Source organism: Acinetobacter sp. YH12027 (assembly GCF_013420085.1).
GTDB lineage: Bacteria > Pseudomonadota > Gammaproteobacteria > Pseudomonadales > Moraxellaceae > Acinetobacter > Acinetobacter amyesii.
Map to the genome: position 1 here is coordinate 57,672 of NZ_VOYW01000005.1, position 88,726 is coordinate 146,397.

At 40.3% G+C, this 88,726-nt stretch carries 79 protein-coding genes and 3 pseudogenes (1 of these 82 running past the window's edge); 46 read left to right on the top strand and 36 right to left on the bottom strand.

Going from position 1 to position 88,726, the window contains the following annotated elements; genetic code table 11:
- Together aceI and FTT94_RS01985 are read left to right on the top strand one after the other, a co-directional pair.
- On the top strand, positions 1-390 hold the 3' portion of the coding sequence (gene aceI / locus FTT94_RS01980) for a chlorhexidine efflux PACE transporter AceI (protein WP_168377760.1). The gene continues 36 nt to the left of window position 1, outside the view; the window shows 390 of its 426 coding nt (coding positions 37-426); its start codon lies beyond the left edge, outside the window; the stop codon is at positions 388-390.
- Between the two features lie 204 nt (positions 391-594).
- Positions 595-1,698, top strand: coding sequence for an OmpW family protein (locus tag FTT94_RS01985; protein WP_180007892.1), 1,104 nt, complete (start codon positions 595-597; stop codon positions 1,696-1,698).
- 67 nt (positions 1,699-1,765) lie between these two features.
- On the opposite strand, the gene FTT94_RS01990 is transcribed toward FTT94_RS01985, so the two are convergent.
- On the bottom strand, positions 1,766-3,286 hold the full coding sequence (locus FTT94_RS01990) for an acetyl-CoA C-acetyltransferase (protein ID WP_078193989.1): 1,521 nt from the start codon (positions 3,284-3,286) through the stop codon (positions 1,766-1,768).
- 241 nt (positions 3,287-3,527) lie between these two features.
- Between FTT94_RS01990 and FTT94_RS01995 the strand changes: the two genes are divergently transcribed.
- The 6 genes from FTT94_RS01995 to dnaX all read left to right on the top strand — a co-directional run bounded on the left by FTT94_RS01995 (position 3,528) and on the right by dnaX (position 10,883).
- Positions 3,528-4,919: a 3-oxoacyl-ACP reductase gene (locus FTT94_RS01995; protein ID WP_180055166.1), complete on the top strand. Its 1,392-nt coding sequence runs from the start codon at positions 3,528-3,530 to the stop codon at positions 4,917-4,919.
- 133 nt (positions 4,920-5,052) lie between these two features.
- A complete protein-coding gene (locus FTT94_RS02000; protein WP_180010377.1) occupies positions 5,053-5,907 on the top strand; it encodes a MaoC/PaaZ C-terminal domain-containing protein in 855 nt (284 codons plus the stop codon).
- Positions 5,908-5,982: 75 nt separating this feature from the next.
- Positions 5,983-7,269 (top strand): serine hydrolase, encoded by a 1,287-nt coding sequence (locus FTT94_RS02005; protein ID WP_180170142.1) that lies wholly within the window; start codon positions 5,983-5,985, stop codon positions 7,267-7,269.
- A gap of 84 nt (positions 7,270-7,353) precedes the next feature.
- Positions 7,354-7,800 carry a copper resistance protein NlpE N-terminal domain-containing protein gene (locus tag FTT94_RS02010; RefSeq protein ID WP_180105562.1) on the top strand — a complete coding sequence of 149 codons (447 nt, stop codon included), beginning with the start codon at positions 7,354-7,356 and terminating at the stop codon, positions 7,798-7,800.
- Positions 7,801-7,900: 100 nt separating this feature from the next.
- On the top strand, positions 7,901-8,527 hold the full coding sequence (locus FTT94_RS02015; protein WP_180164223.1) for a hypothetical protein: 627 nt from the start codon (positions 7,901-7,903) through the stop codon (positions 8,525-8,527).
- A 136-nt stretch (positions 8,528-8,663) separates the two neighbouring features.
- Entirely contained in the window at positions 8,664-10,883 is a 2,220-nt protein-coding gene (gene dnaX / locus FTT94_RS02020) for a DNA polymerase III subunit gamma/tau (RefSeq protein ID WP_180105560.1), read from the top strand.
- 22 nt (positions 10,884-10,905) lie between these two features.
- Here the strand turns inward: dnaX and FTT94_RS02025 are convergent, their stop codons facing one another.
- Both FTT94_RS02025 and FTT94_RS02030 read right to left on the bottom strand, forming a co-directional pair.
- Entirely contained in the window at positions 10,906-11,337 is a 432-nt protein-coding gene (locus FTT94_RS02025; RefSeq protein ID WP_180055178.1) for a thioesterase family protein, read from the bottom strand.
- Between the two features lie 36 nt (positions 11,338-11,373).
- Entirely contained in the window at positions 11,374-12,534 is a 1,161-nt protein-coding gene (locus FTT94_RS02030) for an iron-containing alcohol dehydrogenase (protein WP_180055180.1), read from the bottom strand.
- A gap of 118 nt (positions 12,535-12,652) precedes the next feature.
- On the opposite strand from FTT94_RS02030, the gene FTT94_RS02035 reads away from it, so the two are divergent.
- From FTT94_RS02035 to FTT94_RS02050, 4 genes are read left to right on the top strand one after another with little or no spacing between them, the layout of a single operon-like run.
- Complete coding sequence (locus tag FTT94_RS02035; protein WP_111884272.1) at positions 12,653-13,168, top strand: low molecular weight protein-tyrosine-phosphatase; 516 nt, start codon at positions 12,653-12,655, stop codon at positions 13,166-13,168.
- A 9-nt stretch (positions 13,169-13,177) separates the two neighbouring features.
- A complete protein-coding gene (gene murB, locus FTT94_RS02040) occupies positions 13,178-14,212 on the top strand; it encodes a UDP-N-acetylmuramate dehydrogenase (RefSeq protein ID WP_180055182.1) in 1,035 nt (344 codons plus the stop codon).
- 22 nt (positions 14,213-14,234) lie between these two features.
- Positions 14,235-15,374: a YdcF family protein gene (locus FTT94_RS02045; RefSeq protein WP_168377748.1), complete on the top strand. Its 1,140-nt coding sequence runs from the start codon at positions 14,235-14,237 to the stop codon at positions 15,372-15,374.
- Positions 15,374-16,417, top strand: a complete 1,044-nt coding sequence (locus FTT94_RS02050) for an alpha/beta hydrolase (protein WP_168377747.1) — start codon at positions 15,374-15,376, stop codon at positions 16,415-16,417. The genes FTT94_RS02045 and FTT94_RS02050 overlap by 1 nt, the downstream gene beginning before the upstream one ends.
- 450 nt (positions 16,418-16,867) lie before the next feature.
- Here the strand turns inward: FTT94_RS02050 and FTT94_RS02055 are convergent, their stop codons facing one another.
- Positions 16,868-18,538 carry an FMN-binding glutamate synthase family protein gene (locus tag FTT94_RS02055; protein ID WP_180040358.1) on the bottom strand — a complete coding sequence of 557 codons (1,671 nt, stop codon included), beginning with the start codon at positions 18,536-18,538 and terminating at the stop codon, positions 16,868-16,870.
- A gap of 840 nt (positions 18,539-19,378) precedes the next feature.
- On the bottom strand, positions 19,379-20,377 hold the full coding sequence (locus FTT94_RS02060; RefSeq protein ID WP_168377745.1) for a YafY family protein: 999 nt from the start codon (positions 20,375-20,377) through the stop codon (positions 19,379-19,381).
- A gap of 249 nt (positions 20,378-20,626) precedes the next feature.
- On the opposite strand from FTT94_RS02060, the gene FTT94_RS02065 reads away from it, so the two are divergent.
- From FTT94_RS02065 to FTT94_RS02080, 4 genes are read left to right on the top strand one after another with little or no spacing between them, the layout of a single operon-like run.
- Positions 20,627-22,174 (top strand): circularly permuted type 2 ATP-grasp protein, encoded by a 1,548-nt coding sequence (locus tag FTT94_RS02065; protein ID WP_180170143.1) that lies wholly within the window; start codon positions 20,627-20,629, stop codon positions 22,172-22,174.
- 22 nt (positions 22,175-22,196) lie between these two features.
- On the top strand, positions 22,197-22,799 hold the full coding sequence (locus FTT94_RS02070; protein WP_180055886.1) for an alpha-E domain-containing protein: 603 nt from the start codon (positions 22,197-22,199) through the stop codon (positions 22,797-22,799).
- Entirely contained in the window at positions 22,796-23,575 is a 780-nt protein-coding gene (locus FTT94_RS02075) for a transglutaminase family protein (RefSeq protein WP_180170144.1), read from the top strand. The genes FTT94_RS02070 and FTT94_RS02075 overlap by 4 nt, the downstream gene beginning before the upstream one ends.
- A 17-nt stretch (positions 23,576-23,592) precedes the next feature.
- Positions 23,593-24,327 carry a proteasome-type protease gene (locus tag FTT94_RS02080; protein WP_180170145.1) on the top strand — a complete coding sequence of 245 codons (735 nt, stop codon included), beginning with the start codon at positions 23,593-23,595 and terminating at the stop codon, positions 24,325-24,327.
- Between the two features lie 79 nt (positions 24,328-24,406).
- Here FTT94_RS02080 and alr read toward each other — a convergent pair whose 3' ends face one another.
- From alr to ppsA, 12 genes are all read right to left on the bottom strand, one after another.
- Positions 24,407-25,480: an alanine racemase gene (alr, locus tag FTT94_RS02085; protein WP_180170146.1), complete on the bottom strand. Its 1,074-nt coding sequence runs from the start codon at positions 25,478-25,480 to the stop codon at positions 24,407-24,409.
- A gap of 48 nt (positions 25,481-25,528) precedes the next feature.
- Complete coding sequence (gene dnaB, locus FTT94_RS02090) at positions 25,529-26,968, bottom strand: replicative DNA helicase (RefSeq protein ID WP_180035272.1); 1,440 nt, start codon at positions 26,966-26,968, stop codon at positions 25,529-25,531.
- A 238-nt stretch (positions 26,969-27,206) separates the two neighbouring features.
- The gene (rplI, locus tag FTT94_RS02095) at positions 27,207-27,653 is read right to left on the bottom strand and encodes a 50S ribosomal protein L9 (protein ID WP_078188585.1); all 447 of its coding nucleotides are present in this window, start codon (positions 27,651-27,653) and stop codon (positions 27,207-27,209) included.
- Between the two features lie 9 nt (positions 27,654-27,662).
- Entirely contained in the window at positions 27,663-27,890 is a 228-nt protein-coding gene (gene rpsR / locus FTT94_RS02100; RefSeq protein ID WP_004278792.1) for a 30S ribosomal protein S18, read from the bottom strand.
- A gap of 12 nt (positions 27,891-27,902) precedes the next feature.
- On the bottom strand, positions 27,903-28,289 hold the full coding sequence (rpsF, locus tag FTT94_RS02105) for a 30S ribosomal protein S6 (RefSeq protein ID WP_004696436.1): 387 nt from the start codon (positions 28,287-28,289) through the stop codon (positions 27,903-27,905).
- A 519-nt stretch (positions 28,290-28,808) separates the two neighbouring features.
- Positions 28,809-29,687 (bottom strand): heme o synthase, encoded by an 879-nt coding sequence (gene cyoE / locus FTT94_RS02110; RefSeq protein ID WP_180170147.1) that lies wholly within the window; start codon positions 29,685-29,687, stop codon positions 28,809-28,811.
- A gap of 10 nt (positions 29,688-29,697) precedes the next feature.
- On the bottom strand, positions 29,698-30,024 hold the full coding sequence (locus FTT94_RS02115; RefSeq protein WP_078188582.1) for a cytochrome o ubiquinol oxidase subunit IV: 327 nt from the start codon (positions 30,022-30,024) through the stop codon (positions 29,698-29,700).
- Positions 30,024-30,644, bottom strand: a complete 621-nt coding sequence (cyoC, locus tag FTT94_RS02120) for a cytochrome o ubiquinol oxidase subunit III (RefSeq protein ID WP_078188581.1) — start codon at positions 30,642-30,644, stop codon at positions 30,024-30,026. The genes FTT94_RS02115 and cyoC overlap by 1 nt, the downstream gene beginning before the upstream one ends.
- Positions 30,645-30,648: 4 nt before the next feature.
- Positions 30,649-32,637: a cytochrome o ubiquinol oxidase subunit I gene (gene cyoB, locus FTT94_RS02125; RefSeq protein ID WP_078193968.1), complete on the bottom strand. Its 1,989-nt coding sequence runs from the start codon at positions 32,635-32,637 to the stop codon at positions 30,649-30,651.
- A 3-nt stretch (positions 32,638-32,640) separates the two neighbouring features.
- A complete protein-coding gene (gene cyoA, locus FTT94_RS02130) occupies positions 32,641-33,708 on the bottom strand; it encodes a ubiquinol oxidase subunit II (RefSeq protein WP_180170148.1) in 1,068 nt (355 codons plus the stop codon).
- A gap of 302 nt (positions 33,709-34,010) precedes the next feature.
- A complete protein-coding gene (locus FTT94_RS02135; protein ID WP_180088162.1) occupies positions 34,011-34,793 on the bottom strand; it encodes an RDD family protein in 783 nt (260 codons plus the stop codon).
- 82 nt (positions 34,794-34,875) lie between these two features.
- Complete coding sequence (ppsA, locus tag FTT94_RS02140; protein WP_180105549.1) at positions 34,876-37,254, bottom strand: phosphoenolpyruvate synthase; 2,379 nt, start codon at positions 37,252-37,254, stop codon at positions 34,876-34,878.
- A gap of 153 nt (positions 37,255-37,407) precedes the next feature.
- Here ppsA and FTT94_RS02145 point away from each other — a divergent pair, with 153 nt between their 5' ends.
- Positions 37,408-38,244 carry a pyruvate, water dikinase regulatory protein gene (locus tag FTT94_RS02145; RefSeq protein WP_168377735.1) on the top strand — a complete coding sequence of 279 codons (837 nt, stop codon included), beginning with the start codon at positions 37,408-37,410 and terminating at the stop codon, positions 38,242-38,244.
- 1,001 nt (positions 38,245-39,245) lie between these two features.
- Here FTT94_RS02145 and FTT94_RS02150 read toward each other — a convergent pair.
- The 5 genes from FTT94_RS02150 to FTT94_RS02170 form a co-directional block, all read right to left on the bottom strand.
- A complete protein-coding gene (locus tag FTT94_RS02150) occupies positions 39,246-39,818 on the bottom strand; it encodes a flavoprotein (protein WP_180004943.1) in 573 nt (190 codons plus the stop codon).
- A 263-nt stretch (positions 39,819-40,081) separates the two neighbouring features.
- A complete protein-coding gene (yiaA, locus tag FTT94_RS02155; protein WP_078193962.1) occupies positions 40,082-40,558 on the bottom strand; it encodes an inner membrane protein YiaA in 477 nt (158 codons plus the stop codon).
- 233 nt (positions 40,559-40,791) lie between these two features.
- Positions 40,792-41,799, bottom strand: a complete 1,008-nt coding sequence (locus tag FTT94_RS02160; RefSeq protein WP_180170149.1) for an LLM class flavin-dependent oxidoreductase — start codon at positions 41,797-41,799, stop codon at positions 40,792-40,794.
- Between the two features lie 179 nt (positions 41,800-41,978).
- Entirely contained in the window at positions 41,979-42,494 is a 516-nt protein-coding gene (locus tag FTT94_RS02165) for a hypothetical protein (protein WP_180170150.1), read from the bottom strand.
- Between the two features lie 292 nt (positions 42,495-42,786).
- Entirely contained in the window at positions 42,787-43,215 is a 429-nt protein-coding gene (locus FTT94_RS02170) for a glycine zipper domain-containing protein (RefSeq protein WP_078193959.1), read from the bottom strand.
- Positions 43,216-43,583: 368 nt separating this feature from the next.
- On the opposite strand from FTT94_RS02170, the gene prfA reads away from it, so the two are divergent.
- Together prfA and prmC are read left to right on the top strand one after the other, a co-directional pair.
- Positions 43,584-44,672, top strand: coding sequence for a peptide chain release factor 1 (gene prfA, locus FTT94_RS02175; RefSeq protein WP_078188570.1), 1,089 nt, complete (start codon positions 43,584-43,586; stop codon positions 44,670-44,672).
- The gene (gene prmC / locus FTT94_RS02180; protein ID WP_180170151.1) at positions 44,672-45,490 is read left to right on the top strand and encodes a peptide chain release factor N(5)-glutamine methyltransferase; all 819 of its coding nucleotides are present in this window, start codon (positions 44,672-44,674) and stop codon (positions 45,488-45,490) included. Before prfA ends, prmC begins: the two co-directional genes overlap by 1 nt.
- A gap of 69 nt (positions 45,491-45,559) precedes the next feature.
- Here prmC and FTT94_RS02185 read toward each other — a convergent pair whose 3' ends face one another.
- Complete coding sequence (locus FTT94_RS02185) at positions 45,560-45,913, bottom strand: hypothetical protein (protein ID WP_078188566.1); 354 nt, start codon at positions 45,911-45,913, stop codon at positions 45,560-45,562.
- Between the two features lie 200 nt (positions 45,914-46,113).
- Entirely contained in the window at positions 46,114-47,148 is a 1,035-nt protein-coding gene (locus FTT94_RS02190; protein ID WP_180170152.1) for an AraC family transcriptional regulator, read from the bottom strand.
- A gap of 141 nt (positions 47,149-47,289) precedes the next feature.
- On the opposite strand from FTT94_RS02190, the gene FTT94_RS02195 reads away from it, so the two are divergent.
- The 3 genes from FTT94_RS02195 to FTT94_RS02205 all read left to right on the top strand — a co-directional run bounded on the left by FTT94_RS02195 (position 47,290) and on the right by FTT94_RS02205 (position 51,456).
- On the top strand, positions 47,290-48,060 hold the full coding sequence (locus tag FTT94_RS02195) for a 3-hydroxyacyl-CoA dehydrogenase (RefSeq protein WP_078188564.1): 771 nt from the start codon (positions 47,290-47,292) through the stop codon (positions 48,058-48,060).
- A gap of 318 nt (positions 48,061-48,378) precedes the next feature.
- Positions 48,379-49,515 (top strand): acyl-CoA dehydrogenase family protein, encoded by a 1,137-nt coding sequence (locus FTT94_RS02200; RefSeq protein ID WP_180007917.1) that lies wholly within the window; start codon positions 48,379-48,381, stop codon positions 49,513-49,515.
- A gap of 297 nt (positions 49,516-49,812) precedes the next feature.
- Positions 49,813-51,456, top strand: a complete 1,644-nt coding sequence (locus FTT94_RS02205) for an AMP-binding protein (RefSeq protein ID WP_180170153.1) — start codon at positions 49,813-49,815, stop codon at positions 51,454-51,456.
- A gap of 98 nt (positions 51,457-51,554) precedes the next feature.
- Here the strand turns inward: FTT94_RS02205 and FTT94_RS02210 are convergent, their stop codons facing one another.
- Positions 51,555-52,754, bottom strand: coding sequence for a multidrug effflux MFS transporter (locus tag FTT94_RS02210; RefSeq protein ID WP_257220683.1), 1,200 nt, complete (start codon positions 52,752-52,754; stop codon positions 51,555-51,557).
- Between the two features lie 71 nt (positions 52,755-52,825).
- Here FTT94_RS02210 and FTT94_RS02215 point away from each other — a divergent pair, with 71 nt between their 5' ends.
- The 7 genes from FTT94_RS02215 to FTT94_RS02245 all read left to right on the top strand — a co-directional run bounded on the left by FTT94_RS02215 (position 52,826) and on the right by FTT94_RS02245 (position 58,038).
- Positions 52,826-53,428, top strand: coding sequence for a TetR/AcrR family transcriptional regulator (locus FTT94_RS02215; RefSeq protein ID WP_180170154.1), 603 nt, complete (start codon positions 52,826-52,828; stop codon positions 53,426-53,428).
- 104 nt (positions 53,429-53,532) lie between these two features.
- Positions 53,533-54,312 carry a HesA/MoeB/ThiF family protein gene (locus tag FTT94_RS02220; protein WP_180170155.1) on the top strand — a complete coding sequence of 260 codons (780 nt, stop codon included), beginning with the start codon at positions 53,533-53,535 and terminating at the stop codon, positions 54,310-54,312.
- Positions 54,313-54,370: 58 nt separating this feature from the next.
- The gene (locus FTT94_RS02225) at positions 54,371-55,669 is read left to right on the top strand and encodes an AarF/ABC1/UbiB kinase family protein (RefSeq protein WP_180040380.1); all 1,299 of its coding nucleotides are present in this window, start codon (positions 54,371-54,373) and stop codon (positions 55,667-55,669) included.
- A gap of 83 nt (positions 55,670-55,752) precedes the next feature.
- Complete coding sequence (gene folB / locus FTT94_RS02230) at positions 55,753-56,133, top strand: dihydroneopterin aldolase (RefSeq protein ID WP_078188558.1); 381 nt, start codon at positions 55,753-55,755, stop codon at positions 56,131-56,133.
- Positions 56,090-56,539 (top strand): 2-amino-4-hydroxy-6-hydroxymethyldihydropteridine diphosphokinase, encoded by a 450-nt coding sequence (locus FTT94_RS02235; protein ID WP_180170156.1) that lies wholly within the window; start codon positions 56,090-56,092, stop codon positions 56,537-56,539. The genes folB and FTT94_RS02235 overlap by 44 nt, the downstream gene beginning before the upstream one ends.
- Positions 56,540-56,701: 162 nt before the next feature.
- Positions 56,702-57,280 carry a DedA family protein gene (locus FTT94_RS02240; RefSeq protein ID WP_257231065.1) on the top strand — a complete coding sequence of 193 codons (579 nt, stop codon included), beginning with the start codon at positions 56,702-56,704 and terminating at the stop codon, positions 57,278-57,280.
- Between the two features lie 77 nt (positions 57,281-57,357).
- Entirely contained in the window at positions 57,358-58,038 is a 681-nt protein-coding gene (locus tag FTT94_RS02245) for a hypothetical protein (RefSeq protein ID WP_180170157.1), read from the top strand.
- 69 nt (positions 58,039-58,107) lie between these two features.
- Here FTT94_RS02245 and coq7 read toward each other — a convergent pair whose 3' ends face one another.
- Both coq7 and FTT94_RS02255 read right to left on the bottom strand, forming a co-directional pair.
- Positions 58,108-58,743 (bottom strand): 2-polyprenyl-3-methyl-6-methoxy-1,4-benzoquinone monooxygenase, encoded by a 636-nt coding sequence (gene coq7 / locus FTT94_RS02250; RefSeq protein WP_180004953.1) that lies wholly within the window; start codon positions 58,741-58,743, stop codon positions 58,108-58,110.
- Positions 58,744-58,746: 3 nt separating this feature from the next.
- Positions 58,747-60,066 carry an MFS transporter gene (locus FTT94_RS02255; protein WP_180170158.1) on the bottom strand — a complete coding sequence of 440 codons (1,320 nt, stop codon included), beginning with the start codon at positions 60,064-60,066 and terminating at the stop codon, positions 58,747-58,749.
- Between the two features lie 177 nt (positions 60,067-60,243).
- Between FTT94_RS02255 and FTT94_RS02260 the strand changes: the two genes are divergently transcribed.
- The 6 genes and pseudogenes from FTT94_RS02260 (at position 60,244) to rapA (ending at position 72,777) form a co-directional block, all read left to right on the top strand.
- Positions 60,244-62,985: an autotransporter assembly complex family protein gene (locus tag FTT94_RS02260; protein WP_180170159.1), complete on the top strand. Its 2,742-nt coding sequence runs from the start codon at positions 60,244-60,246 to the stop codon at positions 62,983-62,985.
- A 21-nt stretch (positions 62,986-63,006) separates the two neighbouring features.
- The gene (locus FTT94_RS02265) at positions 63,007-67,527 is read left to right on the top strand and encodes a translocation/assembly module TamB domain-containing protein (RefSeq protein ID WP_180170160.1); all 4,521 of its coding nucleotides are present in this window, start codon (positions 63,007-63,009) and stop codon (positions 67,525-67,527) included.
- Between the two features lie 338 nt (positions 67,528-67,865).
- Positions 67,866-68,196, top strand: a pseudogene (locus FTT94_RS16585) (IS3 family transposase); the annotation flags it as partial.
- 120 nt (positions 68,197-68,316) lie between these two features.
- Positions 68,317-69,020: pseudogene (locus FTT94_RS02270) on the top strand (phosphopantetheine-binding protein).
- A gap of 133 nt (positions 69,021-69,153) precedes the next feature.
- Entirely contained in the window at positions 69,154-69,798 is a 645-nt protein-coding gene (locus FTT94_RS02275) for an RluA family pseudouridine synthase (protein WP_180123633.1), read from the top strand.
- Between the two features lie 141 nt (positions 69,799-69,939).
- Positions 69,940-72,777: an RNA polymerase-associated protein RapA gene (gene rapA, locus FTT94_RS02280; RefSeq protein ID WP_180003802.1), complete on the top strand. Its 2,838-nt coding sequence runs from the start codon at positions 69,940-69,942 to the stop codon at positions 72,775-72,777.
- A gap of 112 nt (positions 72,778-72,889) precedes the next feature.
- Here the strand turns inward: rapA and FTT94_RS02285 are convergent, their stop codons facing one another.
- Positions 72,890-73,327, bottom strand: coding sequence for a hypothetical protein (locus tag FTT94_RS02285; RefSeq protein ID WP_180007928.1), 438 nt, complete (start codon positions 73,325-73,327; stop codon positions 72,890-72,892).
- A 512-nt stretch (positions 73,328-73,839) separates the two neighbouring features.
- On the opposite strand from FTT94_RS02285, the gene FTT94_RS02290 reads away from it, so the two are divergent.
- Positions 73,840-74,103, top strand: a complete 264-nt coding sequence (locus FTT94_RS02290; protein ID WP_168377714.1) for a PAAR domain-containing protein — start codon at positions 73,840-73,842, stop codon at positions 74,101-74,103.
- A 106-nt stretch (positions 74,104-74,209) separates the two neighbouring features.
- Positions 74,210-75,007: an alpha/beta fold hydrolase gene (locus FTT94_RS02295; protein WP_180170161.1), complete on the top strand. Its 798-nt coding sequence runs from the start codon at positions 74,210-74,212 to the stop codon at positions 75,005-75,007.
- A 61-nt stretch (positions 75,008-75,068) separates the two neighbouring features.
- Here FTT94_RS02295 and fabR read toward each other — a convergent pair whose 3' ends face one another.
- On the bottom strand, positions 75,069-75,767 hold the full coding sequence (gene fabR / locus FTT94_RS02300) for an HTH-type transcriptional repressor FabR (RefSeq protein ID WP_078188804.1): 699 nt from the start codon (positions 75,765-75,767) through the stop codon (positions 75,069-75,071).
- A gap of 144 nt (positions 75,768-75,911) precedes the next feature.
- On the opposite strand from fabR, the gene FTT94_RS02305 reads away from it, so the two are divergent.
- Entirely contained in the window at positions 75,912-76,979 is a 1,068-nt protein-coding gene (locus FTT94_RS02305) for a ferredoxin reductase (RefSeq protein ID WP_180170162.1), read from the top strand.
- A gap of 12 nt (positions 76,980-76,991) precedes the next feature.
- Positions 76,992-78,086 (top strand): acyl-CoA desaturase, encoded by a 1,095-nt coding sequence (locus FTT94_RS02310; protein WP_180170163.1) that lies wholly within the window; start codon positions 76,992-76,994, stop codon positions 78,084-78,086.
- 81 nt (positions 78,087-78,167) lie between these two features.
- On the opposite strand, the gene FTT94_RS02315 is transcribed toward FTT94_RS02310, so the two are convergent.
- The 3 genes from FTT94_RS02315 to FTT94_RS02325 all read right to left on the bottom strand — a co-directional run bounded on the left by FTT94_RS02315 (position 78,168) and on the right by FTT94_RS02325 (position 80,349).
- Positions 78,168-78,371 (bottom strand): hypothetical protein, encoded by a 204-nt coding sequence (locus FTT94_RS02315; protein WP_078188800.1) that lies wholly within the window; start codon positions 78,369-78,371, stop codon positions 78,168-78,170.
- Positions 78,372-78,547: 176 nt separating this feature from the next.
- Positions 78,548-79,177: an HAD-IB family hydrolase gene (locus FTT94_RS02320; protein ID WP_180040082.1), complete on the bottom strand. Its 630-nt coding sequence runs from the start codon at positions 79,175-79,177 to the stop codon at positions 78,548-78,550.
- Complete coding sequence (locus FTT94_RS02325; RefSeq protein WP_180107390.1) at positions 79,144-80,349, bottom strand: DUF1615 family protein; 1,206 nt, start codon at positions 80,347-80,349, stop codon at positions 79,144-79,146. Before FTT94_RS02325 ends, FTT94_RS02320 begins: the two co-directional genes overlap by 34 nt.
- Before the next feature lie 276 nt (positions 80,350-80,625).
- Between FTT94_RS02325 and FTT94_RS02330 the strand changes: the two genes are divergently transcribed.
- The gene (locus tag FTT94_RS02330) at positions 80,626-80,808 is read left to right on the top strand and encodes a hypothetical protein (protein WP_180170164.1); all 183 of its coding nucleotides are present in this window, start codon (positions 80,626-80,628) and stop codon (positions 80,806-80,808) included.
- A 160-nt stretch (positions 80,809-80,968) separates the two neighbouring features.
- Positions 80,969-81,136, top strand: coding sequence for an acyl-CoA thioesterase (locus FTT94_RS02335; protein WP_373683444.1), 168 nt, complete (start codon positions 80,969-80,971; stop codon positions 81,134-81,136).
- A gap of 93 nt (positions 81,137-81,229) precedes the next feature.
- On the opposite strand, the gene FTT94_RS02340 is transcribed toward FTT94_RS02335, so the two are convergent.
- Positions 81,230-81,400 carry a hypothetical protein gene (locus tag FTT94_RS02340; RefSeq protein ID WP_180170165.1) on the bottom strand — a complete coding sequence of 57 codons (171 nt, stop codon included), beginning with the start codon at positions 81,398-81,400 and terminating at the stop codon, positions 81,230-81,232.
- 314 nt (positions 81,401-81,714) lie between these two features.
- Positions 81,715-82,089 (bottom strand): hypothetical protein, encoded by a 375-nt coding sequence (locus tag FTT94_RS02345; RefSeq protein WP_180134792.1) that lies wholly within the window; start codon positions 82,087-82,089, stop codon positions 81,715-81,717.
- 563 nt (positions 82,090-82,652) lie between these two features.
- On the opposite strand from FTT94_RS02345, the gene FTT94_RS02350 reads away from it, so the two are divergent.
- Positions 82,653-83,000, top strand: coding sequence for a hypothetical protein (locus FTT94_RS02350; RefSeq protein WP_180040079.1), 348 nt, complete (start codon positions 82,653-82,655; stop codon positions 82,998-83,000).
- 16 nt (positions 83,001-83,016) lie between these two features.
- On the opposite strand, the pseudogene FTT94_RS16590 reads toward FTT94_RS02350, so the two are convergent.
- A pseudogene (locus FTT94_RS16590) lies at positions 83,017-83,372 on the bottom strand (site-specific integrase); the annotation flags it as partial.
- A 103-nt stretch (positions 83,373-83,475) separates the two neighbouring features.
- Between FTT94_RS16590 and dusB the strand changes: the two are divergent.
- The gene (gene dusB / locus FTT94_RS02355; protein WP_180022264.1) at positions 83,476-84,522 is read left to right on the top strand and encodes a tRNA dihydrouridine synthase DusB; all 1,047 of its coding nucleotides are present in this window, start codon (positions 83,476-83,478) and stop codon (positions 84,520-84,522) included.
- Between the two features lie 155 nt (positions 84,523-84,677).
- On the opposite strand, the gene FTT94_RS02360 is transcribed toward dusB, so the two are convergent.
- Positions 84,678-85,721, bottom strand: a complete 1,044-nt coding sequence (locus tag FTT94_RS02360; RefSeq protein WP_180109149.1) for a nitronate monooxygenase family protein — start codon at positions 85,719-85,721, stop codon at positions 84,678-84,680.
- A 213-nt stretch (positions 85,722-85,934) separates the two neighbouring features.
- Between FTT94_RS02360 and FTT94_RS02365 the strand changes: the two genes are divergently transcribed.
- The 3 genes from FTT94_RS02365 to FTT94_RS02375 all read left to right on the top strand — a co-directional run bounded on the left by FTT94_RS02365 (position 85,935) and on the right by FTT94_RS02375 (position 88,570).
- On the top strand, positions 85,935-87,194 hold the full coding sequence (locus tag FTT94_RS02365; RefSeq protein ID WP_180170166.1) for a putative DNA modification/repair radical SAM protein: 1,260 nt from the start codon (positions 85,935-85,937) through the stop codon (positions 87,192-87,194).
- A 9-nt stretch (positions 87,195-87,203) separates the two neighbouring features.
- On the top strand, positions 87,204-87,983 hold the full coding sequence (locus FTT94_RS02370) for a TIGR03915 family putative DNA repair protein (RefSeq protein WP_180170167.1): 780 nt from the start codon (positions 87,204-87,206) through the stop codon (positions 87,981-87,983).
- 65 nt (positions 87,984-88,048) lie between these two features.
- Positions 88,049-88,570 (top strand): hypothetical protein, encoded by a 522-nt coding sequence (locus tag FTT94_RS02375; RefSeq protein WP_180022261.1) that lies wholly within the window; start codon positions 88,049-88,051, stop codon positions 88,568-88,570.
- Positions 88,571-88,726 lie beyond the last annotated feature (156 nt).

Below are 88,726 nucleotides of genomic sequence, written 5' to 3' on the forward strand. Positions count from 1 at the left end.
AGCTATGAGATCATCCTATTGGTGATCATTGCTATTGCGTTAAGTTTTATTTTTAAAGTTCCGATGGAGGTGACAGGTACGCTAGGTATTGCGATGGCGGTGACTTCTGTGATTTGGAACATGATTTTTAATCATTATTTTGAAAAATTTGAAGCAAAAAGAAAGTTAAAAAGAACCTTTGGTGTACGTGTTTTACATGCGATTGGATTTGAAGGCGGCTTAATGCTTGCAACCATCCCAATGGTGGCTTATGCCATGCATATGACCTTATGGCAGGCGATTTTGCTCGATTTTAGTATGACCATGTGCATTTTAGTCTACACATTTATTTTCCAATGGTGCTATGACCAGATCGAGGCGCACTTGGGCTACCAACCACAATATCGTTAAATTTCAATAAGAAAATCACATTGGCCTGTACTGATAAATACAGGCCTTTTTTGCATCAAAATAGTGCAATATTTAACAAATAATAATATATAAAAACATAAACTAACTATAAAAAGTTAGAATAATTACATAACTTTTAAATATAAGAACAAAGAATGTTTTTATAAATTAATTAAAAAAATATGCAAAACAAGGAGTTAGCATATGAAATTGATAAAAATTGTCACACCTGTTGTTTTACTTGGGCTTACACAATTTACATTTGCAGATGGTAACTTTAAGCGCTTTTCTGTATCTGCAGGTTGGTTACACGTGATGCCGCAAGGAAAGGCGAATCCTTTTAACATTAATACTTCTGTGGCAAATGGGACACAGGCCAAAGTTGGAAGCATTAGTGAAGAGGGTTTTTTACAAGCAATTGACCCAAATGCAACGATTCAAGACGGTGATAACACAGTAAATTTAAAGGAGACTTTAGGAACATTATTAGAAGATAGTTTTATTAATGGACTCATGACAGATGGCAAAGGCAATATCAAACCAGATATTGCAGGGACATCGACATTATATGGATTGGAAAATTGGTCAGCAGGAGGCACTGGTCTAGAAGCAGAGGATGTTGATACTTTAGGTTTGATGGTCAATTATTATATCAATGACAACGTATCCTTACAGATGATTGGCGGTATTCCTCCCAAAGTGGATATTCAAGGGAAAGGGATGATTACGGCACCTTTATCTGGCAATGCAATGCCGGGAGGTCTTGCTGGTTTGCTGTTTCCGGACGGTTTACCTTTGGATTATGATGTACCAATTACCAATCTGGATGCTTATGGTAAAGCAGCAACAGCGCGTGCTTGGACGCCAGCATTTCAAGCTCAGTATCAATTTGGAAAATCGGGCGTGAATAAATTCAGACCTTATGTAGGTGCAGGGATTATGTATGCGTATTTTAATGATATTGAACTCAATAAAGGTATTGAATCTGACTTAATTGCTGCAGGGCATATGATTCAAAATATTAAGGATAATCTTGCAGGTGCTGCATTAGACGGTAAAGAATCATCAGGTAAAATGGTGGTCGATGTCGATGCGGATGATGCGATTGCTCCAATTGTCACACTCGGTTTTACCTATGACTTCACCCCAAATTGGTTTACAGCAGCTTCAGTGTCTTATGCAAAGTTAAATAATAAGACCAAGATCGATGTGATTAACCAAACGACCGGTGAACAGTTAATTCATGCAACGACAAAGATCGATATTGATCCCATCATTACTTATTTAGGTGTCGGTTATCGTTTCTAAAAATTATGAAATCTCTGAAATAAAAAACCGCTCATAAGAGCGGTTTTTTGCTTTAAAGCATAAAGGATTATTTTTCAATAATCGCTGTTACGCCTTGACCACCCGCAGCACAAATTGATACGAGTACACGGCCTGAACCTTTTTGGTTCAATAGTTTTGCAGCAGTTGCAATAATACGACCACCAGTTGCAGCAAATGGGTGGCCTGCAGCAAGAGATGAACCTTTCACGTTCAATTTAGAACGATCAATTGAACCCAATGGTGCATCTAAGCCTAAACGTTCTTTACAGAACTTCGGATCTTCCCATGCTTTAAGCGTAGACAATACTTGAGAAGCAAATGCTTCATGAATTTCATAGTAATCGAAATCTTGTAGCGTAATACCTGCACGTTCAAGCATACGAGGCACTGCATACGCAGGCGCCATCAATAAGCCTTCTTTTTTCTCTACAAAGTCAACCGCCGCTGTTTCTTGGAAGGTTAAATAAGCAAGCACTTCGTGACCGTTTGCTTTTGCCCATTCTTCAGAGGCAAGAAGGACACATGACGCACCATCAGTTAGTGGAGTCGAGTTACCCGCAGTCATCGTACGCGCATCGCCTTTACCAAACGCTGGTTTTAACTTCGCAAGTTTTTCTACTGATGAGTCTGCACGTAAGTTGTTGTCACGCTCTAAACCAAGGAATGGCGTAATCAGGTCATCGAAGAAACCTTCTTCGTAAGCAGCTGCCATTTTTTGATGTGAAGATGCAGCAAGTTCATCTTGCGCTTCACGTGAAATACCCCATTCAAGTGTCGTAATGGCTTGATGATCACCCATAGAAAGACCTGTACGTGGCTCACCGTTTTTCGGTGCATCCATCAAATCTTTAACATTAATTTTAGTTAATGCTTTTAGGCGGTCTTTACCCGTTTTAGCAATGTTCAATTCAAGTAAAGCTTTACGTAAACCATCACCAAAAGCGATCGGTGCATCAGAGGTTGTGTCTACACCGCCAGCAACACCCACTTCGATTTGACCCAAAGCAATTTTATTAGCAACCAAGAAAGCAGCTTGTAAACCTGTACCACATGCTTGTTGAATATCGTAAGCAGGTGTTTCAGGAGCAAGTTCGGTATTGAGTACACACTCACGGGTCATGTTAAAGTCACGACTGTGTTTTAACACGGCGCCAGCAACAACTTCACCAAGGCGTTGACCTTGAAGGTTGAAACGTTCAACAAGACCATTTAATGCAGCGGTGAACATATCGCTGTTTGATGCAGTGAAGTAAGCGCCGTTAGAACGAGCGAAAGGAATACGATTACCACCGATAATAGCAACGCGGCGAACTGTGTTTTGACTCATGGTATTATCCTGTTGAACAGACGTTTGAGTTGTTGATTTTGAAGCTGTTTTAGGGTTTGAAGCGGGTGTCTTATTACGTGTAGATGCACGACGAGGACGGCTCGTTTTAGCGGCATCACTTGTAGACTTGGTTGCTGTGCCCGTACTTTTAGCGGTACGTGGTGTACTCTTTGATGTATTTGACACAGTTTCCGTGGTCGGAGTTTCGACTGCTGGATTTTCTTGAGTTGTTTTGCTCATAAGGCTTTTCCAAGCATGTGGATGATCTTCTTGTTGGGTACATTAGCATATTCACCAAATGGGTAAATTGACTAAAATGACATTCGCTAAAGCATTCAGGTCAAGCCATCTGCGGTTTAACTCAAGTATGATTCCATGGAAACTGATGGAACTATTGAAATATAAGTATCTGACATCATCTTGAAGTTAAAGGGATATCTTCAGATCCATCAAAAATTAATCTGTATGAGAGATAATAAACATGACTGATCAATACCAAACATTTGCAAAATCTCCTATTGGTAAATTTGTCATCAAAAATTTAGGTTTACCATCACCGACTTTTTTAGAGCGTTTTGAGTCTGCAACACCTGTAGTTAAAGGTGCAGTTTTATTCGGTGCAGCGCCTGCTTCAACATTGTCTGGTGCAATTGCACAAGTCTTGGCAAATATTCATGCCAATAGCTATGCAGGTAATAATGCTGAATTACAACAAGCTGCGGCAAAATCAGGTCTGAACTTAAGCGCATTTAACGAAGGCGATAAAGAGTCTAAGTTTAAAGTTGTGGTATTTGATGCTTCAGGTATTCAAAACTCAGAACAACTGCATGCCTTATATGCATTTTTTAACCCAATCGCGCGTCAAATTCAGGCGTCTGGTCGCGTTGTCGTTGTTGGTACAACACCAGAAACTGCGAAAACTGTGAAACAAGCCATTGCACAACGTGCATTAGAAGGTTTTGTAAAATCAGTCGGTAAAGAGTTTAAGAAAGGGATTGCTGCACAGTTAGTCTATGTGGACGAAGGTGCTGAAGCAAACTTAGAATCTGCATTACGTTTTGTAATTTCACCACGTTCAGCTTATGTATCGGGTCAGGTGATTCGTGTATCTAAAGCAGATGTTGTGGATGTTGATTGGAATAAGCCGCTTGCAGGCAAAACAGCTGTTGTAACAGGTGCAAGCCGTGGTATTGGTGAAGCAATCGCACATGTATTGTCACGTGATGGCGCGCATGTGATTTGTTTAGACGTTCCACAGCAGCAAGCAGATCTTGACCGTGTTGCAGGTGAAATTGGCGGTTCTACGCTCGCGATTGATATTACTGCAAACGATGCCGGTGAAAAAATCAAAGCGGCTGCAGCTGCTCAAGGTGGTTTGGATATCATCGTGCACAATGCAGGGATTACCCGTGACAAAACTTTGGCCAATATGAAACCTGAGCTTTGGGACTTGGTGATTAACATTAACTTGTCTGCGATTGAGCGTGTAAATGATTACCTTCTTGAAAATGATGGCTTCAATGCAAATGGTCGTATTGTGTGCGTATCTTCTATTTCAGGTATCGCAGGTAACTTAGGTCAAACCAATTATGCTGCTTCTAAAGCAGGTGTTGTTGGTGTGGTTAAATTTACTGCTCCATTATTGAAAAATGGCGTAACCATTAATGCTGTTGCTCCAGGCTTCATTGAAACGCAAATGACTGCTGCGATTCCATTTGCAATCCGTGAAGCAGGTCGTCGTATGAACTCGATGAGTCAAGGTGGTTTACCTGTAGACGTTGCTGAAACGATTGCGATGTTTGCTTCAACGGCATCGACAGGCTTGAACGGTAACGTGGTACGTGTGTGTGGTCAAAGCTTGTTAGGGGCTTAATTAATCCCTCCCGACCTCCCTTTGAAAAAGAGAGGAGAAGTCCCCCTTTATCAAAGGGGGATGAGGGGGATTTAAAATATCCTTCTTTAAAAGGAAGGGAACTTTATAAAGATAAAACTTCCAAAGGTTTAGTATGAATACTCGCCATTTTAGTCAACTTCCAAAACCTTATTTAGCCTATCCAAAAGTGATTCAAGGCTTGATTTTTAAAAAGCCTAAAGCTGAAAAAGTGCTGCCGCAAGTTGAATATGTGGTGGATTCATTTAAGGTTGATCAAAAGCATTTAAAAGCCTATAACGAAGTGTGTGGCTTTAAAAACAATGGTTATATCCCAGCGATTTATTTGGCTGTGCTTTCTCAAAGTTTGCAAATGCATATGATGACCACGGAAGCTTTTCCTTTTGCGATCTTAGGTTTGGTACATATTCGTAACCAAGTGAAGCAATATCGCAAAGTCGGTGTGAATGAAACACTGTCATTGTCATGCAAATTTGGTGAATTACAGCCACATGATAAAGGCGTGCAATTTGACTTTATTACCACTGCAAAAGTGGGCGATGAAGTGGTTGTAGAATCATTAACCACGTATTTAGCACGTCAAAAAACAGAGAACAAAGCTGCGGCAAAATCTACCGAAACAAAGCCAGCAGAGTTGCAAGTTCAAGCTGAATGGAATGTTTCTGAAAATACCGGTCGCCGTTATGCGTTGACTTCTGGTGACTTTAACTTAATTCATATTCATGCTGTAACAGCAAAAGCGTTTGGTTTTAAACAAGCCATTGCACATGGTATGTGGAGTAAAGCCAAAGCTTTGTCGAGCTTAACTTTGCCAGATGCCTATGAAGCAGATGTATGGTTTAAATTACCAATGTATTTGCCTTCTCAAGTTGAGTTCCTTACTGCACAAACGGGTAAAGATACAGAGTTTGCCATTCGAAATAGTAAGAACAAAAAACCGCATGTCGCGGGAAATGTGAAGGCACTTTAAGACTTAAGCCTAAATCGATATCGGTTTAGGCTTTTTTGTTTTAATCTCAAGCGATTCATATTCAAAGGAATGATGATGCAGGCGCTCAAAGAATATCTATTTGCACAGAAGAATAATTATCAAGGTACAGTCGACGAGGCGTTTCAAGATTTGGCGGCGCAATTTAGCCGGATGCAGGATGCTCGAAGCCACTTAGGCGGAGCAGCCTTAGTGGTATATTTTAAAGGTCAAAAAGTCGTAGATATTTGGACTGGTAAAAAGTCAGCCGAAGAAGCTTGGCAGGCCAATACACCCTCGGTCTGTTATTCCACGGGTAAAGGTGTACTTGCAACGCTTGCACATATTTTAGTGAGCGAAGGCTTTCTTGATTACGATACTCCCGTTGCAGCATATTGGTCGGAGTTTGCTCAAAATGGCAAGTCGGATATCACATTAAGGCACATGCTGAGTCACCAAAGTGGTTTATACGATATCCGTAATATCATTGAAACGGCATCTGAAATGGCAGATTGGCCACATATGCTTAATGTCATCGAACAAGCTAAGCCACGTTTTGAGCCGACGACTGATGCGGCATATCAACCTTTAACCTTCGGTTGGCAAGTGGGTGGTATACTTGAAAAGGCCACAGGTCGACCGCTTGCTGAATTGATGCAACACTATTTGGTTGAGCCTTTGGCATTGGATCATGCATTTTTTGGCGTACCAGAGCATCAACTTAGTGAGGTTGCTCGCTTGATTCCGAAAAAGAAACAAGTAGAACGTGCTGTAGATACATCTGCACAAGAAAATACCCAAGCGCAGACAACGAAAAAAAAGACTGATACACGAAAACCATCAATCTTTGATCAGCTCCTACAACTTTCGGGACAAAATTTGCAAGACTTTCAAGATGGTATGATTCCAAAAGGAATGCGCAAGTTTTCATTTTTTAGTGATGAGGGTTTACAAGCCATCATTCCTGCAGCAACAGGCGTATTTAGTGCCAATAGTTTAGCGAAAATCTATGCCATGCTAGCCAATCAAGGGCGGTGGCAGGGACAGACCTTAATCACGCCACAAGTTTTTGAATCTTTAAGTAAAATTCAATATAAAAAACGTGATCGTATTATGCCTTTACCGATGAATTGGCGTTTGGGATATCATCGAATTTTAACTTTAGGCAAATCTAGTCAAGGTTTTGGACATATAGGTTTTAATGGTTCTGGGGCGTGGTGTGATCCGCAGCGTGATTTAAGTTTTGCTTATACACATAACTTTGCGACGGGTTCAATCACCGGCGATTATCGCTTATGGGGCTTAACTCAAGAAACCTTACGCTGTGCAGATAAAGTATTAAAAGGTCGTAAAGGCTGGATTTAAGATACTTCGGAATAGAACAGAAATTGGGGAAATGTGAAAAATATGCTATTTTCCCTCGCAGTTTTAGACTGCTGTGATATCCCTATGAAAAAAGTTGTTTTGATTCCCTTAGTAGCAACGTCGGCAATGTTGGGTTGTCAGGATTCAACTCAAACGAAAGCAAAAGAGATAGAAGCGATTACTGCCGAAAAACAGCAAGCTGCATGGGTGGGTGATTTTAAAGGTACCACGCCGTGTATGGGCTGTCTTTCTCGTTGTGAAGATTGTCCCGGTATGGCTGTGGCTCTTGAGTTACATGAAGATCAAACCTATACACTTACTCGTGAAAGTCTAAGCGGTCATAACGACGTTGAAGTGCTAAAAGGTGTAATTCGTTTTAAAGATGAATCAAAGCAGCAGCTAGAACTTATGAATGTGCAAACGCGTAATCTTTTGTATGTAGATTTGGATCAGCAATTGCTTGAAATTCGTGAAGACCAGACGGCGAAACGCTATCAAATGCAGAGTGATTTTTTGCTAGGGAAAATCTAAAGTAAAAATCTTAAAGTTACATTGGTAAATTTAAAGTGTTGCAATTATGATCATTATAAGCTATTGATTGCTAAATTAATGATTTAGTAATGAGTGGTTTGTGGGCTTTAATAATCGTAATTTAGGATCACAATTTTCTGGGTTTTTAATTGCTTCAGTGATTGTTGGTAGTTTATATATTTTTTTCACTGATAAAAATGTTAACCGCTCTGCGGTATTGGCGAATTTAAATCTTTCTGTCGGGAATAATGATCAGCCGAATGCCTTAGAAAGAATAGAGCATGATTACGAAAGGCATGAGTCTGAATTGAAAAAAAATGCTCAGCCTTTTGTTGCTAAAGTAATGCTACGTTATTCTGATGATGGCTCAGTTCTAGGCCCGGTTCAGTTGAGGGCATCAAATAATAAAGATGCGGTGTTCATTGTTAGAAATAAATTGAACAATGGAATTATGGCCATTGTGCAAGTACCAAGAAGAAGCAGCGAAAAATTAATGTTGCCAATTGGGAATTATTCAATTGAATATGCACAGGGTGATAGTTTTTGGCAGGGACTTGGTGAGTTTTGGGGAGCCGGTACAAAGTTTAATAAAAGTGAATTGGACCATTATGTAACAGAGGAATTTACTCAAACTGGTTCTAAGATAAGAGGAATTGGAATACAGATAGATACAGACGAGGGAACTGTCTCAGAACGAATTTCAAAAAAACAATTTGTAAGCGAATAAACTTGTAAATACAAATAAATTTATTTCAAAAGTTCTTAAATTCGAAGATATTGATCGAATTAGTTCCACTGACTAAGAACTTCATTCACTCTTAGACAAAAAAACAGTATGCTTACACCTGTAAAAAGGAGCATACATGTATCAAGTACTTGCACGAAAATACCGTCCACGAAATTTCATTGAACTCGTGGGGCAAAACCATGTGTCACGCGCACTTACCAGTGCCTTAGAACGTGGTCGGTTACATCATGCGTATTTATTTACAGGTACTCGTGGCGTGGGTAAAACCACCATTGCCCGTATTTTGGCAAAATGTCTGAACTGTGAAACAGGTGTAACCTCAACGCCGTGTGAAGTCTGCCCAACGTGTAAAGCAGTAAATGAAGGTCGTTTTATTGATTTAATTGAAATCGATGCGGCATCACGGACCAAAGTTGAAGATACGCGAGAACTACTCGATAACGTTCCTTATGCACCAACGCAAGGTCGCTTCAAAGTTTATCTAATCGATGAAGTGCATATGCTCTCTACGCATTCATTTAATGCGTTATTAAAGACGTTGGAAGAGCCGCCAGAGCATGTGAAGTTCTTATTTGCAACCACAGATCCACAAAAATTACCGATTACTGTCATTTCACGTTGCTTGCAATTTACTTTGCGTCCTTTAGCCGTGGATGAAATCACCATGCATCTGACCGATATTTTACAAAAAGAACAAATTCAAGCGGAGCAAGATGCGATTTGGCAAATTGCTGAATCGGCTCAAGGTTCACTGCGTGATGCATTGTCACTGACTGACCAAGCCATTGCCTATGGTCAGGGTTCAATTCAGCACCAAGATGTTAAAGACATGTTGGGCCTAATTGACCGTACCATTATTTATGATTTGATTTTAGCCATTCATCAAAATCAGCGTGAACGCGTGAGTGCTTTACTCATGCAATTCCGTCAACAAGCGCTGGATGTTTCTCTGGTATTAGATCAGTTGATTTCAACGTTACATGAACTGGCATTATTACAATACTTGCCAGACTTAGCGTTGAAATATAGCGCTGAGATCAATCAAAAAATTATGCAATTGTCGCAGTTGATTTCAGCTCAAGATTTGCAGCTGTATTATCAAGTCGCATGCAAAGGTCGGGCAGACTTGCAGTTGGCAGTCACGCAAGAGCAAGGTTTTGAGATGTGTGTGCTGCGTCTATTAGCATTCCGACCATTACAGCCAAACGAAATGTTGGTCTCTGCCGTACAGCAAGAGTCAGCCGCACAGCCACAGCTTGCTCAAAATCAGGCCGAAACAGTTCAGCCGACTCAAACACAGTCTTTGCAGCAACCCAATACCGTTGTTGAGTCTGCTGCACAGGTTGCCACTGTTGAGCAGCCTGAAGCTGTACCCGCTGTAGACACATCGCCAGCTTTCGATGATTTTGATGATTCACATTATGATGACGATGATGGCTATGTTTCTGCACCTGCAGCCGACGAACCTTCATCTGATGATTTTTTAGATGATCCTGAAGAGGATGTGATTAGCCAAACTTCTACAGCATCTACAGCAAATGGCACTCTAGATACGCAAGAGGTTGCACCGGTTGAGTCTGTATCGACACAGCAAAATGACACGCTTGTTATGGATGCCGTGGCAGAAGATACATTATTTGATTTAGATCCGACGCCGAGTACTGAAACTGAAGAAGTTGATGTGAGCGCTATAAATTTTGAAGATATTGCACCTTTAGAACCAACAGCTTTAGAGCCAACAAGTACACAGCCTGAAACAGCTCAGCCACATTTGATAAATGCCGTTGAACCACAACATGTGGTGAATGAATCAGTTTCGGGTGCTCAAGGCGACAATGGTTTTGATCTAGCATCACCACAAGTTACGCAAAGTTCCGTTTCTTCGGATGCTGTTCAAACGGGTTCATCCTCTACCTTGATGCCACAAGATATTTTGACTTTACAGCCTCAAACCCTTGAAGGTGAGTGGACGGTCGAAAAGTGGGAGTATTGGTTCCGAAATAGTCAACTTTCACCTGCGGTACAAGAGTTGGCGCAGCATGGCATTATGCGAGGTACGATTGACGGTGAATCGACTTTCCATATTCCAAAGCGATACGAAGCTTTAGTGACTCAATTACAGCATGTATTGGAACAAGCCATTCATGCGCAATGGTCAAAATGTCGTTTACATATCAGCTTTGAAGATGTCGAAGAAACCACACCGTATGCTTTACAACATGTCCGCAAAGAAAAAGCGTTTGCACGTGCAAATGAGTTATTACATGCAGAGCCTGTTGTGAAAGATTTGCTCAAAAGCTTTGATGGTGAGTTGCAAAATATCCAGCTCAAATAAGTTCTAAGCTGGATTCTAAAAATTAAAGTAAAAACTGGGTTAAAGCATCTCGCATATCATCGGGTATCGAGGTGCTTTTTCGTGTTTGGCGGTCGACAAACACATGTACGAAATGTCCTTGGGCTGCAGCCTCATTTTGTCCTTGTTTAAAAATAGCCAAGTCATAGCGCAGTGAAGAATTACCAATTTTTTCAATCGCAACCCCAACTTCAATGATTTCTGGATAGGACAGTTCTTGTAAAAAACTGCAGGCTGAATCGACCACTAAACCGATGATCGGGGTATTTTGCAAATCAAAACCGGCATGTTGAATCAAGAGTGCATTTGCAGCGGTATCAAAATAGCTGTAATAGGTGACATTATTGACATGGCCATACATATCGTTGTCTGCCCAACGCGTTTGGATTGGAAATAAAAATCGATAGTTTTGGCGGCGTTTAGTTTCAGGTTTCATCGTTGGTATTTTCTTTATTTCAAAAATGAGTGAACTTTAGGCATATATTGATTGGTAAATCTGGCGAGCATCTTCAAACTGCAGTTCTCGCGGATTATTTTGTAATAGTCGTGTTTGTAATAATGCGTCTTCTGCTAAACGATCGAGCATATTTTCAGGCACATTCAGTTGGCTGAGTTTTAGCACCAAACCGCTCTGATCTAAATGATTTTGCATATGATCAATAAATAAATCACATAAACCATCGGTACAGCCCGTACTGTATGGGTCTAGCCAACTCATAAGTTCTGCATAATGCTGCTTGGCCTGAGGTGCATTAAACTTTAACACTTCAGCGAGAACCAGTGCATTGGTATGACCATGCGAGAGATGAAAGTGTCCACCGAGTGGATAGGCGAGTGCATGCACCGCTGCAACTGGTGCATTAGCAAAGGCCTGACCTGCAAGCATTGAACCGACTAGCATGTGCTGACGCGCTTCGAGGTTATGTCCATCTTGTAAAACCACTGCTAAGTTTTTATTTAATAAACGCAAAGCTTGTTTGGCGAGCATATCCGCATACGGATTTTTTTTAATTTTTGACGTATAGGCTTCAATGGCATGCACCATGGCATCGATACCTGTCGCTGCGGTAATATGTGCGGGAAGATTTAAAGTAAAGTTCGCATCGAGGATACAGACATCGGCATACAGTACAGGGGAGACGATACCAGTTTTGGTGGTTTCACCTGTAGTGACGATAGAGATTGGTGTGACTTCAGAGCCGGTCCCTGCCGTTGTCGGGATCAAAATGAGCGGTAAGCGTGGTCGTTTTGCATTAGCAACACCATATAAATCACTGATCTGTTGTGTTTGCTTAGGATGAGCCAAGATCGCGATAATTTTAGCCACATCCATTGAACTGCCACCGCCAAAACCAATAATCAAATCTACTTTTTCATTCTTGGCAAATTGAACTGCATCCAAAACTATATGTTCTGCAGGGTCAGCTTGAATACTGGAATAAATTACATAGTCTTGATGGATACTTTCTAAAATATCCAAAATGGGTAAATGTAATTGTTGTTGCAACATACCGGGGTCGGTCACAAACATGACACGTTTGGCTTGAAAGTCGCCTAGGACCTCTCTCAGTTGGGAAATAGAGCCTAAGCCTGAAATAATATTGCTGACGGTTTGAAACTGAAATTGACTCATTGGCTTATCCCTAATTTTTTATATCCAAATAAACATTATTCTTGAGTGTTGATATAGGATTCATCCTGTAAATAACTTAACATAAGACGCTTGAAATAAAAGTAGTCTTGAGGTTGTTATGTCATCCAGCACGCCATATAAGGTGTTGTGTGTTTGTTTAGGAAATATTTGCCGTTCACCTACGGCTGAAGTGGTTCTCAGACATTTTTGTGATGAAGCGCAACTCAATATTCACGTCGACTCTGCGGGTACGAGCAATTATCATCCGGGCAAAGCGCCTGATCTTCGTAGCCAACAGCATGCAAAATTACGAGGCTATAACTTATCTGCATTACGCGCACGTCAGTTAACGGTTCATGATTTTATTGAATTTGATTTGATTTTGGCCATGGACTACGAAAATTTAGACAATATTCAAAACCTCATGCAAAAGGCGCAGCAACAATTCGGTCAACTACGTGCACAAGTGTCTTTGATGAGTCAACATGATCACCAATATCCGCAACAAGAAGTACCAGATCCGTACTATGGTGGTGATGCAGGGTTTGAACATGTATTAGATCAATGCGAATCTAGCAGTCAGGCTTGGGTCAATTATTTAAAAACTCAGTTACAAGCACAGCAAAAAAATTAAGGTTTAAGAATGCAAATTCAAACACAGGTTCAGCTTAAGCCATTTAATACATTAAGCCTCGATGCTGTAGCATCTCATTATGTACGTGTTCAATCGGTAGAAGATATCCAAGCAGCGCTCGACTTTGCCAAAGCTGAGCAATTAAATGTATTGGTACTTTCAGGAGGCAGTAATATGCTGTTGCCTGAGCAAATACATGCTTTAGTGATGCACATGGATATTCAAGGGATTGAATATGTACAAGACGATGCCGATACACAGACTTTAAAAGTGGGTGCAGGGCAAGTGTGGCATGACTTTGTGCTATGGACGACGGCACACCAGTTTTATGGCTTACAAAATTTAGCATTGATACCCGGTTTAGTCGGTGCTTCACCTGTGCAAAATATTGGAGCTTATGGTGTTGAGGCGGGTGAATTTATTGAATCTGTGCAGGTCTATGACCGAGTAACAGAACAGCAAAGTAGTATTAGCGCTGCCGATTGTCATTTTTCATATCGCCATAGTATTTTTAAAGATGAGCCAGAGCGTTTTATTATTACGCATGTGACTTTTAAACTTTTAAAACATGCCGATTTAAAATTAAATTATGGTGATTTAAAGCAGGCGGTAGGCGAAGACTTAAGTGCAGAAAACCTACAACAACAAGTCATTCATATCCGTCAAACCAAACTTCCAGATCCGAAAGAATTTCCAAATGTCGGAAGTTTCTTTAAAAATCCTGTGATTAGCCAGCAAGCCTTTGACCAAATTGCGCTGCAATTTCCAAATTTACCCCATTATCCACAACCGAATAATGCGGTAAAACTGGCAGCTGGCTGGTTGATTGATCAAGCGGGTTGGAAAGGGAAATCTGTGGGTTCAGTGGGTATGTTCCATAAGCAAGCTTTGGTGTTGGTCAATTATCAGGACGCCACGCTGCAAGATGTACGTACAACTTACAAAGCTGTACAACATGATGTTTTTGAAAAATTTAATATTGAACTACATCCTGAGCCTGTATTATTTGATACAAATGGCTTGATTCGATCTCACGCAGATTAATAAAAACATAGGTTTTAGATTTATGCATAAAACACATTGGATGGTTCGCTTAGTACAAATTGCCGCAGTGCTATTTGTACTTTTGGGCTGTCTGATGATTTTTATCTATACGCCGTTTTATTCTAAATTGATCGTTAAAAGTTTAAATTATTTCGTTCCTGTAGAAGTCAATCAGCTCGCAGCGCAAAGTCAAAAACTCGGTGCTTTGAGTGATGATGATAATTATGAGCCGGGTTCTGACTTATGGATCGCGCGCCAAGCGTATTTAAAACTCATGGAGCAAGCCATACAGTCTGATGAGCCTCAAGACTTGACCCTTATACAAGCGCGTTATAAGGCTTTACAGCAGCTCATTGAAGAAGAACATGAAAAAGAAATAAGTGATAATCAAAAGGACATACCGAAAGTTCCTTTGCTGAATCCTTCTGCATCCGAGGCGGCATCCTCTGAAGCAATGGCGGAAAATCCTGCTCAAAAAATGAAAGAGCTGCTCGAACTCAATAGTGCGGAAAATAAAGGACTCATGACGCAATATACAGAGTTCTTAAAAACTCATGAAATTGAACAAGCTGCTTCAGAAGCGGAACCGATCGATGATGAAACCTATCTTGATCTAGCCAAAATGAAAGATAAAACCCTGAAGCAGCCAACCGCAGATCCGTATGCGATCGTGGTGTTAGGTGGTGGCTTAACTTTAGATAAAAATGATAAAGATATCGTGGTGAATGACTACACACGACTTCGACTGGAAAAAACACTCGATGTCGAACGCACACATAAGCTACCGATTGTACTGAGTGGTGTGGAAGCACCGTATATGCAAGCTTGGTTAAAGCAATATGATGTCGATGCGAAATTGCTTGAAAACCGGAGTATGAATACTTGCGAAAATTCACGCTTTAGTTCGTTACTTTTACAGAAAAAAGGCGGCGCACCGACGGTTATTTTAATCACCGACCAATATCATATGCCTCGAACACGGCGTTTATTTGCATTAAATGGTATCGAAACCGTTCCTGTTGTTGCACCTATGCCAACGACATTAACCACATGGCGACCAAGTGAAAAAAATTATGACCATAGTCGTCGTGCCAATTATGAATTATTAGCTACCTTACGTGACGTTTGGTTTGGCTCAAGTGACTGTCGGGAGGTCCCATAATGTCAGATATCCCATTTCTTAATCCTTCGATCCTTAAACAATTAGATCTTCCTGTTCCAAGTCGAGAATTAACCCCACAATTATTAGAACCGCTAAATTTAAATCGGCCGTTTGAGCCTAGTGTCGAAATACAATCTTATCGACGACTCTACGGCTTAGATGCCTTGAACTGCGAACATTGGCAAGGCTATGTAGAAATGCCTTTGTTCAAACTACATGTACAAGTGTTTCAACCGAAACTAAAGGCTGAAACAGATGTCATTAAAGGCACTGTATTTTTATTACATGGTTATTTAGAGCATAGTGGAATATATCAGCCGATTATTCGTGAGCTCTTAGATCAAGGTTTTAGTGTTTTGACCTATGATTTACCGGGGCATGGTCTAAGCAATGGCTCGCCAGCCAGTATTCAAAACTTTGACCATTACCAACAAGTTTTGGAAGCGGTATATCGTTATGTGAAACATGCAGCTCAATTACCGACACCGTGGTTAGGGATTGGGCAGAGTACGGGTGGTGCGATTTGGCTGCATCATCTGTTAGATTTTGCTGAACATCGCAAAAACCCTTATGTCGAACGGGTTTTATTATTATCTCCGCTGATTCGTCCTGCAAAAACGGCATGGTGGCATAACTCGGTTGGATTAGGCATTATTCGTCGTATTAAACGTGAAGTGCCACGTCATTTTAGACGGAATAATCACAACCCTGAGTTTTTACGTTTTGTACGTTTAAAGGATCCTCTACAACCTCGAATGATGGGGATGGATTGGATTTTGGCCATGTCAAAATGGATGCAGGAAATGGAAGAACGACCTGCGTGTCGTATTCCAGTGTGGTTAGCTCAAGGCGCACAGGATCAAACGGTGGATTGGCGTTATAACATTGAGTTTATACGTCGTAAATTCCGTTTACAGACGCTTCTCATGCTTGAAGAAGGTTCACATCAGCTGATTAATGAACGTGCCGATATTCGTGCTGCATTAACAGGTTTGATCCCGGCATTCTTGCATGCTCAATCGAATAGTAAGTCTTATTACTAACTGATGTTACGCACTAACATCAGGAGCGTAATTTGATTCAAATAAAAGTACGATACGCGGGAAGTTCATCCGCAAGTGTTTGAGACAGGACTACTTCTAATCAAAAATGTTTTTGCAATACTTTGAATAATTTGACGCTAGTGAACGAGTTTTGTCGGTGAGGTGCATTGCACCGCAAGATGGTTTCCTTGCGAAGCTTTGCTTCTCATTTTGCCGAATGAGAAACATCGTTTCGTAAGAGTACCTCCAGCCGAAGGGTAATCCCTTTATTTAAGCCCTAGATGTAAGACTCCGTCGAATAGGCTTAAAAATTATTTTAAAAATGCGTATTTACTTTTACGCGCGTAACATCAGTTACTAATTGACGATTGAGCACAGCTTACCTTAATCAGTGTGATGGATCTAGACGAAAAAAAGAGGCGTGGTCGCCTCTTTTTTATGCGGTAGGGATTAGAACTTTTCTAGATGTGCCATATTCCACATACGGAAATAGAAGTTTTCTTCATCTTTATTTTCACAACTGAGCAGCTCACCATCTTTTAACCAAAAATGTAGCTGTGCATAGTTTTTAATTTCACGGTTATTAATGCGCTGCGCTAGATGGTGTGCACGGATATCCGATGGATGTTGTAAACCTGCTGAGGCAATAAGTTCAGATAAACCATGCATGGTGTTTTTGTGGAAATTAAAAACACGTTCTGCCTTTGTAGGAACATGAATGGCTTTTTGACGGTCTTTGTCCTGTGTTGCAACCCCAACAGGACATTGGTTGGTATGACAGCTTTGAGCTTGAATACACCCGACTGCAAACATAAAGCCACGAGCTGAGTTCACCCAATCTGCACCAATTGCCATGGTACTGGCAATATCAAAAGCACTAATAATTTTACCACTGGCACCGACTTTAATTTTTGCACGTAAGCCTGCACCAATTAGGGTGTTATTGACAAAGAGTAGGCCTTCACGCAGTGGTGTCCCCATATTATCAATCAGTTCAATCGGCGCTGCGCCAGTCCCACCTTCAGAACCATCCACCACGATAAAATCAGGTGTAATACCTGTGTGTAACATGGCTTTTACGATACTCATAAATTGCCACGGTTGCCCGATACACAGTTTAAAGCCTACAGGTTTACCTTCGGAAAGCTCGCGCAATTGCTGAATAAATTGCATCATTTCAATAGGGGTGCTAAAGGCAGGATGGCTAGATGGAGAGATACAGTCATGTTCACGGCTGACACCACGGATTTGAGCAATCTCTTCGGAAATTTTGTCTTTAGGTAAAATACCACCATGGCCTGGTTTTGCACCTTGAGATAATTTGATCTCAATCATTTTGACTTGAGGGTGCTTGGCTTGTTCAGCAAAACGTACAGGATCGAATTGACCATCAATGGTACGACAGCCAAAGTAACCACTACCGAGTTCCCAAACAATGTCGCCACCATTTTCCAAGTGATACGGACTAATACTGCCTTCACCGGTGTCATGGTAGAAATTGCCCATTTTTGCACCTAAGTTTAAGGCACGAATGGCATTGGCACTTAAGCTACCAAAGCTCATCGCAGAAATGTTTAATATCGATGCACTATACGGTTGCTTACATTGTTCATTACCGATGTTAATACGGAATGTTTCAGGAATGGCAGGAATGCAAGGTGACAAGGAGTGATTAATAAAGCGGTAATCATTTTGGTAAACATCAACAATTGAACCAAATGGTTTATCTGCATTTTGGTTTTTTGCACGTTGATAGACCAAACTACGCTGCATACGAGAAAAGGGCAGAGCATCTTGATCAGATTCAATAAAATATTGGCGAATTTCAGGTCGAAATTCTTCAAATAGAAAACGAAAGTGCCCCATGATGGGGTAATTTTTTAAGATCGAATGTTTGTTTTGTATGACGTCATACAAACCCAATAAACTCAAAAGCCCAGTAATGACCCAGATACTATTCAATAAGGTTTGTGGAATGAAATATTGAATATAACGAGGGGAATAACCTAAATGAAAACTCGAAATGAGTAGGAAGATAAAAATACAAGCAAACCAAATGGAATGCCGAGAAAAAAAAGTATTTAGTAGCTTGTGGCGAATAGTTTGCGCTGGACTGGCCATATTTTGAAAAATCTTATTCAGCTCATTTGCTCATAATTTGCCGAGTTTATGCACAATGCTCAAGCTTTAATTTGTTGATTCAGTGTAGCATTTATAAAAAGCAGCACTGAAGTTGGATGATTTTTTCATTTAAAGCCAAATGAGATAAGAAAAGCAGGAATGTTCTTTAAGAAAATTTATGAAAAGTAGCGCGGTTCTTGTTATTTCACAGTGAACAAAATGGAGGTTATAGTGATTTTACTTTCTAAACACGAGGTGCTGAATATGACTATGAAATCTATTCGTTATAATAATGCCGACCTAGCCTGCCTATGTCAGTAATTGATTATAGCCATGAGAAATTAGCGCTACGGCATAAGGTATTCAGCAGGTACTTATGCTGTAGTTCCTTTGACCTAAACGACTAAAATTACAAAAATATTCTAAGAAATTATCCAGTCCCAGCGTTGGGACTTTTTTATGTGTTGATATTTTAAGGGAAAATCTAAGCATAAATAATGTACTAGATATTCATTATGCGTTAGAAGTTGTCACCTCAAATAAAAGAATGATACGCGGTAAGGTCATCCGCAAGTGTTTGAGACAGGACTACATTTATTTAAAAATGTTTTTGCGATACTTTGAATAAGTAGACGTTAGTGAACGAGTTTTGCGGATGACAATGGTTTTGGGTACTTTTGCCGAAACAAAAGTACCTCCAGCCGAAGGCTAATTCCTTTATTTAAACCCTAGATGTAAGACTCCGTCGAATAGACTTAAAAATCATTTTTAAAATGCGAAATTACTTTTATGTGCGTAACATTAGTTAGTATTTAAGGTAGCAGAAAACCTTAGATCGGTTTAATCATTGCGTTGTTGTACAACTATAGCGACTTCTTCGGGTTCAATTTTCTGAATCTTTTTCCCAAAACTACGCAGCCACCATGTTAACTGAGAGGTAAATGGTACTGTTGCACTAACTTCAACCCAGCCATCTTCGGTTTTTTGAATCACTTGATCTTTACTTAGCTGACTTTCTTCAAAATAAACTGCTTCTGATTCCGACATGGTTAATTTGAGCTGAATCATTTCAGTCGGCTTATTGAAGTCCACACGGAAGCCAAGCGCTCCAGAGTCAATATAGGCATCAATATCAAAATCGACAGGGTGTAATGCACGTGAATTTAAGACTGTAGCTGATTTAAAACGATGTAAAGCAAAGGTTTGGATGTCTGTTTTGTCATGACGTGTGCACACCAAATAAATAATTGCACCTTTTTGGACCAACGCCAGTGGATTTAAAATATAGGTCTTTTCTTCGCTTTGTTGTCCACGACCTTGATATAGACATTCCAGTTGTTTGTCTTGTAGTAAGCCTTCATAAATCGATTGCTGTGCGACTTTTTCAACCACAGGAGGAATCAATGGCTGAGTAGCTGGCACGATCCGCACGCGGTTAATCCACTGACGGACATTATTTTGCGACGACAGACTTCGACGTGCGAGGTCAAACCAAGGATTCATTTCTTCAATTAAGCTTGGCGGAAGCAAATGCTTTAGATGCTCCTCAACCATCATAAAGGTGACCGCTTGTGAGCTGGTCATATGAGGCAGGCTTTGAATCGGTGCATCAGAACGCCAACGCCAGCCTTGCGGCGTTGTTTTACTGCTCTCAATTGGGAAACGTAGAGAAATTTGATTTAAGTCACGCTGAATGGTGCGTAGGCTGATATCAATGCCTTCACGGTTCAGTATTTCTTGTAATTCACGCGTACCCATCCACTTACCTGTGGACAGTCGTGAAAGAATTTGCCACTGACGATAAAGGCTGTTCGACGTTTCTTTTTCTTGTGAAGACATAATCTAGTGCTTGAACTTGGACTTAAATGAATAAAATGATGCTGTGGGACACAATAAGAAATCTTCCTGCGTTAAGCAAGTCTTCATCTAAAAAAACTAAGATGATTTTAATAACGCAATTTGACACAACTTGAGCAGTTACATGCTGTACCACTTTGCATAAATAATCAAAGAGAAGCAGCATATGTATTGATGGCATATATATTGCTTTATCTGATTTACAAAACATGACAAAAACATGGAGTTGCTATGCTGAAAGAAAATCGTAATACAACTTCAAATGGAATTGAGGGTTATGAGGCAAAGTTGGTTAATACTTCTGTCTCTACATTAAAAACTTTACCACTTGCTCGAGGATATGCGCTGTTTAATCAATTCAATTCGGATTTTTTTAATGAAATGCGCGACAGCAAAACGGTAGCTAAAGAATCATGCCAACGGATAGAGCAGTGGTTATCACAGCATACGCTTGATGAATTGAAGCAACTAAATCAGGTTGCAAAACAACATTTTCTCTATGAAGGCATTACTTTTACAGTGTATGGCGAAGATGAGGGTATTGAACGCACCATACCTTATGATCTTATTCCGCGTGTGATTGCACGAAAGGAATGGAATAATTTATCTCTAGGCTGCGCACAGCGCGTGAAAGCACTCAATCTGTTTTTACATGATGTCTATCATCAACAAGATATTTTAAAAGCAGGAATTATTCCTGAACTGCAAGTCTTAACCCATGAAGCCTATTTGCCACAAATGTATATGCATGGGCTAAAAGGTAAAATTTATAGCCAAATCAGTGGCATTGATATCATCCGAGATCAATCAGGCGAATTTTACGTCCTTGAGGATAATCTTAGAACACCGTCTGGTGTGTCGTATATGCTAGAAAGCCGTAAGATCAGTCAAAAACTGATGCCTGAACTTTGCCAGCAAAGCAACATCATGGGGATTGAGCAGTATCCGCAGCTTTTACGTGAAATTCTTGCAGAAAATGCCTACGTCGATAACCCGTTTATCGTGGTTTTAACCCCAGGGAGTTTTAACAGTGCTTATTATGAACATGCTTTTTTGGCAAGGGAGATGGATGTACCCTTAGTGACATCGCGTGACCTTTATGTAGAAAACGATAAGGTTTATGTGAAAACCATTAAAGGCCGACAACAGGTTGATGTAATTTATCGTCGTGTGGATGATGCTTTTCTCGATCCATTATGTTTCAAACCTGACAGTACTTTGGGCGTAGCAGGGCTCATGTCAGCGTATATGCAACATAATGTGGTCATTGCAAATGCACCGGGAACAGGCGTAGCAGATGATAAATCGATTTATCCATATGTGGATAAAATGATTCATTTCTATTTAGGCGAACAAGCGATCCTGAAAAATGTGCCGACCTATCAATGTCGTGAGCAGAACGAATTGGATTATGTGCTCTCGAATATCGAAAAATTGGTGGTCAAAGAAGCGCAGGGTTCAGGTGGTTACGGCATGCTGATCGGTCCACAAGCTTCTTTACAAGAATTAAATAGCTTTAAAGATAAAGTGGCCGCAGCACCACATTTATATATTGCACAGCCGACTTTAAATTTATCTGTCAGCCCAACCCTAAGTGAGGCGGGTGTTTCGGAACGCCATATCGATTTACGCCCATTTGTACTGAGTTCACCATATCGAACTGAAATTGTACCGGGTGGCTTAACTCGTGTCGCGATGCAAGCAGGTTCATTGGTAGTGAATTCTTCTCAAGGCGGCGGCATTAAAGATACGTGGGTAGTAGACGATTTACGCTCATAGCACTCCAGTGAAGGAGCAAAACATGATTTTATTAAACAGTAATGCAGAACATATTTTTTGGTTGGGGCGTTATTTAGCACGTACTCAATATTTATGCAGTATTTTCCCTTTTCAAGATGTTGATACGGCATTGAGCTATGCACATGCTTTTTGTTTGCCAGCATTTGATGCCGACTCAATGAATGAGTTAGTTTTAAATGCGGAGCAGCCGGCGTCATTTTCCAGCCAATTTCAATATGCGCAAAGTAATATTCAGGACTTAAGGGGTGTACTTTCAGCAAAAAGTTATGCAGAACTCAGCCGTTTAATTCGTAATGCGAGTGATAACCCAGGTTATATCTGTGACGTGGTAACAGATTGCCAAGATGTTTTAGAGTCCGAATCTGAAGATGTATTTTTATTTTTTAGTTTAGGACAAGCCATAGAGCAGCTTGATCGCCAGTTACGCATGCAGCAGGACATTCAACACACCCTAGCGAAGATTGAACATATTGTCATGGCTTTGGTTCAGTTTGGATGGGAAAGCGTGCAAGAGGCATGGTTGGCACTTAAACAGCAGCCGAATAGCCAAAACTTCTACCATTTCAGTGATCATATCCAAAATATGTTTGAGGTGGCTGTATGAGGCTCATGATCAACCATCAGACCCATTATGTTTACACTGATGTGGTAAACAGAAGCATTCAATATATCAAAATGACCCCGTCCACCAATGCGCATCAACAAGTGCAAAATTGGGATGTGAGTGTGCCGGGGCAGCGTGATATGCAATTGGATACTTTTGGTAATGTGTGGTTGACCACAACGCAGCGCGAACCTTATCTGCAAATGACCATTATGGCGCAGGGCATCGTAGAGATGAATTTGAGTTCAAATGATTCAAATGCGGATGATTTAAACCCGAAATTGTTTTTACAGCCAACGCCGAGTACGCAGTACGATATTCACATGAAAAGTTTTGCCGATTGCTATGTCCCTCGTATCAATCGTGCCAATCTGATTCGTTTGGCTGAAGCGATATTGGCGCATATTCCCTATGTATCGAATCAAACATCGGTACATACTTCAGCGATTGATGCTTTTCATCATAAGCAAGGGGTATGTCAGGATCATAGCCATGTCATGATCGCAATGTGTCGCTATTTGGGTATTCCTGCACGATATATTTCTGGGTATTTATTTGTACCGAATAGTAGCCACCTTGCCAGTCATGCTTGGGTAGAAGTCTATATCGAAAATAAATGGTATTGTTTTGATGTCAGTAATCAGCTATTTACACCACAATCACATATTTATGTCGCGATTGGGCGGGATTACTGGGATGTAGCTCCAGTTCGAGGCGTTCGTGATAAAGGTGGTACTGAGTCAATGAGCTCAATTGTACAAGTGTTGAGTTGTTAATCATTTGAGGGATAAAAATGACCTATTGTTGTGCATTACGATTAAAAGATGGCATGGTGTTTGTCAGTGATACACGTACAAATGCAGGAGTTGACCATATTTCAGTTTTTCGTAAACTTTATACCTTTGGTATTGCGGGTGAGCGATTTATTACCATCCAAACCTCTGGGAATTTAGCTACTACACAAGCGGTCATCGGGCATTTACAAAATCAGCTAGAGGTCAAACAAGAGCCGAATTTATATAGTGTAAATACGATGTTCGAAGTGGCTGAATTGGTCGGGCATACCTTAAAAAAAGTTATCTCTGATGTCACCTCAGATATTTTAGAACAAAGTAATTATTACTGTAGTTTATTAGTAGGTGGTCAAATTGGTAGCGCTGATATGCAGCTATATAATATCTATCCGCAAGGTAATTTTATTTGTGCGACACCGGATACCCCATATTTTCAAATTGGAGAAAGTAAATATGGTAAGCCGATACTTGACCGAACTTTGCGTTACGATATGCCGCTCGATGAAGCAATGCGCTGCAGTTTAATTTCTTTTGATTCAACGATACGCTCAAATGTGTCTGTAGGTATGCCATTAGATGCTTTAGTCTATAAGAAAGACAGTTTAGAAATACCTACTGGTAAACGCATTTATGAAGAAGACCCATATTTTACAATGATCAGTAGAGGATGGTCTGAAGCATTGCGTCAGGGCTTAATCGAGTTAGCAAAACCTACAGCTGACTATTTTCAATGACGATTTAATCTGAAAATAAAACAATATATAAAGCCAATAAAAAAGCCCAGAATTGATCTGGGCTTTTTGATTTGGCTAATTAAGCTAATTTACGTACAGGGCGCGCGCTCATACGGCATAATAATTCATAGCCAATGGTTCCGTTCGCTTCTGCAACGTCATCAACCAGACGATCTTTGCCCCAAAGCTCAACTTCAGTGCCTATTGGTGCATTCATACCAGTGATATCAATCGCAATCATATCCATGGCAACACGGCCAATTACCCGCGTTTTCTGTCCTTGAATAGATACATAGTTTTGTTTAGGGAAGGCACGTGGATATCCGTCCCCATAACCAATCGACACAATCGCAAGATTCATTTCTTGCTCTGCAACAAAAGTCGATCCATAACCCACAGATTCACCAGCTTGAATGGTATTTAGAGCAATCACTTCAGCGGTAAAGGTCATCACTGGTTTAAGATCTAATGCTTCTACAGAACGGTCTGCGAAAGGTGTAGCGCCATATAGCATGATGCCTGGACGAACAAAATCAAAATTCAGTTCTGGCCATTTGAAAATCGCTGCTGAGTTACAGCACGAACCCATGATTGGCGCACAAGCTTCTTTTACGTGTAAAAATTGTTCACGTTGTTGGTCATTTAGTGGATGATTTTCTGCGTCAGCATTGGCAAAATGCATAGCCAGTACGCAAGTAAAACCTTCCGCCTTTAATGCATTGATAACATCAATAATTTCAGGTACTTTAAAGCCTAAACGGTTCATACCGCTGTTGAGTTTGACCCAAACTTTTAGACCTTGAGCGATATAGGCCTCTTTATGCGTACGTAACCAATCTAGTTGTTGCTGATGATGCACCACACATTCAATTTTTTTATCGATGATAATTTGCATTTCATCATCTGAGAAAATGCCTTCAATCAACGTAATAGGCTGTTCATAACCCAGTTCGCGAATTTCTAATGCTTCTTCTAGGCAGGCAACACCAAAGGCATCGCTGTCTTTTAAGGCTGCTAAGCAGTCTTTAACTCCATGTCCATAAGCATTGGCTTTTACCATGCTTACAATTTTAGCGGTTGGGGCAAGTTGTTTGACACGGTTTAAATTATATTGAAGTGCTTGTTGATCAATATAAACTGTAGCTTGGCGCACCCTAAATACTCCTACAGGGTCGATGAATTAATGGATGATAAAGAGTCTTTACTCTTCATCATCATACTGAGCATAAAACTCAGGGGAGAGGTTACTAAATTTGGTGTATTGACCTTCGAAGGCAAGACGCACAGTACCAATTGGACCGTTACGCTGTTTACCAATAATAATTTCTGCAGTACCTGCTTCTTTAGACTCTTTGTTATAAACCTCGTCGCGGTAAATAAACATGATCAAATCGGCATCCTGCTCGATCGCACCCGATTCACGTAAGTCGGACATCACTGGGCGTTTATTAGGACGGTTTTCCAGTGATCGGTTCAACTGTGACAGTGCAATTACTGGGCAGTGCATTTCTTTAGCCAGTGCTTTTAAGCTTCGGGAAATTTCCGAGATCTCGCCAACACGGTTATCACCCATACCGGGTACTTTCATAAGCTGCAAGTAATCGACCATGATACACCCGAGTTTACCGCCATGCATTTTTGCAATTCGTCGAGCACGGGCACGTACTTCCGTTGGCGGTAGTGCAGATGAGTCATCGATATACAAATTCTTTTCTTGTAGATGCACAATAGTACTGGTCACTTTTGACCATTCATCAGCATCCATTTTACCTGAACGTAAATGTCCTTGGTGTACACGACCGAACGAGGATATCAAACGCATCGCAATCGAGTCCGCGGGCATCTCCATAGAGTAAACTAGAGCGGGCAGGTTATTATTAAACAGTACACTTTCAACCAAGTTCATGGCAAAAGTGGTTTTACCCATCGATGGACGGGCCGCCACAATAATCAAATCGCCTGCTTGCATACCTGAGGTTTTATTATCTAGTTCAACAAATCCAGTGGTTAAACCCGTGATACTGCCTTCAGTTTGTGAAAGTTCATTCAACTTATCAAAAACACTAGCAACGACAGAGTTAATAGCTTTAGGGCCTTGTGCTTTGGCGTTGTTGTTGTGTTGCTCGGCAATCGAGAAAATATTGGTTTCTGCGAGATCTAAAATTTCACTGACCGTACGACCTTTGGTGTCATAGGCATTTTGTAAAATTTCTGAGCTGACTTTAATCATGCTGCGTAAAGTGGAAAATTCTTTAATTTTTGCAGCATACGTTTCAAGGTTATAGAAACTTGAAGGTGAATCTGACATGAGTTGCATCAGATATTCTTCGCCACCAGCAGCATCGAGCAAGTTTTGTTTAATCAGCCAGTCATTGACCAAGACCGCATCATAAGGTGAGCTATCTTTTGACAGTTGATCGATGGCACGGAAAATATATTTATGACGGGTCGCATAAAAATCAGCTTCAGTCAGTACATCACCCACTTGCTCAAAAGATTCTGCAACGGTCATCAGTGCAGCAAGCACGGCTTGTTCAATCGCAAGGTTATGGGGTGGGGTACGAAACTCTTTCAACGAACTTTGTTCTGTGGTTTTTGCTGTTGGCGTAGAGTTTGGCTTGATGGCATTCGCCTGTGACATAAAAATCCCTGATGCTGAAACCATTTAATGTGATGGAAATGGGTGCTAATTACAGTTTTTTCAACTCTTCATTGAACTGAAATGATAGGCGTTTTCTACAGAAATGCGAACAAGTATTTCCGATTAATTCGTCACACATTGAATTGAATGAAGAGTTGAAAATGTAAAAAAGTTGGAGCACTATTTTTTACAGATAAAAAAAGAGCATGCGTAAGCATGCTCTTTTCTTTGCAAGAAATTACTCAGCTACGATAGTAACTAGAACTTCTGCAACAACATCATGATGCAATTGGATTGCGATGTTGAATTCACCAGTGTTGCGAAGCGCACCATTTGGTAAACGAACTTCTGCACGGTCTACAACAAGACCAGCATTAGTTAACGCGTCAGCGATGTCACGAGTACCGATAGAACCGAATAGTTTACCTTCGTCACCAGCTTTAGCAGTGATCACGATGTTAACTTCGTTCAATTGGTCAGCACGTGCTTGAGCAGCAGCTAATACTTCAGCTTCTTGTTTCTCAAGTTCAGCACGACGAGCTTCAAATGCAGCAGTGTTAGCTTCAGTAGCAGCAACTGCTTTACCTTGAGGGATAAGGAAGTTACGGCCGTAACCAGCTTTAACTGAAACTTTATCGCCTAATTTACCAAGGTTTTTAATGCGTTGTAATAAGATAATATCCACAGCTCAACCTCACTTATGATTGTCAGTGTAAGGGATCAAAGACAAGTAGCGAGCTTGTTTGATAGCAAGCGCTAATTGACGTTGGTAACGAGCTTTAGTACCTGTAATACGGCTAGGAACAATCTTGCCGTTTTCAGTGATGTACTGTTTTAAAGTGTCGATATCTTTGTAGTCGATGTACGTAACGTTCTCAGCTGTAAAGCGGCAGAACTTGCGACGACGGTAAAAACGTGCCATGTTATGTTCTCCTTATGCTTCAGCAGAGTCTTGAGCTTGTTGTGCTTCTTCACGTTGAGCTTTACGCGCACGTTTTTCTTCAGCACTCTTAGCCAATAGTGACTCTTCAGTGATAGCGTTTTCACGACGGATGATAAGGCTACGAATGATTGCATCGTTATAACGGAACAATTCTTCTAGCTCATCAAGAGTAGTTTGACCACACTCAACATTCATAAGAATGTAGTGAGCTTTGTGGATCTTGTTGATTGGGTAAGCCAATTGACGACGGCCCCAGTCTTCAAGACGGTGGATTTGACCTTCAGCTTCTTTGATGTGAGTTAGGTAACGTTCTACCATACCCACAACTTGATCGCTTTGGTCTGGATGTACCAATAGTACGATTTCGTAGTGACGCATTGTCAGCTCCTTACGGTTTAGGCAGCCCCAATCATTAATTGATTGAAGCAAGGAGTCACAACTAAAGTTGTGTCGCAAAGTTTGCGAAGCGTGAATTTTAGAGCGTTTAGGTTTGAAATACAAGGCATACACCTAAAAAGGCTTAATTATTTTGTGGTTTAATGACTATCTTTAATACACAGCTAGAATCGGATGCAGATTGTAAAATAGGAGATATGTTTTTAATTGCGGGGAGCTTATCTTGTATTTGATGAGTTACGATCATATAGACGTTGTAATGATATAAATTTGATTTAAATTAAAGATCTTTTGTCATATTTGATTGTAGATATCGATTTGAATGCTAATACGAATATGAAATATTTTTGTACTTGTCTGAAATCTATTGTACATGGGTGGATATAGGGAGAATCAGCGTTAAAACAATTTTAGTATGTATAGCAGTATTTCGACTTAAATTTTTGCTTTGCATTGAAGATGCCTAGAAATAAAAAAAGATAGAGTAAAACTCTATCTTCTTTAAAAAAATACAATTGGCTTCAGAGGGGCAGTGGAAGTAAAACTAAAAATTAAACTAATCACTGTGATCAATTTGACTGAAAACATGAAATATTGTTTTGCCCAAATTTGATCATCTTCAGCTTTGAATCCTTGAATGGTCAGATAAATCCAATACAGACTTAAGGCATTCAGGACAATCATATAAATCCAATTTGCATAACCCAAAAAGAATAAACCATTCATGGTCATGCAGAACAAAAACACATAAACCAAAGACTCAACTTTGGTACGGTGAATTGAACGAGCTACAGGTAAAATTGGAATTCCTGCATTTTTGTAGTCATCAAATCGGTAAACTGCAATTCCCCAAGAATGAGGCATTTGCCAAAATGCATAACCAATAAAAATCAGCAATGCACCTAAATCAAACTGGTTTGCAACAGCCGTATACCCGATTACAGGTGGCGCTGCGCCAGAAAGACTGCCGATAATGGTTTGATGAATTGTTGTTCGTTTTGTCCATAAGCTGTAAAAACCAACGTATACGACAAAACCAATAACAGCAAAAAGAAAAGCGTAAGCATTTACCCAGAACCATAAAATGCTAAAACCAAATACACCTAAAACTAAAGCAAAAACTAAAGCAACAGGAATCGAGATTGATTTTTTTACCATCGCACGATTTTGTGTGCGTTGCATTTTTGAGTCGATGTCTTGGTCAATAACGTTATTGATTACACATCCAGAAGCGACCACAAAGAGGGTGCCTAAGAGGGTAAGAAGCAACAGAAGGAAATCTACAGAACCTTGGGCAGCTACAAAGTAGCCACCCAAAGCGGTAACAAAGTTACCAAAGAGAATTCCTGGTTTAGTCAGGAATAAATACTTTTTCAGCATGACGACCAGTTTAGATCATCATGTTGAAGTGAAGGTAGTTCATAATCCACACAGAACCTACTAAAAGGATAGCAATTGTGAGGATTGTATAAACAAATGCAATCACGTTCCAGCGTTGCTCTGAAGAAGAGTTCATATGCAGGAAGTAAACTAACTGAATAAGAACCTGAGCAACCGCAGTAATCGCGATTACGGCAACCAATAGACCGCGGCTAAAACCACCTGCCATTACCATACCGAATGGAATTACGGTAAGTAGAACAGAAAGGATAAAACCGATTGTATATTGTTTAACGTTACCGTGAGCTGCACCAGCAGAGTTATGATCGTGACTCATTAGATAACTCCCATCAAGTAAACAACGCTGAATACACAGATCCAAACGATGTCAAGGAAGTGCCAGAACAAGCTTAGGCAAGCAAGACGACGAGTGTTTGGAAGTGTCAAACCATATTTCTTGATTTGGAACATCAACACAAGCATCCATACCAAACCAGAAGTTACGTGAATACCGTGCGTACCAACTAAAGTAAAGAACGCAGATAAAAACGCACTTGTGCTTGGGCCATGACCAGCATGAACTAAATGATTGAACTCATAAAGTTCCATGCCAATGAAGGCTGCACCAAATACCCAAGTAACTGCTAACCAAGTTAAAACTTGACCAACATTTTTCTTGTATGCTGCAAGAACAGCAAAACCAAAAGTTACAGAAGAGATAAGAAGGGCGAAAGTTTCAGTTAAAACGAAACCTAAAGATTCACCAAACAGCTCTTGTGCACTTGGCGTACCCACTGGAACGTGGCTACTTAATACAGCGAACGCGATGAAGAGTGTCCCGAAAAGAACCAAGTCACTCATCAAGTATGTCCAGAAACCAAAGACAGTGATGTCAGTATCATCGTGATGATGATGTTCGTCATGTCCGTGGTTGTCGTGATGAAGTACTTCAGCCATTGTCTTAGTCCTTCTTCAAATGTTTTTCAAGAAGCGCGTAGCGTTCATTTTCAATACGTTCAACTTCTGCAGCTGGAACATAGTAATCCACTTTCTTAGTGAAAGAAGAAACGATGAAGCTGATAATTGAAGCAATGAAAGTTACAACGACTAACCACCAGATATGCCAGATTAATGCGAAGCCCATAACTGTAATAAACATTGCAATTACGAAACCTGCCGCACGGTTTGTAGGCATATGGATGTCTTCGTATGTAGTTGGCTTAGCGTAAGCAACACCATTTTCTTTGTCAGTCCAGAAAGTATCAATACCATTGATCTTTGGAAGATAAGCAAAGTTATAGAATGGTGAAGGAGATGAAGTAGCCCACTCAAGAGTACGACCATCCCAGATATCGCCAGTAACGTCCATGTTGTCTTTGCGTTGAAGGAAACCAACAACGATTTGCATAACAAAACAGAAGATACCGATAGCAACCAATACAGAACCAAATAAAGCGATCGCTAAGTACGGATCCCATTCAGGGTTGTCATATGTATTCAAACGACGAGTCATACCCATGAAACCAAGGATATAAAGTGGCATGAATGCAAAGTAGAAACCGAAGAACCAGAACCAGAACGCTGCTTTACCCCAAGTTTCATTCAGTTTCCAACCAAACATTTTTGGCCAGTAGAAAATGATACCCGCGAACATCGCGAACACTACACCACCAATAATTACGTTATGGAAGTGAGCGATAAGGAATAAAGAGTTGTGTACTAAGAAGTCCGCTGGTGGAACTGCCATTAATACGCCTGTTAAACCACCAATACCGAAAGTCACAAGGAAGCCAAGTGTCCAAAGCATTGGAGTTGTATAGGTGATGCGGCCCTTGTACATGGTGAATAACCAAGAGAAGATTTTCACACCAGTTGGGATTGCAATGATCATGGTCATGATACCGAAGAACGCGTTAACGTTGGCACCAGCACCCATTGTAAAGAAGTGGTGAACCCATACAACTAGTGAAAGAACACCAATTGCTACAGTTGCGTACACCATTGATTTGTAGCCGAACAACGCTTTGCGTGAGAACACAGCAGTAACTTCTGAGTAAATACCAAAAGCTGGTAATACCAAGATGTAAACTTCTGGGTGACCCCAAGTCCAAATCAAGTTTACATACAACATTGGGCTACCACCCATGTCATTTGTAAAGAAATGGAAGCCGAAGTAACGGTCAAGTGAAAGCATTGCAATAGTCGCAGTCAAAACTGGGAATGTTGCAACGATAAGCACTACAGTAACTAATGCAGTCCAAGTGAAAATAGGCATGTCCATAAGTTTCATGCCAGGCGCACGCATTTTGATGATGGTAACGAAGAAGTTAACACCAGTAAGAAGCGTACCTAGACCAGAAACCTGAAGTGCCCAGATATAGTAGTCTACACCTACACCTGGAGAGTATTCGATGCCAGAAAGTGGAGGGTAAGCCATCCAACCTGTTGCAGCGAATTCACCAATTGCAAGAGAAGCCATCATCAAGCCCGCAGCGCCGGCGAATAACCAGAAGCTAAGAGAGTTTAATAATGGGAATGCTACGTCACGTGCACCAATTTGAAGTGGTACAGCAACGTTCATTAAACCAACAACTAGACCCATTGCTACGAAGAAGATCATGATTACGCCATGGGCAGTAAAGATCTGGTCATAGTGTTCTGGGTGTAAGTAACCTTCACCGCCACCTTTTGCAAGGAACAGTTGAAGACGCATCATAATCGCATCGGCAAAACCACGCACAAGCATGACAATTGACACGAGGATATACATGATACCAATTTTTTTATGGTCTACAGATGTGAACCATTCGTTCCACAAGTAGCCCCATTTTTTAAAGTAGGTGATACCAGCAACAATTGCGATACCGCCAAGGATCATCATTGCAACAGTAACCAACACGATTGGATCGTGTGGAATTGCATCTGGTCCTAACTTACCTAATAAGCTCATGTCTTATTCCCCTGCAACAGTCGCATGTTCAACGCCTGCATGAGCTTCAGAAGCAGCAGCTTCGTGTCCAACAGTAGCTGTATGATCAGCACCGTGGTAGTTGCTCATGTATTTATTGATCACTGATTCGAACAATTTAGGTTCAACTGAAGAATAGTAAGTCACTGGGTGTGGCTTAGTAGGGTAAGGCTTCATTGCTTCAGCTAGAGCCTTCTCTTCAGGAGTAGTTGCTCTAGCAACTAAAGCTTCGATCTGATGTTTAGAGCGGTCGCCGTCTTTAAGAGTTTGGAATTCAGCTTGGTCTAAAACAGTTTTTTGAACTGCTTGTGGATTCACTGAAGTACCATTACCAGCTTTAACAGCAGAAACCCATTCAGCAAACTGAGTATCTGTCACAGAGTGAGCGCGGAAGCGCATTTGTGAGAAACCGTAACCTGAGTAGTTAGATGAGAAACCACGGAAGCCTTCAGCAGGACTAAGTTCGTCAGCTAAAAGGTTCAGGTGAGTTTGCATACCCGCCATTGCATAAATCTGACCACCTAACGCAGGGATGAAGAATGAGTTCATCGTAAAGTTAGATGTAATACGAAGCGATACCGGAGTTTTCTCTGGGAAACGCATTTCGTTTACAGTCGCGATGCCTTGTTCCGGGTAGATAAAGATCCATTTAAATTGTTCAGCAATAACTTGAACTGTTAATGGTGCTTTTTCTGATTTTAATGGTTTGTATGGATCGTACTCGTGTGAGCCCCACCATGTTAATGCCGCTAAAATACCAATAATAATGACAGGAATACCCCAAACTACAACTTCAATTGCAGTCGAGTGTGCCCAAGTAGGTTTATAGTCTGCATCTTTATTTGACGCGCGATATTTCCAACCAAACCATAACGCCATAAGTGCTGATGGAATAACGACCAACAACATTAGGTAGATCGCAGTAAGCATGAGGTTTGACTGACCTTCAGCAACTGGACCTTTTGAGTTTAGAAGTACCATATCACCACCACACCCAGTTAAGAGTGCAGCGATCGCAGATAAAGACAATACAGCTAAAATTGTTTGTCTCATTTTACAACCTCGGTGAAGAGTCCCATTCCCTAAATTTAAAATTTGGGATAGCGAATAAAGTGTCGCATGATTGTGATTTTTTCAGACATGAAAAAACAGTCACAATGATGCGACACCGCTACGTTGTAGGGCATTATGCCTGATATCGGCAAACTAAGCTATACATAAAGATGCTTTAAATGACTGTATTAAAACCCTATTTTGCTAGTCAGGATTGTATTTTTTTTATCTAAATTTTATTTTAATTTCAATATAATGCACAAAAAAGGGATGAAAAAATCATCCCTGAATAAAAGTGAAAATTATTGGTTTATTACCTTGGTTTTTGCCAATTTGTCATGCAAGGTTTGACGCTTCTTGCCGAAAATGAAAACGGAATCGATGATTACGCTTAATGGCATTGATAAAAAGTTCAGGAAAATAAATAAAACACTGCGTAAAGTGAAGCCACGCATGAGGTTTACAGGTTGACTGGTTTCGGCATCTACAATTTTAATCTTGGTGATTTTTTTACCAATGCTTTGACCTGATTTAGCAATCAAATACGCTTGAATGAAAAGCATAATGAAGAGATACGCAAACATTGCAATCCAAGCTTGGTTGGGAAACATTTCAACCATTTGTGTTTGTAGTGCTTGTAAAACATTGGGGTCAGCATTTGGGGTCATCACAGCTTGCATAAACTGTTCATTTAGATTGGCAAATTGTGTCTTTTCACTTGGATTAAAAAATGCCGTTAAGATAAAAGTTGCCGGTATCCAAAGGAGTAAATCGACGATTTTAGCCAGGACACGTTTAGGAATACTTGCTAGGCTAGTTTGCTCTTGTACCGCTTGAGACTGTGCGTAGGTATTTGATGGCGTAGTTGCAGTTTGATTTGATTCGAATGCTGTTGGTGCAGTATATCCTGCAGGCATATAAACCAACTGACCTTGAGTGAGTTCACCCAAAGCTTTCCATTCGGTCATACCTTGGTGCCAAACCAAGTCCGTGAGTAATACTTGTTGGCTCGCGAGCATTTGGTTAAGTTGTTCTAAGGTGTAGGGACCAGCTTGTTGGTTATTTCGTGCCAAGTAAATCTGCATAAAACTAAAATCTCAAAAAACGTCTGTAAAAGTATAAATAAAAAAAAAGACCCACATGTGGGTCTTTTTTTAACACAGTTTATTAAGCTTGTTGAGCTTTTTCTTCAGAAAGGAAGAACCAAGTGTCTAATACTGAGTCTGGGTTAAGCGAAACAGACTCAATGCCTTGTTCCATTAACCATTTAGCTAGGTCAGGGTGATCTGAAGGGCCTTGACCACAAATACCTACGTATTTGCCAGCTTTACGACAAGCATGGATTGCCATAGAAAGAAGTGCTTTAACGGCTGGATCACGTTCATCAAATAGGTGAGAAACGATACCAGAGTCACGGTCTAGACCGAGTGTTAACTGAGTTAAGTCGTTAGAACCGATAGAGAAACCGTCGAAATGTTCAAGGAACTGTTCAGCCAACAATGCGTTAGTTGGAAGTTCACACATCATGATCACTTTAAGACCATTTTCACCACGTTTGAGGCCGTTAAGTGCTAACAATTCAATAACACGTTTCGCTTCAGCAACAGTACGTACGAAAGGAATCATGATTTGAATGTTAGTTAAGCCCATTTCGTCACGTGCTTTTTTCAGTGCGCGGCATTCAAGTTCGAAGCAATCACGGAAGTTATCAGATACATAGCGGCTTGCACCACGGAAGCCAAGCATTGGGTTTTCTTCTTCAGGTTCGTATAACTTACCACCGATTAAGTTTGCATATTCGTTTGACTTAAAGTCAGACATACGAACAATCACTGGTTTGTCAGCAAACGCTGCAGCAAGTGTAGAAATACCTTCAACTAGTTTTTCAACATAGAATTCGATAGGAGATGCATAACCCGCAGTACGTGACATTACAGCAGCACGAGTTTCACGTGGTAGGCTGTCAATATTAAGCAATGCTTTAGGATGTACGCCGATCATACGGTTGATGATGAACTCAAGACGAGCAAGACCAACACCTTCGTTAGGAATTTGAGCAAAGTCAAATGCGCGGTCAGGGTTACCTACGTTCATCATGATTTTGAACGGAAGTTTAGGCATAGATTCGATAGAGTTGCGTTGGATTTCAAAGTCCAAAGAACCTTCGTAAATAAAGCCTGTGTCACCTTCAGCACAAGAAACAGTCACTTCTTGACCATCAGTTAATACTTCAGTTGCATTACCACAACCTACGATTGCAGGGACACCAAGTTCACGTGCAATAATTGCAGCGTGACAAGTACGACCACCACGGTTAGTGACAATCGCAGCAGCACGTTTCATTACTGGTTCCCAGTCTGGGTCAGTCATGTCAGATACAAGTACGTCGCCGTCTTGCACTTTGTCCATTTCTTTGATTGAAGTCACAATACGAACGCGACCAGAACCAATACGTTGACCGATTGAACGGCCTTCACAAACTACATTACCTTTTTGCTTAAGTAGGTAACGTTCCATGGTGCCCACGTTTTGGCGGCTCTTCACAGTTTCAGGACGTGCTTGAACGATATAGATTTGACCATCATCGCCATCTTTCGCCCATTCGATGTCCATTGCTGAACCATAGTGGTTTTCAATGATCAATGCTTGTTTAGCAAGTTCTTGAAGTTCGTGGTCATTTAAAGCGAATTGTTGACGATCTGCTTTTTCAACGTCTACAACAACCACTGACTTACCTGCAGCACCTTCTTCACCATAAATCATTTTTTGGTGTTTAGAACCAAGGTTACGACGTAATACAGCGTGTTTGCCTGCATTTAAAAGTGGTTTAGATACATAGAATTCGTCAGGGTTTACAGCACCTTGTACAACCATTTCACCCAAGCCATAAGAAGCTGTGATGAAAACTGCGTCGCGGAAACCAGATTCTGTATCTAGTGTAAACATTACACCAGCTGCACCTGTTTCAGAGCGAACCATGCGTTGAACACCTGCAGATAACGCAACGACGTCATGTGCGAAGTTTTGGTGTACACGGTAAGAAATTGCGCGGTCGTTATAAAGTGAAGCAAATACTTCTTTAATTGCAATAAGGACGTTGTCGATACCACGGATGTTCAAGAAAGTTTCTTGTTGGCCAGCAAATGAAGCATCTGGTAAGTCTTCTGCTGTTGCAGATGAGCGAACGGCAACCGCGATATCAGGGTTGCCGTTTGAAAGAGCTGTGAAAGCCTCACGAATTTCTGTTTCAAGTTCAGCAGTCAGCGGAGTGTCTACAATCCATTGACGGATTTTCGCACCAGTTTCAGCAAGTGCATTTACATCGTCAACATTGAGTGCAGCAAGTTCAGCGTTAATTTTAGCGTTCAGGCCACTTTGCTCGAGGAATTCACGATATGCTTGAGCTGTAGTAGCAAAACCACCAGGAACAGATACACCAGCATTTGCGAGATGGCTGATCATTTCACCTAATGATGAGTTTTTACCGCCCACGAGTTCTACGTCGTGTTTCCCTAATTTTTCTAGACCAATTACGCGCGCTTCCAAAGTTGTTACTCCACTTTTGCAGTATTAATCACTATCTTGGCATGAAATTATAACAAATTACTTAGCATTCTAAATTTACTAAGTGACAGTCATGTAAGATGGTTTACTATAATGATTATATAGCACTAAGACAAATTTTGGAGGAGAATTTTAATGTCAGAAGGTAAACAGATTCAGCGTAGTGTTTTCTTTGTTTCGGATGGTACCGCGATTACCGCAGAAACGCTTGGTCATTCACTGTTAGCCCAGTTCCCTCATGTAGATTTTGACATTCATATTATTCCTTATATTACCTCTGAAGAAGCAGCTACAAATGTGGTTGCAGAGATCAATCTTAGAGCGCAGCAAGACGGTCAAAAGCCTTTGGTGTTTGACACCCTTGTTGACCCGTATGTACGTGACATTATTAATACGGCAGATGCAGTAAATCTTGATGTTTTTGAAGGGCTTATTAGTAAATTATCTGACGAGTTAGGCACAGCTCCTACAACTTTAGTCGGTCAAACCCATGCAGTAACAGATTCTGAGTCTTATAAAGCACGTATTGATGCGGTGCATTTTGCTTTAGATAACGATGATGGGGCACGTACTCGTCATTATGACAAAGCCGACTTAATTTTAATTGGCGTGTCACGTTCGGGTAAAACACCGACTTCCATCTATCTCTCTTTGCAATTTGGTATTCGTGTAGCGAACTATCCGTTGACAGAAGAAGACTTGGATGACAACCGTTTACCTGCAGTTTTACGTGAGCATAAACATAAGTTATTTGGCTTGATGATTGATGCAGAGCGCCTTGTAGCAATTCGTTCAGAGCGTAAGGCCAATAGCCGTTATGCAAGTTTTAGTCAGTGCCAAATGGAACTACGTGCGATTGAAGGTATTTATATTTCTGAAGGAATCAAATACTTAAACGTGTCTGAAATGTCGATTGAAGAAATTTCAACACGTGTTTTACAAATGACCGGACTGAAGCGTCGTATTGGGTAAGTGTAAATTGAGCCACTTTGGTGGCTCTTCTGATGATAATAAATTACTGTATAAATTATATAAAAATAGTATTAATTTCTGGTTTGTCATACTTTTAATGAATGATAAATATTTAAAATATTGATGAAAATTTTTCTCAACATTTAGACTTAAAATTTAAGCAAATTCTGTATTCAAATGTGTACCAATTTGATGAATTTTTTTGGCTGAAAATTTATAAAATATGGCCTAATTGACAGCTTGAATCTTTTAAAATAATCCGTGCTGTGCTGTATTTTTAGCTATGAATTAAGCCTGAATAATCTACTTGATCTGAGTGGTGTATATACCTGATTTAGCACATACAGTTTAATATTTGATCAAGTTTTCAAAAATAGCTTGTTTAAATGCAAAAAAAATAGGCAAAAAATAGAATAAAAAATAATCAAATAGTCGCTTTTAGGTGTTAAATCTCAAGAAATGGCATCATTTATTTAATTGATGTGGGTGGGGAATGCTCGAATTGAGACTATTTAGGCTTTAAAAGCAGATATGAAGTGATATTAAAATTGGATTTTTAGCAGTTATTTTCTTATTGAATATAGATTAGAACATAAGTAAATGTCGGCTGAATATGAGCATCGGTATAAATTTTCCTACTTATAATTAGTCATTAAAAGAGTTGTGTAAGACAAAATTAAGAGACTGAAAATTTATTGGTTTGAAATAAAATTTTCATGAAGAATTGATCATAACTATTCAAAAATCGCACTTCTATAAATGAACTGTAGCTGATGATGCAGGTCGGAGGCATGATTTAAGTCTGAGCGCTGAAAAAGCATGTAGCACGATTAAAGCTATTTTCATTTATGGATTTTTAAGAATCCTTAGCCTTACCGAATAGAAGTATTCAATAACGTAGGGGATCTAGCAAAAGCCACCAGAGATGGCTATTGGTGTTGTGAGTTTTGATCAATCGGATAAATTCTAGTAATTGTCATGTGAAAATAATTGCAATGTAATTACTTTTCTTTAGGCTGGTTAGATTCGCTGCGCACAATGACATCACACTCAAACGTATGCTCATCTAAAGCCGTGATTGAATTACTCTGAATTTTTGCAATAGGCCAAGTGTTTAAGATGCAGTTGGGCTGCTGTAATGCTGCATAATAATGATCCGATTTTAGGAAGGTTTTGTTCTGAATTGCGGTATTTGGACTGAGTAAATGTCTTAACCAATGGTTCGGCACTTGATCTTCTAAAAAGCGAATCGCCAAAATACTCTTAATACGATTGCTAAATAAACGTCGATTTTTTGCAATCAGTGGATGTTGAATTAATTTATTCAATAGACGTTCAGTACGCGGTAAAACAAATTGCGGTTTGATTTGATAGACCATGATGTTATCTGCAACCTGACATAGATGATGTAGTTCAGAGACCACATGCTGATCTATCCCAATAATGGCGATTTTTTGATTCTTAAAGTCATAATCTTTGATCTGTTCTGAACTGATGATCGTTCCACGAAAGTGTTCAAAATCCTCTAGATGATTATTAAAAATATGGTGGGTTGCATCCTGCTTGTTGGCCATATTTATTCCTTGTCTTTTGTTTTTTTAGTTGAGTCTTAGATAGGAATATATTCTGTGATGGGCCAGTCGGGGTAAAGCGTTTTTTCAGTCTGATGAGTCATACAATTTGTCTAGAATTGATTTGCTTGGCCCTTGTCATTTATACATTTCTAGGAGTGAACTGATTTTTTTATGCGTTGTAGTTCATTAACCGCTCAAGCAGATCGATAAAACAATGAGCGACCTGCATGAACAGCTTTTGAGATCTATAAATTTTGTGAGTTTTAAAGTGGTTCATCATCTGATGAGTTATAGTCAAGCTGACTCGGGGTTGAATGCTTAAGTTCGGGTTGGTCGGTATGTGTACGTAAATAGTCCATATCACGAATATTTTTTTGTACAGCAACTGCACCAAACAAACTCATTAGGAAAGCCATCATGTAAAACCCTTTTTCACTTAATGCCAGTTCAGCATTCCATAGACCAATGGCAAGAAGTACGAGGCAAATAATGACGGATGCCCAGCACAGTCCAAAGTAGATTGCAGTGACATGCATTCCTTCTAAACGGTCACGAATGATTTTTTGTAGTGAAACCGATGAAAATAATCCATAAAGCAATAAAATGAGATAAAAGCCTTTTTCATTCAGCATCATATTTGCATTGAATAAACCTATGCAAAACACCACAGCGCCTAAGATCAGTGCACACCAACTTGCTGCGATAAATGCGGGTGTGGGTTTATTAATATATTGGCTCATCTGCTTATTTTTCTCTTTGTTTTGCTTATGTTTAATATTTATACAGCAATAAAAATGAGTAAAGCAATTATTTCGTTGAGGCAATGATGGTTTTTAAGTACAGGTTTGGTCGTTGTTAGCCGAAACCATATTATCTGTTGACTGCTATCCGTCTAAAGAGCCACAAAAAATGTAGTCACAATTCTACCTTTAGACGGATTAAACGCTTGGATTAGATCATTAAGTTGAGAGTCTTAAGCCAGCTCATTTTTGATTTGCATTAAACGTTCGAAATTTTCAATGCGCTTATCGGTATCGTAAATGTCGCAGGTGAAAATAAATTCATCAACGTCATATTTGGTGAGTAGGTTTTCTAAACCTGCTCGAACGGTTGCATTTGAACCGACTTGTCCCATAGCGTAGAAATTATCAACAGACATCTTCTCTGCAGCAGACCATAAGCCTTGCATACTGTCGACTGGAGCCTTGAGTTTTAAACTTTGACCGCGCATTAAACCTAAAACGCGTTGATAAGCACTCGTTGCCAAATATTCTGCTTCTTCATTTGTTTCGGCGACAACCGTTGGTACGCCCATAGAAACATAAGGTTGAGCTAAATATTCGGATGCTTGGAAATTCTCACGATAGAGCTGAATCGCTTGTCCAAGCATGCGTGGTGCGAAATGAGAAGCAAAAGAATAGGGTAGACCTAAACGTGCAGCGAGTTGTGCACTGAATAAACTTGAACCTAGCAGCCATACGGGAACATGTGTATTTTGTCCCGGTGTGGCAATGATGCGCTGGTGAGGTTCAGGTGCTTTGAAGTATTGTAAAATCTCAAGAACATCTTGTGGAAATTGATCTTCAGTTTCCTGACGGCCACGGCGTAAAGCGCGCATGGTGGTTTGGTCAGTACCCGGCGCACGACCTAAGCCGAGTTCAATACGGCCGGGATATAGCGTTTCAAGCGTGCCAAATTGTTCAGCGACAACCAAAGGTGCATGGTTGGGCAACATAATCCCGCCTGAACCGAGCTTGATGGATTGTGTATTTGCTAAGAGATAACCGAGTAAAACCGCAGTTGCAGAACTTGCGATGCCATCCATATTGTGGTGTTCGGCTAACCATAGACGCTCATAGCCAAGTTGTTCTGCTTTCTGTGCTAACTGGAGTGCATGTTTGAGTGAAAATTCGATGGTTTTATCATCTCGAACAGGTGCGAGTTCAAGTATTGAAAATTTTGTATCGGCTAGAGTACGCATGTTTTCTCTCAGAGATCTTTATATCGAAATAATACGATATAAAAAGCTGAATGTATATCGAATAAACTCGATATGGTCGTGGGACGGTGTAAAAAGACAACTTTAGATATATCTAAACTTTTTTTATATACAAAAAAAGCACCCGAAGGTGCTGATTTTTTTCCATTGAAATATATCGATTAACGTTTACCGTTTTTGTACCAACCTAAGTGACGACCATTGTCTCCACGGTAGCCTCGGTCATTGTAGCTATAATTATTGGTACGATAGCCACGGTTGTTATAACGACGGTCATAGCGATCATCATAACGATCATCATAGCGACGGTCTTCAGACACTTTTTTACCTAGTGCAGAACCACCGGCTGAACCAAGTGCAGCACCGATATAACCACCGTTTGTGCCGCCCATGTTTTTACCTACGGTATAACCACCCGCGCCACCAAGTGCGCCACCAATGATGGCACCATTACGGTCACGTTTGTTTGCTGATGCTGCTGCACCTGCACCGCCACCAATTGCTGAACCAATCATTGCGCCAGTTTGGCCGCCAACTTGGTTACCGATTGCTGCACCAACAACACCACCTAAAGCAGATGTTACTGCAGTATTGGTGCTATTACCTGCATGTGTTGCAGTCATAGTAAGTGCTGAAGCGGAAATTGCTGCACTGAATAGAATTTTATTAATTTTCATTTTTAAACTCCTTACGAAGCATGATGTTTATCTGTTGATATCAATATATGAAAACACATAGCGAATATTTGGAGCGTGATGTGAAATAAAATACGTGTTCCGTTGCTGCAATGTAAATTTTGCACTTTATTTCTACATGATTGATGGCTTGGTTGGAGAGAAGGTAAATCTACATATGTATGAGGTGCAATAAATAAAGTTGTATTTATCATTTGAAAAAAGGCGATACATAAAAAAGCACCCGAAGGTGCTATTTTCACTGTCCAATAAGTTTGGACTCACTAATTTAAAATTAGTGACGACGACGGTAACGTTTTTTGTATTTACGTTCTTGGTGTTTGTCGTAAGCTTTATCTTTAGAAATTTTGTTACCTAAAGCAGCACCACCAGCAGCACCTAGTGCAGAACCGATGTAACCACCGTTTGTACCGCCCATGCTTTTACCAACGGTATAACCTGTACCGCCACCTAAAGCACCGCCGATTGCAGATTCTGTACGGTTACGTTTATTACTTGCTACCGCAGCACCACCAGCACCACCAAGAGCTGCACCAATTGTAGCGCCGGTATTACCGCCCATGTTTTTACCAATTGCAGTACCTGCAACACTACCTAATGCACTAGCTGCAGCAACGCGTGTTGTACTATCTGCATTTGCAGACACAGTGAACATAGAAGCAGTTGCTAGAGTGGCTGTCATTAAAAGAGTATTCAGTTTCATAGTTCACTCCATGTCCTTCATAAACGCGAGGACTTTTTCATAATCATTTCGATGGCAGTAAATGTAACAAAACTATTCGCTATAAATATGGAGAGCTTTCTCTTTATTTGGTGATTTGAGTGTCTAGTTTGTATAAGTTTTATTAATATTGTGAAAAAAATGGTCGAATGCAGAAAATCTGTACGACTTTGTGGAGAAAGGTAGGAGTGATGAATTTCACACTTTCTTATTTCGGGTCATTGATAGGCCAAAAAACAATATATATGTCATTTCAGACCCATTATCGGTACACTAGCCCCATTATTTTGAATTTTGGCATATCCGTGAAAGTTTAGCGGTAGAGCCTGTGTATTGAGATTTTTTGAAAAATGAAAGAATCGTTACGTTTACGATTAGATCAGCTCTCTGACCGTCACGAAGAATTAAATGCATTACTCGCAGATGTAGAAGTCATTTCAGACAACAAACGTTTCCGTCAGTTGTCACGTGAGCATAGTGATTTATCTGAAATCACTGAAGTTTGGAAAAAATACCGTCAAGCAGAAGAAGATATTGAGACTGCTGAAGTAATGATGACGGATCCAGATTTTAAAGAAATGGCCGTTGAAGAAATTAAAGAAAATAAAGCTTTGATCGGTCAGCTTGAAGCAGACTTAAACATTCTGATGATTCCAAAAGATCCGAATGATGCGAACTCTGCTTATTTAGAAATCCGTGCCGGAACAGGTGGTGACGAAGCTGCAATTTTCTCGGGTGATTTGTATCGCATGTACAGTAAATATGCTGAATCACAAGGTTGGCGTATTGAAGTGTTGTCTGAAAATGACGGCGAACACGGCGGTTATAAAGAAGTGATTTGCCTCATCAATGGTGAAGGCGTATATGGTCGTTTGAAATTTGAAAGTGGTGCACATCGTGTACAGCGTGTTCCTGCAACAGAGTCACAAGGTCGTGTTCATACTTCGGCATGTACTGTTGCGATTTTGCCGGAAATTGATGTAGACACAAGTGTTGAAATTAATCCTTCAGAATTACGTATCGATACCTATCGTGCCTCTGGTGCGGGTGGTCAGCACATTAACAAAACTGACTCCGCGGTGCGTATTACCCATATACCAACGGGTACAGTTGTAGAATGTCAGGATGAACGTTCACAACATAAAAACAAAGCCAAAGCGATGGCGCTGTTGGTTTCTCGTTTAGAAAATGCCAAACGTGCGGCGGCAGATGCCGCGACGTCTGAAATGCGTCGTGACTTGGTAGGTTCTGGTGACCGTTCTGAGCGTATTCGTACCTATAACTATCCACAAGGTCGTATGACTGATCATCGTATTAACTTAACACTGTATAAGTTAGATGCAGTGATGGAAGGTGATTTGACTGAATTGCTAGATAGTTTGCATCGTGAATATCAAGCCGATCAGTTGGCATTATTAGCACAGCAGAATGGTGGCTAATGAATATTGCACAGGCTTTGGCCTATCGTGGTGAACCTGAAAGTTATGAACGTCAGGAAAATGCGTGGTTGTTAGAGCATATCATCAAGATTGATTCGTTTGATTTAATCCTGAAAAAGGATCAAGATTTAACAGCTGAGCAAGAACAACAATATGTCGCATCACTTGCACGTATTGCAGCAGGTGAGCCTTTGGCTTATGTCACAGGTTCTCAGCCATTTTGGACGCTAGACTTAAAAGTGACTAAAGACACTTTGGTGCCACGTCCTGATACGGAAGTACTCGTTGAAACTGTACTGCGTTTAGAACTTCCTGAAGATGCTCGTGTGGTGGATTTAGGAACAGGAACTGGCGCTGTAGCTTTGTCATTAGCCAGTGAACGTCCAGATTGGTCAATTGTAGCTTCGGATATTTACGAACCTACCTTGGAAGTTGCTGAGTTTAATGCCAAAAAGCATGATCTTGAACATGTGCAGTTTGTCTTAGGTTCTTGGTTGAAACCCTTTGGTCGTGCTTTCTTTGATGTAATTGTGTCAAATCCGCCGTATATCGATGCTGATGATGTACACATGAAAGATTTGGCGACAGAGCCTGAACGTGCTTTGGTTGCGGACAATCATGGGCTTGCAGATATTGAGCAAATCATTCTTCAAGCTAAAAAACATTTAACCGTGAATGGTTGGGTGGTGCTCGAACATGGCTATGACCAAGGTGAAGCGGTCAGACATTTGTTCTTGCAGGCTGGATATCGAAATGTTCGGACTATAAAAGATTATGGCGGTAATGACCGTGTCAGCTTAGGTCAGTGGCAACATTGATTTAGTGTTAGATAAATAGTCAAAAATAAAGCGCATTGAATGCGCTTTATTTTTATATTCGATCAATGCTTACATTGGGTAGTCTTGTAAGCTATCGAAAACTTCAACTTGTTCTAAAGCTGCTGTTTCTACTGCAAGACAGTAAGCAATAATTTTTGCAGTTGCATTCACTAAATTTTCATCTTTTAGATTTGCACCTGCTTGAATTGCTTCAATGTCATCTGCTTGGATATCCAGTGCATGAGCAACTTCAACTGCATTTTCAGTGCTAAAAAATTGTGAGATCAAATTTTGCAAATCAATATCTGCGACAGTTTTAAGCTGTTCATGAAACAGTTCATCAATTGCGTCAATCTGAGTGAAAAGAGAATCTGAAAAGTTTTGAACAAGTTGTTGTTCAAGAACATCAATCATCTTAAGCATAGGAAAGCCTTTCAAGGAGATGCAGGAGAATTGGAAAATAAATAAGCAAAGTGCTTTAAATTGAGTGAAAAATAACCTAATTAGACTAAAGTAGCAATCGTTCAAGGATGAATGGTCAGTCTATTTATTGAATATTTTTAAGTTATTGATTTTCTATTAATTAGATGAATATTCAATTTATAAATAGCGAATATCAAATTTTAGGCCTTGAATTCAGGCGCATTATTTTGTCGATACGCACCGGGACTGACGCCTGTCCATTTTTTAAATGCCCGATGAAAAGCACTCGGATCATGAAAATTTAGTTCTTCACTGATATCTTGCAAACTTTTATCGGTATGGGTTAAAAAATCGATGGCAGTATCACGTCGGATATCATTTTTGAGTTGTTGATAACTCACACCTTCACTTTTAAGACGGCGATGCATTGTGGCTTCCGACATATTCATTTTGACTGCCAACTCATAAAACTCTAACCATTCGGCAGGAGAAACGTCTAACAGTTGTTTACGAATTTGGCTGCTGAGTGCATTCGGGTTTTTAAAGCGTACCAAGAGGTTTTCAGGTGTTTGTTGTAGGAATTGATACCACGAACGTGTATCTTGTTTGATTGGCAGGGTTAGGTAACTGGCATCTAGCTGAATATAGTTTTGACTGGCTTGGTAATGAATATTTTCACAGAAGCGAACTTTATAGTCGTGATCATCAAGCGGTGCATCACATTTAAATTGGATTTGGTTTAATAAAATCCGTTGTCCACTTAGCCAGCACAGTAGCGTGTGGATGAGCATCAAATATGTTGCATAGCTGAACATGCGTTTAGGCGCTTGTTGGTCATAGATCACGATATAAGCAAAGTGATCTTCAATGGTTAAATCACTATGCAAGTCATCTAAAACCAGATTTAAAAATTGTAGGATTTGCTTAAGTGCATCCCCCAAGGTGCTGTTATGCATGACCATTTTCGAAAGTAGTTTAAAACTACCACGTCGCATGGCATGCCGATCCATGCCAAAAAATTCATCATCCATCACATCTGCAAGATGAGTCCATAAAGCCGCATATTGAGAAACAGAAACTCTGGTTTTACTCGATAGCAGTAACTCAGAGGGAATACCCGCCTTTTGTAAAATAGCAGAAATATCAAATTGCTTTTTTTGCGCATCGTATAATGCTTCATGCACCAAGTCGATTGAAATCGTCCCTTTGCTGTATTCGAGTCCATGCTTCGGCATATGTGCGGATAGGTCCTTGTTCAGAATTGTCCAAATACATCAGAAAAGATGCAACATTTGGAAATTGTACTGAATAAATTCTCTGTTTACTCTGCATCTTAAGTCGAATTTAAAACAAGACATCGTAAATAGGGAATTGATATGGACATTAAAGGAAAAGTTTTTGTTGTGACTGGTGGTGCATCAGGACTAGGCGCTGCGACAGCAACACATCTGATTGGCCTGGGTGCAAAAGTGATTATTGTGGATATGAATCATGAGCATGGCGAAGCGATGCAACGTCAACTGGGTGATCATGCCAAATTTGTTCAATTGGATGTCACTGATGAACAAGCGGTCGGCGCTTTCTTTGCACAAGTTGAAGCGGAATTTGGTCAACTTAATGGCTTAGTGAACTGTGCAGGTATCGCACCTTCTGCAAAAGTTTTAGGTCGTGACGGATTACATGATTTGGCGATGTTCCAAAAAGTATTAAATATTAATGTTTCAGGCACATTCAATATGCTGCGCTATGCGGCACAACTGATTGCTAAATATGAATTAAAAGCAGGTGAAGAAGAGCGTGGCGTGATAGTGAATACTGCGTCGGTTGCGGCTTTCGATGGTCAAATTGGTCAGTCGGCTTATGCAGCATCAAAAGGGGCAGTGGTTGCAATGACATTACCTCTTGCACGTGAGCTTGCACGTGAATCAATCCGTGTGATGACCATTGCTCCGGGCATTATGGAAACGCCGATGCTCAAAGGCTTAGCACAAAATGTACAAGATGCTTTGGGGCAAATGGTGCCTTTCCCTCCACGTTTAGCAAAACCACAAGAGTTTGCAAAATTAGTGACGCATATTTTTGAAAATGCTTATCTCAATGGTGAAGTGATACGTCTTGATGGCGCGATCCGTATGCAGCCTAAATAGTTATTTATTAAAACTGCTTATTCAGGCTTCTACGACGGAGTCTTATCGAGAATAACTTCGTTGACAGTAGCTCATCTCGTTACTTTTGTTTCGGCAAAAGTAACCAAAACCATTGTCATTTGTAAAACTCGTCATCAAGTATTTATTGATTTATAGGTCGCAGAAACATTTGAGATTAATGGCGTCCTGCCTCAGACAGTTGCAAATGGCGTCGTCGTGTATCCAACTTTGCTTTATACAGCCAAAGAATTTTTAATTCCGCAGTTATCCAAAAATTAAAGCTATACGCGCTATAAAAGATTTAGAAAAGGAAGTCCCATGATTTTAAATGATGAACAAAAAATGGTTCAGGACATGATGCGAAGCTATTCGCAAGAAAAACTGAAACCAACGGCTGCTGAGCGTGACAAAACGGCAGCATTTCCTGCACAAGAGCTAAAAAAACTTGGTGAGCTAGGTGCTTTAGGCATGACGGTTTCGGATGAATGGGGTGGTGCAGGTTTAGACTATGTGTCTTTGGTTGTTGCCTTAGAAGAAATTGCTGCAGGTGATGGTGCGATTTCCACAATTGTCAGCGTTCAAAACTCATTGCCATGTGGCATTACACAGCGTTATGGTACAGAAGCACAAAAAGAAAAATACTTAAAAAAATTAGCCACTGGCGAATGGTTAGGTTGTTTTTGCCTAACAGAACCACAAGTGGGTTCAGATGCGAGTGCGTTGGAATGTAAAGCGGAGCGTGATGGTGATGAGTGGGTGTTAAATGGCACCAAGCAATTTATTACCACAGGAAAGCATGCCCAAGTAGCCTTGGTTTTTGCGGTAACGGATAAGTCTGCAGGTAAAAAAGGGATTTCGTGCTTTTTAGTACCAACGGATGTGCCGGGTTATATCGTATCGCGATTAGAAGACAAAATGGGTCAGCATTGTTCCGATACAGCAACTATTGTTTTAGATGACTGTCGTATTCCTGCAGACAGTCTTTTAGGCCAAGAGGGTGAAGGCTATAAAATTGCCTTATCGAACTTAGAGTCAGGTCGAATTGGTATTGCAGCACAGTCTGTGGGTATGGCCCGTGCGGCATTAGATGCAGCCGTTGAATATGCCAATGAACGCAAGGCATTTGGGGTGGAGATTGTACAGCATCAGGCCGTGGCATTTCGCCTCGCGGATATGGCCACCCAAATTGAGGCGGCTCGACAATTAATTTTCCATGCAGCGACGTTAAAAGATGCCGGTTTTCCATGCTTAAAAGAAGCCTCAATGGCGAAACTTTTTGCATCGACGATGGCTGAACGGGTGTGTTCAGATGCCATTCAAATCCATGGGGGCTATGGTTATGTATCTGATTTTCCAGTAGAACGAATTTATCGTGATGTGCGTGTCAGTCAAATCTATGAAGGTGCATCGGACATTCAACGTCTGGTGATAGCACGTGAAGTAACCAAAGGATAGGTGATTAAAAAATAGACTTTGGTCGATGTTCAAACCCTGCAATGGAGTTGATGGTTATGGAAATTGCAGGGGATATCCAAACATGGTTATCTAGGGATAGACAGTCTAAGAATAGATTGTTTAACAAAGTATAAGTTTCAAAACTAAAAAACCGACATTGCAATCGGTGTATGGAATAGCAGTAAAAGCGGATGTGGCAAAGGATTCGTCACGGTTACGCAGCGGTACAACAACAAGATTAATAAACCTCAAAGTTTTGCACTTTGAATCATAGAGAACAGGATAGGAATTGTCGTCATGAAGACACTAGAACAAGCATATCGTGATTTTAATTTTGAAAAGATGGTTACAGAACAATTGGTCGGTACGCCAAGTTCAATCAATGCTTATGATGAATGTTGTGGGCGCTATGTTGGGCAAAATCGAACTGCGCTGATTTGGGAAGGTAAAACTGGTGAATCTGAGCAATGGACTTTTGAGCAATTAGATTTAGCTTCTGCACAATTGGCAAATTATTATCAGCGCATTGGATTGAAAGCAGGTGATTGCATTGCAGGTCTATTACCCCGTACAGCAGAGTTATTGATCACCGTATTAGCAACATGGCGTATAGGGGCAATTTATCAGCCGTTGTTTACTGCATTTGAGTCCAAAGCGATTGAACATCGGGTGCAAACTGCGGGAACAAAGCTGATTGTAACCAACACTGAGCAACGCTCAAAACTCAATCATATTGATTTACCGCATATTTTAACTGTACATGCCGATCAAGCGATTCAGACAGATCCTGACTTTTGGTCAGAGTTGCAATTGCATGACGCCACATTTAACTCAGTTCCCCGTTCATTTGACGATGAATTTTTAATGATGTTTACATCGGGAACGACCGGTTTAGCCAAGTCTGTACCTGTGCCACACAAAGCGTTATTGGCATTTAAAGGGTATATGACACATGCGGTTGATTTGCGTGATGAAGATTCATTTTGGAATTTGGCAGATCCGGGTTGGGCTTATGGTTTGTACTATGGAATTGCAGGGCCATTAAGTTTAGGACACAGCATTATTATGGATGAACGTGCTTTTAGTGTTGATCATGCACTTCAAGTCATTAAAAAATATAAAGTCAGTAATTTGACCGGTTCACCAACGGCATTTCGTATGTTCTTTGGGTTTAAAGAAAAATTTGATGAACCCATAAAATCACATTTACGGGTTGTGAGTAGCGCAGGAGAGCCACTAACGCCCGAAGTGATTCAATGGTTTAATCACGACTTAAACGTCAATATTTATGACCAATATGGACAAACGGAACTCGGTATGGTGATTGCAAATCATCATGCTTTAGAACACTACAAAAAAGTGGGTTCAGCCGGTTTTGCTATACCGGGACATCGTTTCGCGGTGCTTGATAAAGACCATCAAGAAATTGAACGTGGTGGGATTGGAACATTGGCATTAGACTGGTCGCAATCTCCACTCATGTGGTTCACGGGCTATGGCGGCAATAACCGTAAAGCCTTTGTCGGGAACTACTATTTAACTGGTGATACTGTTAGGTTAAATGAAGAAGGCGGCATTGATTTTGTGGGTCGTGCTGACGATGTCATTACAACGTCAGGCTATCGTGTAGGGCCTTTCGATGTGGAAAGCACATTATTAGAGTGCGAAGAGGTTTTAGAATCGGCAGTTGTCGGTAAGCCTGATCCTGAGCGTACAGAATTAGTCAAAGCTTTTGTGGTATTGAAACCACAATATCAAGCAAGTTCAGAACTCATGGATAAGCTACAAGCCTATGTGCGATCTCGTTTATCCAAGCATGCTTATCCAAAAGAAATTGAATTTGTAGATGGGTTGCCTAAAACATCGAGTGGAAAAATCCAACGTAATCTGTTGAAACAACAAGAAGTGGCCAAAGCGCAATTAATGCAAAAGGTCAGTTAAGTTTAGGCTGAGATAGATTAAAGGAAAGGCTGCGTAAATGCAGCCTTTTTTGATTTGCTTATTTAAGTTGGATAATAATTATTTTTGAGTTTGCAATTTTAATGCTGAGACATCGGTAAATGTTTTGGAAAGCTAATGAGGCAAAGCTGTGCAGAAATAAGTGCACAAGCAAACATGATTGTGACTAAACCTAAGCTGCCAAAATTACTAAATTTACCGGTTAAAGTTGTAATGATCGCACCAAAGCCAAATTGTAAAGCACCTAATAATGCAGATGCTGTACCAGCATTTTTATGCTGAAACATAAGAGCCAAATGGCTTCCGGTAGGCATAATGAAACCTAAAAGTGCAACGGCGATAAATAGTGCGCTACAGAAGAATATTAGATTTGAATAGCCTGAGCATTGTGCAAGGAGCAATACAGCCATAATGAGTAAGAAACTGCTGTTCATGATTTTATAGGCATTCAGTGGTCCAAATTTTTCATGCACTTTGGGGTTAAAGATTGCAGCAGCAATTAAACCAAATGCATTGAATGCAAAGAGCAGGCTAAATTGGGTAGAACTCAACTGATACTCACTGATAAATACACTGGCTGAACCAGCGATATAGGCAAAGAAGCCAGCTTGTGCAATACACAGTGTGAGTGAGTAAATGATGAACTTACGATCCCTGATAATTTGCCCATATAATTTGATGGTTTGTGAGAGCTTGAATTGTTGACGCAATTCCACTTGACGTGTTTCAGGGAGTAGCATTGCAACGGCTGCCAATACAATCGCGGCATATACGGCTAAAAAAATAAAAATATTTCGCCATGAACCTAAAGCCTGTAAGCCATCGCCAATTAGAGGTGCAGCCACCGGTGAAAGGCCTAATATCGCCAAAACCATTGACATCATTTTGCCCATTGCCGGGCCTTGAAACTGATCTTTGATAATCGCAAAGGCAATCACCATCCCAATTGAACCACCTAAACCTTGAATAAAGCGAATCCATTGTAATTGTTCAACGCTTTGTGCAAATGTGCAGCCGATCGAGCCTAAAATATAAATCCCTAAACCTAAGTAAATAAGCGGCTTACGGCCAAATTTATCCGATAGTGGGCCATACATCAGCTGGCCAAGCATTAAACCCACAAAAAATGTCATCAAACTCAGTTGGATCGCACCTTCGCTACTCCCTAAAGATGTTGCCATAACGGGAATGCTTGGTAGGTACATATCAATACCTATCGGGCCGATGGTTGCGAGTAATGCAATGAGTATGGGCATTGCACGTGTATTTGATGCTGTCATAATGTGGTCGGATCTTGTGGAAAGCGGCACATTATGAAACCTATGGGTTTCCTAAGTCAAGGAGAGCAGCATTGGCAAAACTAGGCCGTCCTTTGGTCATGTCGGCAGAACAGCGGCGTGCAGAAATCTTTTCAATTGCAGAACAACTCTTTGGTGAGAAGGGCTTTGAAAATGTCACCATGTCTGAGATTGCGACCGCAGCAGGCATGTCTAAAAAAACCTTATATGTGTATTTTTCTGATAAACGTGAACTGCTTATTTCATTGGTTGAGTCGTCCTATATATGGACTGAAGATGCTTTTGATGCCAATAGTTTAGATCGTGTGTTGGCCTTGCAAAATCAACTGAAGAAAATTGCTGAGCATGTCCTGTCCGAGCGCCATATCAAGTTGTGCCGACTGGCGATTGCAGAGCGTGTAGGTGTTGATGGTATAAGCGATACGTTTTATGAAAAAGGCATTGCCAAAAGCCGAGATCATTTGATTCATGCTGTAAGTCATATACCAAGTGCCCAATTTGTATTGAACTTAAATGCAGATATCATGGCGGATATGTTATTTGGTGCGACCATTTCGAAGCCTTTCGTCGACTTACTATTTTTAAATCAGCAGATAGATATGCAGCAGGTGTATACGGCAATTGAACAAAGTATTCAGGCTTTGTTTAAAATGTGAATGCCTAAATTTTCATAGCAAAATTGAATATTTATTTTCGTCCTTATCTTTGGATTGCTCGTTATAATGGCCTCGGTTTTATGTTTAAAATGAGATAGCAGAACATGGATGCACAGCTCGATCTAGATTCAGACATGGAATTAAGTGATGATGAAATGCATCTATACAGCCGTCAAATATTGCTTGATGGTTGGGACATCGATGCGCAAGAGAAGCTAAAACTTGCCAATGTACTCATCGTGGGGTGTGGTGGGATTGGGTGTACCACAGCCGAATTATTGGCACGTGCAGGCGTCGGACAAATCACTTTGATCGATGCAGATCGAATTGAAATCAGTAATTTGCAACGACAAATCGCGTATATCGAACACGATGTAGGTTTTTATAAAGCTGAAATTTTGGCTAAACGTTTACAAACGATTAACCCGTATATCCGTGTGCAAAGCTATACCTCAAAATTAGATGAAAGCAATGCAAAGGCATTGATTTCACAGCAAGATTTGGTTCTCGACGGTTGTGATAATTTCAGTACACGGTATTTGGTTAACGCAAGCTGTGTGGAAAATAATGTGGCGCTGATTAGTGCTTCAGCGATCGGCTTTCAAGGGCAGTTATTTATGGTTGATGCCGATGCTGCTTGTTATGAATGTATATTTCCAAAAGAACAACATGCCAGTGAAAGTTTACGCTGTGCAGACTCGGGTGTACTTGCAACGACACCAAATGTTATGGCAAGTTTGCAAGCACATCATGCCTTGCTCTATTTGGGTTTGGGGACGACAGCACTGAAAGAAAAGCTTTTGTTGTGGGATGGTCGGTCAATGAAACAAAAAATTCTCGCTTTTGAAAAAGATCCCGATTGTCCAATCTGTCAGGCAAGATAAAGCAGCAAGCCCTTATTTTTTTGCTACACTCACGTTAATTATTTTTTTCTAAGACATTATGAAAAACAATATCTGGTTAGATGGAATTCGCTCGGTTGCCCGAATGGGTGAAACCGCAGTCGTTGCGGCGAAAGCCGGCTTTAAATATGCAACTGAAAAACCAAGTAACGCAAAATTAATGCGTGAAACTTTTGAATCACTAGGTTCAACCTATATTAAATTGGGTCAATTTATTGCCAGTACACCTTCTTTATTTCCACGTGAATATGTAGAAGAGTTTCAAGGTTGTTTAGATCAGACACCGTCATTGCCGTTTAGTTATGTGCAGCAGGTATTGGCTTCAGAATTTGCTGGCCGTAATTTAGATGAAATATTTGCTTCAATTGATGAAAAGCCTTTGGCTTCTGCATCGATTGCACAGGTACATGCCGCTAAATTGGTCACTGGTGAAAATGTTGTTATTAAGGTGCAAAAACCGGGTGTCGAGACGATTCTCTATACAGATTTAAACGTCTTACATTGGGCTACTAAACTGGTCGAAAAAGCTGTACCCAAAGTCAAATTTGCTTCACTTGCAGATATCGTTGAAGAAATTAAAGTTCGCATGGTACGTGAGGTGGACTTTATTGAAGAAGCTCAAAATCTTGACGACTTTGTGAATTATCTGAACGTAACTCAAAACAAAGCCGCAACAGCACCAAAGGTTTATCACCAATATTCAACACGTCGTGTCTTAACCATGGAACGTTTATACGGCGTACCATTGACTGATTTTGATGTGGTCAAGAAAGTCGCTAAAGATCCATCGCAAGTTTTGGTGACAGCGATGAATACATGGTTTGGCAGCTTGATGTTATGTAACAGTTTCCATGCAGACTTACATGCAGGCAACCTGATGCTGCTAGAAGATGGTCGAGTAGGCTTCATCGATTTTGGTATCGTGGGCCAGTTGAAACCTGAAGTGTGGACAGCATGTATTGCGTTTATGGATGCCCTACAAAAAACTGACTACAACTTGATGGCTGAAAACATGCTGAAAATGGGCATGACGGCTGTCAAAATTGACACACAAGTCTTAGCTGCCGATTTAGAGCGTTTATTTAGCGGTGTGCTTTTGGCTGATCCACAGGAATTATTAACCTCAAATCCTGCCGATTTGAATGACATCATGATGGATATGGTACAAGTCGGAGAGCGTCATGGTATTCGCTTCCCACGTGACTTCGCTTTATTATTCAAACAAATGTTGTACTTTGACCGCTTTATGCGCATCCTTGCGCCATATACTGATATTTATGCAGACCAGCGTATTCAAATGGTGCAGACTATGGACCCTAATTTATTGTTGAAGCAATAATTTAGCCGCAAGATATAAATAAAATCCTCCTTCTTTAACAGGAGGATTTTATCGATGTTTAAGATTTTAATTTGAGTGTAAGAATGGACGCAATTATCATTGAAGGTTTGAAAGTTGAGACCGTCATCGGCTGTTTCAATTGGGAGCGTCAGATTATTCAGCCTTTGATGCTCGACCTCAATATTCAAACTAGTTTAGCGCAGGCGGCTCAGTCAGATGAGCTTGAAGATACCTTGAATTATGCTGAAATTTGCGAAATATCAGCCAAAGTCATTCAAACTGCTCAACCTAAATTGATCGAACATGCAGCAAAACTGGTGATTGATGCACTTTTCGCTACCTATGACAGCATTGAATCTATTATGATTACCATCCGGAAGCCTGCCATTATCGCGCAAGCCAATTCTGTAGGAATTCGTCTTGAACGCCACCGAAACGATTTTCGCCCTAGCTCTGGCGAGTAATTTCAATCCCAAACCTCATTTTCAACAGGCTTTACGTCAAATTCAGGCTTTGGGTCATGTTGAATTTTCCAAAATTTATGTGATTCCTTGTCGTGATGGCATTGGGGCGGATTATTGGAATGCAGCTTGTTTGGTGAAATGCAGTTTATCTGTAGATGAAATCAGCGCTTTACTAAAAAAAATGGAAGCAGACTCAGGTCGTGTTCGTCCGTCTCATAATATCGCTTTGGATCTGGATCTGATTGCGTGGGGCGAAAGCTTAGCGCACATGCAGTTTAATCCGAAAAAACTGCCTTTAGCACTCGATGTTAAAATACCAATGTTCGACATTTGGAAAAATGAGATGTTTGAACATCCAGCACATCAATTTCCTATGGTGAGTTGCCAAAAAGTTTTAGTGGATTGAGTGAGTGAAACGGTATGCTTTCAAAGCACATGACGTACATTTAGAATGTCCCTAAATATCCCAAGTAAACAATAACAAAAAATATTCAAATCCTGTCATGGTATGCGCTAGCGTATAGGCTGTCGCAGGATTACATTATCTTTTTAGCTTCAAAATAATGATATGAACTGGACGGATCTGATTCAGCACTATGGCTATATTGCTATTTTTATTGGCACATTGTTTGAAGGAGAAACAGTGCTGATGATTGGCGCCTATGCCGTACATCAACACATACTTCATTTTCCAATGTTGATTGCGGTGGCGATGTTGGGCAGTTTTATTGGCGATCAGTTTTATTATCAAATGGGCGCTCGCTATGGGCAAAAACTTATCCAATCGAATGCAGAATTTGCACAAAAATTCGATCGTGCGAGCCAGTTTATTGAACATTATCCTATTTTGACCATTTTATTTATGCGCTTTGCTTGGGGTTTTAGAACTATTTTACCTATTGCAGTCGGTGTGCGTGCTTATCCTGTTTGGAAATATGTGCTGATTAATCTAGTTGCCTGTTTTATTTGGGCGATGTTGGTCGCAATGATTGGCTTCCAAATCAGTCATTATTTACATCTATTTTGGGCGAAAATGCTGCCTTATCATCAAGATATTTACATCGTTATTGCCGTTATTTTATGTATCGTATTCTTCCGTGTGCTCTATACGGTGTTGAAGTGGTGGCGTAAGCATCATCAACATTGATAAAGTGAACGTGGCTGATCTGATAAAATCGTCAAAACATAATCAAAAGATTTAAAGGGATATTTAGTGAGCGCAATATGGGCTTAGGTTATGGTGCGGGTGCGGGAGGTTTCCTTATTATTTGCTTTGCGATTTTGGTGCTATTTATTGTCATTGCGATTTGGTTGAGTTGGAATAATTGGTATAAAAAGCAAAAAAATCGACCATATAAAGTAAATGCGGTACTTAAAATTGGTTTATCTGGCGTATTGTTTTTCCCTTTATTTGTTGCAGTAACGCTGGGATTGTTCGTGATTTCAGATCTTAGTTCTGACTATGCAGAGTGGCAGCATCAAAAGAAAATTCATATACAGTTGCAGGAACCCTTAAACTTTGGAGAGGTTGTACTGCCTGAAGGCACGTGGATTAACCGATCATTTGAAACCGACTATACTCTGGAACAGATGACTGATATTCGTCAAGGTCTGACTTCGGCTCGTTTTCCAGAGATTATTCAAATAGCTGGATTTGATGTTATTGCATTTGAGCTGGATCGTCATTTATTGCTTGAGTTGGTACATGATCATACTGTTGTGATTAATAACCAAAAGGAAATTTGTCCGGCAGGATGGCTGCTTGAATTAGGTGGATCAGGTTATCCGTCCACTGAGCAACTTTATAGTTTGAATTTTGATTGGTTTACACCAAGTCGATGGCAGCCTATAAACTGTTTTGATGGCGAAGGAATTATTGTATTAGAGTCAAAACATTACTTATGAAAAAGCCTGCATCATTGCAGGCTTTTTGTTCACTATTTATAGAACTTAGCGACAATCATTAGAAAAGCATTAAATGTAATAACTGGTTTTGGTCATCAGCTTTGAAATACCAGTCATGGCAATACGAACTGGAACAGGAAGGTCTACACCACCTGCATTGAGTGCTGTATCACGGTGATGCAGCTCATCTTCATTCATTTGCACTAAAATTTTACGTGAACGTTCGTCTTGTTCAGGAAGTTGGCGGATGTGATCTTCTAAATGCAGGCTCACTTGGCGCTCAGTTTCAGCGACAAAACCTAAGCTGTATTTATCACCGGCAATACCTGCCAATGCACCCATCCCAAAAGAAAGGCCGTACCAAACAGGGTTGAGCAGACTAGTATGGCTGTCTAATTCTTTTAAGCGGTCTTCACACCAAGCCAAATGATCTTGTTCTTCAATCGCAGCGTGTTCCATTTCACGGCGGACATTTGGCAGTTTAGCGGTGAGTGCTTGGCCATGATAAAGCGCTTGGGCACAAACTTCACCACTATGGTTGACACGCATTAGACCCGCCACATGACGTGCTTCACTGACTGCAAGTTGAGTCTTTTCAGCAACAGACGGATTTTCACGATGTGCAGCCGTTGCTCCGGGAACTAAACTACGTAAGGCCTGATCAAATGAGTGAATAAGTTTGTCGACACCTGTAAATTGACGCATGGATTAATCCTCCAGAGAGACTTGCGTAGTTTGAAGCAAAGGTTTGATGCGTAATAGCAGCCAAATACAAAAAATTGCACTGAGCACTGCGGTTATACAAAAAAGTATTTTAATATCAATCTTTAAAACACTCAGAATGATAATTGAAAATATAGCAGAAGATACCATAAATACCGCATTTAAAATGTTGTTTGCGGCAACGACTCGCGCACGATGTGAGCGTGGGGAGTAAGCTTGCATCATTGCATAGAGTGGAACGATGTAAAATCCGCCACTAATGCCCAATAAAGTCACGGCAATCATGACATGGTAATAGCCCCAACCTTGATGAAAAACTTCTGAAAGGGTAATAAGTGGGCCAGTTTGAGTAGGGACGAGGGTCAAACTAAAGGCTAAATACAGTGCAAATACCGTTAAACCTACAGCACCGATGGGAACCATCTTAATATTGACTTGAGTGCCACCCAATTTACGACAAAGTAATGAACCCACGCCTACACCGACAGAGAAAAAAGTCAATAGCAAGCTAACGACATTTTCAGAGGCATGTAGGTTTTGCTGGGTCATTTGTGGAATTTGAGTGAGGTAGGTAGCACCATAAAACCAATACCACGAGTTCCCCAATAAAATGGTAAAAATCAGCGGCAAACTTTTGGCATATTTCATCGTTTGGTAACTGGTACGGAAAAAGTTCCAATCGATTTTTAAATCAGGTGTAGTGACATTTTGCTTAAGAATAAAACGACTGGTGATATAACCTAAAATGGCGATGGTCATTACTGTCAGGCTGATCCACATTAAATTGCCTTGAGATGAAGCAATCACTGCACCGCCCAAAATCATCCCGAATAAAATTGCCATGGATGTTGCAGATTGGAACAGCGCATTGCCTGACATTAGCTCATTGGGTTTTAAAATTTCAGGCAAAATTGCATATTTGATTGGACCAAAAAATGTCGAATGGGTCCCCATCAAAAATAAAGCCAGCAACAATAACCATAAATGACCGGTCAGAAAGCCAATACTGCCGATGATCATGATGATAATTTCTAAAATTTTGATGCCACGGACAAGTTGTGAACGTTCAAACCGATCTGCGATCTGTCCCGCTGTCGCTGAAAAAATAAAGTAGGGTAAAATAAACAATAATGCAGCCAGATTGTTTAGCGTGCTGATGGGTAATGCCTGTTGTTGGATTAATCCATAGGTAATGACCAACAATAAAGCCTGTTTATAGACATTGTCATTGAGCGCCCCAAAAAATTGGGTCAAAAACATAGGCAGGAAACGGCGTGTACCTAGCAGATGTTCGTTGTTATTCATAAGCGTCTTGCTACATTAAGTTTTATTAAGAAATGTGAGTGATTGGTAAAATCTCTAAAAAAATCATGTAATATGTTTTTGAGTTTGGAGATGGCGAAAAACCAATAGATATAAGATCTTTAGCTCTACATCTGGTTGACTAAGTCCATTACATAATGAAATTTGTTAGAGTTTGCTATGCCTGCAAAAATCAAGTTTAAAAAAACAATGCTTCATCACAGTATGGCTCACTGCATACGACAGCATCATAGCAATAAAAGTCTATATATGAGCATCTTTTTGACCTTGTGTGCTCAGCATAGTTTCGCCCAAACTCCCGCAGAAACGGTTCCAACATCTACCGATACAAAAGCAGAGATTGTTGCTGAAATCAAGGATGAGGCTGTAAAGCAAGGGCTATCGACGCCTGAAGCAATTGAAAAAATTGAAAATATAAATGAACCAGAAGAATCTGTTGATAGCATGAAAATGCTGCAAGAACAGCAGCAAGCAGGAACTCAACTACAAGAATTTAAACCCATTGAGTTTGAAGATTTAGAAAACTTACCCGTGACACCTGTTGATCAAAACATGGCGAATGAAATCTTCCAAGTTGCTGAAGAAGCCAAACGTCAAGCGCAGGAGTACCGTGCAACACAGCAAACAGAAGTTGCTGTTGCAGATATTACCCAAAAAGAGTTAACGGAAATTAACCAAGCGCCAGTCAATATTGATCAGCTCATGGGTGAAATTCGTTCGGATAATGAAATTACCGCGACACGAAATGAAAATGCCAATACTCTGCAAGAGCTGAATAATCCAACCGTGGAAGATGATGCAGAGCCGGGTATTTTTAAGCGCTTATTATATAAAGTACGTCCGCCACGTCAGATGAATACGGCAAAAGTGCCACGAATTAGTGCGGATGTTGAAATTACCTCAGCACATAATACCAGTCAGACTTCGAGTAAGGCTTATGGTGCGGCGCTGGAAGATCTCAAAGCCAATATTAAAGGCAAGCTTTCAAGTTTTACTCAAGAGTCTTTTAGCGATTTTCCATCGGCTTTGCCTCAATTACGCAGCTTGTCCAATCAGGCTGCACAAGCTGTGGGCTTCTATCAGTCTGAATTCAAATTTGAAAAAGTGTCTGATAGTAAAGTTCGTGTATTGGTTACACCAAATACGCCTGTGCAAATTCAAAAGCAAAATATTGAATTTTCAGGGGCTGGAGCAAATCAAGCTCAGTTTCAGGTGATTGGTGTTTTACCAGATCAAGAAGAAGGTGACATTCTTAATCATGGTGAATACGAAACGACGAAAGGCCGAATTAATGATGCAGCAACTAATAACGGTTATTTCGACTCGTACTGGCGTTTGCACGATGTAAGAGTGGCTCAACCACAAAATACAGCCGATATCAATTTGCGATTTGAAACGGGTGAGCGTTATAAGCTGGGCGAAGTCGAATTTCGAATGAGTGATCCGAATGCAGAGTTTCCATTGGATCGCGATATTTTAGAAAGCTTGGTGACGTGGAAAGACGGTGCTGACTATACTTTCTGGCGTGTGAATGGTTTGGCTAACAACCTAACTAACTCGCGCTATTTTAACTACACCTTGGTTGATGCGATTCGACCAGACCCGATTGAAAAGCCGCTTGAATTGCCACCAGATATTCAGACCTTGGTCGATCAAAATCAGTTGTCTGAAAGTTCACAAATAGTGAAAGACAAAACTGAAGTGATGTCGAATAAGGAAGTCACGCAAAAAGTGGTTGATGAAGACCAATTTGCGGGGGTGAATGATGCAGAGCAATCCTCTAAATTACGCAGTTTGCAAGATACGCAAGATGCCAAACAAGAAGAACAAGATCGCTTAAAAGCGCAAGCACGCGAAGATAAAAAAGTCCCTGTGATCGTGACACTGAATGCAGACAAGCTGAATAGTGCAGAAATTGGTGCAGGTTTTGGTACTGATACAGGCACACGTGTTCGTGGCCAGTATCGCCGTGCCATCGTGAATAAACGTGGTCATTCTTTTGACGCCAACATGGAAGTATCCAAAATCCGTCAATCGATTGATGGACGCTATAACATTCCATATAACCACCCATTAAATGACTATGTCAGCTTAGTCGGTGGTTATGAACGTGAAGAACGTGATGATGTCGGTCAAGGTATTAATCTTTCGATTGAATCTGCTGTTGCTGGGGTTGACCGGATTATTAAAAACCCCCGTGGTAGTTGGCAGCATACCTTTGGTTTACGTTATCGTTTGGACCGTATTACTGATGACGGACTTAATCCTAGTGATGACATTCCAGATGCATTCTTGGTGAATACCAACAATGAACAACAGTCCTTGATGTTTGGCTATGAAATTTCTCGAACCGACTCTGATAAACGTGTGAATCCGAGTAAAGGGATCAAGCAAACCTATAAAGTTGAAGTCGGAAGTGAAAGCTTACTTTCAGATGCTGATATGGCGATCTTGAATGCGGGCTGGCGCTTTATTTATTCGTTGGGTGAAAATGATAATCACCAGTTCGTGGGGCGCAGTGATGTAGGTTATATTCTGACAGAGAACTTTGATAAAGTTCCTTATAACTTACGCTACTTTACCGGTGGTGACCAAACCATTCGCGGCTTTGACTATAAGAGTTTAGCGGCCGAAGAAAATGGCTATAAAATTGGTGGTCAAGTCTTGGCAACGGGTTCATTAGAATACAACTACCAATTTAAAGAAGGCTGGCGTGCTGCGGTCTTTAGTGACTTTGGTAATGCGTACGATAAAGACTTTAATACACCGACTGCATATAGCGCAGGTGTGGGGATACGTTGGGCATCGCCAATTGGCCCAATTCGTTTAGATGTCGCTACCGGACTTTCTGACGACAGCAAACCAATTCGTTTACATTTCTTTATTGGTTCACAATTATAATTTTTAGGTGATGTGTTTTTTATGACTGAACAAGAACAGCAAGAACCAGAAAACGAAACGCCGGTAGAGCAACTGCCGAAGAAGCGTCGTATTCTTCGAAGTGTCATTTTGACCTTCGTGTTCGTGCTTATCTTTTTGGTGGCTGCATTGGCGGTCATGTTCTCTACAGACAAAGGTAGTAAGTTTTTACTTGACCGTGTTCTGGAACGTCAGCAAATCATTCACTATGAATATGAAGGTGGTAACCTGTGGCGGGGCATTATTCTACGAAATGTCCTCGTTACGCTAAAACCTGTCGATGTAAAAATTGACCGTGCCGATATTACACTCGGTTGGCGCGCCATTATTAATAAAGAAATTCATTTAAATAAGGCAGATGTTAAAAATCTGCAAATTATTACCAAGACCCTACCTAGCGATAAACCTTTTGTATTTAGTGAAATCCGTTTGCCGTTCGTACTTCGTGTCGATCATGCAGATTTAGATCATATGTTGATTAAAACCCATAGTTCAGGTGTGGATTTTTATGATATTGAATTAAATGAAGCGCTTTGGTCAGGGACGGAATTAAAATTCGAAGATACCCGTATGGATATGGGGTATTTGTCTGTGCGCCAAGCGTCTGGGAATATGAAGTTTGAAGACAAGTATCCGCTAAATGCTGTGGGGATTGTCAATTTACCTTCACTACGTGAAAGCTTGAATATTCATGATATTCAAATGGTGGCTAAAGGATCTCTTGATACGATTCAAGCTGGTGTGGCAACTCATACGCCTGATCTTTTAACAGGATGGGCAGTGGTCCATCCAATGCGTCCACATGTCCCGATGTTTGGTGCGCTTAAATTTAAAAACTATCATTTACCTTTACTGACTGAGCAAAAGCTCTTTGCTAAAAATGGGCTGGCAAAATTCAAAGGGGATATTCAGCGTCTCAATTTAGATTTAGACACGGACCTGAGCGGGGCCAATATTCCTGAGGGTAAATATACTGCGCTCATGAGTACGGACTTGGTCAACCAACTTGATATTTCTAACCTAAATGGTCAAGTGATGGGCGGTGCTGTCAATTTGGGTGGCGTGGTGAGTTGGAAAGATCAGGTCACTTGGGATGTAAGTGGTCGTTTGGATAAAATTAATCCAAAACATAAGCTGATCCCGCAAGTGGTTCAAGATTTTCTACCTGTAAATTTAAACAGTAAGATTGCGTCCAAAGGGACCCTTGAAAAAGGTATGCACTTGACGGCGTTGGTGGATTTTGACCAATATGAAACTTGGAATTTAAAACTCGATCAAGCGCCTGCCAAAAATAATAAAGCTCAGCCGATGCTGATGGATGTGTCTTGGAAAAATATAGACCGTGCAGTGCCATATGTTGGATGGTTGAGTAGTGATTCGGGCAATGTGCAATTGGCGCTTACAGAAGGTCAGCAGAACATCAACGTGGCGACCACCGTGTCAAGACATGAAAAAGGTGCTCTGCCTGCTGGACAATATCAAGCCAAACTGAATCTGAAAAATAACAATCTCAATGTCCCTGCCTTTAGTTATGTGGCCGACAAAGGTCAGCTCAAAGGTAATGCAGTTGTAGAATTGCCTGATCAAAAACGTATGCTGAAATGGCAAGCCAATGTACAAGCACAGCAGTTCAATCCGCAAACCATCGTAGCTGCTGCGCCTGTCGATCAAATTACAGGGTCATTAAAAGCCAATGGTTATGCAAAACCAAATCAACAGATTATTCAGCTGAATAATATTGATTTGTTAGGCCGACTAGCACAGCAAAATGAAACGGTTCATTTAACAGGTAAATCTACTGCTGCGCTGACTTTCCATGATGAGAAACAAGGTGGAGGCTTTAAAGCTTTTGCTGTGAATTATAATGGTGGCCTCAATGCAAGCCAAGTTGCCGCAAGTAAAGGCAGTTTGATTTTCAAAGTATCGGGTACACCTGAATTAATTAAAATAGCCGAGCTACGTCATGATGGCGTGGCAGGTAAAATTTCTGCCAATGGACAAGTTTTACTACAAAAAGCCATTGGTTGGGATATCAATGCATCACTGGTGCATTTTAAGCCGCATTACTTTGCCTCAAATGTACGGGGTGAATTATCTGGAAATTTAAAAACCAGTGGTGTGTGGTCAGATACGCTAAAACGTATTCAAATTGAACGTCTGAATTTGGCAGGTATGATCAATAACAAACCTGTCCGTGGTCAAGGTAACTTGGCGATGGTGATTAATTCAAATCAATCTGGTTTTATGCCAAAACAGTTTGAAGCGAATAATTTACTGTTGGCTTATGCCAATAACCAAATTCAAGCCACAGGTAATGCACAAAATTTACAATTGAAAATTAATGCACCGGCATTATATGAAATTTATGCAGGCCTACGTGGACGTGCTTATGGCTACTTAAATGTTCAAGCACAACCACGACTGCAAGCATCTGCCAATATCGCAATAGATGATTTTGCTTTTAATAATTTATTCAGTGTGAAAAAAATACGGGTGCAAGGCGAGTTGCCAACTTCTGCGACTTCACCAAGTTTATTAACGGCAACGATGGATAATTTACGCAGTAACAACCGTGAGATTGTGAAAGGTCAAATTTCACTAGCAGGAACACGTAATGCGCATTTATTAAAAGTCAGTGCTGAAAATAAATTATCAAAATTTTATGTGCAGTTAGCCGGTGGTTTCAACGCACAAAATAATTGGCTCGGTCAGATTCAAAAAGGCGATTTTGACTCGTTGCGTACACGTCTCGTACAGCGTCAAAATGCGTCTATTATTTATAACACGGCACAGTCTGACTTATTTGTCGGTGCGCATTGTTGGATGAGTCAGCAAAGCGAATTATGTTTTGATCAGCCGATTCGTGTGAATAAAAACCGTGGCAATGTATCTTTTGTGACAAAGAACCTAGACTTAAATGATTTTGCAGCATTTATGCCTGAAGGCCTGGCGATCACGGGTAAAGTGAATGGTTATGCGAAAGCGTCTTGGGCGAAAGGTGCAAAACCTAAAATTGATGCACGTTTAGTGACTCGTGACGGTTTACTCGGTTTAGCGGCTGAAGATCCACAGTATTTAGCATCCACTTTAAAATATGATGAAGTAGGTTTGATTGCGAAAAGTGTCGCTGAAGGGCTACAAATTCGACTCGATACCAAAGCTCCTGATATTGGTACAGGTTATGCCAATATTATTATTGATCCGTATAAAGCCAATAAACCGATCCGCGGTGAAGTGGCCTTTAACCAAGTTCAATTGAAAATCTTAAAACCATTTATACAAGATGTCCGTTCAATGGGCGGTACGGTGTCTTATGCGGCAAAAATTAGCGGAACATTGTCACAGCCTTTAATGGATGGTGAGATTCGAGTGAAAAATGGCTCGATTAGCATGATTTCATTACCTGTGAACTTGACCAATATTCAGTTGTATTCTGCTGTACGTCAAAACCACGCGACGATTGATGGTGCATTTAATAGTGGTCGTGGTGTGGGCAAATTAACCGGAAATATTGACTGGAAAAATGATCCACGTATCCAGTTGAATTTAACGGGTAATGAAATGTTGGTCCGTCAAGCACCATTGATCACCGCTGTTGTAACGCCTGATTTATTATTAGATGTGCTGCCTTTCAGTAAGAAATTAACATTAAAAGGTAAAATTGATGTGCCGCGTGCATTGATTTCGATGCCAGAATCGTCTGCAACAGTGGTTGGGGTATCTTCAGATGTACGTGTGGTACATGAAGGTGATAACCAACTTGAGATCTTAAAATCGGCACGTCCTTGGGATATTCGCGCTGACGTACAGGTGAATATTGGTAATCAAGTGATTTTCCAAGGTTTTGATAGTCGAATTCCGTTGATTGGTCGTTTGAATTTGACACAACGTGGATTAGAAACAGCAATGCGTGCCAATGGTGCAATCGGTGTTTCTCAACGTGTGAAAATTGAAGCTTATGGTCAAAGTCTGGACTTGAACCGTGCGATTGCTCGTTTCAATGGACCATTGGCAAACCCAACTTTAGATATCGATGCCAATAAAGCCGTACAAGGCAGTACCGTTGGTGTTCGTGTGACGGGTACAGCATCAAGCCCTGCAATTCAGGTCTATAACGATGCAGGTCTGTCTGAACAAGAAGCCTTAAATGCCTTAATTACAGGTCGTATTAATGAAGGAAGTTCAGGTTTAAGTCAGGCGGAAGGTTTCCGTTCTGATGTGAACAATACGATTGCAGCAGCCGGTATTAGTATGGGCTTGGGTGGTACACGTGCATTGACCAATCAAATTGGTCGTACATTTGGTCTGAGTGGTTTGGCACTCGATGCTCAAGGAACAGGAGATGATACTCAGGTTTCACTGACGGGTTATATTACACCTGATTTATTCATTCGTTATGGTGTAGGGGTATTTACACCAGTGAATAAACTGACCTTACGTTATCAAATGAATCAACGTTTGTATTTGGAAGCGAGTCAGTCTTTAGAACGTGCAATTGACTTGTTTTATAATTGGCGTTTCTAAGGTGTTGAATTATAAGTGATAATTTAAGGTTTTAATAAAAATTCTTGTTTATGGCTGATCTAATAATTTTTAGACTAGACAAAAATAGGTCTATAAAGCGGTTTTGTGTAACACAACCCTTTAAGAAAGATCCTACAATCATACATATTTGAAGTGCTTAAAGCGGGTGTAGAGCTATTAAAAAATAAAAGAGGTGTGTTTCCACAAACAGTAGCTCAAACAATTGGCCTCAAAAAAGTATTAAATTTGTTGAGAGAAGGATCAGGAAATTTGGACAATTGACATAAGTATATTTGTCTCCCTAAATGATGTTGTAAACATCAATATATCAGTATTTTATGGCACATGGACCAAGAAGAAATCATTCAAATGATTTTAAAGCTAAGTGAGCATTTGCTGCGATTAAAGCGGAAAAACACTTGTTGAATTAAGTGCTGAATTTGATTTTATCAAAACCAAATTATCGACTGGGAAAATCAATTGATCGCAGCCTCATTGCAAGCTTTCGATCAATTAAAAGCTCTTATAGAACTGCAAATTGATCTAAAAAAAACTACATGCAAAAATCGGCGAGCAGGCATGAAAAAGTGATTTTTCAGAAGGTGTGTTGAAGAAAATGGGGCGCTTCAACCACAAAAGTTAATTTGCAGCTCACTTCAAATTTCAGTTTTAGTTGTCCAACAAGTGAAATCACCTCCAAGTACATCATCATAAGATGAAAGCCACTTTGAGACTCGGTTCTGCGGTAACATAACAGTTGTTCTAACATAAGTTTTGTACCGAGCCCGTATGCTTTACCCAATGCCTAAAAAAATCCAATTTGCACCTTCTCAAGCGAAATGGCAGCTGTCATCAACACAGTCGGTATTGGTGCTGGTTGGTTTACAAAATTTACGCATGCAGCAGGGCATACAAGATACGCAGCTGATGGAAAATTTGATCCAACTGACCAATAAAGCCAAAGCCTTAGAGATTCCAATTGTCGATTTATATGGTGATGATTTACTTCAAGGCATGCAGCAGCTCGGTGAATATGCAACAACACACCCGCAGCTCATCTTTGCAGGGCAATCACGCCTATGCTGAAACAGATCTTGCCGCATCTATACAGCGTGACAGAGCAAATCTGTATTGTTGATGATGCAATTGCACTGAATAATCAGGAACAGCATATTCAGTGGGTGGACTCCATTTCAGATCAAGGTATCCATCACATGAGTAGTTATAATCTGTTGCGGCTTTGGAATCTGTCAGCGCCAACGGAATTCGTCTTGTCGGCCAAAGGCATATTATTGGCTATTGCAGAGCAGTTAGATATGGACGCATTGGAAATAGATCCCTTAATCGATTTACGCAGTTATGGGCTCGATTCCATTGCCATGGTCAGCTTAATTGGGTTGTGGCGTGCCAATGGTGCAAACATCCGTTATGAAGACTTTTTAGATGATGCAAGTCTAAAAGCATTGCTAGAAAAATTGCTCAGTACAGACTAAACAAAGCCAATTGGAATTATTTTTGTTCTAAATCGGAAAATACGTCGGGAAATATGCCTTTGTGCATTGTAATTGTTGGCTAAGCTTTTTATTATTGCCGCCTTGTTTTTCGAGATCAGAACTGGATTGAACTTTGAGTAATTTTCTAACCGAACACCTGATACATCGTGACACTGACTTTATGGTGATCCATAAACCAGCAGGTTTACTCACAGTTCCGGGAAAAACAGCAGATTTACAAGACTGTGTTATCAATCGATTATTACAAATTGAGCCGAATACTTTGCTCATCCATCGTTTGGATCGTGATACCTCAGGTATTTTGGTTTTTGCATTAACCCGTCAAGGGCAAAATCGAATTTCACGCCAGTTCCAAGAACGTCAAACTTCAAAAACATATCAGGCATTGGTTGCGGGTACGCTCGAAGGTGAAGGTACTGTTGATGTACCCGTCGTGTATGACCCAGAACATCCGCCACTGCATATTGCCGATCCTGCACATAATAAGCCTGCACTTACGCATTGGAAAGCCACTGAACATTTTGAGATTCAGGGTCAAGCCGTAACACGTGTAGTGTTAACTCCTATTACCGGTCGATCCCATCAGCTTCGTGTTCATATGCAATATTTAGGTCATCCTATTGTTGGTGATACTTTGTATGCAACACCTGAGCAACAGCAGCTGATGCCACGCTTATGTTTACATGCTGAGCGCTTGAGTTTTAACCATCCTGAAACAGAGCAAACAGTGGAATTTCACTGTCCTGTACCATTTTAGGAAAATCATTTAAATCCCTAAGAATTCTGCTCACTATTTAGTGGGCTTTATGTCAAAATATATTGCTTTATGGTCTAGATTTTTGCTCAAATAACGTTCACAGTTTGAGCATAATATTTTCAGACCGAACTTGAGAAAAAGGTGGAAAAATTGCAGCAGTTTGCTATTGGTCAACGTTGGTTATCAGATACAGAAACGGAACTGGGTTTAGGTGTTCTTATTGATGTTGATGAGCGATCGGTCAGCATTTTATTCCCGAAAAGTGATGAAACTCGTGTCTATGCCCGTCACAATGCACCTTTATCTCGTATTGTTTTCAATGTAAATGACGAAGTCCAAGACCAAGAAGGTCAAATTTGGACTGTTGAATCTCTTGAAGACCGTGGTGGTGTGGTTCGTTATAACGCGGTACGTAAACTTGCCGATGGCACAGAAGAGCGTAAAGCACTGAATGAAACACGTATTGGTGCAAGTATTCAGTTAGCAAAACCATTAGATCGTTTGCTTGCAAGCCAAGTGGACTATAAAGAATGGTATGACCTGCGTATCGAAGCACTGCTTCTTCAAGCCAATATGAAGTCTAGCCCTCTACGTGGCTTGGTAGGTTCACGTGTGGGTCTCATTCCACACCAACTGTATATTGCGCATGAAGTGGGTAAACGTTTTGCTCCACGTGTATTACTTGCTGACGAAGTTGGTCTGGGTAAAACCATCGAAGCCGGTCTGATCATTCATCAGCAACTCAAAACGGGTCGTTCAGAACGTATCTTGGTCTTAGTACCTGATTCATTGCAATATCAATGGATGATTGAAATGCGTCGTCGTTTCAATCTTGAGTTCTCATTATTTGACTTGACGCGTACAGCTTCGATTAAAGAACACGATCCAGACCTCAACCCATTCTTAACTGAACAATGCATCATTGCGAGTGTCGATTTGATGATCGACCATGATGACTTGCGTGAACAAGCGCTTGAAGCTGGTTTTGATTTGCTCGTGGTCGATGAAGCCCATCATTTAATGTGGTCAGAAGAAGAAGGCGGCAATGACCGTTATGACCTTGTTGAAGAACTTGCTGAAAAAACTCCGGGTGTCTTGTTATTAACCGCAACACCTGAACAATTAGGTGTGGAAAGTCACTTTGCTCGTTTACGTCTACTTGATCCACAACGTTTTAGTTCGCTTGATCGTTTCTTGGATGAAGAAGAGCAGTATCACCAAACAGCTAAAATTGCTGAAGTGCTTATGTCTGATCTCCCACTCGAAGAAGGGCATTTGGCAGCGATTGAAAGCCTATTAGGTCATCGAATTACTGACGAGCCAGAACAACGCTTCCGTGCCATTCACGAATTATTAGACCGTCATGGTACTGGTCGTATTTTATTCCGTAATACCCGTGAAGCGATTCAAGGCTTCCCAGGTCGTGACTGTCAGCCTGCACCATTACCTGCACCAGAAAACTGGTCTAAAGATGGCAAACTACGTGAACAAATGTGGCCTGAAGAAGCGCAGCTTGATGGCTCGTGGATGGAAACCGACCCACGTGTGATGTGGTTGATGGAACGTCTGCGTACAGATCTGAAACACAAAAAAGTGTTATTGATTGCACGTAGTGGTCCAGTGGTTGAGTCTTTAGAAAATGTACTTCGTTTGCATGCGGGTATTCGTACAGCGATGTTCCATGAAGGCATGAGCTTATTAGAGCGTGACCAAGCAGCAGCTTACTTTGCTGAAGAGTCATACGGTGCGCAAATTTTACTATGTTCAGAAATTGGTTCTGAAGGTCGTAACTTCCAGTTTGCATCGGACTTAGTTTTGTTTGACTTGCCTGCAAACCCAGATGTACTTGAACAACGTATTGGTCGTTTAGACCGTATTGGTCAAGAAAATCGTATTCAAATTCATGTGCCTTATCTGGTTGGTACTGCTCAAGAGCGTATGTTCCGTTGGTATAACGAAGCATTAAATATTTTCTGTAATATCTCCCCGACAGCGCAAACTCTCCAAGAAAACTTCATCGTCAATCTGAAAGATTGTTTGTTGGCAGATAAAGGCCAAGAGTTTGAAGATCTGCTCGAAGCGGTGAGTGTACAACGTGAAGCGCTTGAAGCTGAACTTCAAGAAGGTCGTGACCGTTTACTTGAGTACAACTCTTGCCGTCCAATCGTGGCACAAGAAATTGTGACTGCACTTGAAGACTACGACGACAATACTACGTTGCCAATGTTTATGAAGCGCTTCATGGCGTCTACAAACATTGATTTTGATGAGCAAAGTAATGGTACCGTGATCATCAAGCCAACGGATCAAATGCAAGTTCAAGGTCTGACTTTGGACGAAGAAGGTATGACGGCGACGTTCTATCGTGACCAAGCACAGATCCGTGAAGATGCTCAATATTTAACACTTGAGCATCCATTCACTGAAAGTGTGATGGAAATGATTAATACGCAAGGCTTTGGTAGTACCAACGTTGCTGTATTGAAATCGGCCGCTTTACCGCAAGGTTCTGTGTTAATGGAAGTGTGGTTTAAAGTCGATGTCGTTGCACCGAAAGCATTGAACTTGCCGTCAAGTTTGCCACAACAGTTGGTTCGTGTATTACTGAGCGAAAAAGGTCAGGATTTATCGCAAAAAATTGCACCTGAAATTTTACGTCCTTATTTACATCATCTTGATGGCAACAGTTGCCGCCAAGTGGTTAAGGCGCGTCGTGATGTCATTGAACAGCGTTATACGCAAGCGCTTGAAATTGCTCGTGGTGCATTACCGGGCTTTAAACAACAAGCCAAAGAAATCTATGGTAGCAAATGGCAGTATGAAATTGACCGTTTGACTTATTTGAAGCAGTTCAACCCAAGTATTCGTGAAGACGAAATTGCACGTTTACAAAAACTGCAAAAAGAAGGTTTAACACTGCTTGATGGTCTGGCGGTTACACCAGAAGCAATTCAAATTATGGTAGTGGTTAAGCCATAAGTTAAGAATCTTCAAAAAGCACCTTCGGGTGCTTTTTTTTATGGCTAAAAATATAACTGCAAAATTAATCACGACAGATTTACGCTAAATCTAAGTTTTGTATTGTTTATTTTTAATCTAAATTGTCGACATCGGCATAAAAAAAGTAACTATTTTTCAGTAATTCTACAGCTTGATCAAAATCTTCTAGTTCATCCAACATATAAAATATGGCTTCGAGCTTGGTAAAGTCCGGATGATTTTTTGCTAACTGAATTTGGATCGTACATCGGTCTGCTTGGCTGCGTGTTGCATAATGAGCAGTAAGTAAATCAAAGTTGATGTCAATGCATAGCGGCTGTTTTAAGGCAATGGCACCACAATAAGCATGTATTTCAGGTAATAAACGTAAGACTAAATCAGCCTCTTTGCTTTCCGCCACGATGAGCTCTGGGTCTGCGGTCTTACACAAAGCGAGTACTTCAGTTAACAGGGTTGAGTCATCTAGTGTATGGTCTAACACGATGACTTTTTGCGGTTGGGTTAAATCAAAGTCATTTATTAAAATCATAAAACCTCCTGAAAATAGAATGGTTATGCTTTATTTATCTGCGCTATAAAATGAAATGGTGCTACGTTTCGAATCTAAAATTTTCTAAAAATGGTTTTGGATAATGTGTTCAGTCTATGAACGTTCTAAAGTTAATCATGGCGTAGAAAAGCGCCATTTTCTGATTCGAAGCTCAGTTAAATACTGAAATTGTAAAATAGGGTGCTACGCTTCATGCTCATTGCGATACCCAATATACATGCTTTGATTAGTAAAAGAATCGGCATCGCGACATAAGCTGTCGTGATTGATGTCAATTGAATTATGAAGGTGAAATGATTAAATGTATTCTGACATACAGAGATAGCATCATATTCAAATGATTGATCACGAACTGTCTTAATGTCGTGTTTTGATGCTTTAGTTAAGTAAAGTTTTGGCTTGGTTAAATTTATACGTCGATGCTAGCGAGTTGTGGGTAGTTCCGTTAAAATGCTTCAAATTTCAGCAGTTCGTTAGAAGAAAATAAAAATATGAAATCCTTAATTACCTTAGGTAGTAAAACGTCACACGGTGGTGTGGTTTCAGAATGTGAACCTTCATTTGTGATTAATGGTATTGCGGTGCATTTAAACGGCATGAAACATTATTGCCCGAAATGTAATTCGACTGTGGCTGCGATCGCGGCAGATCAAAGTACAACGGTAAAGGGGCGAGGTGTTGTGGTTGCTGGAGATAAAACCAGTTGTGGCGCAACATTTTTACCGAATCAATCAATGGTCGGTTCACAAAAATAATCTGCAAACTGACTTTGAGGTCATCTAGATAAACTTATTGAGTCCTGTTTAAATCGTATTGATCTCTTTATGATGTGGCATCATCAGTTGATTGGATGAGTTTTAGATGAAAAGCGCGATCCATTTTACCCATGCCAATGGTATTCCTGCTGCAAGTTATCGAAAGTTTTTATCCTACTTTGCACCGCAATTTGATGTGAAGGTGATTCCGCTTATTGGTATGGATGAGCGCTATCCGATCACTAAAGATTGGCGATATTTGGTCGATCAAGTCATAGCAGATATCGAGCACCAATTTCCAAAACAAAAAGTGATTGGGCTTGGGCATTCTTTTGGCTCTTTAGTCACCCTTATGGCGGCTTATAAACGTCCAGATTTGTTTTCACAACTGATTATTATGGATCCACCTTTCGTAATCGGTCCTAAGTCTGCCATTTTTGAAGGTATGCAAAAATTAAAGCTCAAAGCTATCGATAAACTTACCCCGGCGGCAATTACATTGAAGCGTAATGACCATTGGCCAAATTTGGATGAAGCCTATACGGCACTACGGAATAATCGTTTATTTAAAAGTTTTGATGCGCAGTGTTTTGAAGATTACTTTGCACAAGGCATTCAAGCTGATGAAAAACGCGGTGGCGTGACCCTCAGCATTCCAAAAGCCGTGGAAGCGCAAATCTTCCGTACAGTGCCTGCATGGTGGTGGCGTACTCCACGAAAAGCCCCTCAAATGCCTGTACACCTTATCACCGCAGATAACAGCCATTTTTATAAACAAGGTTTGCCTGACGGAATGAAGAAAACCTACGGTATTGATTATAGTGTAGTTGAAGGTGGGCACATGTTTCCACTTGAGCAGCCGAAACAGACAGCGCTACACGTCATGCAGTACTTACAGCATTAGAAAAATAAATTTTGCTCATAAAAAAGGAGACCTGAACGTCTCCTTTTTTGACCGTTAATTTTTAGCGAATCTGTGCTTCGTCTAGATGGCGAGCACCTTCCAATATCATACGAATCATAATCATGGTTTGTTCGGCAACTTCTTTGCGTTGTTCTGTCGGTAGATCAATGACTTTTGCACCCATGTTAAACACCAATTGGGTAATACCACGTGCCACGATGTCAGGATGAGCCAACTTGCTCTGATTTAAACGCTCTAGGACGATTAAATCTTCTCTTAATTCTTGTTGGAAATAGTTAAGTTGACGCTCAACTGCATTTTTATAGGAATGCGAACCAGTATAGCCTTCACGAAGCAACAGGCTTAAGTTGCCTTCATCGGCATCTAGCTGCTGAATAAATACTTCAACTGAACTACGAATAATACTGCTTTGGCGTGATGCCTGAAGGCGTGCTTCATGCAAAATTTGACGTAACACACCGCCAGCTCGATCAATCAACTCAATGGCTAATTCATCAATATCTTTGAAATGACGATAGAAACTATTTGGAGCAATGCCAGCTTCACGTGCAACTTCACGCAAACTCAGTGATGAAATACTTTTTTGTGGACCAATTAAATTAAGCGCTGCCTGAAACAGTTCTTCCTTGGTAATTGTTGCTTTACGACCTACAGTGCGAACTGTAAGTGGAGTTTCAGCTTCAGAATGTAAATCTTCCTGGTACATGTTAACCATATTCGTCTGTGCAGACTGAGTCATATTTTTTAATAGATTAAAAACATTAACATATTATAGCGTCTGCTAATAGCTTTTGTGAAAATGTCGATTAAATGCACAAGCGTATATACAAATATATATACATGTGTATAATAATTAAAAACCTCCCATGAGTTGTATTTGATTATGCATGTACTCGAAAAAGCGAAAAAGCCTTTAAACGCAATCAAAGACAGTGTTGTAGACGTCAATGCGGTAAATTTCTGGTTGCAGAAATTTAATCCGTTATGGTCTGGTAATCAGGCACTCGGCAAAATTGTACAAAAAGAAAATGCAGCAAATGAGATGGTCAGCCTAACTATACAGGTGAACCGTTTGTTTAAAATGGGTGAAGCTGGTCAGCATCATCCTGTTTTTGCTCGTGTAAATGGGATCCGTTACGAACGTACTTATAGTTTGACTCAGTTAGATGATCAACACGTATTGCTTAGCGTAAAAAAAGTGAATACGGGTATTGTGAGTACTTGGCTGGTAGAACAAGCACAAGTTGGTGACATCTTAGAATTTGGTCAGCCTTTTGGTGATATGACTTTGGTGTCAAATTCTACACCCTTGCTACTATTGGCTGCGGGTAGTGGTATTACGCCAATGTTGAGTTTGTTGAAAGGGATGAGCAAAACTAAGCAAATTGCGGAGCAACCAATTCAGTTAATGTATTGGGTTAAGTATCACGATGATGCTGCATTCAAATTACGCTTCGAAGCTTTGGCAAATCAATATCCAAACTTTAAATTTCAAATTTTCTTTACCCAAGAAGATGTTGCTGATCCACGATTAAATGCCTCTCACGCTGCTCAATTTGACAACATTGAGCACAGTACTGTGTTTGCATGTGGTCCATCGGGTTTCGTCACTCAGGCCGAAGCGTTATTTGATCATGCACAGTGCTTTATGAGTGAAGCATTTAGCATGAGTCCAATCGCAACGGATGATATTGGCTTTGTGAATGTCACGCTTACGCAATCCAATAAAACCGTCAGTATTCCAAAAGGCCAATCAATTCTAGCAAGTCTTGAGCAGCAAAATATCAAACCTAATCACGGTTGCCGTATGGGCATTTGTAATAAATGTGCCTGCAACAAAGTTGAAGGTTCGACTAAAAATATGGTCAATGGTAGCCAAAATACAGAGCCGGGTAATTTACTCAAAATTTGTGTGAACTCAGCACAGTCAGATCTTGTTATTGATTTATAAGGTAGAAAAAATATGAACATGCCTGTAAAAATTGAATATTTTAAAAATCCAAAAAACCGTGAGTTAACCCAATCGCAATTAGACGAACTTGCGCGTGAGCTTGATGCCATTAAGCAAGAAGTTTTAGATGACTTAGGTGAAAAAGACGCGAAATACATTCGCCGAGTGTATTCGACAGTTCGTTATTCATCTATGGCGGGTCGTGCTTTATTGTTTGCAGGTTGGTTCCCACCAGCGTGGATTTTGGGCACAGGTCTTTTAGGTTTTGCCAAAATCATGGAAAACATGGAATTGGGTCATAATGTCATGCACGGTCAATATGACTGGATGAATGATCCTAAATTCAATGGTCAGACCTACGAATGGGATATCGTAGGGACAGCAGATAACTGGCGCCAAACTCACAATTTTAAACATCATACCTATACCAACATTAAAGGTATGGATGATGATATTGGTTATGGTCTCGTTCGTTTGTTCCCAGAACAGCGTTGGAAGCCGGGCTATCTATTACAACCGATTTATAGCATTCCATTTTGCTTATTGTTCCAATGGGGTGTTGCCATTCAAAACCTTGAATTGGGTAAATACTTTAAAGGTCGCAAAACAAAGCAGCAGACCAAAGAAGAATGGAAGCCAATGCAAGCCAAAATCGGCAAGCAATTATTTAAAGACTATGTGTTCTTCCCGCTTATTGCAGGGCCGGCAGCATTACCTGTGCTCACAGGGAACCTAGTGGCAAATGGTCTTCGTAATATCTGGACGTTTAGTATTATTTTCTGTGGTCACTTCACCAAAGATGTTGAAGTTTTCCCGAAAAAAGTACTTGAAAATGAAAGTCGTGGACATTGGTACATGCGTCAAATTCGTGGTTCTTCAAATCTTACCGGTTCAGAAGCATTTCACATTTTGACAGGGCATTTAAGCCATCAGATCGAACACCATTTATACCCTGATGTTCCTGCGCGTCGTTATCGTAAAATGGCGCCAAAAGTACAGGCCGTATGTGAAAAATATGGTTTGAACTATAACAACGCAAGCTTAGTGAAACAGTACGGCAGTGTACTAAAACGTATTGTGAAATATGCATTTCCATTTAAAAATTAATAAACGCTACACTAAATTTACGGGAAAAAAAGCCATGCAATTGCATGGCTTTTTTATATTAACTTTGGGGAAATATCTATTTTACTTTTTGATATGTAATTTGAGGATCTTAATCAAATTCATATAATTTCCTTTTTTAGCCATACGAATGACCAATTCAATTTCTTCTTTCGTCCACATCTGGCGAGTGGCTGAGAAGGCAAATTGAGCAAGGAGTACAAATGGATTTTCGCCAAATTTAATATGGAGGCCTTTGACATATTTCGGTGGATTGAATTGATTCATATTCTTTTCCCGCTTTTAATATTTGACCGCATTATTTCTAATTAATGAGAAAAATAGCACACTATAAAGTCAAAATAAAAGCAGAATTTTCAAAATTTACCCATATATTAGAGCGACTTAAATTTAAGTTTGTGATTGTTAACTTTGATTAATAAACCAAACTAAATTACTCGACTTTAGTCGAGTTCAGGTAGGCACTTATCCTGTCCATTCATGAAATGGTGGGTGGCCAATTCAAACATAGCGAGGTCTTCATCGCTATTTCCATAGGCATATACCTGCTCATAGTCTTGAAGGTTAAATTGCTCCAAAACTCGAATTTTCTTTTGCTCACCACTACAGTCTAAGGTTTGATACAAACCAGTCAGTATTTGGTCATTGGCTGCTGTTTCGGTACAAATCAGTTTGACCCCGAGCTTTTCGGCCACAGGTTTAAGATATAAATCGACGGATGCAGAAACCAATACGACTTCATGACCGCGTTTTTGGTGTTGCTGTAATTGTTCATATAGCGAAGGATTGAGTTCCGCCATCAAATGTTCAGCATATTGTGCTGCTTGATTTAAAACCTGCTCATGATTGGCTTGGCTAAACATTGCGGCATATAGGCGAGGACGCATTGCATGGGCAGGATATAGCTTGAGATAATAGCCTTGAATCCAAGGGAGAATTTTAATCCCTTGGCGCACGATATGCCTTTTAGGCAGGGAATAGAAGATGAACCCTGTAAAACTGTCTTTGTTACACAGGGTTCCGTCAAAATCAAATAAGGCTAAAGTTTTAGGTTTTTGATGCGGCGCATGCATGTTTGATAACGTCCATCGACTCGTGTGGCAAACCAATTGGTATTGTAATCACGGCTTAATTTCGGCCCAGAAATTACGACTTCAGGCATCATGGCATAAAACGGTTCTTTACCAGTCTTTTCTTGGTACAACTTTTTGACCGCTTTATACGTCAAAGTATCTTCGAAGTCCTGATCTTTTTCTTTTTTAAGATCTGAACGAATTTGCCGTGGCGTCGCAATCACATTGTTTTCTGCAAAAACGGCAATCAGCGCGGTTTCAGACTGGCTTTTTGCTGAACGTGGAGAACCATCTTTATTATAAAGTAAGAGGTCACCATCTAAGCCGAGCTCAGCAGGGGTTAAGTCATTTAACATGCTTTGGAATGCCGCATTACGACTCGAATAACGACCCGAGTTATAATCTGCAAAACGATAAATCGGTTTGTCATATTCAGCTGGATACATCATTAAACGGTGGATGCCGTAATACAAACCGCCATATTGGCTATACATGTCTGTACGTAGTGCCGCAATATTTCCACCTTGGCGTTTGTGGTCTTTGGCATAGCCTATATGAACTTGCATGGAACCCAAAGTGGTAATTGGGTTGAGCTTTTCACCAATATCTTGTCCAACCAGTTTCGCTGCGCCCGTCAAAGCACTCACGTGATAATGTTTAGACATATAGTCAAAAATTTCACGATACAGCTCGTCTAGTTCACGTTCAGTTTGAACACGGCGCATTTGGCTCAGATAGTTATCTTCTGGACTTGGCTGATTTTTTAACACATCTTGGAAATAGCCAGCGACTGTGCCACCGATATCATCACCCAATTTATCTTTAAACTTTTCTTCAAGACGATCTTGAACTTCTTTAACGGCTTTTTCACCGAGTCCCGGCACATGTGGGTCAGCAACAAAATTGGACTCTTGATCGACCACAGCAACAATCGTACAGACATTTTCTTTCGTGGTCGGAATACCGAGCTGATCACTAATGTCATAGATATCATTGGCCCATGAAAGACGTTCATTCACGCGAGGTGGAATGGCTTTTTTAATCTGTTCCGCTTCCATAGTGGGTTCATCTTTGCTCCACCATGAACCATTACCACAGGCAGCCAAGCCAATGGATAAAGCCAGTACAGAAAGGGATTTAAAGCATAATGGGGTCGAAAAAGTTTTGTTCATATTTTCCAATAAACTCAGCCATATGGGGGCGACAAAGCAGGAGCAGTATACTATGCAAAATACATAAGTAATGAATAAATATGTATATGCCTCATAGGTGATTGTCAATCTATTTATGGAGATCTACACGTGTAGAAACAAGCAGTTTGGTTGGGATGATTGGAAAAAGAATGCTTTTTGAGCTAAATAGATGAATATTCCAATATCATTTTCAACAGATTATAAAAAATGAAGGTATATAATAGCTGAAATCCATAATTTTTTAAGGGGATTGTTATGCCAGCTAAATTTTTTAGTCGTTTCTTGGGTTTGATTGCGTTAGTTATGGTATTGGGGGCAATCGTCATCAACTTTGTTGTGGCTAAGCCAGTGGTGGAATATTGGATATTACTTTTACTACCTTGTTTTGCCGTTCCAATTTTAACTTCAGTGATGATTACCAAGGATGAAAATCTTTAAATCGTGACTCATAAAATCTATTTTTTAATTCAATAGATGATCACTACTCAGCCTTTGCAAAAAGCTCACATCGGGTGGGCTTTTTGTTGATGTGTCTAAAGTATTTTATACTGTGCAAATGAGAAATTTAAAACGCCAGCACAAATTAAAGGTATCAAACGTGATTTGGTCAACTGAACAAGATGCCGTGTTGATCGAACATGCAGATTTAGCTATGTCTGAATTAATCCAGCACTTGGGATTTAGTGAAGAAGACATTTTACAAAGAAAAAAAGTATTGGGTTTAAACCGGCGGGCACGTCAAATTCAACGTTTATATTTTAAATAATTGAAATCAAATTCATTGACAGCTGCGAAAGACTTAAAAAATGCCTGTGAATTTAAAAACCCACAATCTGTGGGCTTTTAAATTTTTGCTCAATTATTTTGCAACAGTTTCAGAAGCAGGAGCCGCTTCAGTTGCGTCTTGAGCAACTTCAGTTGTTTGAGCTTCAGATGCAGCAGCTTCAACTTTTTGTTCTTCAGCAGCAAATGTAGTTGCAGCAGCAGCAGAGATAAGTGTAGCGAAAAGTACTTTGTTTAAAGTTTTCATGATTCAATCTTCAGTCTATTTTTTTGGAAAAATAACTTAATGTATTAATCATGATAAAAGTGTAATTAAAATTGGTTGTTATGTGTCTAGATTGTGAACATTTGTTGAAAACTTATCAAAATAAATCAATAGTTTGAAATCCATTACAAAATAATATGTGTCATTCAAATGTCGTTTAATATTTGAAAGGCTTTAAAAAGAAAAACCCGAATAAATCGGGAAGTGTATTTTACATTGTTATTACAGCGAAACTTACACACTTTTCGCTTAATAACAATTTATCGCTGAAATATGACGCCATGATGAAAGGGAGATTATTCAGCAGGGCATTCAATTTTGAGTTTTTCTTTGTAATAGTCCTGTGCAATCTTCAAATCATTCAACATTTTATCTTGAGTATAGTCTTGGGCTGCGAGTTTGAGCATGGCAGGCATGTAGTTAGTTTTATATTCATGAGGGTAGTCATGACATAAGACTTGGGTTTTTTCCTTGATCGATGTACTTGGAGCATCTAAAACATCAAGGTATTGACTGATTTGCGCATCTGACTGCTCAAATTGTTGAGTCGCTTGTTCCGTTGTTAAATCAGCGTTTTGGCTTTCAGCTGCAGCCACCTCGTCATTCGGTTGTTGGCAGGCAGTCAGAAAAGTAGCAAAAAATATAAAAGAGAAAATTTTCAATTTTTTCATAAAGTTCAACTCACTGATGTGAATTTATAGGGTTTAAGTTTTCAATGATTTTAGCATTACCCTCTATAGTAACACCTGTGCAGGCAGATACGCAGAAAGTCTGATGTTGAATCGATAGTGTGTTAACTACATGGCTGATGCATAAGTTTCAACGACTCTTAAGCAAAAGCGTAGAAATTTTTGTTTGGAATTACTAAACTATCGCATTGCAAATTTTCCGTCCAATTCCGAAGCTTCAAATTCCTCAATTCAATCGTTGAACGATGTTGATATTCATTGTCATCATTCAATTGCATAATCATTGCCATGAAACTTTTTTACGCTCAACAGATTTTGCGAACATACATTTGAATTTAGCATTGTAAAAGTGGCTTGGAAGATTTCGAATGTGGTTCGGGCATCATTTGCTAAATATAGCTAGAGGTTAAAACATTGAGTCAACATCCTGTCATTCAAGAATTATTCGATCGTCCCATCGAGAGAAAACTGTGGGTGGCACCTATGGCAGGTGGGTTAGATTACGTTACTATTTACAATAACATCCAATTTAATGAGTATAAATAGTGCATTATCTAACCAAAATTATTAACGGACTAACAATTTGCTTCCTAGCATCAGTGAATTGCTATGCTAAAGATGAACCATCAAATGCTAATAATGTAATTGAATTTAAATGGTACGAAGCCAAAAATTATTACAACAGAATAATGAGAGAGTCTAGAGAAGCCAAAAGGAATGATAGTGATTGTGAGAAAAAACTGGATAGCTGTGATAAAGATATGAAAAGCTATCTTTATTACCCGAAAGCATTAGCTGACGCAAAAGCTCGCTTAGAAGCAGCTGAAAGTAAACTATATGAGAAAATATCATTAGAATTTAATGCAGAGAATGCTGGGGTTCAGAAAGATTAATACTTTTATAAGAAGCGGCGTAATCAGAAAAGTCTTGTCGCGTTAAATAATAGATATTCTTTTCAGAAATATCTAAACTAGCGATATGCTGTAGTGCTCCTGTTTTTGTCCTAGCAAAACTGTCCGCCTCATCCAAATACTGAAATATGAATTCTCTGAGTGTTTTTGCTTAAGTTGCACCTCAGGGTTCAACATTTTTTCAGGGTGCAATTCAATTTCTGCCTCTGCGCGTTTAATCCACTCATCAGCCAAAGACTTTTAGCTAAATGTTTTGGATTGCTTGAATTCTGGGTAGCCTTGAAGTTGTACGCGGACTTGAGCTCTATACCGAGTTGTACCGTCTTTTGTTTGTCGCTTAGTGACTGTACCTATAAATTTGCAACATTGAAATTTCGTGGTGCAAATAGGTTGCAACTAAAGAGCATTAAAAGTCAATACGAAGCGACTAAACGAAGTTAAACGAGGTTAAAAGATTTTGAGTAAAAACAATGTCATTCAAGAATTATTCGATCGTCCCATCGAGAGAAAACTGTGGGTGGCACCTATGGCAGGGGTTACAGATCGCCCATTTCGTACACTTTGCAAATACTTTGGCGCAGGTCATGCTGTCAGTGAAATGATGACGGCAGATAAAACGCTACGCATGAGTAAAAAGAGTCTTTATCGTGCCAATTTTGATGGTGAGATAGCACCTATCTCAGCTCAAATTGCAGGGTCAGATCCAGCTGAGCTGGCTGAAGCTGCGCGCTATCAGGTAGCAAATGGTGCGCAAATTGTCGACATTAATATGGGATGTCCGGCGAAGAAAGTCTGTAATAAATTGGCAGGTTCTGCGCTACTCAAAGATGAAGACTTGGTGGCTCGCATTTTAGATGCTGTGGTTGATGCAGTTGATGTGCCCGTGACCTTAAAAACCCGTTTGGGCTATCTCAATGGTCATGAAAACATTATGCGCGTTGCGAAACGCGCCGAAGAAGCTGGCATTGCTGCATTGGCACTTCATGGTCGTACACGTGAAGATATGTATCTGAATACGGCGCGTTATAGCTTAATTAAAGATGTGAAATCGTTGATCAATATTCCTGTGATTGCCAATGGTGATATTGATACACCTGAAAAAGCTAAATATGTATTGGATTATACCGGTGCCGATGCAGTCATGATTGGTCGTGCAGCTCAAGGTCGCCCATGGATATTCCGTGAAATAGGACATTACCTGACGACAGGTGAGCATATGGCGGCGCCAAGTATTATGGAGGTTCGTGACGTATTGCTTGGACATTTATCTGAGTTATATGGTTTTTATGGTGAATATTCAGGTTGTCGAATTTCACGTAAACATATTGCTTGGTATACCAAAGGTTTACGCTCTAGTAATGAGTTCCGCCAAAATATGTATAAAGTTGAATCTACAGCAGATCAATATAAAGTCGTCGAGAACTATTTTAATCACTTACTCGATCATGGTCAGATCATGAGTGATGTTCAAGTTGATCAGGTCAATTTGCTTGAAACCAAGTAACTTAAAGTCAAACGAAATAGATCTGTGCAATGTGATACAAAGTAGGCCGCTGTAAGTTAGTTAGATTGATTTGAAATAAGTACCTAATAAAAAGCCCTCAATGTTGAGGGCTTTTTATTAGGCATTCATGTTTGAATGATGCGTTGAGCGAGGTCTTAGTTAAAGCGCATTTCTAAAACCAATTGATTGATCAAGTCGGGTGCTTCCAATTCACGTATTTGAGAGACATTAGTTCCTGCCCAAAATGCACCATATTCATGTACGCCATGCTTGCTGGCTGCTGCATGTAATTGTTTGCCTAAATCATAGCTATATGGGTAAGCCGGAACGGTTGGGCGAGTCGGCGTATCAATATCTGTGTGCCAGTTATTGATAATGCCACGTGCAGGCCGGCCTGAAATACTTGATGTAATCTGCGTGATGGGCGCATCAAATAGTGCTTTGCGATAAGCTTCATTTGCATTTGATGTTTTGCATTGCACAAAAGCAGTGCCCAATTGAACAGCATCTGCACCCAACTCCATAATTTGATAGGCCTGATGTCCATTCATAATGCCGCCAGCAGCAACAATGGGGCATTGAATATGGCGTTTCAAGAGCTGAACCAAATCACGAGTCTTGACGCTGCTATCAAAGTTTTCATTGAAAATGCCGCGGTGACCACCAGCTTCAATACCTTGAGCAATCACGATATCAATGCCTGCAGCTTCGATCAGTTTAGCTTCTGCTAAGTTGGTTGCAGAAACTAGAGTCAAAATACCCGCTTGTTTCAAGGCCTGGATTTGATGTGGATGTGGAATACCAAAATGGAAGCTTACCGCTTTAGGGCGCGTTTCCAGTAAGAGGTTTAGAAAATGGTCATTGTCTTTAAAGCTTGGATAAATACAGTTCAGTGCTTCTGGAGCTTCTGCATTATATTGAGCAAAGCGTGATTTAAATTGCATGATCCATTTGGCAGCAACTTGTTCATCGAGTTCTACTGTATCATGACAAAAGAAATTCACCTGAAAAGGTTGGTCAGTAAGTTCTTGAGTTTGTAAAATTTGCTGACGTGCATTCTCAACACTGCTTGCACCTAAACCCAGTGAACCAAGTCCACCTTGATTTGACACTTCTGCAGCAAGCTCAGGTGTAGAAACACCTGCCATTGGGGCAAGAAATATAGGGTGTTTGATGCCAAGTTTTTCTAATAAAGTCATGTGCATACTCCAATCACTCTAATTACTTTGCCCAAGCGAGTGAAATTAAGCAAATAATATTCGTTATTTCATATCAAAATGGTCTTATGCTTACACGAAAGTTGTACTTGAAATTAAGCGACACCTCGTGTCGTAGTAATGATGTATGACCCGACTTTTGAGGTGGATCCTTTTAAAATAATGCTGTGTTCACTTTAAATTTATAATTCTCCCATGTCTGAACGTATCCGTGAAAAACTGCAAATTTTAGCCGATGCTGCCAAATATGATGTCTCATGTTCTTCGAGTGGTAGTAAGCGCCAAAATAAAGACAAAGGTCTGGGTAATACTGGAAACGGCATTTGCCATAGCTATACCGAAGATGGTCGCTGTGTTTCGTTATTAAAAATTCTATTTTCCAATGTCTGTATTTTTGACTGCGCATATTGTGTGTCCCGTCGAAGTAACGACGTAAAGCGCGCAGCATTTACGGTACAGGAAGTGGTCGATTTGACCATGAATTTTTATCGTCGGAACTATATTGAGGGGCTATTTTTAAGTTCGGGAATTTTTAAATCAGCAGATTACACCATGGAGCGCATGTTGCAAGTGGTGAAAAAGCTGCGTTTAGAAGAAAATTTCAATGGTTATATTCATCTGAAGACCATTCCGGGGGCATCTCAGGAAATCATTACCGAAGCAGGTTTATATGTCGACCGTATGAGTATTAATTTGGAAATGCCGACAGAAGATGGTTTAAAAAAATTTGCACCTGAAAAAAGTCATGTCGAAGTTCAAAAAGACTTAGGTATCGTCCGAGACCGTTTGATTCAATTTAAAGATGAACGAAAAATAATACGTACAGTGCCTAAGTTTGTACCCGCAGGACAAACGACGCAAATGGTGGTGGGCGCACATCAAGAGTCTGACCGTGATGTCATACTGATGGCAGACCGTCATTACAAAGAGTTTAAGCTTAAGCGTGTGTATTACTCAGGTTATATTCCAATTAATGAAGAGGAGCGTGCGCTGCCAGCTGTGGGTTCTGCGCCACCGTTATTACGAGAAAATCGGTTGTATCAAAGTGACTGGTTGATGCGTTTTTATGGGTTTGAAGCGACAGAGTTGGTCGATGAAGAGCATCCAAATTTAGAATTGGATATTGATCCAAAATTAGCGTGGGCACTGCGTCATCCAGAGCAATTTCCCGTGGATATCAGCCGTGCAGAATATCAGATGATCTTGCGAGTGCCGGGTATTGGTGTACGTTCTGCTCAAAAAATTGTTCAAGCACGACGTTTTGGGAAAATCCATATCGACCAATTAAAACGTATGGGTATTTCCTACAACAGAGCACAACATTTTATACGCTGTGAAGATTCTCCCAAATTTATTCGAGATCAACAGCCACATCAAATACGTCAGCAGATCTTGCAAAGTGGTCAGTCGAAATATACTCAGCAGATTTCACATCAATTGAACTTAGGTTTTTAGGATACAGTCGTGAGTATTTATGTCTTTGATGGCACGATGACAGGATTACTAAGCTGCATTTTTCGGGCCTTTCAATTTAAGGAATTTGACGTACAGATTTGCACGGATGGGCAAGTACAGGCGGGTCTTTTCGCCGATGTCATTGATGTAGCAAGTCATGATGAACATGCACAGCGGGTATGGCAGGGTTTAAAACTCAAAGCATCTGATCGTGCGTTGAAACAGTTTTATTATGCATTTTTATCCGAGCAGCAGCAGGCTTTTCAGCATTGCTTTAATTTTGCAGTGTATGTGTTTCAGCAGCAGCGAGATGTATCAAAGAATTATGGTCATGCAGACGTATTGGGTCTGAGTCAATGGGCGAAGCAAGTGGGACGTGAAAAACATCGTATGGAAGCTTTTGTGCGTTTTAAAAAATGTCAGGATGGTTTGTTTATCAGTTTAGTCTCACCTGACTTTAATGTATTGCCTTTGATCGAACGGCATTTCAAATCACGCTATCAAGATCAACGTTGGTTGATTTACGATGAAAAACGCAGCTACGGCATTTACTATGATCTACAGCAGGTGCATCAAGCGGATATGGATGCCACAACCATAGATGGGCAAATACAGTCAGGCCATAGTCAATCTTTCAATATCGAACTGGATGATGAGGAAGTTTTATATGATCAGCTTTGGAAAGATTATTTTAGAAGTGTCAATATTGAAGCCCGACGTAATATGAAATTACATGTGCAGTATGTGCCACGTCGTTATTGGCGTTATCTGAATGAAAAAGCGATTTAGGTGCGAATCATCTAGTTGTTTTCGGGCATAATGATCGAGCTTTTGATTGTTTAAGTGAGACTTTGATGAAATTATTTCTTGTTACAACCGTTCTGACGGCAATGACGCTCACGGCGTGTTCTGCAAATGAACAAGAAAAGAAAACATTCAATCCGCAAAGTTATCAAGTTGCCGATACAGCGGGATTACAACAACGCTTTGAACAATTAAATCAGACTCTAGCAGCTGATTTTAGCCAACTAAAAAAAGTAGAAAGTATGGCTTTTTCAGATCAATCCGCTTTAGATGTTCAGAACTTAAAAACTTTAAATCAGCATTTTGTTGCCAATACCGCTTTAAAAAGCTCCAAAATTGCCTATTGCGAAGTAATGAATCATTATTTTTCTGAAATGTATCATCTCGGACATGTGAACTTAGCCTTGGTGAAAGACGTTAAACTGCCAAATGCCGCAAACGAAGATTTGAGTCAGGTATTTGCGAATACAGACCAATTTTATGATTTTATTATCAACCGCTATACCACATACAAGCATGCACAAGAAACCATGCAATATGGTTGTAATCTAAAAGCTGCACTAGCAGATTAAAAAAAGCCCCTCATTTGAGGGTAATGCCAGTCAGTTAAGCAAATTTTAGTAAAATGTAGTAAAAATGAGTGTATGTGAATACGCTCATTTTTTTATGTCTTTATCTGAACATTTAGAATCCACTCTTGAACATTCTCTCCCATCACTCAACCATTT

Bases quoted from the DNA above. Each gene is read 5' to 3' on its own strand.
- FTT94_RS02010 (WP_180105562.1), top strand. From the start codon at position 7,354: ATGAAAAAAGTTGTTTTGATTCCCTTAGTAGCAACGTCGGCAATGTTG.
- FTT94_RS02345 (WP_180134792.1), bottom strand. From the start codon at position 82,089: ATGAAAAAATTGAAAATTTTCTCTTTTATATTTTTTGCTACTTTTCTG.
- coq7 (WP_180004953.1), bottom strand. From the start codon at position 58,743: ATGCGTCAATTTACAGGTGTCGACAAACTTATTCACTCATTTGATCAG.
- FTT94_RS02050 (WP_168377747.1), top strand. From the start codon at position 15,374: ATGTCAGATATCCCATTTCTTAATCCTTCGATCCTTAAACAATTAGAT.
- FTT94_RS02035 (WP_111884272.1), top strand. From the start codon at position 12,653: ATGTCATCCAGCACGCCATATAAGGTGTTGTGTGTTTGTTTAGGAAAT.
- folB (WP_078188558.1), top strand. From the start codon at position 55,753: ATGGACGCAATTATCATTGAAGGTTTGAAAGTTGAGACCGTCATCGGC.
- FTT94_RS02375 (WP_180022261.1), top strand. From the start codon at position 88,049: ATGAAATTATTTCTTGTTACAACCGTTCTGACGGCAATGACGCTCACG.
- FTT94_RS02075 (WP_180170144.1), top strand. From the start codon at position 22,796: ATGAGGCTCATGATCAACCATCAGACCCATTATGTTTACACTGATGTG.
- FTT94_RS02195 (WP_078188564.1), top strand. From the start codon at position 47,290: ATGGACATTAAAGGAAAAGTTTTTGTTGTGACTGGTGGTGCATCAGGA.
- FTT94_RS02295 (WP_180170161.1), top strand. From the start codon at position 74,210: ATGAAAAGCGCGATCCATTTTACCCATGCCAATGGTATTCCTGCTGCA.
- FTT94_RS02145 (WP_168377735.1), top strand. From the start codon at position 37,408: ATGTCAGAAGGTAAACAGATTCAGCGTAGTGTTTTCTTTGTTTCGGAT.
- cyoB (WP_078193968.1), bottom strand. From the start codon at position 32,637: ATGAGCTTATTAGGTAAGTTAGGACCAGATGCAATTCCACACGATCCA.
- FTT94_RS02255 (WP_180170158.1), bottom strand. From the start codon at position 60,066: ATGAATAACAACGAACATCTGCTAGGTACACGCCGTTTCCTGCCTATG.
- FTT94_RS02265 (WP_180170160.1), top strand. From the start codon at position 63,007: ATGACTGAACAAGAACAGCAAGAACCAGAAAACGAAACGCCGGTAGAG.
- rpsR (WP_004278792.1), bottom strand. From the start codon at position 27,890: ATGGCACGTTTTTACCGTCGTCGCAAGTTCTGCCGCTTTACAGCTGAG.
- FTT94_RS02220 (WP_180170155.1), top strand. From the start codon at position 53,533: ATGGATGCACAGCTCGATCTAGATTCAGACATGGAATTAAGTGATGAT.
- rpsF (WP_004696436.1), bottom strand. From the start codon at position 28,289: ATGCGTCACTACGAAATCGTACTATTGGTACATCCAGACCAAAGCGAT.
- FTT94_RS02135 (WP_180088162.1), bottom strand. From the start codon at position 34,793: ATGCAGATTTACTTGGCACGAAATAACCAACAAGCTGGTCCCTACACC.
- cyoA (WP_180170148.1), bottom strand. From the start codon at position 33,708: ATGAGACAAACAATTTTAGCTGTATTGTCTTTATCTGCGATCGCTGCA.
- FTT94_RS02070 (WP_180055886.1), top strand. From the start codon at position 22,197: ATGATTTTATTAAACAGTAATGCAGAACATATTTTTTGGTTGGGGCGT.
- FTT94_RS02360 (WP_180109149.1), bottom strand. From the start codon at position 85,721: ATGACTTTATTAGAAAAACTTGGCATCAAACACCCTATATTTCTTGCC.
- FTT94_RS02225 (WP_180040380.1), top strand. From the start codon at position 54,371: ATGAAAAACAATATCTGGTTAGATGGAATTCGCTCGGTTGCCCGAATG.
- prmC (WP_180170151.1), top strand. From the start codon at position 44,672: ATGAATATTGCACAGGCTTTGGCCTATCGTGGTGAACCTGAAAGTTAT.
- FTT94_RS02330 (WP_180170164.1), top strand. From the start codon at position 80,626: ATGCCAGCTAAATTTTTTAGTCGTTTCTTGGGTTTGATTGCGTTAGTT.
- prfA (WP_078188570.1), top strand. From the start codon at position 43,584: ATGAAAGAATCGTTACGTTTACGATTAGATCAGCTCTCTGACCGTCAC.
- FTT94_RS02310 (WP_180170163.1), top strand. From the start codon at position 76,992: ATGAACATGCCTGTAAAAATTGAATATTTTAAAAATCCAAAAAACCGT.
- FTT94_RS02320 (WP_180040082.1), bottom strand. From the start codon at position 79,177: ATGCATGCGCCGCATCAAAAACCTAAAACTTTAGCCTTATTTGATTTT.
- FTT94_RS02205 (WP_180170153.1), top strand. From the start codon at position 49,813: ATGAAGACACTAGAACAAGCATATCGTGATTTTAATTTTGAAAAGATG.
- FTT94_RS02285 (WP_180007928.1), bottom strand. From the start codon at position 73,327: ATGATTTTAATAAATGACTTTGATTTAACCCAACCGCAAAAAGTCATC.
- FTT94_RS02185 (WP_078188566.1), bottom strand. From the start codon at position 45,913: ATGCTTAAGATGATTGATGTTCTTGAACAACAACTTGTTCAAAACTTT.
- FTT94_RS02045 (WP_168377748.1), top strand. From the start codon at position 14,235: ATGCATAAAACACATTGGATGGTTCGCTTAGTACAAATTGCCGCAGTG.
- FTT94_RS02325 (WP_180107390.1), bottom strand. From the start codon at position 80,349: ATGAACAAAACTTTTTCGACCCCATTATGCTTTAAATCCCTTTCTGTA.
- FTT94_RS02315 (WP_078188800.1), bottom strand. From the start codon at position 78,371: ATGAATCAATTCAATCCACCGAAATATGTCAAAGGCCTCCATATTAAA.
- dnaB (WP_180035272.1), bottom strand. From the start codon at position 26,968: ATGTCACAGGCGAATGCCATCAAGCCAAACTCTACGCCAACAGCAAAA.
- FTT94_RS02245 (WP_180170157.1), top strand. From the start codon at position 57,358: ATGGGCTTAGGTTATGGTGCGGGTGCGGGAGGTTTCCTTATTATTTGC.
- FTT94_RS02055 (WP_180040358.1), bottom strand. From the start codon at position 18,538: ATGGCCAGTCCAGCGCAAACTATTCGCCACAAGCTACTAAATACTTTT.
- FTT94_RS02190 (WP_180170152.1), bottom strand. From the start codon at position 47,148: ATGCCGAAGCATGGACTCGAATACAGCAAAGGGACGATTTCAATCGAC.
- FTT94_RS02005 (WP_180170142.1), top strand. From the start codon at position 5,983: ATGCAGGCGCTCAAAGAATATCTATTTGCACAGAAGAATAATTATCAA.
- dnaX (WP_180105560.1), top strand. From the start codon at position 8,664: ATGTATCAAGTACTTGCACGAAAATACCGTCCACGAAATTTCATTGAA.
- FTT94_RS02200 (WP_180007917.1), top strand. From the start codon at position 48,379: ATGATTTTAAATGATGAACAAAAAATGGTTCAGGACATGATGCGAAGC.
- FTT94_RS02305 (WP_180170162.1), top strand. From the start codon at position 75,912: ATGCATGTACTCGAAAAAGCGAAAAAGCCTTTAAACGCAATCAAAGAC.
- FTT94_RS02150 (WP_180004943.1), bottom strand. From the start codon at position 39,818: ATGGCCAACAAGCAGGATGCAACCCACCATATTTTTAATAATCATCTA.
- FTT94_RS01990 (WP_078193989.1), bottom strand. From the start codon at position 3,286: ATGAGCAAAACAACTCAAGAAAATCCAGCAGTCGAAACTCCGACCACG.
- FTT94_RS02160 (WP_180170149.1), bottom strand. From the start codon at position 41,799: ATGCGTACTCTAGCCGATACAAAATTTTCAATACTTGAACTCGCACCT.
- murB (WP_180055182.1), top strand. From the start codon at position 13,178: ATGCAAATTCAAACACAGGTTCAGCTTAAGCCATTTAATACATTAAGC.
- cyoE (WP_180170147.1), bottom strand. From the start codon at position 29,687: ATGCTGAAAAAGTATTTATTCCTGACTAAACCAGGAATTCTCTTTGGT.
- FTT94_RS02165 (WP_180170150.1), bottom strand. From the start codon at position 42,494: ATGAAAATTAATAAAATTCTATTCAGTGCAGCAATTTCCGCTTCAGCA.
- FTT94_RS02000 (WP_180010377.1), top strand. From the start codon at position 5,053: ATGAATACTCGCCATTTTAGTCAACTTCCAAAACCTTATTTAGCCTAT.
- FTT94_RS02025 (WP_180055178.1), bottom strand. From the start codon at position 11,337: ATGAAACCTGAAACTAAACGCCGCCAAAACTATCGATTTTTATTTCCA.
- cyoC (WP_078188581.1), bottom strand. From the start codon at position 30,644: ATGGCTGAAGTACTTCATCACGACAACCACGGACATGACGAACATCAT.
- FTT94_RS02260 (WP_180170159.1), top strand. From the start codon at position 60,244: ATGCCTGCAAAAATCAAGTTTAAAAAAACAATGCTTCATCACAGTATG.
- yiaA (WP_078193962.1), bottom strand. From the start codon at position 40,558: ATGAGCCAATATATTAATAAACCCACACCCGCATTTATCGCAGCAAGT.
- FTT94_RS02065 (WP_180170143.1), top strand. From the start codon at position 20,627: ATGCTGAAAGAAAATCGTAATACAACTTCAAATGGAATTGAGGGTTAT.
- FTT94_RS02290 (WP_168377714.1), top strand. From the start codon at position 73,840: ATGAAATCCTTAATTACCTTAGGTAGTAAAACGTCACACGGTGGTGTG.
- FTT94_RS02210 (WP_257220683.1), bottom strand. From the start codon at position 52,754: ATGACAGCATCAAATACACGTGCAATGCCCATACTCATTGCATTACTC.
- FTT94_RS01985 (WP_180007892.1), top strand. From the start codon at position 595: ATGAAATTGATAAAAATTGTCACACCTGTTGTTTTACTTGGGCTTACA.
- FTT94_RS01995 (WP_180055166.1), top strand. From the start codon at position 3,528: ATGACTGATCAATACCAAACATTTGCAAAATCTCCTATTGGTAAATTT.
- FTT94_RS02240 (WP_257231065.1), top strand. From the start codon at position 56,702: ATGAACTGGACGGATCTGATTCAGCACTATGGCTATATTGCTATTTTT.
- FTT94_RS02030 (WP_180055180.1), bottom strand. From the start codon at position 12,534: ATGAGTCAATTTCAGTTTCAAACCGTCAGCAATATTATTTCAGGCTTA.
- fabR (WP_078188804.1), bottom strand. From the start codon at position 75,767: ATGACTCAGTCTGCACAGACGAATATGGTTAACATGTACCAGGAAGAT.
- FTT94_RS02115 (WP_078188582.1), bottom strand. From the start codon at position 30,024: ATGAGTCACGATCATAACTCTGCTGGTGCAGCTCACGGTAACGTTAAA.
- FTT94_RS02340 (WP_180170165.1), bottom strand. From the start codon at position 81,400: ATGAAAACTTTAAACAAAGTACTTTTCGCTACACTTATCTCTGCTGCT.
- FTT94_RS02060 (WP_168377745.1), bottom strand. From the start codon at position 20,377: ATGTCTTCACAAGAAAAAGAAACGTCGAACAGCCTTTATCGTCAGTGG.
- FTT94_RS02365 (WP_180170166.1), top strand. From the start codon at position 85,935: ATGTCTGAACGTATCCGTGAAAAACTGCAAATTTTAGCCGATGCTGCC.
- FTT94_RS02080 (WP_180170145.1), top strand. From the start codon at position 23,593: ATGACCTATTGTTGTGCATTACGATTAAAAGATGGCATGGTGTTTGTC.
- FTT94_RS02170 (WP_078193959.1), bottom strand. From the start codon at position 43,215: ATGAAACTGAATACTCTTTTAATGACAGCCACTCTAGCAACTGCTTCT.